General features: G+C 34.8%; 88 protein-coding genes and 2 tRNA genes (1 of these 90 running past the window's edge). 32 read left to right on the top strand and 58 right to left on the bottom strand.

The window, feature by feature from the left end; translation table 11 throughout:
• Positions 1 to 2: 2 nt before the first annotated feature.
• Positions 3 to 76, top strand: a tRNA-Asp gene (locus QMO11_RS16430).
• Between the two features lie 25 nt (positions 77 to 101).
• Positions 102 to 175: transfer RNA gene (locus QMO11_RS16435), tRNA-Asp, on the top strand.
• A 75-nt stretch (positions 176 to 250) separates the two neighbouring features.
• On the opposite strand, the gene QMO11_RS16440 is transcribed toward QMO11_RS16435, so the two are convergent.
• Together QMO11_RS16440 and QMO11_RS16445 are read right to left on the bottom strand one after the other, a co-directional pair.
• On the bottom strand, positions 251 to 499 hold the full coding sequence (locus QMO11_RS16440) for a DUF2007 domain-containing protein (protein WP_282038436.1): 249 nt from the start codon (positions 497 to 499) through the stop codon (positions 251 to 253).
• A gap of 144 nt (positions 500 to 643) precedes the next feature.
• Entirely contained in the window at positions 644 to 1,225 is a 582-nt protein-coding gene (locus tag QMO11_RS16445; protein ID WP_282038438.1) for a PhnA domain-containing protein, read from the bottom strand.
• Between the two features lie 367 nt (positions 1,226 to 1,592).
• Here QMO11_RS16445 and bglX (QMO11_RS16450) point away from each other — a divergent pair, with 367 nt between their 5' ends.
• The gene (gene bglX / locus QMO11_RS16450) at positions 1,593 to 3,833 is read left to right on the top strand and encodes a beta-glucosidase BglX (protein WP_282038440.1); all 2,241 of its coding nucleotides are present in this window, start codon (positions 1,593 to 1,595) and stop codon (positions 3,831 to 3,833) included.
• A 10-nt stretch (positions 3,834 to 3,843) separates the two neighbouring features.
• Positions 3,844 to 5,295 carry a sulfatase-like hydrolase/transferase gene (locus QMO11_RS16455; protein WP_282038442.1) on the top strand — a complete coding sequence of 484 codons (1,452 nt, stop codon included), beginning with the start codon at positions 3,844 to 3,846 and terminating at the stop codon, positions 5,293 to 5,295.
• A gap of 211 nt (positions 5,296 to 5,506) precedes the next feature.
• On the opposite strand, the gene QMO11_RS16460 is transcribed toward QMO11_RS16455, so the two are convergent.
• The 22 genes from QMO11_RS16460 to QMO11_RS16565 form a co-directional block, all read right to left on the bottom strand.
• Positions 5,507 to 5,632 carry a hypothetical protein gene (locus QMO11_RS16460; protein ID WP_282038444.1) on the bottom strand — a complete coding sequence of 42 codons (126 nt, stop codon included), beginning with the start codon at positions 5,630 to 5,632 and terminating at the stop codon, positions 5,507 to 5,509.
• A 412-nt stretch (positions 5,633 to 6,044) separates the two neighbouring features.
• Positions 6,045 to 8,288, bottom strand: coding sequence for a sulfatase-like hydrolase/transferase (locus QMO11_RS16465; RefSeq protein ID WP_282038445.1), 2,244 nt, complete (start codon positions 8,286 to 8,288; stop codon positions 6,045 to 6,047).
• Between the two features lie 165 nt (positions 8,289 to 8,453).
• The gene (locus tag QMO11_RS16470) at positions 8,454 to 9,614 is read right to left on the bottom strand and encodes an alkaline phosphatase (RefSeq protein ID WP_282038447.1); all 1,161 of its coding nucleotides are present in this window, start codon (positions 9,612 to 9,614) and stop codon (positions 8,454 to 8,456) included.
• A 151-nt stretch (positions 9,615 to 9,765) separates the two neighbouring features.
• Complete coding sequence (locus QMO11_RS16475) at positions 9,766 to 11,211, bottom strand: sulfatase family protein (RefSeq protein ID WP_282038449.1); 1,446 nt, start codon at positions 11,209 to 11,211, stop codon at positions 9,766 to 9,768.
• Between the two features lie 77 nt (positions 11,212 to 11,288).
• The gene (locus QMO11_RS16480; protein WP_282038451.1) at positions 11,289 to 11,486 is read right to left on the bottom strand and encodes a hypothetical protein; all 198 of its coding nucleotides are present in this window, start codon (positions 11,484 to 11,486) and stop codon (positions 11,289 to 11,291) included.
• 11 nt (positions 11,487 to 11,497) lie between these two features.
• Entirely contained in the window at positions 11,498 to 13,081 is a 1,584-nt protein-coding gene (locus QMO11_RS16485; protein WP_282038452.1) for a sulfatase family protein, read from the bottom strand.
• A 61-nt stretch (positions 13,082 to 13,142) separates the two neighbouring features.
• Entirely contained in the window at positions 13,143 to 14,549 is a 1,407-nt protein-coding gene (locus QMO11_RS16490) for a sulfatase family protein (RefSeq protein WP_282038454.1), read from the bottom strand.
• Positions 14,550 to 14,734: 185 nt separating this feature from the next.
• On the bottom strand, positions 14,735 to 17,596 hold the full coding sequence (locus QMO11_RS16495) for a triple tyrosine motif-containing protein (RefSeq protein WP_282038456.1): 2,862 nt from the start codon (positions 17,594 to 17,596) through the stop codon (positions 14,735 to 14,737).
• Positions 17,597 to 17,622: 26 nt separating this feature from the next.
• Positions 17,623 to 20,502, bottom strand: coding sequence for a helix-turn-helix and ligand-binding sensor domain-containing protein (locus tag QMO11_RS16500; RefSeq protein ID WP_282038458.1), 2,880 nt, complete (start codon positions 20,500 to 20,502; stop codon positions 17,623 to 17,625).
• Between the two features lie 72 nt (positions 20,503 to 20,574).
• Complete coding sequence (locus QMO11_RS16505; RefSeq protein WP_282038459.1) at positions 20,575 to 22,344, bottom strand: sulfatase-like hydrolase/transferase; 1,770 nt, start codon at positions 22,342 to 22,344, stop codon at positions 20,575 to 20,577.
• A 123-nt stretch (positions 22,345 to 22,467) separates the two neighbouring features.
• On the bottom strand, positions 22,468 to 24,039 hold the full coding sequence (locus QMO11_RS16510; protein ID WP_282038460.1) for a sulfatase family protein: 1,572 nt from the start codon (positions 24,037 to 24,039) through the stop codon (positions 22,468 to 22,470).
• Between the two features lie 10 nt (positions 24,040 to 24,049).
• The gene (bglX, locus tag QMO11_RS16515) at positions 24,050 to 26,299 is read right to left on the bottom strand and encodes a beta-glucosidase BglX (protein WP_282038461.1); all 2,250 of its coding nucleotides are present in this window, start codon (positions 26,297 to 26,299) and stop codon (positions 24,050 to 24,052) included.
• 232 nt (positions 26,300 to 26,531) lie between these two features.
• Complete coding sequence (locus QMO11_RS16520) at positions 26,532 to 28,118, bottom strand: T9SS type A sorting domain-containing protein (protein ID WP_282038462.1); 1,587 nt, start codon at positions 28,116 to 28,118, stop codon at positions 26,532 to 26,534.
• Between the two features lie 133 nt (positions 28,119 to 28,251).
• Positions 28,252 to 29,775 (bottom strand): sulfatase family protein, encoded by a 1,524-nt coding sequence (locus tag QMO11_RS16525; protein ID WP_282038463.1) that lies wholly within the window; start codon positions 29,773 to 29,775, stop codon positions 28,252 to 28,254.
• A 100-nt stretch (positions 29,776 to 29,875) separates the two neighbouring features.
• Entirely contained in the window at positions 29,876 to 31,276 is a 1,401-nt protein-coding gene (locus QMO11_RS16530; RefSeq protein WP_282038465.1) for a hypothetical protein, read from the bottom strand.
• A gap of 20 nt (positions 31,277 to 31,296) precedes the next feature.
• Positions 31,297 to 32,988 carry a RagB/SusD family nutrient uptake outer membrane protein gene (locus QMO11_RS16535; RefSeq protein ID WP_282038467.1) on the bottom strand — a complete coding sequence of 564 codons (1,692 nt, stop codon included), beginning with the start codon at positions 32,986 to 32,988 and terminating at the stop codon, positions 31,297 to 31,299.
• Between the two features lie 20 nt (positions 32,989 to 33,008).
• Complete coding sequence (locus tag QMO11_RS16540; RefSeq protein WP_282038469.1) at positions 33,009 to 36,125, bottom strand: SusC/RagA family TonB-linked outer membrane protein; 3,117 nt, start codon at positions 36,123 to 36,125, stop codon at positions 33,009 to 33,011.
• Between the two features lie 26 nt (positions 36,126 to 36,151).
• Positions 36,152 to 37,531, bottom strand: coding sequence for a hypothetical protein (locus QMO11_RS16545; RefSeq protein ID WP_282038471.1), 1,380 nt, complete (start codon positions 37,529 to 37,531; stop codon positions 36,152 to 36,154).
• 777 nt (positions 37,532 to 38,308) lie between these two features.
• Entirely contained in the window at positions 38,309 to 40,570 is a 2,262-nt protein-coding gene (locus QMO11_RS16550; protein WP_282038473.1) for a sulfatase/phosphatase domain-containing protein, read from the bottom strand.
• Positions 40,571 to 40,630: 60 nt separating this feature from the next.
• On the bottom strand, positions 40,631 to 41,488 hold the full coding sequence (locus tag QMO11_RS16555; RefSeq protein ID WP_282038475.1) for a T9SS type A sorting domain-containing protein: 858 nt from the start codon (positions 41,486 to 41,488) through the stop codon (positions 40,631 to 40,633).
• 329 nt (positions 41,489 to 41,817) lie between these two features.
• Positions 41,818 to 43,725, bottom strand: a complete 1,908-nt coding sequence (locus tag QMO11_RS16560) for a dipeptidyl-peptidase 3 family protein (protein ID WP_282038476.1) — start codon at positions 43,723 to 43,725, stop codon at positions 41,818 to 41,820.
• Positions 43,726 to 43,739: 14 nt separating this feature from the next.
• On the bottom strand, positions 43,740 to 44,990 hold the full coding sequence (locus QMO11_RS16565) for a hypothetical protein (protein WP_282038478.1): 1,251 nt from the start codon (positions 44,988 to 44,990) through the stop codon (positions 43,740 to 43,742).
• 44 nt (positions 44,991 to 45,034) lie between these two features.
• Here QMO11_RS16565 and QMO11_RS16570 point away from each other — a divergent pair, with 44 nt between their 5' ends.
• A complete protein-coding gene (locus QMO11_RS16570) occupies positions 45,035 to 45,226 on the top strand; it encodes a DUF6132 family protein (RefSeq protein WP_282038480.1) in 192 nt (63 codons plus the stop codon).
• 19 nt (positions 45,227 to 45,245) lie between these two features.
• Here QMO11_RS16570 and QMO11_RS16575 read toward each other — a convergent pair whose 3' ends face one another.
• Together QMO11_RS16575 and QMO11_RS16580 are read right to left on the bottom strand one after the other, a co-directional pair.
• Positions 45,246 to 46,616, bottom strand: coding sequence for an MATE family efflux transporter (locus QMO11_RS16575; RefSeq protein ID WP_282038483.1), 1,371 nt, complete (start codon positions 46,614 to 46,616; stop codon positions 45,246 to 45,248).
• A gap of 146 nt (positions 46,617 to 46,762) precedes the next feature.
• A complete protein-coding gene (locus QMO11_RS16580; RefSeq protein ID WP_075602531.1) occupies positions 46,763 to 47,041 on the bottom strand; it encodes a hypothetical protein in 279 nt (92 codons plus the stop codon).
• A 333-nt stretch (positions 47,042 to 47,374) separates the two neighbouring features.
• On the opposite strand from QMO11_RS16580, the gene QMO11_RS16585 reads away from it, so the two are divergent.
• Positions 47,375 to 47,758, top strand: coding sequence for an arsenate reductase family protein (locus QMO11_RS16585; RefSeq protein ID WP_282038485.1), 384 nt, complete (start codon positions 47,375 to 47,377; stop codon positions 47,756 to 47,758).
• Positions 47,759 to 47,763: 5 nt separating this feature from the next.
• Here QMO11_RS16585 and QMO11_RS16590 read toward each other — a convergent pair whose 3' ends face one another.
• The 5 genes from QMO11_RS16590 to QMO11_RS16610 form a co-directional block, all read right to left on the bottom strand.
• Positions 47,764 to 48,540: a LytR/AlgR family response regulator transcription factor gene (locus QMO11_RS16590; protein WP_282038487.1), complete on the bottom strand. Its 777-nt coding sequence runs from the start codon at positions 48,538 to 48,540 to the stop codon at positions 47,764 to 47,766.
• A gap of 4 nt (positions 48,541 to 48,544) precedes the next feature.
• Positions 48,545 to 49,504: a sensor histidine kinase gene (locus QMO11_RS16595; protein WP_282038490.1), complete on the bottom strand. Its 960-nt coding sequence runs from the start codon at positions 49,502 to 49,504 to the stop codon at positions 48,545 to 48,547.
• A gap of 175 nt (positions 49,505 to 49,679) precedes the next feature.
• Positions 49,680 to 51,014 (bottom strand): TolC family protein, encoded by a 1,335-nt coding sequence (locus QMO11_RS16600; RefSeq protein WP_282038491.1) that lies wholly within the window; start codon positions 51,012 to 51,014, stop codon positions 49,680 to 49,682.
• A 4-nt stretch (positions 51,015 to 51,018) separates the two neighbouring features.
• Positions 51,019 to 54,078 (bottom strand): efflux RND transporter permease subunit, encoded by a 3,060-nt coding sequence (locus tag QMO11_RS16605; protein WP_282038493.1) that lies wholly within the window; start codon positions 54,076 to 54,078, stop codon positions 51,019 to 51,021.
• The gene (locus tag QMO11_RS16610; protein ID WP_282038496.1) at positions 54,075 to 55,145 is read right to left on the bottom strand and encodes an efflux RND transporter periplasmic adaptor subunit; all 1,071 of its coding nucleotides are present in this window, start codon (positions 55,143 to 55,145) and stop codon (positions 54,075 to 54,077) included. Before QMO11_RS16610 ends, QMO11_RS16605 begins: the two co-directional genes overlap by 4 nt.
• A 215-nt stretch (positions 55,146 to 55,360) precedes the next feature.
• On the opposite strand from QMO11_RS16610, the gene QMO11_RS16615 reads away from it, so the two are divergent.
• Entirely contained in the window at positions 55,361 to 55,888 is a 528-nt protein-coding gene (locus QMO11_RS16615; RefSeq protein WP_282038497.1) for a hypothetical protein, read from the top strand.
• Positions 55,889 to 56,635: 747 nt separating this feature from the next.
• Here the strand turns inward: QMO11_RS16615 and QMO11_RS16620 are convergent.
• The 4 genes from QMO11_RS16620 to QMO11_RS16635 all read right to left on the bottom strand — a co-directional run bounded on the left by QMO11_RS16620 (position 56,636) and on the right by QMO11_RS16635 (position 62,231).
• Positions 56,636 to 57,067, bottom strand: coding sequence for a hypothetical protein (locus QMO11_RS16620; protein ID WP_282038499.1), 432 nt, complete (start codon positions 57,065 to 57,067; stop codon positions 56,636 to 56,638).
• A gap of 159 nt (positions 57,068 to 57,226) precedes the next feature.
• Positions 57,227 to 57,835 (bottom strand): DUF3267 domain-containing protein, encoded by a 609-nt coding sequence (locus QMO11_RS16625; RefSeq protein WP_075602540.1) that lies wholly within the window; start codon positions 57,833 to 57,835, stop codon positions 57,227 to 57,229.
• Positions 57,836 to 58,140: 305 nt separating this feature from the next.
• Positions 58,141 to 60,276 carry a glycoside hydrolase family 97 protein gene (locus QMO11_RS16630; RefSeq protein ID WP_282038503.1) on the bottom strand — a complete coding sequence of 712 codons (2,136 nt, stop codon included), beginning with the start codon at positions 60,274 to 60,276 and terminating at the stop codon, positions 58,141 to 58,143.
• A 320-nt stretch (positions 60,277 to 60,596) separates the two neighbouring features.
• Complete coding sequence (locus QMO11_RS16635; RefSeq protein WP_282038504.1) at positions 60,597 to 62,231, bottom strand: DUF6377 domain-containing protein; 1,635 nt, start codon at positions 62,229 to 62,231, stop codon at positions 60,597 to 60,599.
• A 150-nt stretch (positions 62,232 to 62,381) separates the two neighbouring features.
• On the opposite strand from QMO11_RS16635, the gene QMO11_RS16640 reads away from it, so the two are divergent.
• The 3 genes from QMO11_RS16640 (at position 62,382) to QMO11_RS16650 (ending at position 64,235) form a co-directional block, all read left to right on the top strand.
• Positions 62,382 to 62,933 (top strand): TetR/AcrR family transcriptional regulator, encoded by a 552-nt coding sequence (locus QMO11_RS16640; protein WP_282038506.1) that lies wholly within the window; start codon positions 62,382 to 62,384, stop codon positions 62,931 to 62,933.
• Positions 62,934 to 63,002: 69 nt separating this feature from the next.
• Positions 63,003 to 63,863, top strand: coding sequence for an SDR family oxidoreductase (locus QMO11_RS16645; RefSeq protein WP_282038508.1), 861 nt, complete (start codon positions 63,003 to 63,005; stop codon positions 63,861 to 63,863).
• Between the two features lie 18 nt (positions 63,864 to 63,881).
• Positions 63,882 to 64,235 (top strand): DoxX family protein, encoded by a 354-nt coding sequence (locus QMO11_RS16650; RefSeq protein WP_282038510.1) that lies wholly within the window; start codon positions 63,882 to 63,884, stop codon positions 64,233 to 64,235.
• A 69-nt stretch (positions 64,236 to 64,304) separates the two neighbouring features.
• Here the strand turns inward: QMO11_RS16650 and QMO11_RS16655 are convergent, their stop codons facing one another.
• The 4 genes from QMO11_RS16655 to QMO11_RS16670 form a co-directional block, all read right to left on the bottom strand.
• Positions 64,305 to 65,639: an MFS transporter gene (locus QMO11_RS16655; protein WP_282038512.1), complete on the bottom strand. Its 1,335-nt coding sequence runs from the start codon at positions 65,637 to 65,639 to the stop codon at positions 64,305 to 64,307.
• A gap of 92 nt (positions 65,640 to 65,731) precedes the next feature.
• Positions 65,732 to 66,802, bottom strand: coding sequence for an aldose epimerase family protein (locus QMO11_RS16660; RefSeq protein ID WP_075602451.1), 1,071 nt, complete (start codon positions 66,800 to 66,802; stop codon positions 65,732 to 65,734).
• A 151-nt stretch (positions 66,803 to 66,953) separates the two neighbouring features.
• A complete protein-coding gene (locus QMO11_RS16665; protein WP_282038515.1) occupies positions 66,954 to 68,186 on the bottom strand; it encodes an MFS transporter in 1,233 nt (410 codons plus the stop codon).
• Positions 68,187 to 68,274: 88 nt separating this feature from the next.
• A complete protein-coding gene (locus tag QMO11_RS16670; RefSeq protein WP_075602453.1) occupies positions 68,275 to 69,552 on the bottom strand; it encodes a galactokinase in 1,278 nt (425 codons plus the stop codon).
• 330 nt (positions 69,553 to 69,882) lie between these two features.
• Here QMO11_RS16670 and QMO11_RS16675 point away from each other — a divergent pair, with 330 nt between their 5' ends.
• The 8 genes from QMO11_RS16675 to QMO11_RS16710 all read left to right on the top strand — a co-directional run bounded on the left by QMO11_RS16675 (position 69,883) and on the right by QMO11_RS16710 (position 77,796).
• Entirely contained in the window at positions 69,883 to 70,767 is an 885-nt protein-coding gene (locus QMO11_RS16675) for an AraC family transcriptional regulator (protein WP_282038517.1), read from the top strand.
• A 166-nt stretch (positions 70,768 to 70,933) separates the two neighbouring features.
• Entirely contained in the window at positions 70,934 to 71,650 is a 717-nt protein-coding gene (locus QMO11_RS16680; protein ID WP_282038518.1) for a pirin family protein, read from the top strand.
• A gap of 62 nt (positions 71,651 to 71,712) precedes the next feature.
• Positions 71,713 to 72,282, top strand: coding sequence for a YceI family protein (locus tag QMO11_RS16685; protein WP_282038521.1), 570 nt, complete (start codon positions 71,713 to 71,715; stop codon positions 72,280 to 72,282).
• A gap of 154 nt (positions 72,283 to 72,436) precedes the next feature.
• Positions 72,437 to 72,943, top strand: coding sequence for a YfiR family protein (locus QMO11_RS16690; protein ID WP_282038523.1), 507 nt, complete (start codon positions 72,437 to 72,439; stop codon positions 72,941 to 72,943).
• Between the two features lie 236 nt (positions 72,944 to 73,179).
• Complete coding sequence (locus tag QMO11_RS16695; RefSeq protein ID WP_282038524.1) at positions 73,180 to 74,316, top strand: HlyD family secretion protein; 1,137 nt, start codon at positions 73,180 to 73,182, stop codon at positions 74,314 to 74,316.
• Positions 74,306 to 75,340: a hypothetical protein gene (locus QMO11_RS16700; RefSeq protein ID WP_282038526.1), complete on the top strand. Its 1,035-nt coding sequence runs from the start codon at positions 74,306 to 74,308 to the stop codon at positions 75,338 to 75,340. Before QMO11_RS16695 ends, QMO11_RS16700 begins: the two co-directional genes overlap by 11 nt.
• Positions 75,341 to 75,345: 5 nt before the next feature.
• A complete protein-coding gene (locus QMO11_RS16705) occupies positions 75,346 to 76,725 on the top strand; it encodes an efflux transporter outer membrane subunit (protein WP_282038528.1) in 1,380 nt (459 codons plus the stop codon).
• An 18-nt stretch (positions 76,726 to 76,743) separates the two neighbouring features.
• The gene (locus QMO11_RS16710) at positions 76,744 to 77,796 is read left to right on the top strand and encodes an AI-2E family transporter (protein ID WP_282038530.1); all 1,053 of its coding nucleotides are present in this window, start codon (positions 76,744 to 76,746) and stop codon (positions 77,794 to 77,796) included.
• A 423-nt stretch (positions 77,797 to 78,219) separates the two neighbouring features.
• Here QMO11_RS16710 and QMO11_RS16715 read toward each other — a convergent pair whose 3' ends face one another.
• The 6 genes from QMO11_RS16715 to lgt all read right to left on the bottom strand — a co-directional run bounded on the left by QMO11_RS16715 (position 78,220) and on the right by lgt (position 85,327).
• Positions 78,220 to 80,283, bottom strand: coding sequence for a TonB-dependent receptor plug domain-containing protein (locus tag QMO11_RS16715; RefSeq protein WP_282038532.1), 2,064 nt, complete (start codon positions 80,281 to 80,283; stop codon positions 78,220 to 78,222).
• 386 nt (positions 80,284 to 80,669) lie between these two features.
• Positions 80,670 to 82,097 carry a sulfatase gene (locus QMO11_RS16720; protein WP_282038534.1) on the bottom strand — a complete coding sequence of 476 codons (1,428 nt, stop codon included), beginning with the start codon at positions 82,095 to 82,097 and terminating at the stop codon, positions 80,670 to 80,672.
• A 54-nt stretch (positions 82,098 to 82,151) separates the two neighbouring features.
• Positions 82,152 to 82,700: a GNAT family N-acetyltransferase gene (locus tag QMO11_RS16725; protein ID WP_282038549.1), complete on the bottom strand. Its 549-nt coding sequence runs from the start codon at positions 82,698 to 82,700 to the stop codon at positions 82,152 to 82,154.
• 153 nt (positions 82,701 to 82,853) lie between these two features.
• Complete coding sequence (locus QMO11_RS16730) at positions 82,854 to 83,591, bottom strand: carbon-nitrogen hydrolase family protein (protein ID WP_282038550.1); 738 nt, start codon at positions 83,589 to 83,591, stop codon at positions 82,854 to 82,856.
• 160 nt (positions 83,592 to 83,751) lie between these two features.
• Positions 83,752 to 84,372: a hypothetical protein gene (locus tag QMO11_RS16735; protein ID WP_282038551.1), complete on the bottom strand. Its 621-nt coding sequence runs from the start codon at positions 84,370 to 84,372 to the stop codon at positions 83,752 to 83,754.
• Positions 84,373 to 84,487: 115 nt separating this feature from the next.
• A complete protein-coding gene (gene lgt, locus QMO11_RS16740) occupies positions 84,488 to 85,327 on the bottom strand; it encodes a prolipoprotein diacylglyceryl transferase (protein ID WP_282038552.1) in 840 nt (279 codons plus the stop codon).
• Positions 85,328 to 86,268: 941 nt separating this feature from the next.
• Here lgt and QMO11_RS16745 point away from each other — a divergent pair.
• Positions 86,269 to 86,979, top strand: coding sequence for a DUF6261 family protein (locus QMO11_RS16745; RefSeq protein ID WP_075602470.1), 711 nt, complete (start codon positions 86,269 to 86,271; stop codon positions 86,977 to 86,979).
• A gap of 156 nt (positions 86,980 to 87,135) precedes the next feature.
• Here QMO11_RS16745 and QMO11_RS16750 read toward each other — a convergent pair whose 3' ends face one another.
• From QMO11_RS16750 to QMO11_RS16760, 3 genes are all read right to left on the bottom strand, one after another.
• Positions 87,136 to 89,475 carry an arylsulfatase gene (locus QMO11_RS16750; RefSeq protein ID WP_282038553.1) on the bottom strand — a complete coding sequence of 780 codons (2,340 nt, stop codon included), beginning with the start codon at positions 89,473 to 89,475 and terminating at the stop codon, positions 87,136 to 87,138.
• A gap of 88 nt (positions 89,476 to 89,563) precedes the next feature.
• Positions 89,564 to 90,841 (bottom strand): BamA/TamA family outer membrane protein, encoded by a 1,278-nt coding sequence (locus QMO11_RS16755; RefSeq protein WP_282038555.1) that lies wholly within the window; start codon positions 90,839 to 90,841, stop codon positions 89,564 to 89,566.
• A gap of 441 nt (positions 90,842 to 91,282) precedes the next feature.
• Complete coding sequence (locus QMO11_RS16760; protein WP_282038556.1) at positions 91,283 to 92,581, bottom strand: serine hydrolase domain-containing protein; 1,299 nt, start codon at positions 92,579 to 92,581, stop codon at positions 91,283 to 91,285.
• Positions 92,582 to 92,732: 151 nt separating this feature from the next.
• On the opposite strand from QMO11_RS16760, the gene QMO11_RS16765 reads away from it, so the two are divergent.
• From QMO11_RS16765 to QMO11_RS16775, 3 genes are all read left to right on the top strand, one after another.
• Complete coding sequence (locus QMO11_RS16765; protein WP_282038558.1) at positions 92,733 to 93,731, top strand: helix-turn-helix domain-containing protein; 999 nt, start codon at positions 92,733 to 92,735, stop codon at positions 93,729 to 93,731.
• A 204-nt stretch (positions 93,732 to 93,935) separates the two neighbouring features.
• A complete protein-coding gene (locus tag QMO11_RS16770) occupies positions 93,936 to 96,293 on the top strand; it encodes an arylsulfatase (protein WP_282038560.1) in 2,358 nt (785 codons plus the stop codon).
• Positions 96,294 to 96,620: 327 nt separating this feature from the next.
• The gene (locus QMO11_RS16775) at positions 96,621 to 97,607 is read left to right on the top strand and encodes a helix-turn-helix domain-containing protein (protein WP_282038562.1); all 987 of its coding nucleotides are present in this window, start codon (positions 96,621 to 96,623) and stop codon (positions 97,605 to 97,607) included.
• Between the two features lie 198 nt (positions 97,608 to 97,805).
• On the opposite strand, the gene QMO11_RS16780 is transcribed toward QMO11_RS16775, so the two are convergent.
• Positions 97,806 to 98,105: a hypothetical protein gene (locus QMO11_RS16780; protein ID WP_139314828.1), complete on the bottom strand. Its 300-nt coding sequence runs from the start codon at positions 98,103 to 98,105 to the stop codon at positions 97,806 to 97,808.
• A gap of 187 nt (positions 98,106 to 98,292) precedes the next feature.
• On the opposite strand from QMO11_RS16780, the gene QMO11_RS16785 reads away from it, so the two are divergent.
• From QMO11_RS16785 to arsB, 3 genes are read left to right on the top strand one after another with little or no spacing between them, the layout of a single operon-like run.
• Entirely contained in the window at positions 98,293 to 98,622 is a 330-nt protein-coding gene (locus QMO11_RS16785) for an ArsR/SmtB family transcription factor (protein ID WP_075602474.1), read from the top strand.
• 15 nt (positions 98,623 to 98,637) lie between these two features.
• A complete protein-coding gene (locus tag QMO11_RS16790; protein WP_075602475.1) occupies positions 98,638 to 99,063 on the top strand; it encodes an arsenate reductase ArsC in 426 nt (141 codons plus the stop codon).
• 11 nt (positions 99,064 to 99,074) lie between these two features.
• The gene (gene arsB / locus QMO11_RS16795) at positions 99,075 to 100,106 is read left to right on the top strand and encodes an ACR3 family arsenite efflux transporter (protein ID WP_282038565.1); all 1,032 of its coding nucleotides are present in this window, start codon (positions 99,075 to 99,077) and stop codon (positions 100,104 to 100,106) included.
• 24 nt (positions 100,107 to 100,130) lie between these two features.
• On the opposite strand, the gene QMO11_RS16800 is transcribed toward arsB, so the two are convergent.
• Both QMO11_RS16800 and QMO11_RS16805 read right to left on the bottom strand, forming a co-directional pair.
• Positions 100,131 to 100,862: a LytR/AlgR family response regulator transcription factor gene (locus tag QMO11_RS16800; protein ID WP_282038567.1), complete on the bottom strand. Its 732-nt coding sequence runs from the start codon at positions 100,860 to 100,862 to the stop codon at positions 100,131 to 100,133.
• Positions 100,859 to 101,923: a sensor histidine kinase gene (locus tag QMO11_RS16805; RefSeq protein ID WP_282038569.1), complete on the bottom strand. Its 1,065-nt coding sequence runs from the start codon at positions 101,921 to 101,923 to the stop codon at positions 100,859 to 100,861. Before QMO11_RS16805 ends, QMO11_RS16800 begins: the two co-directional genes overlap by 4 nt.
• A 208-nt stretch (positions 101,924 to 102,131) precedes the next feature.
• On the opposite strand from QMO11_RS16805, the gene QMO11_RS16810 reads away from it, so the two are divergent.
• Both QMO11_RS16810 and QMO11_RS16815 read left to right on the top strand, forming a co-directional pair.
• Positions 102,132 to 102,500, top strand: coding sequence for a hypothetical protein (locus QMO11_RS16810; RefSeq protein ID WP_282038571.1), 369 nt, complete (start codon positions 102,132 to 102,134; stop codon positions 102,498 to 102,500).
• A 9-nt stretch (positions 102,501 to 102,509) separates the two neighbouring features.
• Positions 102,510 to 102,887 carry a MotA/TolQ/ExbB proton channel family protein gene (locus QMO11_RS16815; RefSeq protein ID WP_282038573.1) on the top strand — a complete coding sequence of 126 codons (378 nt, stop codon included), beginning with the start codon at positions 102,510 to 102,512 and terminating at the stop codon, positions 102,885 to 102,887.
• A gap of 85 nt (positions 102,888 to 102,972) precedes the next feature.
• Here QMO11_RS16815 and QMO11_RS16820 read toward each other — a convergent pair whose 3' ends face one another.
• The 3 genes from QMO11_RS16820 to QMO11_RS16830 form a co-directional block, all read right to left on the bottom strand.
• A complete protein-coding gene (locus QMO11_RS16820) occupies positions 102,973 to 103,587 on the bottom strand; it encodes a fumarylacetoacetate hydrolase family protein (protein WP_282038574.1) in 615 nt (204 codons plus the stop codon).
• 20 nt (positions 103,588 to 103,607) lie between these two features.
• Complete coding sequence (locus QMO11_RS16825; protein WP_075603921.1) at positions 103,608 to 104,375, bottom strand: 3'-5' exonuclease; 768 nt, start codon at positions 104,373 to 104,375, stop codon at positions 103,608 to 103,610.
• Positions 104,376 to 104,528: 153 nt separating this feature from the next.
• Complete coding sequence (locus tag QMO11_RS16830; protein ID WP_282038575.1) at positions 104,529 to 106,088, bottom strand: hypothetical protein; 1,560 nt, start codon at positions 106,086 to 106,088, stop codon at positions 104,529 to 104,531.
• A 148-nt stretch (positions 106,089 to 106,236) separates the two neighbouring features.
• Between QMO11_RS16830 and QMO11_RS16835 the strand changes: the two genes are divergently transcribed.
• Entirely contained in the window at positions 106,237 to 106,962 is a 726-nt protein-coding gene (locus QMO11_RS16835) for a superoxide dismutase (protein WP_282038576.1), read from the top strand.
• A gap of 149 nt (positions 106,963 to 107,111) precedes the next feature.
• Here the strand turns inward: QMO11_RS16835 and QMO11_RS16840 are convergent, their stop codons facing one another.
• Together QMO11_RS16840 and QMO11_RS16845 are read right to left on the bottom strand one after the other, a co-directional pair.
• Complete coding sequence (locus QMO11_RS16840) at positions 107,112 to 107,360, bottom strand: hypothetical protein (RefSeq protein WP_282038577.1); 249 nt, start codon at positions 107,358 to 107,360, stop codon at positions 107,112 to 107,114.
• Positions 107,361 to 107,467: 107 nt separating this feature from the next.
• A complete protein-coding gene (locus QMO11_RS16845) occupies positions 107,468 to 107,686 on the bottom strand; it encodes a putative signal transducing protein (RefSeq protein WP_075603917.1) in 219 nt (72 codons plus the stop codon).
• A 141-nt stretch (positions 107,687 to 107,827) separates the two neighbouring features.
• Between QMO11_RS16845 and sfsA the strand changes: the two genes are divergently transcribed.
• Entirely contained in the window at positions 107,828 to 108,520 is a 693-nt protein-coding gene (gene sfsA, locus QMO11_RS16850) for a DNA/RNA nuclease SfsA (RefSeq protein ID WP_282038578.1), read from the top strand.
• A 742-nt stretch (positions 108,521 to 109,262) separates the two neighbouring features.
• Here sfsA and folD read toward each other — a convergent pair.
• A complete protein-coding gene (gene folD, locus QMO11_RS16855) occupies positions 109,263 to 110,141 on the bottom strand; it encodes a bifunctional methylenetetrahydrofolate dehydrogenase/methenyltetrahydrofolate cyclohydrolase FolD (protein ID WP_282038580.1) in 879 nt (292 codons plus the stop codon).
• A gap of 71 nt (positions 110,142 to 110,212) precedes the next feature.
• Positions 110,213 to 111,547 carry a signal recognition particle protein gene (gene ffh, locus QMO11_RS16860; RefSeq protein ID WP_075603914.1) on the bottom strand — a complete coding sequence of 445 codons (1,335 nt, stop codon included), beginning with the start codon at positions 111,545 to 111,547 and terminating at the stop codon, positions 110,213 to 110,215.
• A gap of 309 nt (positions 111,548 to 111,856) precedes the next feature.
• Here ffh and QMO11_RS16865 point away from each other — a divergent pair, with 309 nt between their 5' ends.
• The 3 genes in view from QMO11_RS16865 to QMO11_RS16875 are tightly spaced (at most 53 nt apart) and all read left to right on the top strand, a layout consistent with a single transcriptional unit that may run on beyond the window.
• Complete coding sequence (locus QMO11_RS16865; protein WP_282038583.1) at positions 111,857 to 112,978, top strand: glycosyltransferase family 4 protein; 1,122 nt, start codon at positions 111,857 to 111,859, stop codon at positions 112,976 to 112,978.
• The gene (locus QMO11_RS16870) at positions 112,968 to 113,867 is read left to right on the top strand and encodes a DMT family transporter (protein WP_282038585.1); all 900 of its coding nucleotides are present in this window, start codon (positions 112,968 to 112,970) and stop codon (positions 113,865 to 113,867) included. The genes QMO11_RS16865 and QMO11_RS16870 overlap by 11 nt, the downstream gene beginning before the upstream one ends.
• A 53-nt stretch (positions 113,868 to 113,920) precedes the next feature.
• Positions 113,921 to 115,343 carry the 5' end (the start) of a DEAD/DEAH box helicase gene (locus QMO11_RS16875; RefSeq protein WP_282038588.1) on the top strand. It continues 1,472 nt past the right edge of the window, so only the first 1,423 of its 2,895 coding nucleotides appear in the window; it begins with the start codon at positions 113,921 to 113,923; its stop codon lies off the right edge, out of view.

A 115,343-nucleotide genomic window follows, 5' to 3' on the forward strand; every position in this document is an offset into this window, starting at 1 on the left:
CTGGTCTGGTAGTTCAGCTGGTTAGAATGCCGGCCTGTCACGCCGGAGGTCGCGGGTTCGAGTCCCGTCCAGACCGCATTATATAAAAAACAAAAAGACCGGGTCTGGTAGTTCAGCTGGTTAGAATGCCGGCCTGTCACGCCGGAGGTCGCGGGTTCGAGTCCCGTCCAGACCGCAAAAAAGGGAAGCTAATTATTTAGTTTCCCTTTTTTCGTGTAAAATAGTTTACACTTTGGCTTTAAGTCAGTTATCATTTAGTTAGCAAATCGCTGTAGCTAGTGTCTTTTATAACAGTGCTTGCTTTTTCGTAATCTAAACTGTTTATTTTTATACTTATATTCTCAATTGTACCTGTACCAGCAGAAGTATTTAAAAATGATGAGGCAGGGTTATCAGACTCTAATAGGGCATAAATCCCTTTATCTTCAAGTATCCTTTGTATTTCTTCAGCAATAAGCTTATCTCCAATTGTAAGTAATTCAATAATTTCAGTCTTCATATCAAATTAGTTTTATAAAAATGATAAGTTACTAATAATTATTAATCGAGTGTTCATCTGATTATTGACTATTAGAGCCTTTATAACAGAAAGGCCCTGCAATATCAGTCACAAGGCCTTATTCAGTTAAAACTGTATGGTATTTTAATTTGTTTTCTTAACGTATTGAGTTAGCAATACAATATGCTGCCCATTAACTCTTCCTTCAATTTGCTCTGCATTATCGTGCACAAGTCCGATTCCTCTTACTGCAGTACCTCTTTTTGCTGTAAATCCACCGCCTTTAACATTCAAATCTTTTATTAAAACTACGGTATCACCAGCTTGTAAACGAACACCATTACTATCAATATGCTTAATGGCAAACTCATCCTCTTCCCCATCACCATCAGCTTCTGCCCATGTTTTCATATCTTCTTCAAGATAAAGCATCTCTAATAAATCCTGAGGCCAGCCTTCTGCTTTTAAGCGATTTAACATACGCCAAGCCATCACTTGTACCGCCGGAACTTCACTCCACATACTGTCATTTAAACAGCGCCAATGATTAACATCAACCGTTTCTGGGTTGTTAATTTGAGAGGCACAAGTATTACATATATGAATGCTTGCATCAATACCATCCTTAGGAGAGGCTGGTACCGTATATATCGATAGACTTTCAGTTGATCCGCAAAGTTCACAACTTGAATTACTTCTTTTGATAATATCTTTTTCTATGCTCATTTTGATCTGAAAATTTTTGTATCGCAAATATAACTATTTACAAAGCAAGTATACTAAGTGTGTTTAAATTTTAGTTGATCAGGCTTACCTGTAATAAAAATAAAGGGAGCAACTTATTAAAATATGGTGCCGAATTATTTGTACGTAATATCCAATTTATCCCTTTCGACCAAGATTTTCGCTTATATACTATATTATAATAGATTAATGAGTTATGTTATTTCTAAAAATAGTATTTGTATAGGTAATGTTGTGGTGTGATAAGCTATAATATTTAGCTTATGAAACTTAAGTTGATGAAGTTTACTGAGTATTCCTTTGTTTCTATCCTAATTTTATAAGGAATTTAAAACATAAAAACTACTGTATGAAAAATTACACATTAATTATCTGCCTACTATTATCAGTTTCTATTGGTGCTCAAAATAATAACATGGAGACATTTATAGATAGCTTAATGAATAGAATGACCCTTGAAGAGAAACTAGGACAACTAAACCTTTCATCAGGAGTTGGTAATCTTCCTGTGATTTCAGAAGGTGAAGGAAAAATAGAATTCATAAAAAAAGGACTTATTGGTGCTTCCGGAGGATACAATAGTTTAAAGGCCTCAGTTGAAGAATCAAGAATGGGTATTCCGGTAATTACAGGAAGGGATATTATTCACGGTTATAAAACAACATTTCCAATTCCGTTAGCTATGTCGTGTATGTGGGATGTTGAAAGTATTGAAAAGATGGCACGTATCTCAGCAATTGAAGCAAGCTGCGATGGAATAAACTGGACATACTCTCCAATGGTTGACATTAGTAGAGACCCACGTTGGGGACGCGTTGCTGAAGGTGCAGGTGAAGATGTTTACTTAGGCAGTAAAATTGCAGAGGCTTATGTTAAAGGCTATCAGGGCAACGACCTTAGTGCAGAGAATACCATATTAGCCTGCGTTAAACACTTTGCCCTTTATGGTGCCTCGGAAGCTGGAAGAGATTATAATACCGTAGACATGAGTAAGATATCTATGTTTCAGGATTACTTACCAACATACAAAGCAGCTTTTGATGCCGGAGCTGCCACAGCCATGACTTCTTTTAATGTTATTGATATGGTTCCGGCAACGGGTAACAAATGGCTAATGACTGATTTACTTAGAGACCAATGGGGTTTTAATGGTTTTGTTGTAACCGATTTTACGGCCATTAATGAAATGATGCATCATGGCTTAGGCGATTTAGAAACGGTAGCTGTTAAAGCACTTAAAGCAGGTGTTGATATGGATATGGTTGGCCAGTCGTATATTGGTACGCTAAGTCAATCATTAAAGGAAGGCAAAGTAAGCGAAGATGAAATTGATTTGGCTTGCCAAAGAGTGTTAGAGGCAAAATACAAATTGGGCTTATTTAATAAACCTTTCCAATATCATGATAAGAAACGTGCAAAAAAAGTACTGCTATGCGATGAGCATCAAGATTACGCCCGAGAGTTATCTGCAAAATCATGCGTTCTATTAAAAAACAATAACAACATACTTCCGCTTAAAAATGAAGGTACCATTGCAGTAATTGGTCCCCTTGCAAATACTAAAATTGATATGTTAGGTACTTGGGCTGCCACAAGAGATACGGAACCCATCATTACAATATTAGAAGGAATCCAAAATGCAGCTAGTAAGCAAACCAAGGTGCTATATGCTGAAGGTTCTTTTTTCACAGAGCATCCTTACCTTTTAAATATAAACAGTAAAAGCAATGGAGAAATTACTATCGACCCTAAGGAATCTGAGGCTAAACTTAAGAAAGCTATTGAAACAGCTAATAGGTCTGATGTAATTGTTGCAGTACTTGGAGAACCTAGAAAATGGTCTGGCGAAGCTGCAAGTCGTTCTGATATTTCTATTCCCGCATGTCAAAAACGCCTTTTACAAGAACTATTGAACACCGGAAAACCTGTAGTATTAGTATTAAGTAATGGACGTCCCTTAACGCTAACTTGGGAAAATGATAATGTGGATGCGATACTTGAAACATGGCATGCTGGTGTACAAGCCGGAAATGGTATAGCCGATGTTCTTTTCGGAGCGTATAACCCCTCAGGAAAAATAACAATGACCTTTCCTCGTAATGTTGGGCAAATACCAATTTATTACAATCATAAAAAAACGGGTCGACCAATCGATCATAATCACAAATTTACATCTAAGTACTTAGATGTACCTAATGAACCTCTTTTTCCTTTTGGATATGGATTAAGCTACACCTCGTTTAACTACAGCGATATCACACTTAGCAAAAACACCTTAGAAGGTGATGATAAACTCATTGCATCTGTGGAGATAACAAACTCGGGTAAAGTAGATGGTGAAGAAATTGTTCAACTATATATCAACGATCCTAAGGCCTCTGTATCTAGATCCGTTAAGGAACTTAAAGGGTTCAATAAAGTTTCACTAGCTGCCGGAGAAACTAAAACAGTAAGCTTCACTATTACTCCTGAGGAACTAAAGTTTTTTAATTCAGAATTGGTTTATGATTGGGAACCTGGTGAATTTAATATCTATATCGGAACAAACTCAAGTGAAGTAAATTCAGCTAGCATAGTTTGGAACAAATAAAACCTTGATGATGAATAAAGTTCTTATATATAGCGTGTTTTTGATGGCCATTTTGCTCTGTTCTTGCAACAGAGCGAATACCCCACCAAAGAAACCAAATGTAATTATAATCCTTGCTGATGACCTAGGTTATGCTGGTTTGAGCAGTTTTGGCGGAGAAGGCATATCAACACCTCACCTAGATAAACTAGCTAATAATGGGGTTAAGTGTACTAACTTTTATGCAAATAGTACAGTATGCTCTCCCACACGCGTAGCACTTCTTTCTGGCAGATACCAGCAAAGAGTTGGCTTAGATCATATTTATTTTCATTGCGTTGATAGCATTGGATTCGATCCACGAACAAATCCATCTCTACCTCTTATCTTAAAAGAAAACGGTTACAAAACTGGCGTATTTGGTAAATGGCATTTAGGATCTGGAGAAGCATATCAACCCAAAGCGCATGGTTTCGATGATTTTGTGGGCTTTTTGGATGGCAACATCGATTTTATATCTAAACACAATACCGAAAGTGAAATTGATTGGTTTGTACATCATGAACCTAGTACAGAAGAAGGATATGTAACACACTTATTAAATGATGCCGTTGTTAATTTTATAGAGAAAGAAAAGGAACATCCATTCTTTATTTATTTGCCCGAAGCTGCGGTACACGTGCCAATGCAAGGACCTAATGATCCTCCTTTACGAACTGATGACTTTTATACTTACAAAGTGGATAACAAGTTCCCTAAGGATGAATATATGCGTCGTTATTCAGAGATGGTTTCGGCAATGGATGATGGTGTGGGTAGAATTATTGAGGCACTCGAAAAAAATAATCTGTTGGAAAATACACTAATTATTTTCACATCGGACAATGGCGGAGAACCTACTGGAGTAAAATATGGAAAGGTAAATGGTGATAACCGAGGTCATAAAGTTGATATGTATGAAGGAGGTTTAAAAGTACCTACTCTTTTTTATTGGAAAGGAAAACTTGAAGCTAAGATAAACGATCAAGTAATGTTAACCATGGATTTATTTCCTACAATAATGGATATCACCAAATCTTCATATACTTCAGAAAAAAGACCTGATGGGGTTAACCTTTCAGCTAGTTTATTTGATAATCAGGCTTTAGATCCTCGAGATGTATTTTGGATGCACCGCGAAAGATTGGTGTATCGTAATGGAGATATGAAACTAATTTGGCAAAATAAAGCCCAAGAATTATATGACCTAAAAAATGATCCGCTAGAATCTGTTAACTTAATAAACGAGCCTCAATATCAGGAATTAGTATATGACATGACACTAAGAGGTGAACAATGGCACAAAAATACCGCCGTTGGTTTCCCTGCCGGAAGAAAGCTGGGCATTAGAGTTAGCACAACTTGGCCTTGCACTAGAGATTTAGAATCTTTTAATGATAATAAAGCCTATTATTGGGAGAATGATAGAGCTATTATAAAATAAAGAAACATACACGTATTTAATCCCTGATTTGAACTATTTATACAGTTTGAATCAGGGATTTTTTTTGCTTTCGCTCTACTCGTAACTCAAGTGACCTCTTTTTGCTCACCATCTTCTTTTATTTGCAGTTTGTAATGGCTACACTAGCTTTGCTAATTAAAGCATCGATTACTTTACTCATAATATTTATTTTTGATTAGGACGATCTGTTTCAATAATGACCTGAAGCCATTCCTGAGTGACCTTGAATGATTTCTGAGTGACCTTGAATGATTTCTGTATGACCTGGAGCCATTCCTGAGTGACCTGAAATGATTCTGGCACGACCAAAAATCATTTCTGAGTGACTTGCAACGATTTCGAGGTGACCTAAAATCATTCGCCAGAGGCCTTGAGTTATTCGTATATGACCTTATGCCATTTACCAATGCCTTTGAATGATTTACTGATGACCTTGAACGAAAACTTTATGGCTTGATGGAGTTTCTTTATGCCGTGCTGCTCTCTTTAATAATACCCAAGGGTAAACTGAATTAAATAAGCTTCAAATATCTCAAACCAAACTGACAGTGATAAAAGCCTGATAGCCTTAGTAGTTTTCCTTTATAAGGCAACAGCTCTTGATAATGTAAAACAGAAAACCAATAAACGAGATATTAATAACATTATAAATAGCTAGTACTTAATAATTAACTCACTAAAGTTAATTGAGAAATACTAGCTATTAAATCGAAACCAAATTGGTAACATTATTTTTTAAGGAACTTACGCACCAACACTTGCTTATCTTGTGAAATACGTACAAAGTAATATCCAATATTTAGGTCTGATACATCAATTCCACTTTGAGCAGTCTGATAACTAACGTGCTTTATTACTTTACCCTTTACATCCACAATCTGTACATTCTTATATTCAATATTATCAATATATAAGCGATTGTTTGCAGGGTTTGGATATACAGATAAGTTGTTTGCATCTGCTACATCAATTCCAGTAGGCATTAGCTCTCTAGAATGAGGGTCGTTATTGAGAATAATATCATCAACGTATGTGGTATAGCTGCCCCAATCTGTTGAATGATCGGGTTGAATGAAAATTTTACCACAATCGTTATATTCTCCCATATCAAAAACCAAATCTTGCCATTCGCCAAGGCGATCAGCATCGTAAGGTGACATTGGGCCTTTTTTAACTTTATTGCCATTGTCTGCAGTAGAAAACTGGAAATACGTTGCACTCGCTCTGTCTTTTAGTATTTTCATATGTAAATAACGAGGTGCATCAAAAACACCAACCACTGCAGATGTTCCCACGTAACTATTCCTATTACTATCTTCTCGGATGACTCTTAGAACTTGGTCACTCGTATTGATTCCTTCCTTTTTAGGATTCTCAACAATATCAACTGTGGCACCTCCTAATACACCATATTTATATATGGTATTTTCAAAATCCTCAGCATAAATACTACCCTCTGGAGGATAAATGGTCCATTTATCGTCAACATCTACAAAGTTTGGTGCATGACCAACCAAATCATTTTCTTCAATTACCCTAACAAACTCATTATAGGTAGATGTAACATTCTGTGTTGTTTCCCATGTTTGATATACTGATAACATATAATCATCACTTTGAGTCATTACATTAACTAGGCTTGCCTTAAATTCTGTTATTTCATCAGCATATGCTGCATCATCAATCAAGTTATTTAAACAATCCGGATCTAATTCTACATCATAAAATTCTTCTGGAGTTCTGATTAGAATAAAATCACATCGTTCTTGCCAATAATTATCCGTTTGCCCAATATTTAGCATTGTTTCAAAAAAACTTGCCCCTAAAGAAGAACTATTGTAGGTTGTTCTGCCATCGTGCCAAGGATTAAATATATAGGCATATTTGCTAGAATGTACTTTTCTGAATCCATAAATATTTTTGCCAATAGTAGTATTATAGGTTGAGAATAATGTATCGCGACCAGACTGCGTTTGACCTGCTAGCAATGGCAATAGCGATTTACCATCAAGGCCAGTTGGTTCATCAATCCCACAAGCTTCTGTTATGGTAGGAAAAATATCTAAAACCGAAACCAGTTCCTCAACAGTTGAACCCGCAAGCACATTTGCATTGTTAGGCCAACGCATAATAAGAGGCGTTTTTGTGGCATGGTGATAAATATTTGACTTGATGGAAGGAGCTGCCATTCCATGATCAGATAAAAAGAAAACTAAAGTATTATCCGCAATACCTTGTTCATCTAATACTTTTAAAGCCTCACCCACTACATCATCTAATCTGCGCGATGTGCACAAGTACTCCGCCATTTCTTTACGAGTATTTTCATGCTCTGGTAACCATGATGGCATAATTACATCCTCAGGATAATATATTTTAGATGGATGTGATTTACTATCCCCTAAATCAGTACCAACACTATTAAGACTATAATAAGGACGGTGTGGGTCGTGGGAGTTAACAATTAGGTAAAATGGTTTACCAACAGTATTAAGTGCGGAATCTATTACTTCTGAAGTGCGCTGATAGAAGGTGTTGGTATTTCGTTCCATTTCTTCTGCTAAATGCCATGGTGTTACCCCTTCGTATGGAGTACTATGCGGCACTTTACCTAAAATACCTACAAAATACCCATTGGCATCAAATACATTCGGAATTGTTGGAATATCCTTAAAGCGGAGATCATGAAACCCCTCACCACCACTCCTATGCGGCAAGCGCCCCGTATTAATAGCATTACGCGAGGGCATACAAGCCGTAGAAGCCACATGAGCATTTATAAATCGCACACCTTCTAATGCTAGTTTATCAATATTAGGAGTTACATTTTCGCCTTGCTGTTCTCCGCCAAAAGTGGCCACTGTATTCCAGTTCATATCATCAGCTGTAATAACTAATATATTCGGTTGCTGACTCCATGCGAAGACAGATTGGAATAAAAGAAAATTTAATATGTATACTTTAAATTTCATAAATTTTGGTTTTAGTACAGTTGTAAAATTATATCACAGAATGGTTATTTTCTCAAACAGGTACTTACCAATCTATTTCACTGATTTATTATTTGTGATTACATCACCTATACACACTAAACACCCCTTTTACAAAAGCCTTATTTACAAGATAATACTAATTAATTAATGTTTATTATACTTGCCAACTTTAAGCATCTTTTTAAATATTTCAGTATTCTGATAAAAGCCACAAAACTCTTCCGAACCTGGTCCAAAAGCTAGTACAGGAACCATAACAGCTGTATGACCTTTGGTTGCAAAACCGGCTTTTATCTTCCCTTCTTTTTCATTACCACCAACTATTGCAAGTCCGCTAGTTTCATGATCGGCTGTTACTATAACCAAGGTTTCCTTATTTTTTGCGGCAAATGCCATGGCTTCACCAATGGCTTTGTCCATATCTAACACCTCATTTGTAATATATGAGATGTTATTCTGGTGTCCTCCCCAATCTATCTGACTTCCTTCTACCATCAAGAAAAAACCATCACTATTATTTGATAGGAGCTCAATAGCTTTCATTGTTGATTTCTCTAACATATCTGGAGCTCGCTCATCCCTTTTTCCATTGTGTTTTGGTGCAGTTAAAACAGCAAGCTTTCCTTCCTTAATATCAGCAGCTTCATCAATGGATTTAAGTACTGTATAATCCTTCTTGTTTAGTTCGTCTAATAAATTTCTTTCATCCTTACGCTTAACAAAGAAATCTTCTCCTCCGCCAATAAAAACATCTATATCCGTTTTTAAAAAGTCAGCTGCTATCTCTTCGTTCATGGATCTTTTAGGTTGATGTGCGATAAACGAAGCCGGAGTTGCATGCGTAATTGATGATGTAGAAACAAGTCCAGTTGATTTGCCATTCTTTTCGGCTATTTCAATCATATTAGAAACGGCTTTATTATTTTCATCTACTCCAATGGCACCATTATTAGTTTTAACTCCGCATGCTAAGGCTGTTCCTCCTGCTGCTGAATCGGTAATATAATTATTAGCACTTTGTGTAAAACTAAACCCAATTTCTTTCATTTGAGTCATATTAAGAGCTCCTCCATTTGCTGAGATTCCTGCATATAGTTGAGTTACCCCCATTCCATCACCTATAAACAGAATGATATTTTTGGGCTTACTTTTAAAGCTAACATTTTCGTAGGTAGCAACCTGATAGGTTTCCTTATTTTCAAAATAATTCTTGGTGTCATCTACTTTATAATTTTCTTGAGCTAGAAGGTTGTACTGACCGAGCAGAATTATTAGAGAAACTGCAATAGTATGTTTTAAATTCATCTTAAATCGGATATTTTAAGTTTATATTTTTTATAATAGTGTTAGAAGAGTGAAATATATGATTAGCAATTCCGTATATCACTTCACTCCGTGAGCTACTCTTTAAGAGTAAGTTACATTACTCTTCACTTTACACAAAAGCCCAACTCAATTACAATTCGCTAGGCAATTTGCGATTAAAGGGCACAGGACAAAGACCAGCATCTGGCATTTTAGAATCCATTGCATCAAACTCTTGTTGCAATTCCTTATATATTTCAGGATACATTTTAGCCAAATCGTGTCGTTCGTAGGGATCTAATTTTATATTAAAAAGTTTGGGCTTAATACTTTCCTTTGGCTCTATCTTATCGTTGGTCATATACAAAACTTTCTCCTGATCGTTCCATGTCAATTTCCAATCTCCTTTTCTATAGGCATAATCATCAACATATCGCCAATAAGCGTAATTATGTGGCATATGTGTATTTTCTCCGTTCAGAAAAGGTAATAAGTTAACTCCATCGTATCCTGTAGCAGGTTCTTCAATATCCAAAAAATCAGTAATGGTAGGCATGATATCGATTGAAATTACCGGCTCGTTATAACGTTTGCCTGCAGAAACCTGACCCGGCCATTTTACACAGAATGGAATACGAATACCTCCTTCGTAGGTATCACCCTTAAAACCACGAAGCCCCATAGTACTGCTCATAAAATGTTCTCCAGTATTAATTTTTGTTTTACCAGCCACATTGCCCGGAGAACCATTATCCGACAAGAAAAATATAGCGGTATTTTCATCAATCCCATATTTCTTTAAGGCTTCTGTAATATCACCCACGCCATCATCAACTGCTAGTGTCATGGCAGCTAATATTCGTCGGTATTTAAGGTCATAATCATAAAATTCATCAACACGATCAAGACACTCTTCTGTTGCCGACCAAGGATAATGTACCGCATTATATGCAAGGTAAAGAAAGAATGGTTCGTCATGATTTTCATCGATAAAACGAACCGCTTCTTCACTAAACTTATTGGTTAAATAATCGCCTTTTGTATACTTTAAAATTTCTCCATTGCTCCCATGAATTGGCCAATTGTCTTTTCGCGCATTGTAGCTTGTATCGGCCCAAAAGTAATCGTGACCTCCGGCTAGGAAACCATAAAAGAAATCATAATTACGATTCCAAGGTTTAAAGGTATCTTTTGCCAATCCGAAATGCCATTTGCCAACACACCCAGTTTTGTAACCCACTTCTTTTAATTTATCCTGAAGCATTGGCTGATCAAGGGGAAAACCTTTTTTTGATTTGGGACCAAAGTTTCCATTAATACCAAATTTTGCAGGATAACGACCCGATAATAAACCAGCCCTTGATGGACCACAAACAGAACAATTAACGTAGCCTTGCGTAAAATAGGTCCCTTCAGTAGCTAATTTATCTATGTTTGGAGTGAGCATATCTTTTGCGCCCATATAGCCTACATCACCATAGCCCATATCATCAACTAAAATAATAATAAAGTTAGTAGGTGATTTCTTACCTTTTGCTTGTAATCCTCCACAAATCATAATGAGAGTTAAAACAATACTTATTACATTTATTTTCATAAGATTAAAATTTATCATACCCTAAAATATATTAGTGCACAGTTATACTAAATGACGCAAAACCACTTTTACTAATATCAAAAGAGCTCACCCTTAATAATTTCCGCTTTACCGTTTATATAATTGACCACCAAAAAACAATAATTGGCATTCTCAATTTGCGTTAGAGTATCCTTGTTAATATTATTATTTACTATTGATTCGGTATTTCCATTACTATAGTGTACGGAGATATACTCAATGGTATTATAGTTAAGGTATTTACTTATATTCATTTTCGTAATGTTTACTCTAGATGCTTTAATTTATTTAACGAATCATTTAAATATTTTTGCGTTAATTCATCACTATCACCATACTGCTTTCTAAGTCTTTCTAACCTGATATGCAAATCTTTCTGTACTTCAGCATATGCCATATCATTGTATAGATTATTCAATTCATTGGGATCTTCCTGTAAATCGTACATTTCCCACTCGTTTACATCATGATAAAAATGAATTAGCTTATAACGCGCTGTAGTAATTCCATAATGACGCTTAACCATATGCCAACTAGGATATTCGTAGTAATGGTAATAATGATCTTGACGCCAGTCAGATGGTGTTTCTCCTTTTAGAACAGGTACAATGCTTCTACCTTGCATCTCTTCATCAGCTTTTGCTCCTGCCATATCTAAGAAAGTTTGGGCAAAATCAAGATTAGAAACTAAATCTTTATTTACGCTCCCTGGTTCTGTTACACCAGGCCATTTAACAATTAATGGGGTACGTAAAGATTCTTCGTACATAAAACGTTTATCAAACCAACCATGTTCTCCTAAATAAAAACCCTGATCAGATGAGTATACCACAATGGTATTTTCTTCTAATCCATTGGCTTTTAAATAATCTAAAACCTGACCTACTCCCTTATCCACACTAGCAATACATGCCAAATAATCTTGCATATAGCGTTGGTATTTAAATCTTATTAAGTCTTTTCCCTTTGGATTGTCTTTTATAAATTGGCTAATAATGGGGTCATACACCTTATCCCATGCCTTTTCTTGCTCTTGATTTAAACGGGCAGTAGTACCTAACTTTTCACCCTCAAACATTTTTAAATCTCTATCTAATCGCATGGTATGTTCAATAGACATATCTTGCTCTTTGGCAGCTCTTCCCCTGTTTTTATAATCATCAAATAATGTTTCTGGTTCAGGAAAAACTACATCTTTATATAATTCTAATTCTTGAGGTCCTGGTTCCCATTCTCTATGCGGTGCTTTATGCTGTAACATAAGCATAAATGGCTTCTCATCAGCTAATGCTCCATTCATGTATTCTATAGCTTTATTGGTAATCAGCTCAGTTACATAACCTGTTTCAGTGTGAACGCCATTTGGAGTATCAAACTTTGGATTATAATAAAATCCTTGTCCTGGTAGCACCTCCCAATAATCAAAACCTGTTGGCTTAGAGCCCAAATGCCATTTACCCACAATACCCGTTTTATAGCCTGCCTCTTGCAATAATTTAGGAAAAGTAACTTGATCACCATTAAAGCTAGTTCCGCCTTCATTGGATACAAACCCATTAAGGTGCCCATATTTACCACTTAAAATAGTTGCTCTAGATGGTCCGCAAATCGAATTGGTTACCAAGCAACGATTAAATAACATACCTCCGTCTGCTATACGATCTATATTAGGAGTGGGTGCATAATCCTTTAATATGCCACCATAGGCACTGATGGCTTGATAGGCATGATCATCGCTGAAAATGAATACAATATTTGGTTGTTTTTTACTGTTCTCTGGTTTTTTACCATGTGAGCATGAAGCTAAGAACAAGATTGCCATTAAACTTATTGATACTATTTTGCGCATTGTGTTTTATTTTATGGGTTGTTTAAAATTATATTTCTTAATATATCTGAGTTACTCCTAATCAATTACTTATTGTAATTCTGTTTATTGGAGCCTTCCACCATTTTGAATTAGGCAAACGACCATCCCAATTATCAAATATTGTTTGTAGTTCTATAGCTACTTGGGGAAACTCGCTTATTAAGTTTGATGTTTCGTAAGGATCTTCAGCTAAATTAAATAGCTCTCTTTTATCAATAGTAGTAGCGCCCCTATCATTATAACATAGCTTCCAATCCCCCTGACGTATTGCATAATCATTACCTCTTCGCCAATAAAGTATTTCGTGAGGTGCTTTTGTATTTTCTCTTTGCAGATGAGGCATTAAATTCACCCCGTCAAATTTTATATCAGTTTCTATTTTTAATTCACCTAGTAGTGTTGGCAAAATATCTAAGTTGCTAACAGGTTTGCTATAAACTGCCGGTTTTAATTGCTGCGGCCACTTTATAATAAATGGAACTCTTATACCTCCTTCGTAAGTATCACCTTTCCAACCTCGCAAACCACCTGTAGACGACATGTAATCATTAGGGTTATCCGTTTTCTCCTGTCCTTTAGGCGAACCATTATCACTTATAAAAATCACTATTGTGTTCTCTTCTTCTCCTCTAGTTTTAATTGTATTTACAACTTCACCTACACCATCATCAAGTGCTAACACCATTGCTGCAAATTTTCTTCTATTGGGCAATTGTATATGCGATACTCTTTGGATATATTCATCAGGCACTTCCCATGGATGATGCACTGCATTATACGACAGATATAAAAAGTAGGGCTGATTAATATCCGATTGGATATACTCAATTGCTTTTTTGGTAAAAACCTCTGTTAAATAACCGTCAAATAAAGTTGGTTCGTTATTATTGAATAAGGGCCATAAACCCTTTTTCTTACCCATTTCAAGTTTTGATTCGTAATAGGAATGTGATCCATTCAAGAAGCCATAAAAATAATCGAAACCTTTTGCATTGGGTCTCTTGGTCTCTGCCATACCTAAGTGCCACTTACCAACCATTCCCGTTCTATAACCATAGTTTTTAAGCAATTCGGGTGCTATGGTAATCTCTTCTGGTATACCTGAACCTTGTGAAATTTCTGAATCTGGCCAACCACTGGCACTACAATTTTCTCCTAATCCAAAACGCTGTTGGTAAATCCCTGATAAAAGGCCTGCTCGTGAAGGTGCGCATACTGAAGCAGATACATACCCTTGAGTAAATTGTATTCCATTAGACGCTAACTTATCGATATTTGGCGTTGAGATATCATCACAACCATTGTAGCCAACATCACCAAAGCCCATATCATCGGCATAAATTATAATAATATTAGGTTTATCTCCCTTTTCTTGGGCATATACCTTGTTTATTAGAGTACAATATAAAATGACAGATATTGCGAAATAAAATCGTTTTTTAGTCATAATAAATGGGTTTAATATTATGCTAACGAAACTATACAATCTAATATTGGTAACCTTAAATTATACTACATCATGAATTTCAAAATGAAAGTAAGATGGAGAGTACTTATGATATATTAACCATACAGGTGCTGATTTAGCACATATAAAACACTCATCTACAGCTGAATAAATTGCAATAATTATTATAATAGGATAATAAACTCTGTTAAGTTTTCATCATGATCTAAACCTAATTTCTTCCTTACTTTATACCTTTGAACCTCTACACTTCGGGAGGATACATTCATTAGGGGTGCAATTTCTTTTGTTGATAGGTTCATTTTTAAATAGGCACATAGCCTAAGATCTTTTGGTGTTAAATCAGGATACTTTTGTTTTACTCTCTTAAAAAAATCTTCGTGTGCCCTATCAAAGTGGCTACGAAAAACAGTCCAGTCATCTTCATCTTCAATACTTCTATCAATCATTCTAATGATCCGCTGCATATATTTCTCAGGATAACTAACCTTAAGGTTCTCTTGCTGTTTAATAATCTCCGTTCGTACTTCATTGAGCACCTCTTTTCGCTTGATGGTGGCAATGGTTCTGTTTGCTAACTCGGTACTCTGATGCTGTATTTCTTTTTCTAAAAGATCATTTTTTAAACGTACCATTTTTTCTTCTTGTTCCTTCTTTTCTTCAGAATGAATCTTATCCCATTTGTTTTTTTCTTTATCAATTAATCGGCTGCGCTTTTTCTTTATTACTTTCCTTATTAAGGATGATATTATAAAGAGAAATACTATACATATAATACATGAAAGAATGATAAAACCAGGTTTAATAAAATAGGGTTTACGAATAGTGAATTTGTAATTAACTGGCAGTAGTTTTTTTCCATATGCATCCTCACCTCTAACTTTAAAAGTATATGTCCCCCACTTTAGGTTTGAGAAGTATGCTCTATTTCTGCTATTCGCTTTTAGCCACCTTTTGTTATGTCCTTCTAACTTATACTCATAGTCAACAGGAGCACTCACGCTTGTCATTGACATAAATTCAAATACAATATTATTGTTAGCATATTCGAATCTATTTTCATCTCCGATAGGAAATACCGTTTTTAAGCCCTTTTTAGTTCGTAATAATACTGACTTTAAATGAATAGGAAATTGAGTAGTATTGTTATAAGCCTGTTTATTAAATATTGCGAAGCCATTTTCAAGACAAAAGATGTTTATTGAGTCATTTAAATCGATAATTTCAGGGTGCTTCTCATCTAAAGAGCTAAAAGGATTGGAGAATGTATATTCAAAAACTTTACGTAAAGTATCTGATTCTAATCTAAAGAGTGCTGCTTTGGGCGGTAATGTAAACCAATAATCAGTTGAACCTGATTTTATAATATTATTAGCCAATTTATATTCATTCAGATACCTCTCCATTTTGTTGTATCTAACTATAGAGTCTCTTAGCTCATCATAGGTAAATAAACCGAAGGGGCTTGTAAATACAATGCGTTCATCTATTTTACAAACCTTATTTCCAAAATTCTTTGGTAGGCCATTTCGCCTTCCATATCTTACTTTATTAAGTGGCGTATCTATATCATCTACACTGACTTTAAATATCTCTTTTCGTCGTGAGTGGGAAACCCATATATTATTTTGTCTATCGATTTCCATATTGCGCGAAGGTTCAAAAAATCCGCGCAATACTTTATTAAATTTATACTCTCCATCTACTTCTTTATAAGTAACTAATGATGTATAGGTATTTTCAAGTAAGTAATCTTCCCCATTAATTGTAATGGGTTTAATGTTACTTCCTCCACCCGTATTGGTAACTTTTATAGCATCCTTTCCTTTAATTTCAAAGGTTCCTCTATTATGTGTGCAAAATAATTGATCGTTTATTTTTTTTAATCGCCAAGCTTGTCCTTTTAACTGATCAATAGGTTTAAAATCTTCAAGCTTCAGCGTATTAATATTTTTACTACTTAGTGAGTGATAATATACACCCTGATTTGTAGCAACGTAAAAATCATTATTGAAAACTGCTACAGATTGTACAATTCCAAAATGTTGCTTCCTACTAGTAATGAATTGTATGGGCTTATTAAAGCTCACACATGAAATACCTCTATTTAAGGCCAACCATAAGCGCCCATATTCGTCACATTTGGTATCCAATATTGAATTACTTTCTAGGCCTTCAGCTATCTCAATCCGATTAATTATATCTCCGTTTTTATTAATAACGAATACACCTTTATCGAGGGTTCCGATGTAATAATTTTCACCATCAAAACTTCCTGAGTTAATATTTGCTTCTAATATTTCAGCTTGGGCATTACATTTCCATTCTTTAAAACCCTTTTCAGGACTCCAGATATACAAACCTTTTTTTGCTGATCCTATTAGGTATGCATCATCACCAAAGGGCAGAAATACGCGAACAAATGATTGGTGTAACACCTCACTTCCCGGGATTTCCGTAAACTTATTATTAGTATAACTTACTAAATTCCCCTTCGTTTGTTGTGCTATAATTTGATTTTTTGCCTTTAGCAAAAAGATGATCCCATAACCAATTTCCTGCACCTCTACGGTTTGTTTGTTGTAACGATACAGAGTATTAAACGCTTGAAAGATTATTTCATCATCCCCATTGGCAACAATCTTCCAAATCATATCATTCCGAAGTTGTTTTTGCGTTAGATCTTCTGATAAAGAGGTATAAAAAAACTTACCATTCACTCCACGTTCCCAATAACCAAATTCCTCAAAAGAACCAACATAAACCCGTGATCCATCAACAAAAACAGAGCGTATGGTTTTGTTACCCATCACCTTGAGTATTTCCCAAGAAAGTCCATCAAAAACCAGTAAACCTGCTTCATTACCAATATAAGCAGTTCCTTTATTATCAAAATCAATGGCCCAATTTTTACTAAAACCCTCGTAAGTATCTTTTTGAATATTTATTATATCAATATTACTAGCGCTGCACAATGTGCTATATGTAAGTACAATTAATAGCAATATTCTCTTTAAGGTATTCATATAGTTTAGCATTTAGAACAAGAGTTTTAAAAGGATATCATAAAATCGGCCAGGTTTATATCAGCGGGGAAATCCATCTTTTTTCTCATTCTATAGCGATGAACCTCAACACTACGTTCTGATATGCCTAACAATGGGGCTATTTCTTTACTTGAAAGATTCATTTTTAAATAAGCGCACAATCTTACATCGCGCGAAGTAAGATTGGGAAATTCCTTTTTTAAACGAGCCACAAACATCCCATTGGCTTTATCAAAATGATCTTCAAAAACTTTCCAATCGTCTTCGGTATGGATGTTGGATTGAATCAAATCAACAATTTTACTATAATATTTATCAGGATACCTTGCCCCTAGTTTCTCTTTTTGAGCTTTTAACTCACTCATTATAGTATTCAGAACTTCTTTATTACGAATATTATTTAATGCTTCTGTTGCAATATGATTATTTTGACTACTAATCACTTGTTGCATATCTCTTTTTTCTTCTTCAAACACCTCTGTTTGCGCACCATTCTGTAGTATGGCTATCTCCTTTTTATATTCTTTAGAATGAATTACTGATTGGATATTTTTAGAAAACCTTATTGCTACAAAAATGATTAGTATAATGCTTAAAACAAATACCAAGCCTATAAATTGAGCACTTAACCAAAATGGCTTAAGTACATTTATAGTTAACAGGTATGGTTGAATAGAGTTACCCCAAGAGTCCTTCGCAAGTATCTTTATCTGATACTTACCTGATTTTAGTTTGGGTATAAGAATTTGTTGCACAGTTTGCGAAATAAATAAACTATCCTGTTTTCCTTTAATGACACAATTTGTAGTTAATTTCTTACCCGGCGAGGATAATGATGCTACATCCAAAGTAAGATTCTCATATTTGTAAGGAAAATTGATTTCTGAATTTGCCTCAACTATATTAAGAAATTCTTTATCTCTTAAATTATACTTTAGTTTAACTTTTAAGGGGTAAACATTGTTATTATCAGAAACTTCACCTAAATTTTTATCATTCACTATGCCTAAACCATTTTCGAGACATATTACTGTTCCTAGATTAGGAAGATTCACTATGTTCTCATAATTTTCAACCAAACTTACAAAAGGTTCGTTAAAACTATAATTTACTAATGTTTTAGATTCTTTTGATTTAAACTGAATTAATGCAATTTCTCTTTCTTTAAGTAACCAAAAAATATCTTTTCTGTATTGAAATATCTTTTTTGAGTTTTGAAATCTTTTTAAATATCCGTTCAGCTTATTATAACTTACAATTGAATCATTTAACTCATCGTAAGTATAGGTACCTTTAGTACTGGTTATTATAACCCTCTTTTTATAATCAAATAACTGAATCTTCGATTCATTGGGTAATCCATTCTTATCATCATACATATTGTAGCGATAAGGTACCTTCATATTGTTTTGTAAACGTAAACGAAATAATTCTTGCTGATTATTATTTAATACCCAAATTTGGTTTTTATAATCAATAGTAACCTTCATTGTTGGATCATCAAATCCTTCTATTACAGATTTATATTGCCATCCTTTTATTGGAGAATCTTCAAATACTACTAATTGCTTATAAGAAGTTTGAACTAAGAATAATTTACCATCAACCATTAGTTCATGAAAGCTCCTACCGCCTGCAATAGTGGATATTTTGGTAATCTGATCCTCTTTATTTATGAGAAAGGTTCCGTTATTATGGCCGCATAGTAATTGATTATTAGCAAGCTTTAATGACCATGCTAAACCTTTTAATGTAGTAATCGGTTTAAAATCATCGAATGAACTTAATACATCTCCTTTAAAATGAGGTTTAACAAAAACGCCCTTATTAGTGGCCAAATAAAGTTTGTTATTGAAATAAGCCACATCATGAATGGCACCTATTTTTCTTTTATGATCAATAATAAAGCTAATTGGAGTATTCAATTCAAGATACCCTAAGCCAACACTCATTGTAAACCACAAGCGATTATTCTTATCAAAACTTAATGATTGAATTGTATTATCCTGAAGGTAGTTTTCACTATTAATATTATACTGAATTTGTCCTTGTTCATTCAATATATAAATTCCAGAATGTACGGTTCCAATGTAATAATAACCATTGTGATATACGGCGCAATTAATCCCTGCCTTTTTTAAGATCTCGTTTGCTTCGCAGTTCCATCTTTCTACCTTATCATTATCAGTAAGGTATAAACCATTTTTTAGGCTTGTTATAAGTGCTGATTTTCCTTTAAAAGGTAGCATTGAAGTGATTCGAACATCGGAAAGTAATGGAGATGAAACATAGTTGATTAAGCCATAGTTGGTTAGTTCAAGTATTTTACCGCCATAAGAACTAGAAAATAGTTTGCTTGAAAACTCTACTAATAAATGCGGTGCAGTTTCATGTTGTATTTCTGAAATTTGAGTACCATCAAACTTTAGTAATAAATTAAATCCTTGAAAAATAATATGCCCATTAGACATTTCAAATATTCGCCAAATTTCTTTATTCCCAAGTATTCCGTTTGGTACTTTATTATTTAAAGAGTGGTATACGAGCGAATCTGCAACTGATCTGCTCCAATAACCAATCCCTTCTGAGGATCCAGTAAATACCTTATCGGAACTAGATACAAATACAGAGCGGACCTTTGAATAACGTGGTAAAGTATAGGTTTTCCAATTATAACCATCGAAGCACAATAGTCCACTATTATTACCAATATAAAGGTAACCATCTTTACTATGTGCGATTGACCAATTACGGTTACTAGCCTGATAATTATGCTTATAAAATGTTTTAACTTGAGGTACTACGAAAGAATTTAGAGCATGAAGAGAGTTAGTAATTGTAAAACAAATAACTGTACTCAACAACCAAAACCTTACTCTCTCCATAGCGCTAATTTTCAATTATGACCTTAAAAATAACATTTTAACAATAAGCTATTGTTGAAATTATTCTTTTTATTAGTCAGAGAATCGAATATCATCAATAAATATTTTATGCTCAGTAACTTTCGATTGGTCTGAATTAAAATTTAGTATAATGGAATTTACTGCTTTTTTATACTTACTATAATCTATAGAAATCTCCTGCCATTTATTTTCCTTAGACCTTTCGATATTAATAATCTGATCTTCTTTTGTTTTGTTGTTTTTTAGAGTTGCTGTTAAACTATATTCAGAATCGACCAAAACTTTAAACTTGAGGAATCTTCTTTTTAGTAGGAACTGAGGCACTTTCATACTCATTCCTAAACTATTAGCATTAGTGTTATTAATCTCTAAAACCGTGTTGCTTTGGTTAATATTCTGTTTTTTAGGGTTATTTACAATATCGATTAGTGTATTCTTTCCCACTTTAAATACCTGCTCAACATGTATATTCTCAAAGGTTTCCTCTGGGTGTTTAACATTTTTACCTACTCTAGGATTCCATCCCCACATTGGTTCGCCAACTTCATTGCTCCATCTGTCGTATTCCTTTTGCAACATTGCAGCAATTTCTGGTAGTTCGTTATACAAATCCTTTGTTTCAGAAATATCTTTAGATATATGGTAAAGTTCGGGCCTTTTCTTATCATCGTTACAAACCAACTTATAATTGGCATTTCTAATGGACCAACGTTGATTTATTCTCCAATAAATATACTCATGTACATCCTTCTCTTTTTTGCTTTTCAAGAAAGGTGTTAAATCTTTTCCATCTATATGAGAATTGGTCTCTATACTAGCCACAGACAACACCGTAGGTAATATATCTATTGTACTTATCGGCTTACTAAATGTCTTATTATTAGGCAAATCATTAGGCATCACCACAAAGAATGGTAAACGAATACCACCCTCGTAGAGTGTTCCTTTTTCGCCTTTATAGGGCATATTATACGAATAATTACCCTTTATCTTTCCTCCATTATCGCTCACAAAAAAGATAAGCGTATTTTCGCTAATATTATTCTTTTCCAAAGCTTCAACAACACGACCGACATTGGCATCCATAGCGTATTGCATGGCACAGAGTGTGCGCCTTTTACTTTGTGGCATATTTTTAAACGGCTCTTGGTATACAGCTGGTGGCTCTTGTAATGGACCATGAACAGCATTAAAAGCCAAGTACATAAAAAAGGGTTCATCCTTTTTACTATTGATATACTCTACAGCCTCCCTCCCAAATGCATCTGTTATATACTCGTTCTCCACAAGTACAGGTTTTTCATTTTTGAAAAGCGTTCGTCCCTCATTATTATTCGGATAATAGCTGGCTGCGCCACCTAAAAAGCCATAAAAATAATCGAAACCTCTTCGGGTAGGGAAATAATCGTCAGACTCATGACCTACATGCCATTTTCCAATACAAGCTGTAGCATAACCTTCAGGTTTTAAATACTCTGGAATAATTGGTATATCTAAAGGAATACCTGCTAATACTCCTGGTTCTGACCTAAAGGGGCCTGGATTATCGTCAAACCCAAATCGCTGCTGATTACACCCTGTTAATATACCAGCCCGTGAAGGCCCACATACAGGTGCTGTTACATATCCTGCCGAAAACTTCACCCCTTTACTTGCTAACAAATCAATGTTTGGAGTTGGTATTTTGCTATCCTGATTATGATAGCCAACATCAGCATTACCCAAATCATCAGCCACGATAACAATAACATTAGGTTTGTTTTGTGCTACCGTGGCAGCACAAAACAATAAAGCAATACTTATACTAAGTAAATATTTCATCTATTTAAATTTATTATTCATCATATTAATACATTCAAGGGTATTTATGAATACTTCGTATTTCATCTTACTGAATGTCAATTGGGATAATTAAATTTGCATGCTCGTTTCATTTAAGACTCATTAAATTACTTCTTTATACTCCCTTTGTAATTCGCTCAACTTCACCTTAAGGTTTTTCGTGATCTCCTCGTAACCTGGTTTACCATATAAGTTCTTCATTTCGCTAGGATCCGTTTGTAAATCAAATAGCTCCCACCGATCCATGTTATGATAAAAATGGATAAGCTTATAACGCTCTGTTCTAACACCATAATGACGGCGAGCTGCATGAAAACCAGGGAACTCATAAAAATGATAGTAAAGGGCATCTCTCCAGTTTTCTATAGGCTCTTGCTGAAGTAGCGGTTTTAAAGATACTCCCTGCATATCATTCGGTATTTTTACTCCACAATAGTCAAGAATTGTTTCAGCAAAATCTAAGTTCTGCACCATATTATCAATCTTAATACCTTTCTCAACTGATTTTGGATATTGAATAAGAAGTGGTGTTCTAAAAGACTCCTCATACATAAAACGTTTATCGAAAAAGCCATGCTCACCTAAATAAAAACCTTGATCAGATGTATAAATAACAATAGTATTTTCATCGAGTCCTGTTTCCTCTAGATAATCTAAAATGCGACCTACATTTTCATCAACGGCAGAAATTGTAGCCATATAATCCTGCAAATAGCGTTGATATTTCCATAACGCTAATTCCTTGTCGTTTAAGTCCATTTTATGAAAAGCTTCATTTATTGGTCTGTATGCATCCCAAAATCGCTCCTTTTGTTCCGATGTAGCTCTGTTAAATAAATGAGGCCATGGGTCGTATCTAAAACTATCGATACCTGCTGCAACAGTCATTTTTAAATCATGACCTTCATACATATCGCGATAAACATTCATTTTTTGTTTCCCTGCAGCAAAACGTCCTTTGTAATCGTCGAAATACGTATCAGGCACAGGAAATGTAACAGAATCGAACTGATTATAATGACGCTCTGCAGGCCACCAATTACGGTGTGGCGCCTTATTTTGAACCATTAGCATAAATGGTTTATCTGAATTACGTTGCTCCTTAAGCCAATCTAAAGATTTATCAGTAATTATATCTGTGGCATAACCCATATTCATAACAGTATCGTTACCTGTAATAAAATCTGGATTATAGTATTCGCCCTGATCGTTTAGGATGGTCCAATAATCAAACCCTTGGGTTGGTTTACCTTTTAAGTGCCATTTACCCACAAGGGCCGTTTGGTAACCTGCCATCTGCAAGTATTTAGGAAATGTAGGTTGATTCTGATCAAACTTATCTCTATTGCGCGTAAATCCATTTAAATGGCTGAACTTACCCGTTAATATTGTGGCTCTGCTGGGGCCGCATAAAGAATTGGTACAATAGGCCTTTGAAAAAATGGCCCCATTTTGTGCAATTCGGTCGATATTTGGCGTTGGAGCCACTTTTGAAATACCGTGTCCATAGGCACTAATAGCTTGTATGGCATGGTCATCAGAAGTGATTAAAATAACGTTAGGTCGTTTTTGCTGCTTGGCCTTAATTTTTGTTTTAGCAGCACATGAACCTAATCCTAAGTGCAAAAATGTGAATAGTGCTGCCCCTACTGTATATCTTATTATCTTTCTCATTATAATCGTTTTATTTGCTTACCCCAGTTAACTCAAATTCAATACTATTTTGTGTTGCAGAACTTCCTCCTATGAATAGAGTAAAGTTTCCTTCTTCTGCTCCGTAGGACATATCTTTACGGAAGAACTTAAGCATCTCTTCGTCAATTGTAAATGTTAGTGTTTTGGTTTCTCCTTTTTTCAGGTGAATCTTATCAAAAGCCTTTAACTCTTTTACTGGACGAGTTACTGAGGCTACCTGATCATGAATATATAATTGCACAACTTCATCTGCATCAAAATCACCAGTATTAGTGAGTTTTACAGAAGCTATAATGTTTTTGCCCTTCTCAAAAATGTTTTTACTAAGTGATATTTCTGAATAGCTAAGAGTTGAGTAGCTCAATCCGTAACCAAATTCGTAAAGTGGTGTATTGGCAACATCTAAATACCTTGATTTATAAGTATCCTTTGGTTTATTTGGGTTAAATGGTCTACCTGTATTCTTATAATTATAAAAAATTGGAATTTGTCCCACGTTACGAGGCATCGTCATGGTTAATTTACCAGATGGGATTTTATGCCCAAATAATAAATCGGCAACAGCCCTTCCTCCTTCAGTGCCAGGATACCAAACATTCATTAGTGCATCAACCAGATTACTCTCATTTTCAATTGTCATTGATCGGCCTGTCATAAAAACAAGAACCACAGGCTTGTTCAATTTGCTGATTTCTAGAATAAGCTCTTTCTGAACTCCTGGGAAATCAAGATTTGTACGACACGCTGCCTCTCCTGACATATTCCATTTTTCGCCCATAACCATCACGATTTTGTCTGATTTTGAAGCAATATCAATAGCTTTGGCAAAACCTTCCTTACTTGGTTTACTCACTCCACATCCTAATGCAAATTTCACATTACCCTTGCTTGAATTTGCGATTATAGCATCCAAAATAGTTTGCTCAACTGATTGTGGTTTTCCGGCTGCTTTCCACGAGCCTAATAAATCTCTTTTAGAATTTGCTAAGGGCCCAATAACAGCAATCTTTTCCTCTTTACTTAGGGGCAATACTTTATTTTCATTCTTGAGTAATACACAAGATGCCACTGCCATTTCGTAAGCAGTGTTTCTATTTTCGGTACTTAATACTTCCTTACTTTCTAATTCCTCATTGCAGTATTTATAAGGATCGTCCATAATGCCTAACTCAAATTTTAAACGCAGGATATTACGTACAGCATTATCCAACTCGCTTAAATCAACATCTTTATTTTCTACCGCTTTCTTTAAATGGTCCATATATATACCACCTTCCATATCCATATCAACACCTGCCTTCATCGCCAAAATACCTGCATGGTATTCATCTTCTGCAACACCATGAGGAATTAGTTCGTTAATAGCTGTATAATCAGTAACAACCATACCATTAAAACCCCACTCATTTCGTAAAATATCTTTTAACAGAAAAGAGTTTGCTGTTGCTGGTACGCCATCTAAATCGTTAAATGAAGTCATTACTGTTTTTGCTCCTGCATCAACTGCTGCTTTATACGGAGGTAAGTAGGTCTCACGTAAAACTCGCTCCGACATATCAACACTATGGTAATCGCGCCCAGCTTGAGCAGCTCCATATGCAGCCATATGCTTAACACAAGCTGCTACAGTATTTTGATTGGCAATATTATCGCCTTGAAAACCTTTAACACGCGCAGCACCTATTTGTGATCCTAAATAAGTATCCTCACCAGCACCTTCCGATACACGGCCCCACCTTGGGTCTCGTCCTATATCACACATAGGGGCGAATGTCCAGTGTATACCACAAGCAGAGGCCTCACGAGCCGCCATTTGTGCACTCTTTTCAATTAAATCTAAATCCCAACTTGCAGATTCTCCCAATGAAATTGGACTTAAGGTTTGATGCCCATGAATTACATCGTATCCGAAAAGTAGCGGTATCCCCAAACGCGTTTCATTTACTGCCAACTCTTGCAATTTACGTGTATAGGCTGCAGTGTGCGCATTAAAAACATTACCGCACTTACCCGTTCTTATTGCTTCTTCTTCTCCATCTCTCAAAATAGGACCAGTAACATCCCAGCGGCTAGTAAATAAAACCGTTTGCCCTATTTTTTCATCTATAGTCATTAAACTTAATAGGCTATCAACTCTTTCATCAATGGACTTATGATTCTTATTTTTTGCCAAAGCGGATAGTTCTGTTCCACAAATTAGAGCAATGGCCAATACTATTTGTATTGATATTTTATTCATACCTTATCTCTTTTAATATTGGTTAGTAACGATTGGTATATGTACGTTAGTAATCGATCAAATAGACTACGCTGGCAATCATATACAAACACTGTTTATATTTAATTCATTGTTTAGTACTTGAATTGCCTACGTATTCCTCTACATGATCTGATTTCAATTATTGATTATTCTAGTAAATTGATCTACAGCATTTAATTAACTATAATTTCGTAACCTCAGAAACAGACTTCTATAACTTAACTAGTTTCTTTGTTACTCTAGCTTCATCATTAGATAAACAAACCAGATAATTACCCGATTGTAACTCTGCAGTTGAAATTGTAATGCTTTCCTTTCCATTAACATGTAAAGTCTTTTGAATAACACCTGCAGTATTGTATACTTTAATGGTATCAAAAACTATTGAAGGGTTTTGATTTTTAATAACTAATTCTTCGTCACATGGATTTGGATAAATGCTTATTTCATCATTTGCATCAATCTGTTTCGCCGCTGTTGGAGGATTTGTAAAAAAATCGTTGTACTTATTAAAAAAATCAGTCCCCAAAAACTGTGGTAAAGCAGCTAAACCAAAAAACATACACGAGTAATCTACTCCTTCTACTTTATTTGGTTTCCATGAAAGATCGGAGTAACTATATTTCCACAGAATAGGCTTACCTTCTTCAATTTCAACTTGGCCAATTTTACGTTCGTCTTTTAGTATAGCCAATAGATCAGCTCTAACACGCTCGGGAGCTGCCGGTGAGAAACCTGCTAAAATATGTGGCGACACATTTAAATTTTGATTCTGATCTTTTGAAGTACCCATGTTTTCCTTTAAACAGATACGATCTACTTGATACTTTGAATTTGGCGCACCAACACCTGCTCCGGTTCCCCACTCATAAGGCTTCCATCCCATTGCTTTTAAATCAACATCACCAGCATCACTTCTATCAGACCACCATGCAGAATCGGCCTTCATGGCATTCCTCATTTCATCAATATATATTTTATTTGATGAAAAATGATTCACAAAATTATGGTTAAACATAAAGGTAAACATTGAAGTAAAGCGACTCAAAGAAGGTGATAAAACCGCTATTTCACCATTGCTACTTTCGTAATTAGCCCTCTTTAAATTATCTGTATCTGCATAATGCTTTTCCCAAAGCTGATGTGCTGGAGAATTTTTATCGTTTGCTTGATTCATAGCAAACCATGCTACAATCATATATTCATTAAAAGGTGAAGTATAATTTCCATTAGAAGTTCCATCTTCATTCATGCCTAAGGTAATCTGTCCCTTCTCAACATCGGCAATGAATAATGAATGGTCTGTTGAATTGTATAATTGCGTTGCTAAGTTTACAATTTCCTTATTATCGCTAAAGTAATTACGACAAAACAGAGCACCACCTAACATTAAATCTGTGTCAATAGGGCTCCAATTACTACCACGAGCAGCACCTGTATTGATATCATAAAAGTGAATGAAACACCCCTTTGCGTTGCGAGCTAAATTAAACCCACTTACTTCGCCCGATACGGCTTTTAAAGTTTGTAAAACCATAGCTTCTGCATTAGGCTCCCATCCCATGGCATGACCAACACATAGTGATGTTAAACCCATACCGATATTAGCTACGGAACCTCTATCACTTTCTCCATCAAGTTTAACCATATCTAAATATGCCCCCTTATCTGTTCTTAATGCTTGGTAAAAACCGTAAGTATTATGGAATAAGTGCTCTAGGAGCTCATCGTCTGTTTTTTGCGACCAGGTAACTCCTGAGAATAACAGTGCAAAAAGTATTATAAATATATTTTTCATCTCATTATATTTTTAAATTTCCAAAGGTATTCGATGGAACTCTCGAATAAATTCAACATTGCCCTGTGGGTAACTTTATTGATTGAATTTACTTAGTCGTTTCATCTTCGTATATTTTATGGATAAAAGCAGTCTAATTTTTCTTTGATGATTTTTTCTTCTGAGCTTTGGCCTTCTTCTTGGCTTCATTCTTTTTCTTAATCTCATCCAATTGCTCTTGAGGCATCAATTCTCTTTTGGTAGGAAATTCATTCTCAATAAAATCAACAACCTTTGCTTCATCATTTTTATTATCAAACAAGCTTAGAGCTACGTCTTCTTTTTCAACCATCCAATCTCTGAGTACACCTTGCAAACGCTCTAACTCCTTTTTGTATTCAGGGTTATCAATGAGGTTATTGGTAGCATCCGGATCGTTAACTACATCATATAATTCTTCAGGCACTCTATATCTGTACAATTTAGCCCATTCAAGAAACTCTTTGTATTCAGGATCTTTTTCAATTGTTTTTAAAATTTCACCTTCGTTAGAATTTGAATATCTGTAGCCAGTCATATGCCACGGATTAAAAATATACCTGAATCGTTTATCATCTACCGATCGCATTGGTGTAGCTTTACCACCAATTTTATAATCAATTTCAGCAAAATGATAATCCCAGCCTTTTTGCTTTTTCCCTTTTACCAAGGGTAAAAAAGATTTACCATCTAATTGACTTTCTACACTCAAGCCAGTAGCATCAAGAAAGGTTGGAAATAAATCAATCTCAGCAACCATATGGGTATCATCAACATGACCCTTTTTCATTTGAGGATGATGTACATAAAATGCAGTTTTGGTACTTGCAACATATGTATTTGCTTTGGCAAATGGAAAAGCTGAACCGTTATCTGATAAAAATACAATCATTGTATTATCGTATAAACCAGCCTCTTTTAAAGCCTTAATAACTGCAGAGAAAGTATCATTTAAACGACGAACCGAATTGTAATAACAAGCTAACTCATATCTAACTTGAGGAATGTTTGGCAAATACCCCGGTACTTCAACTTCATCTGGAGAAAATACTTTTGAGGGTTTCTCTTCACCATTTTTCATCTTTTTATTTGGATCATAGAAGGGTCTGTGTGGATCGTGAGAATTAACCATAAAATAGAAAGGCTTATTCTCTTTTTTACATTGATTAAAAAACTCGGTACTATAACTTGCATACTTAGATGGACTCCTGCCTGCACCTAGATCTCGATAATCATGCATATAATCCCATACGAATTTCATATCAGGAGTTGAGTGACTTACCTTACCTAAAATACCGGTTAAGTACCCATTATCTTGAAATGTTTGCATGCTTGTAGGCACTTCCTTTTTCATGTGCATAAAGCCCATCATTCCGCTTGATACGCCATACAAGCCAGTTGCCATAATACTCCTACTTGGCATGCATATTGGCGTATTTGTATGTCCATGATTAAATTGCACCCCTTGCTTTGCAAATTCATCTAACTGAGGTGTTAAATCTGGTATATTTCTTCCGAATGAACCACAAGCTTCATATCCTAAATCATCGGCAGTAAATAATAATACATTCAACTTTTTATTCTGCGCCAACAAACTCATTGATAACGCCATATATATCGCAATTATGAAATACTTCATACTTATTCAATTTGTATTAATTAATGTAAAACTCTTTTGTAAGCACCTCCATTATCCTTAATAGAGATGCTTTTTTGAAAATAAGCTCTAACTAAATTTCTTACTCACTATCTAGAAATCTTCCGTCAATTTCAAAGCTTTGAAGAGCGATATAGCCTGGGTTTGCTCCATCTTTATCGGCAACCATACTATATAGTACTCTCAACTGATTAGAAGCACTCACTGGTAAATCGGCCTTTAGAGTGGCTAGCTGCAATTCAAAATAACCATAACCAGTTCCATCAGCTACCCCTGCAACAGGAACAGCTCCAACTGAAGTGCCCATTTTATACCATGTTTCTACTGCTGCTTTCTTTTCGGCTTGCGTAGCCATTGAAAGCATAGCCTGATATTGTTCTTCTGTAGCAACAAGAATATCACATCGCAATAGATCGTTAGTTAAGTCGGCAATTTTATTTGATACAAATGCTGCATTAACTCTAAGTTCTTGAAGATCGGAAACGTCAATTAACTCATCTGTAATTGTAACAGATTGAGATTTATTGGCAGTTGAATTATCAAAGCCTGAAGCCGCATTAAATGGCAACCATCGCAATATTGGAGTGGTATCGTATTCATCAGCAGGATGATTTTTATCTGGCTGAACATTCCAAAATGCTTTTCCTGATTTTAGAGCACCATATACTAAATGTGTATTTAATCCCCCAATATTATCCTCAGTCACATTATTTCGTGCCCCCTGATCTTCCTCACTTAAATCGAAACTGAATATATCTTTGTCATATGGTAAATTTAGTTTTGTTACATTAACCGTTAATATTTCTGATACTCCACTAACAGTTCCTACAAACTCAAGATTATATACGCCCGGTTCAAATGGCCCAACCATTTCAACCACGCCAATTTCACTGCTTCCATCTTCAACATGATTAGATTCTCTATCCATAAGAAACTCTGATGAGGGTTTCATTAAGACCTCACCTATGGTCATATCAATAAATGTAAGTCTAATTCCATCTAAAATACCTTCTAACAATTCTCCATCGCCATTTACAGGTTCCCCAGCAGGATTAACTAACATATTAAACTCGTTAGATGTTATAACAATTTGAGGGGTGACAGATTCCAAAATGCTGATATTAATAGCGTCTGTATTTGTTATTGATCCATTAGAATTCTCTAATTGCACGGCTAATGTATACTCGCCAAGTTCTTGAGTATTCTGATGGCTTAAGGATACAACACCGGCAGCATCAATAGAAAACTCTGAAGTTTCTAATACCAACTCTCCCTGCTTGACCTCAACTATCTGAAAAGTTTGATCTATTGAATCGCGTACAATAGGTAAACCCGAATTCCATTCTGTTCCATAAGAAATTGTTTTCTTATAATTTTGATAATCTATAACAGAAGGCTTAGTATCTAGCTCAAAAGTATCTTTATCAGTTGAGCATGCGACCAGCGCAATTATTAAACAGTTAAATAATATAAATCGTATCATATCCGTTGTTTTTTTGCCAACTACCATAAAGGATGTTGTTTGATGTTTTTATTGAGTGTGATTTCATCATTTGGTACCGGAAAAACATCGTGTCTTTCTGCTGCCGCATTACCTGGATAGGTTAAAAACTCATCTTTAGAAGAATCATAATCAGGATGATTTCTAATCAGTTCATTTTGATTTTGCATGGTTTCAAGCAAAATACCCCATCGCACTAAATCAAAGCGTCTGTGCCCTTCAAAGCATAATTCTCTGCTACGCTCATCTATAAGTGTTTGAAATAAGTTTTCTTGAGTTAAGGCTTTTCCTTCACTTACCAATAAATCCTGAACATCACTTGCCTCTGCACGATTACGTACCTGGTTTATTGCATCAAGTGCATCAATAGTAGGACCATATAAGTGATTAATGATTTCTGCTTTCATTAATAATATATCAGCATATCGTACTATCGGAAAGTTAACAGATGTCCTCCACCTACTAATAGCACCCGTCTCTAAAGGCAAAGCTCCATAGCTTACCACGCCATTCTCATCCTCTGAGCTTAAGCGTTGCACCCTTCTCCATTTACCAGCATACCATCTCAATTTATTGGAAATATTGCTTGGGAATGAATAAACTCCATCATCATAATTGATATTATACGGAATTACGTTCCAGCTATGACGCTTATCGGTATTTAGTTCAGGCGTTTCTTCAAAACTTTTACCATATAATTGGTTTAAACTAGCTGTAATAAAGTTATGAGGATTTGCTTCTGGATCAGTATTACTTGTACCTTCTACTTTTGGGCCATTATAATTTCCAATATATCCTCCTAAATCACGCTCGTTTGTATATACAAAATTGACTTCCCAAATAATCTCTCTGCTATCTTGTGCTTGCTGAATTTCGTTTAAGAATACATCTTCGTAATCTGACAATAAAGAATGTTTGGCGCTAGAAATAATCTCATTACAATTCCATAGCGCTTGTTCGTAACACTCTTCTGTACCTAAATCGCCACCAGCAACTCGTGTTCCTCCATAATGTAAATAAGCACGAGCTAAAATTCCATGAGCAGCATATTTTGATATTCTACCATAAGCTAAAGGTTCTTCTGGCAACATTCCAATCGCTGCCTCAAGATCTTTAATTATTTGATTATATATCACTTCCGGATCTTGGCTCTCTAAATGCAAATCGCCATTCTCATCTGCAATATCAACAAACGGTAATGTTCTTAGCGGCACATATTCAAACATCCTAACCAAGTTTAGATAAGTAAATGCCCTTAAGGTAAGTACCTCACCAATCATTGCCTGACGATCGTTTAAACTTAGTTCAGGAATTGAATCTCTACCCTCCAAATTATAGATAACATCATTAGCTGTAGAAATTAGACTGTAACTTTGAGTCCAAACCTTTCTAATATCAATAGAAAATGCATTATATGTGTATTTACACAAATCACTACCCCTAGCGGTACTAGCCAATTTATTGTGTAATAACTCATCGGTACCCGAAGACATCCAGATAGAAAGATGCTCTTTATACGACTCTGCCATTTTAGTATAAACAGCTGCTACAGCCATTTCGGTTTGCTTTTTATCTTGATAATAATCACCACGCTCGAATTCGCTCGTTGGTTCAAGTTCAAGAAACTCACAGGATGACAAAAGGATAGTTATTACCCCCAATACAACCCCTATTTTATATATAGTACTTTTCATGTTTAATAATTTATTGTTTATTAAAAAATGACGTTTAATCCAAAGGTCAAGGTTCTTCCTTTTGGATAAGCTGAGTAATCTATTCCTCTGTTTAAAGCTTCGTTTTTAACAGATACTTCAGGGTCATATCCTGAGTATTTTGTGAATACAAATAAGTTATCGACAGTAGCTGATAATCTTATTTTTGTGATATTCCATTTCTTCATCCACTGTTGTGGAAGTGAGTATCCTAGAGCTACATTCTTGATGCGTAGGTAAGAGCCGTCTTCAATCCAAAAATCACTCATCATTTTACCCGAGTAAACAGGAATATAACTTCTTTCGCCTGAAGGAGCCGCCCAAACACCATAATCAATAGGATTATCTGGCGTCCATCGGTTGGCAACTTCTCCTAAGTAATTTCTGTTACGTTGAGCACCAGGGACACCAAATGAAGCTCTGTTTCCGTTGAATATATCATTACCGTATGACCAAGTTAAAAGCACTCCTAAATCGAAGTTTTTATATTCAACTGTATTTTGAAAACCACCATGGTGCAATGGATTTGGATTACCAATAATCTGGCGATCGTTTTCATCAACAATACCATCGCCATTTGTATCTTCATACATTGGCATTCCAGGCCCTAAAGTACCTGCGGTATGTTCAAGGTTTGTTACACCATCCTTAAGGTGATACTCACCAGTATTCGGGTTTTGCACAAAGTCATCAACCTGATACATACCTACTTTTTTGTAGCCATACATTACACCAACGGGCTCTCCTACAAATAAACCATAGATATTTTCTTCAGAAAAGATACCTCCTACGTTCGGATTGTATAATCGCTCTTCCTCACCAATACTAAGTTTTTGCACTTCGTTTCTGTTAAACGAGATATTAAAACTACTAGTCCATTTTACATTTTTAGTATGGATGTTTACAGTTTGAAGAGAAAGCTCAAGACCATAATTCACAATAGATCCTCGGTTTTCTTTTACGCCTGTAAATCCAGCAGTTGGTGGTACCAAAGCATCTAATAATAAATCATCCGTTAACTTATAGTATGCCTCTGTCTCAAAAATTATACGATTTTTAAGAAAGCCCATCTCAACTCCAGCATTTAACTGCTGTGTTGTTTCCCATTTAAGGTTTGTATTAGCCATCTTTTTTTGATAGATAGCTGGCGTATAGCTATTTCCGAAATAGTATCCATTTCCACTTCCGTAGGTTACCAATGCATCAAAATCGCCTATTCGATTATTACCTGTTGTACCAAATCCTGTTTTAAGTTTTAGGTTAGAGAATACATTTAAATTTTTAATAAATGGTTCTTCAATAGCACGCCATGCAAAAGCAAATGATGGAAAATATCCGAATTTATTGTGGGTAGGAAATTTTGACGATCCATCTGCCCTAAATGAGGCTGTAAGCAAATACTTATCCTTAAAAGTATAATTAACTCTACTTAAACCAGATAATAATCTGTTTTGAGATAAACCACTACGCGATATCTGAGGACTTATACCTAAGCTGAAATCGTTCCAACCGAAGTCATCAAACGGAAATAAATTACTCTGCATAAATGTTGTATATATACTTACATCCTGCAAAGTAAGACCGGCCAATACATTTAAAGAGTGATCGTTCTTTTTTAAATTATAGGTTAAGGTGTTTTCATTAACCCACGATCTGCGTAAGGCAGTATTCACACTTCCGTTAATACCCGCTATACCTCTATCTGCCTGGTTGGTTCCTTCGTTATAAAAGTATTTTACTGATTTATTATCATAGGTATAACCGAATGTTGTTCTGAATTTTAGGCCCTTAACAATTTTGTAGTTCAAATATGAATTTACTTGTATAACATCTCTTGGTTCTGACCTATCAGTATTCTCAAGAGTTTGATCGGGAGGAAAATACCCTGCATTAAAATCATCTTCTTCGTCCTCTTGATCATCACCATTTATAGGAGTTACCGGACGGAACATTATCGCACTTTTAATAGTACTTACTGAAGAAGTAGAAATTTTCATACCCGTGTATTCCGTATTAGTATAGGATGCATTAATCCCCACCTCTAACTTTTTACTAATCTTATGATCTAGTTTTAATCGGCCTGTGAACCTTTTAAACCCGGTATTTAGCATGGTTCCATCTTCGTTTACATAACCAAATGAAGAGAATATTCGGGTTAGATCGTTACCCGCCTGAAGCGAAACATTTGCACGTGTAAACGATCCTGGCTTAAAGATTTCATCTTGCCAATTAGTACCTTCTACATTTCTATAATCCTCAGGATCACCATATGAAGTACTACCTAACTCTTCTTGAAGCTTAACAAACTCGTAGGGAGATAACACATCTAACCTTCGTTCTGAAGGAATTGTGCTTACCCCTTGCTGAACATTTACGTTTACCTTTGTATTTGAATCATCAGTACCACTTTTTGTACTTATAATTACCACACCATTAGAACCTCTTGATCCATAAATGGCTGTTGCTGATGCATCTTTCAGAATATCAATACGCTCTATATCTTCGGGTGCAATAGTAGTAATGTAACTTGCATCATCAATTGGGAATCCATCCACAATATAAAGAGGATCTGAATTACCTGTTATTGAATTACTACCGCGTATTTCAAATACCATTGCTTGACCTGGAGCTCCATCTGCTTTATTTAATCGAACCCCTGCCAAACGTCCTTGCAACATCTCATCAACTGAAGCAGAGGCATTATCTTCTATTTGCTCAATTTTAATCGATTTAATAGAACCTGTTACATCTTTGGCTTTTGTTGTACCATAACCAGTAACTACAATCTCTTCTATGGACTCAAGATCACCGGCAAGTTTAATGTTAAAATGATTCTTCAAGCCAACAGGTACTTCTTGTGTTGACATACCTATAAAAGAGAATATTAATATGTCTTTTTCAGTTACTCTAATATTGAATTTTCCTTCATAATTAGTAATAGTACCTTCATTTTTTCCTTTTATTCTTACCGTTACGCCGGGCATTGGTTCACCCGTAGCCTCTTCTATAACTAAACCGTCTACCTTCTTAAATGAGTTTTGACCAATTGCTGAATAAGCTGGTAAAAACAAGCAAATAACGAGTATGAATAAAATAGGATTATATTTTATGTTTTCCATTTTCATAGTATTGTATGATTAATTACTTATTTGGCTCTAATCTGCCATTTATAAATAAAGGCTTCACGTCCCAAATTTCCGAGTGATGGATTTAAATGAACCGCTTTTATAGCTAAACGCACTTTGGTACCTAAAAATTCACTTGGTATATCAAATTCTTGGGTTCCATCGCTAGTTAAACTCGATTCCTTTATTGGATTAGCATAAGGTAACATGCCTGGTGCAAAATTAGCATTAACAGTTTGCCAATCTGATGCAAAAACATCATCAGTATTATAACTATCTTCTGAACAGATTAGTAATTCAAAACGCTGATTCACATCATTATCAATAAACCTTTTATATCCCTTGATCTCAGTATAAGCACTTGTTGATTCGCTTAAGTTAATTGAATCGCTAACTACTATAGAAATGCATTCAGTTTTTGAACTTGAAGTTTTAAAACTTAGAAATAATTCAGAACTAGTTTGTCCGTCACCAGATTCATCTAAAACAATATTTGAAGCTTGAGCATGCCAAATATTTTGATGACGATTACCTTTATAGATAGGCCCATTAACACCTTCTGTAAGGTTTACTGTATATTCCTCTCCGTCGAGCTCCTCAGTAACTTCGCCAATGTAAGTTGATGCAATTCCATTTAATAATCCTAAACTCGAAATATTCGGAGTACTGTACTCCATATTATATACTAATGGATTTATGTTTGCACCTATTATTTCAATCACCACAGCATCTTGTGCCAAATAAGACCCTAACTCATTACTAACTCCAACATCAAAAGACTTTATTATTTTTTCATCGTCTCCAATTTCAATAATTGCATCTTTTGTAATTACGCCATCAGTTTCATTAATGCTAAAATGATTTAAAGGATCGTTCATACTAAAGGTATAAGGACCACCTCCGTTTACGCTAGCCTTATTTGTAACATCATTTTGACTATGACCATAAAAAGAATAGATAGAAGGTGTATAACGAACTTCAGTAGGAACAGCTTGTTTAGCAGAAAATGAAAAAGCATTTTCAAAAATAGTTGAACCATGTGTGTTCTTTACTTCAACATCTAAAGAATAAGTACCGATAGAAAGATTATTAAATTCCTTAATATTAATATTTCCTTGTTGCTCATTAATCGAGAAGGATTCTGTGAGTACTTCTTCTGAGGCTGGTCCTTCAATATTTGTGATTCTATAAGTGGCCAATTCACCGCCCATTACAGTTGGCTTCACTGTTATATAATCATCTCCTATATAATAATCACTAATTGACATGTATTTTAATGAATGAGGTGGACCATCGTACCTTTGTTCATCTAGAAATGTGGTGCAAGAAAACATGTACAAACCCAATGATACGAGAGTAAATGTAAATATGCTTTTTCCACTTAAGATTCTTTTCAACATACTTTTTAATTTAGATTAATTGTTAAATGTTGGAGTGTGCACTTCCTCAAACGATTCTTTGTTTTAACATTACTTAAGCAAAAGTATCACCTCTGAACAAAAAGATACATAATTTGACCACAGTTGCGATTTCATTTCTTAAAATTCCTTAATTTCCCCTTAATACATTACCCATACAATAATAGATGAAACACAAATAAATACCTAATTTTAAAGTAGATACAATATTTAAAAAGAGATAATTTAATTTAACAACAAAACAGTTTTAGAAATTGTAGAGGTAGATTAGTTACTTAAAAAAGAACGAATACTTAATTTGGACGAAGTATATAAAACCATCCTATCGAGGTCTTATCATTCAATTAGAAATAGCATACTTTTATTAGGCATTAAGTAATACATAGTATAATATAATGAGGACAATCAACTATATGTATTCTTTATTAGAAGTTGTATTACCCCACATTTTAAACTGTGAGCTATCCATGAAGCTTAAATGAAATATATCTTTAAAAACTAATACAACTATGATTTGCAATATTGAATAAAGGATTTGCAATAGATTTGACTATCGGACATATACACTGCGAGAGCAATAACGATTCTAAACAAACTATAGCAAACTTTAATTAAGACAATTAGGAGATTCTAATTAAGCCATAGACTCATCATTGTTAATGAGGCTTAATTCTTAACATTGCTAAAAAAACGACATACAAAAAGGGATACACCAACATGGTATACCCCTTATCAATAGTACATTATAAAGTAATTATACTATAGTTTTAGAATTTTACTTGTATTACTTGTCTCTGCGGTGCAAAGCCTAACAATATAACTACCCTTCTGTAATGATTGTAAAGACAGCCTTTTAATATCGGTGCCTCTTTCCATAATAATTCTATTACCCTTCATATTAAAAACCTCTACTTTCTGGATGGGTTTATTGCTTTTAAAGGATACTATATCCTCTGTAGGATTTGGAAACAAAACGGACTCACTCTCTTGTATTTCGTTTATCGCTGTTGCTACATTATCTTTAAACTCCACATTATCAAACCAAATAATGGCTGCCTGATCAGAACTTATTATTAAATCAAGCTGATTGTAATAATTTTGGAGCTTATCATAAGGAATATCTGTGAAATCATATTTTAAGTTATGCCAATCAAGGTTACCATCAACAGAAATATTAACTGTATGTGCTTGTTCTCCATCAATTGACAATACAAGCTCTGCATTAATAGCTGCATTTGCGCGTATCTGCATTTGGATAAACCTAGTTGTTGTAAGATCCCAGAATTGATCACCTAAATGAACCTGAAGCTGAGTTTTTGAATTGTCAGTGGCTTGAATTAGCTTCCCAACTTTGGCGCTAGCATTAACTGAAGTTGATTTTGGATTATTAACTACCCTGTATTGATCAGAACCGCTATTAATTAAATTCCAATCAAGTTTAGCCAATTCATTTTTGTAGCTCCCTCCTTCAAAATCTTCAGCGCGCTCCTCTGAACCAGGAACCTCATATTGATTTTTTAAATTATGAAGATCGAGCTTTAAATCCTTAACTAATTCACCATCTTTATGAACAGCATATATATTATTAATCTCGTCAGGATCATTCTCTAAATCGTACAACTCCCAAGCATTATCCGTATAAAAATTAATCAATTTATATCGATGTGTTCTTACCCCCTCATGACGCGGAATACCATGTTTACCATGATCGTAGTAATGATAATATACAGAACTTCTCCAATCAGAAGGTGTATTACCTTCAAGAACCGGCTTGAACGAACTTCCTTGCATATCTGAAGGAATATTTATACCTAGATAGTCAAGTAAGGTTGGAGCATAATCAATATTCTGAACCAATTGCTCTATTCTTGTTCCTGAGGTGATATGGTTAGGATATCGCATGAGTAAAGGCATTTTCATACCATCCTCATAAATAAAACGCTTTTCGTAATATCCATGCTGCCCAGTGAAATAACTTTGATCGCCACAGTATACAACAATTGTATTATCTGATAAATTATTGCTATCAAGATAATCTAAAACACGTTTAACATTTTGATCAACACCAGCAACCACCTTTAAATAATCCTTTATAAAACGTTGATAAGCGTATGCTTTTCCGCTTCTTTCTCCGGGTACTACCTCACCACTACTTACCAAATTTGCATACTCCTCATTTACTTTATCGTAATAGTTATGATACGCAAGCCTTTGTTCTTCTGTCATTCGCTCCAAAAGCTTATAATCACTTACGTTGTATGTTCCATACTTTGGAAAATAGTTATAGGCTGTTGTTTCAATATCTGAACGCAACCTATTAATGGCAGATGAAGCATACTTTTCGCGTGTTGCAAAATCATCATACAAAGTACTTGGTTCTTCTATTTCCTCACCCTCAAATAATTCTAAATTACGCTCCATTGGCATTCTCGTTACGTGAGGTGCTTTATAATGAACCATTAGACAAAAAGGATCCTCTTTATTTTCACCAAGCCACTCTAAGGACATATCTGTTATTAAATCTGTTGAATAACCTTCAACTTGTTCAATTACCCCTGATTGAAGTTTAAAAGATGGATTATAATAGTATCCTTGTCCTCCACCTTCAGTTAATATTTTCCAATAATCAAATGCATCACCCGGATCTTCTCCCTTTAAATGCCATTTGCCTATTACTGCCGTTGTATACCCATTACCTTGCAAAATTCTTGGTAGTTGGTTTTGCGTATTATCATAAGTTGAACCATTACCAAACACTCCATTTTTATGACTATGCTTTCCTGTTAAAATAGCTGCTCTACTTGGCTGACAAATTGAATTGGCACAATAGCTATTTAAGAAGATGGCCCCTTCATTTGCAATTCTATCAATATTTGGAGTATGGTTAATTCCACTACCATAGGCGCTAATTGTTCTATTGGCATGATCATCAGCCATGATGAATACAATATTGGGTGTTTGTGCAATAACATTAGTGTGAATAATTAATAACACAACCATTAACCGTAAAAAATTCCGCATAACATTTATTTAAGAAAGCGCATGATAGAGAACTATCACACGCTGTAATTTACAATTTGCTTATTTAAGCATAATCTTTGTTGTATTAACTTGCTTACCTGATGTTGTACGAATTATATAAATTCCATCTGCTAGGTCAGATACATTAATCGATTTCAAATCAGATCCAACAGATGCTTTTACTGTTCTACCTGTAATACTAAGAACCTCTATTTTATTAACCTGAAGCTCACTATTTACATTTACTGAATTGCCCGAAACATAAACCTTATACTCCATCTCTTCAGGCCCATTTACACCTGTTGGAGTATCGCCAACAAAAATGAAATCATCAAAATATAAAACAAGGTCATCATTACGAGTAGCTTGCCAATCTATCTGAATCTGAAATGCATCACCAACAGTGGTTTTGGCAGTTATATCAAATGTGTATTCATTCCAACCTTCAGTATCTTGCTCTACACCTGTTACATTTAATTCGTTTTTCACAACACCAATAAAGGTCCCATTTAAGATACTTAGCTCACTAGTTTCAGCATCAACAGTCCATGTTCCAAATTGCGCCCTAGGCTTAAGAAGTGAATTAGCTCCTCCTTCAACTAAAATTTTAACTTTCAAACTTGTATAGTTAGACATATCAACTACTTGCCCCGTAGTAAATACAAAAGCATCCAATTTGTTTCCAGCAGGGTCACCAGATATTGCCGGCGCAAAAGCTTTTAATACATTTGAAGAGCTATTAACAGCATCTGAAGTAGGATTAACTACTTGCTCTACTGTTTGATTACCACTCCCTTTAAAAATCTGAATACCTGTTAAAGCAGGGTCCCCTTCAAAATCGCAATAAATTGTTTCTGTTTGAGCTAATGCATAATTCATAATAAATGCAGATAGCGTTAATAGTAAAAGTTTTTTCATAACATTGAATTTTTAAGTTTGATATCAAATTTATGTTTCAACTTTTACTATGTGAATTATTTGACCTATCCACGACTTTCCTCAAGTGTTTTTATACAAATACATTACCTATACATCCTTTTAGATTTATCACATAAAAAACTGACTAATTGATATTTGCACATTAAAAAGTTATTACAAATTGCGAATCAACTTTTTATAGCAAACTAAAGCGCAAATGAAGAAATCAACTTTATTTTTTATTCATTATGCGATGGTTTTAAACCCATAAATAACAAAAAAGGGTACAAAGCAATTGCTTGTACCCTTAACCTGTTTATAATAATTACTTATTCTAAGAATCCATAATTTTCAGAATATTCTAGCATCTGCTCTGCATAATTGGTGTTATAATCTAATAAAACATCGCATATTTTATCTCCATCATATTTTAGGTTCATATTAGGATTTAGAAATCCTGTAAAAGGAGGAACTTCTAATTGCTTAAAACGCTCTAATACTTCAGCATGAAGGTTCTGGTCTATTTTAACCCCATAAGTTTCTATTAGATATTTAGCAGATTCATAATCTCCTTCTGACTTGATGCGTTGAATTTCGTGTAGAAGTTCACCAAATAAATCATGAAGTCCATCATAATCAGTAATGAAGTAATACGTTTTACCTTCCTTCTTAACCTCTTCAATAACTTCCCCCAACCCCTTTTCAAAGCACCATTTGGCAATTAATTGCCTATTACGCATATGCGCTTGTTCAACATCAGAACCTAGCTTAATTCGGGTTATTTGTGTTAACAAACCATTACGGATATAACTTGTAAAGTGTGCTTTTGCAACATCTAAATTAGGTATTAAACCCAATTCTATTAAATATGGATGGTACATAAAATACAGTCCGTACAAATCAGCTCTAGCCTCCTCTATTGGAGAAGCATAAGCTTTTAGAGCTTCAGATGTTACCCCCTCTTTCATTTTACCAGAACCATGGCCAACACATTCATGCAAGTGGGTATGTAAATTATCTGCTAAGCTACCATATTTCTTTTCTAGGGCAACTTCCTCTTCTGTTAAGGTAAACTCTTCGAGAAAACCTGAACTTAGGGAAGCTTTGTGGTGGGCATTGGCAATATTAGTTAAGGTTACTGATTTTGAGCCATATTGTTCTCTAATCCACTCAGCATTTGGCAAATTAATACCCAAAGGGCTTGCCGGGTAACAATCGCCACCAAGCATTACAGCTCCAATTGCTTTTAAAGATATACCGTTTATGGTTCCTTTCTTAAAGCTATCGTCGATGGGAGCATTTGCTTCAAACCATTCTGCTTTTTCGGCAATAACTGTAGCCTTTTTTGTTTCTTCATCATCAATTAACTCAACCAAACCTTCCCAGGTAGCTTTTGCGCCCATCGGATCGCCATATGTTTCGATAAATCCGTTGATAAAATCAACATCGCCATCGAGTGCCTGAATCCACTTTATACTATAGGCATCAAATTTCTCAAGATCTCCTGTTTGATAATGCGCTATCAATTCTGAAATTAACTCTTCTTGCTTTGTGTTTTCAACATATTGTTTAGCTTTTTCAAGGTTATCAATTATATGAGAAATCGCATTTGCGTATTTACCTTGAGCTGAGTAAACTTCCTCAGAAATTGTATCGTCTTCTTTTATCAATCTTGAATTAAGCCCTAATGACAAATTTTTATTACTGCTGTTTGCCTTTTGATTTGCGTAAAACTCTTCCACTTCAGACTGACTTACTCCTTTATAAAAGTTATTTGCTGATTGCTGAATCATATCAACACTAGGCGAGCTATTTACGCGTTTTGATAAATAGTTCTCATCGAAAATAACTTTTAATAATTCTCTTTGATGTTCTGTAGCTAAACCCAAAGTATTGCACCAACTAACGAACGACTCACGTGAAAAATGAGGCGTATACTTATCTGTGCTATAATGGTGATGAATTCCACTTGAAAACCATACCTTTTTTAAATACACCACAAAAGCATCCCAATCATCGTTGGTTTTATCATTAACCTTTGTATAAATGGCTTCTAAAATTTCGCGCAACCATAAATTGGGTTCGCAATGCTGATCCCATAATATATCGCGCCCAGCTAAGGTTGCCTGACTTAAATAATATATGTATAATTTCTTTTTTAGAGGTAGATTCTCAAAACCAGGAACCTCAAATCGTAATATTTTTATATCATCAAATTTTTCTGCAAAAACTTCCATATCTTTTACTTGTATTATTTTATTGGTTTAGGATTTCTAACATCTATCTCTCTTTGTAACTTCCATCTCCCCTTCTCTAAGAGGTAGCCATCATAAGAAAAATCGGGTCCGTAAAAACGATAATTTCCTTTGTATAAATCTTCAGGTGGCGCAAGGTGATCGAGTATAATTCTTTCATTTTCTCTTTCGTACCTAAGCATCATGTTTACACTTGCTGAGAATTCGAAGATTACGCGTTTATCAACAAATCTATCGTTTTGAAATACCGAGTTACCGAAACGAACTTGTTTATTAGAGCTTAATGCTAATGTTTCAATAACCTTCTTCTTTGTCATTTCGTTATTAGGCTTAAAACCTAATAGAATATAATAATTGCTCGGCTTATCTTTTACTGTAATTATATCGTAATAAACGGCTCCATACCATTTTTTATGAGTGAGTTGTGCTTTTTCAGGACTACGAATAGACTCTGTTTTATCGTATAATGGAATTTGAGTTACTGTGCCATCGTCGCGCTTAGTAATCACTGAACCGAAGAATTTTGTATTTACCTCACTTAGTTCCACATTCCATGTACAGACTTTCACTTTGCCATCGTCAGAATGTAAAGTAGATAGATGAATTAAACCCTCAAATTTATTCTCAAAATACTCTGGTTCATCAAATAATACTTGCAAACGTTTTTCAAGCAAATCATTCTGTTGTAAACGATCAGTATCAGATTTGTAGTTAAGTAAATTTTCGAATAAACATTGTGAGGCCACATCAACATATTGCTTATAAATTTTCATTGAAGCAAGGTGTGTAATCGTAAGCGGATAAATATAACTATCCCCTTTTTGCAGTGGCGTTACCTCAATCTTGAAATCTGTTGACGCACTATTTTTGTTATAATTATTTAAGTTGATGTTAATGGATTGATGAACTACTTTTTTTTGATTGATATCTCCGTAAACTATAAACCAATCTAGTCGATTGGTTTGAGCCTCTAATAAAGTATTGTAATAATACACCGTATATTTTGAGTCGCTAGTTTTCGTCTTCTTAAAAATTGCTGTGTCACCTAGTTCGTAGCTTTCAGCACTTTTAACCAAAATGTTTTTAAATGAATTTACAAGTAAAGCTAACTGATACTTTTTTTCATTTAAATCTTTGATCTTACTAACCTCCTGCAACTTATCTTCAATTAATTGATAAGAGGATTGTGCATTTATTAGATTTGAAGAAAATAGAAATGCTAAAATTAATAATTTATATATCGACATTTATAGATGTTTTAATACCTTTGCGCAAAATAATTATCGAAAGTATGAAGATTTGGGATAAAATAAAACAACAAAATTGGTATAAGATCACTTTTGCTATTTTAATTGGTGCTGGCTTAGGCTATGCTTACTACTATTTTATTGGCTGTAGCTCCGGCTCCTGCGCCATAACTTCTAAGCCATGGAATAGCATAGGATATGGAGCTTTTGCGGGATTAATATTATCAATAAAATAAAATTAGAAAAACCTCACCTTTAGGTGTTATGAATCTTAATTAGACTACTCAACTTATTAAACTCTCTAATTACAAATATTATACATACTAGAGCTGATAATACATCGGATAAGGGTGCACACGCCCAAACTCCTTCTAATCCATAATATTTTGGTAAAATAAAAAGTAATGGGATTAAAAAGATAACCTGTCTGAGCATAGATAATAAAGTAGCTAATCCTGCTTTACCTACGGATTGATAATAATTTCCAATTATTATTTGAAAACCAATTATAGGAAGGAATAAGACGAATATTTGCAAACCTCTTGTTCCAATAGCTAACAGCTCTGCATTATCATCGTTAAATAATTGTATAATAGCCTCTGGAAACAACTCCACTACACCCCATGCAAATCCGGAAATAATGGTAGCTGATATCATAGCTATTTTTAGTGTTTGGTGAACTCTATCAAAGCGTTTGGCACCATGGTTAAACCCAATTATAGGTTGCATAGCCATGTTTATTGACATAATGGTCATAACCATTAACATGGCCACACTAATAATTACACCCAAAGCACCAACAGCCATATCGCCACCATATTTAATTAGCTGAATATTGTATACTCCGAAAACAGCACTTGAGGCCAATTGCATTGAAAAAGGCGCAAATCCTATGGTAAATATATACCATACAATATCCTTTTTTAGCCACATTTTACTGGTGCGCAATCTGATAACTGAGCGCTTACTTCTGAAGTGAGTAATTACCCAAATGGTTAAAGCAATTTGTGAAATAACAGTTGCATAGGCCGCTCCAGAAACTCCCATATGTAATACAACAATAAAGAGATAATCAAGCGCAATATTGATACCTGCACTAATCAGCATAGAAAGCATTGCTATTTTTGCACTTCCTTCTGAACGAATTAAGTTATTTAATCCATAACCTAATATATTAAAAACAGTACCTCCTAAAATTATATGCAAATATTCGCGGGCATAAGCTGTAGTTTCAGAGTTAACACCAAAGAAACCTAAAAGTGGTTTATTTAATGCCAAACCCAATACACTAATAATTACTGAAACAATAATCATTAAAATAAAGGCATTACCCAATACATGCTCCGCTCTATTAAAGTCTTTTTTGCCAAGGTTGATAGAAATGCGAACGCCTGCTCCCATACCGACTAACATACCAAAAGCCATCATTATAATCATAATAGGAAATACAGCACTTAGTCCGGCTAAGGCAAGAGCACCAACTTCTTGTCCGATAAAAATACGATCGACTATATTATACAAAGAGTTGATTATCACTCCTGCAAAGGCTGGTAAAAAATAGCGCCACAATAATTTAGGTATGGATTGAAATTCTAACTCTTTTACGTTGGTTTGTTGATCGCTCATGAAGTATTATTTATGCAATGCAAATGTACAGATAAACTATTCGTTATACACAAACTGTAAAACAAAAAGACCTTAGTTAATAAATATTAACTAAGGTCTTGTAATCTGCAGACTCTAATTTTAAATTAGAGGTCTTATATTTTATACTAAAGCTTTCCGATGCGTTCAAAAAGTTTTGCTGTAGTGTCTAATACATCATTACGCAGTTTTTTGTAGTAGGCTTTAACAATTTCCGGATTGTCTTTACCATCAGGATGACTTGCTCTGGCAATAAACTCGTTATGCATCTTTAATGTTTCAACCATTATTTCAACAACTTCCTCCTCGTCTTTCTTATCAATCTCTCCTTGTTTTAGATACACTTGAGTTAATAACTCACTTACTAAATATTTGATGTCTTTTTTTAATTCTCTAATATTTGCCATGTTATATTTCCTTTACTGTTATGCGTGCAATATACACTATTTTTTTTCTGATTTAGATTACGTAGCTCACATTTTATAAGTATTCAATATAAGTTATTATAATAAAATGATTTATCCATCATATTAGACTTACTTAAACTTAAAATTTTGTTACAGACTATTGTATTAGCTCCTATCCTACTATAAATGTTCTTTTTTATCCTTAATCATGAAGATTTAACTGTTCATAAAAAGATAAGGCACTTATGCGTACAATGCTCGATAGGTATAGGCATATTACTTAATTTTACCACATTATTAATTCCAATCAAGGTGTAGAAATAAACTAATAGTATGAAAAAAATTTACTATTTATCAACATGCAGTACGTGCAGAAGAATTATTAAAGAAATTAATCCTGACTCTTCATTTATATTTCAGGATTTAAAGGAAATGCCTATATCTGCGATACAGCTTGACCATTTAAGTAAATTAACTGGAGGTTATGCTTCTGTTTTCAATCGCCAGGCGCGTAAGTACAGAGAGCTTAGTTTGCATACTCAAGAACTTACTGAAGCACAAATACGACGCTATATTTTAAATGAGTACACCTTGCTTAAACGACCTATATTTATTGTAAATGATCAGGTATTTGTGGGAAATAGCAGAAAAGTTATAAGTGCTTTAGCAGATCATATGACCAACGTTAACTCAAAGGTGGTTAATTCTGGCACTTAGGGCTATTAATTATCTAACCAATCTTTAAATACGCTTGCTCTTGCTCTGCTTATCATTAATTTATAATCTAATTCAGGTAAGAGCTTTACTATTAACTTTCCGCCAAAGTACTGTTCTAAACTACTAATAGCATCAATATTAACAATGGCTTGCCTATTGGCTCTGATAAACATATCAGGATCTAACTCTTCTTCAAGCTTATCTAATGTAAAATTGATGATGGATCTTTTGCCATCAAAACCTATCGCATAAGTAATTTTGTTTTCGAAAAATATATAAGCAATTTCTTTCAATTGTACAGAGATCATTTGATCTCTACGAGAAACTAAGAAACGCTTTCTATAGCTTTTTTTATTAAGCTTTAATTCTTTTAATAAATCCGTATACTGCTCTGTATAGTCCTGTCTATTAGAGAATACATCAATGGCAGATTCTAGCTTTTCAATAGCCTTAACCAATAAACTTTCTTTAATTGGTTTTAAAATATAATCAACACTATTTAGCTCAAAGGCGCGCATGGCGTGCTCATCATAAGCCGTTGTAAAAATAATGGCACTATCTACTTTTACCTTCTCGAAGATAGAAAAGCATAAGCCATCAGATAATTGTATGTCTAAAAATATGATATCAGGTGCCTCATTATCAGTTAACCAAGCAACAGAATCATTAACACTGTCAAAAGTTTTTATGTAGGACCAATCAGGCCTTAGGTCTTTTATCATTGACTCAAGCATTTGAGCGCTTAGTGCTTCATCCTCTATAATTATATAATTTAAAGTCATATTATTACTGTATTAATGGGATTGATACCTTAAAAATTGAATCTGTTTCTTCTACTTCGAGTTCCTCACCCTTGAGTATCGATAATCTTTGGTTGAGGTTATTTAAACCCGTTTTTGTACTGTAGGTTGATTCCTTTAGTTGTTTAGTATTTTCAACTACTATGCAGTTATTGTTAGTTGATATAGTAATACTTAAAGGTTTTGATTTTGATGTGATATTGTGCTTTATCGCATTTTCAACCAAAATTTGCAAGGATAAATAAGGAACCTTAAAGTGTTTCACACTTTCTTCAATATTAAAGGTAACAGTAAGTCCTTCACCTATTCTTGTTTTATGCAAGTTTATGTACGCATTTAAAAAGGCTAATTCTTCACTTAAACTTGCCACATCTTTGCTACTATTACTGAGTACATATCTATATACATCCGTAAAATCTTCAGCAAATGTAATGGCCATTTTCTGATCACTTCTTATAATCGCAATTAAAGTGCTTAAATTATTGAATAAGAAATGAGGATTTAGTTGATCGCTTAGTTGTTTATAATCGTTTTCTATTTTTTCTTTTTTCAATGCCTCGTTCTCTAACATAAAATAAACAAGGCTATTGTGATGATTTCTGGCAATAGTTATGGTCACATAAATAATCATAAATAGCACCCCTACTACGAACACTAGGTTATACGTTTCTGAATCATGTATGACTTGATAAATGAATGCAGTTTCTATTGATGATACAAGAAAACGAAAAAGAAGTAGCCATGATATACTAAATACAACCAGTAAATAAAGTCTTTTCTTTAACTCCTGATGCCAAGGATATTTTTTATCTATTAATCTATCAAAAAGGAAAATAACTTCAGTACCTAGTATAAAACTAATATTAATTACAAATAAGGATACCCACTCAAAATCAACATCTTTCAGTATTAAACGATAGATTATTAGGTAAAATGAAATTGACATTAAAAGAACTATTGATAATCGTTCTTTAAGTTGCATTCTACTTCTACGAAATATAAAGTCACAATCTCTTTTTATAAAGCCCTTTCTAACCATCTCTCACTCACCTTAAACTATTACGATTGCCTAATATACCTAGACAATCGTAATATTATAAAAAATCTTATAATCTCAATACTTATAGCGAACCAATTACTTTTAAATATTGTGTTTTCAATATTTCAAAATTTGCTAAGGACTGAACTTCTTTAGCTTGGGCGTTTTGCCAAGTAGCTTGAGCATTTAATAAATCAGTAGTTGTATTTAAGCCTACATCAAAACTAAGTTGTGTTTCTTCTAAACTTTCCTGAGCTTCAGATTTATTACGTTGTGCCCAAAGAACTTCTTCAAAACCCTCTTGTAATTTTAATTGTATTTGCTGCACTTCTAATTGAATAAACTCCTTTGTGTCTTCTAAGTTATAGTTTACTTCATCAATTTTAGTTTGAGCTACAACGCGTTTGTGTTTGCGCTGATTCCAATTAAAAATAGGAACATGTAATGAAGCAGCAACCATAAACTGTGCATCATCAATCAGATTATCAATTTTAAAATAATTATAACCAGCTTGAGCACCCAATTGTGGCAAGTATTCTGCATTAACCATACGCTTTTCATATCCAGCTATATTACCTTGCTCTTGTAAAATTTTTAGTTCCTGACGTTGATCTTGTGCTAAAACATTGCCATTTACTAAGTTTGGTAATGTTGGATTAAAATCTACACGTTCCGTTAACTCAAATTCAGTATCTAGTGGTAAACCTATAACCTGACACAAATTCATTTGTAACATTTTGTATCCATTACTTGCTCTAAGAAGGCTTAATTCAGCATCGTTCTTTTGCACCTTTACTTTTAATTGTTCACTTTTAGGAACCAAACCTAATTCATAGGAAGCATTTAACTGACCTTCTAAAGTATCTAACATTTGAACATATTTTTCTGCTAGAATAACTCCTTCTCGTAAAGCAGCCAATTGCCAATAGGCTTCATCAGTATTCAATATTACTTCTGATTCTTTAAGTTGGTATGCTTGTTCAGCAATTACTATTCCCGACTCAGCCATTTTATTAGCCGTTCTGATTTTACCACCTGCATAAATAGCTTGTTGCACGCTTACATCAGCCATTATGAAAGTAAAATTATCAATTTCTGAATTTGGCATATGTGCTACTCCATTATAACTACCAGCCATTGCATCTGCAGGACTAGCTGCTGTTGGTAAAAATATATCTCCTGTACTTATTGAACCAGGTATAACACTTGCTGATGAACTTGCCGCTAAAGATGGTAAATAGTTAGTAAAAGCATCTTTCTTTTGTGCTTCGGCTGCTTGTTTATGAGATTCAGATACTTTTAAAGACCTATTATACTCCAAAGCTGATAGTCGTGCTTCCTCCAAGCTCAATTGTTTTTGAGCTTGTAAGGATAACACAGTGCATATTAAACTAATTGTGATATATAATTTCTTCATTGTTTTATTCTTTTATCTCTTTTAAAGAACGGGTATCTACTTTATAAATAATGGCATACATAATAGGTACTACTAATAATGTTACTAATGAACCCACTAAGAGTCCGTACATAATTGAAATTGCCATTCCTTTAAACATCACATCAAATAACAATGGAATCATACCTAAAATGGTTGTTAATGAAGCCATCATCACAGGACGCATACGAGATACTGCTGAATTTACGATTGCATCGAGTTGACTGGCTCCATTTTTTAGCTGATCGTTAATTTCATCGAGTAATACAATGGCATTTTTAATCATCATACCAATAAGGCCAAGCGTACCAATAATTCCAATAAATCCGAAGGTTGCATTCATCAAATGAAAACCAATGGCAACACCTGTAATGGCCATAGGAACCACGCCCATAATAATAAGTGGCTGTTTAAAATTATTGAATATCATAATTAGAATCAGGAACATTAAACCTAATGCTAATGGCAATAAATTAAATAAATCTTCTTGAGCTTCGGTACTACTTTTATGATCACCTAACCATTCCATTGAATAACCATGCGGTAATTGAATGGCTTCAATATCCTCATGAATTTGTTCGAATAACTCAGGAGGTGTAATGCCTGGTTTAGGATCGCATTGTGCTTTTATAGCCCTTTGTCCATCGTACCTTCTAATGGTTTGATTATCCCACTTTAAGTAAATAGAATCGGTAATCTGACTCAAAGGAGTACTCGTCATTCCATTACCCCAAACAGGTACTGATGAAAGATGCTCTACATCTTCTCCAATTGGTTCTTCCATTTTAAGCATCACAGGCAAACTACTACTTCCTTCGTGAATTACTCCAATAGGCATACCATTAGATGCCATTGCCAGTGAATTAGCTACTTGACTTCTACTAATATCTAAAAGTCGTGCTTGATCTGGGGAATAAGCAGGTGTTAATACCTTGGCTTTATTTTTCCAGTTATCAGTAACTCCTGTGGTATTAGGATTTGCACGCATTACCACTTTGGCCTCTTCAGCTAAACTACGTAGTACAGCCGGATCGGGACCTGAGAACTTTGCTTCCATTAAATACTCACTAAATATTGGACTATACGTACGCGCTCTTGCCAAAGCTTGCGGATATTCTTTTGATAAATACTCTAGTATTCGGGCTGAGGTTGTTTGAGAAGTAGGAAAATCGCTTGCATCGATAATAAACTCACCATAATTACTATTTAAAGTATTCATAGGGCGCAACAAGCTATAACGTGCCGGTGTTTGACCTATTGAGGTTGTTACACTCTCGATATTATCCCATGTACTGATTTCTTTTTGTATTTCATCAAGATCTTCTTCTACCTGATAAATATTACCACCCTGCGGCAACCAATATTCAATTACATATTGATTGTAATCGAGATTTGGGAAAAACTCTTGTTTTACAAAACCGAAAGACCAAATTGACACAACAATTCCAAGTCCTGATAAGGCTGCAAAAGCAGTTTTATGCCAAAGTAATTTTCGTATAACACCTTTAAACCAACGGTATAAACCATTATTATATAAATCAGCTTCGTCAGAGGCACCTGCACTTACATTCTTTTTATAAAAGAATTTAGCCATAAATGGAGTTTGTATCATGGCAAATACCCAACTTAAAAAGAGTGATATTGCTAATACATAAAACAACGATTTTAAAAACTCACCAGCCATACCAGGAGAAAATCCTAAGGGCATAAATGCGAGTATTGCAATAATTGTAGCTCCTAACAAAGGCATAGATGTTCTGATTGCAGTGTTGACAAAAGCTTTTTTACTTTCTACACCTTTTTTCAGATCCATTAAAATACCATCGGCCACAACAATTGAATTATCAACTAACATACCCATGGCAACAATAATTGCCGATAAGGTTACACGTTGCAACTCAATGCCCATCATTTTCATTATAATAAAAGTACCTAGTATTGTAAATACCAAGCCACTGGATATTAATAAGCCCGATCGCATTCCCATTGCGAATAGTAATACTACAATCACAATAAGTACCGACTCTATTAGGTTTACCATAAACCCTTTAATCGATTCAGCAACCCTATCGGGTTGAAAAAACACTTTATCAATGTTTATTCCTACAGGCAAGTCGGCGCTTAGCTCCTCTACTTTATTCTCGAATATTTCACCTATCTTAATTACATTAACCCCTTCATCCATTGCAATTGCCAAAGACATTGCTTGTACACCATTGTGCTTAAATTTATTCATCATTGGTGTATAGAACGAACGTTCAACCTTGGCAATATCTCCCAATAAGAAAGAACCGCCGCCTGGTACTTGTACCAAAAGATTCTCAACATCCTCTATAGACTTGTATTTTTCTCCAACACTCATTCTAACGCGGTCGGATCCAATTACTACATCACCCGCATCAACTAAAGATGATTCATCACCTAAGGCTTGTGCAATTAGCATTGGATTAATGCCTAACTGGGCAAACTTATCGTTAGAAAAAACAACATCGAATGTTTCCATCTGCTGTCCGTAAATCTCAATTCTTTTTATGCCATCAAGCGCTAAAAATTCGCGCTTTAAAAACTCTACATATTCGTCTAGTTCTTTATATGAGTAGCCATCAGCACTAATAGATACGAAGATTCCGTATACATCTCCAAAATCATCAACCACAATAGGATCGTGAGCTGAAGCGGGTAAATTACCTTTTACATCGTTAATTTTTCGGCGTAAATGATCATATAACTGAGGCATGTCTGACGTAGGTACTGAACCATCGATATTTACCGTAATTTCAGACATTCCATCAGAAGAACGCGACTCAATAAAATCAATATTCTCTAACTTTAATATAGCCTTCTCCAGTAAATCTGTGACTTCTAACTCTACCTCACTAGCTGATGCGCCAGGATATGGCGTCATAATAACAGCTGATTTAACAGGGATTTCAGGATCTTCAAGCTTCCCTAATCCTTGGTACGAGAGAATACCTCCCATAAAAACAGCAATCAGTAAAGCAATGATGAAGGCCTTTCTTTCTAGTATATTTTCTAAGATACTCATAGTAAACCTCCTACGTTTGATGCTGATTTGTTAGGTAATATTTTTACTTCCTGGTTTTCTTGTAATGAGTATACACCTGCTGTTACAACTACATCATTAATAGTAACTCCCTCTTTAATAGTTACAAATCCAGATCCTACTAAATCGCCAACAACAACCTCTTTTTTAGCCACCTTCATGTTTACTTTATTCACACTCCACACATAGCTTTTTGTTCCTTCTGCAAAAATTGCTTCAATTGGAACAGATATGCCATTGCTTGATTTAGGAAAAAAGTTAACACTAACCTTAGCAACCATACCCGATTTAACAAGTGTTCCATCAATATCGTTAAGAATTAATCGAACCTCGAACATTCTATCAGGACCACTTTTTTTACTGATCGATTTTACCGATGCTGGAACATTAAATCTGTTGGCATTTTTTATATCGCAAGTAATATTCTCTAGTTTCTCAACTTCGTTAATTTGGTTTTCAGGAATACTAATGATTACTTCTAATTTACTTACATCAATTAACTTAACTATTGGCTGACCAGGAGCAACCGTTTCGAAATTTTCGATTAGTTTTTCACTAATATATCCCGAAAATGGTGCTCTTAAATCGGTATCAGATAAGGCATTCTCAGCCGCTTCTAACTGACTTTTCGCCATTAAATAACCCGACTTTACTTTATCTAAAGTATTTGCAGGTAATTTATCCTGATTATATAATTTTTGATAGCGATCATATTCAGCTTCAATTTGCTCAAATTGCGCCTTGGCAGTTTGCACATTAATTTTATAATCGCGCTTATCTATTGATGCTATTGTTTGTCCTCTCTCAACATATTCACCATCATCAACTAATAGTTGGGTAACAGGTCCTCCTACCTTAAAAGGCAGCGCTACTTCTCTGTTTTCACTTACTACACCATTATAAACAATGGTTTTGTTACCCGAGCTTGGTAATACTTTATACGATTTTACGTAACGTGCTTTCTTTACCTTTGCGTCATTTGTATTAGAGCAGGCAGAAAAACCAAGTACCAGTATTGCTTGTACTGCAATAAAAAATATTTGCTTCATTTTAAAATTTATTAGGTCTTCTAATTAATATTTCTGAAACAAAAGTATAACAAGCCATTTTTTACAAACCCATTAGTTTATCGAAGTGTATTAATATAAAGCTGAAGTGAATATTTGAAGATTAGAATGAATTCTGCTTCTCCTTTTACAACTATTCTAAAATTTCTTTAATTTGCCTTACTTTAAACTAACTATTGAAATTAAACTTGAGAATAATGACAAAAAAGAAGTTTCTGATTGAATTGGCAATTGTAGTGTTAGGTGTAAGCATTGCTTTTTCTTTAGATAGCATAAAAGATAGCTATAAGTTAAATAAGCAAAAGAGAATTGCCATACAAAACATTACGCAAGAGCTTAACAAGAATAATGAATCACTTCGACAATTAATAAGTAAACAAGATTCGATGCTATCGAACTTTAATGATACTGCTGATATTGTAAATTCAACTTTTACCTTTCATACACTTAGTATTAGAACGGGAGTATACCGAAGCATTGAAAGTACTGGCTTGTTAGGAGAGTTAAATTCGGAAGAACTTATTGATATTCTTAATGTTTATGAAGGTTATAGTACCATACTGGAGTTAGAAAAATACCTGATGCAAGAAGTTTATACTTTAAGTAAATCTGATAGTCCTGAGAAGAACCTTAAAAATGCTTTTTTTTGGGTTGAACAGCTCAATAATAATGAAAAAGTGCTTTTAGAAGGATGTGAAAGATTAATAACAAAGCTAGAAAATTAAATTGGCTGGGGATACTTTATTTGGATAGGTTATTTTTTTAACTGAATTATTGAATGATGGATAAGAAATTGAAATATTTAAGATTTCGGTAATGAGTAAAACAGTGCTATAGCCATAGCTACATTGATGTTTTTGCAAAAAAGTGATACGCAACAAGAAAGCAGGAAGCCTTGATGGTATGCAAGTTTAAGAACTAAAACTGCATCATGAGTTGCACCGCAAAAAATTAGTAGAGGGTGTGTGGAAAATTCAACAGCCCCGTGTGAGTTTTTCCACAGCCTCGTGTGAATATTTCCACACGGGGCTGTGCATTTTTCAACAGGCCCCGTGTGGAAATTTACACAGACTTAATTTTTAAGTAAAATACCCTGTAAAATATACTAAGCATACAGATAATTAATAGGTATTACTTGCGTGAAATCTCACGCAGCCCTTGCGTAATAATTCACGTAAGGGCTGCGTGAGATTTCACGCCAAGTGACGTACAATCCTACGTCGAGTGGCGTACAATTCTATGCCGAGTGGCATGTAGTTTCACGTAAAATTAAACCAAATGGATTATTGAATGATGGATAAGCGTGTAGTTATAAAAGCGAAAGTACATCTGAAAATTATACAACAAACACGAATCCTAAAATCCAATAAAGAACATTAAAACCCAATTAAAATACTTGGGTGGTATCAAAAACGGGTTAGTTCAAACGCGAATAATCGCTGGGTCTTGCTGACTGCTCATGTTCCTATTTATTAGGGGTAGGTTTTATTAAGTTTATTTAAATCATTTCTCAAATCACTATCAGAGTCAATAGGTACAAATTTAGTTTTTGGTACATCCAACTTCTCACTATTACCATTGTCGTTTATAATAATCACTGTGCTATACATGTCTTTGTCTATTTTCAGATTTGCTTTCAGATAAGCATTAAACTCCCCTTGAATAGCGAACCATTCTGAATTTATTTTAACGTAATTATGTTTTCTTCCCAAAACTACTTCACTGATTTCACCGTGAATTTCAAATTCGTAAAATTCTGAGTTAAGTTTATTCGAATTAGCAAAAAGAGCAATGAGTATAACTACAAGGAAAATTATTGCAAAACCGCCCATATATTTTGCAAAACTTCGAAATGGCCATATTTTGTTTGCTTCTTTAAATAAGCTGTCAATGTTCATGTCCATAATACTCTTTTAACTAATATTTTATCTATTAAATGTGCACTTAACTTACCGCCACCACTTATAAGTTTAGTGCGGGTTTCAACGCTCTTTCCTTTCAAGTTACCGCTATCGTTGTTTAGTTTAATTTCGGTTAAATTACCCACTTCGCCCGCATTACGTTTATAATTTGTTGTGTGTTGCCTTTTGTTCAAACTTTCTATAAATATAGCATCCGACTTCTGATGGGTGGTCTTGAACCAAATCCGTGCTATTTTCCTTTCTAATTAAGTTAATCATTAATAAATCGCCTCCAGCAGCCAAAGTGAAAAACATTCCAAATATTAAAACTCCAAAATTTCCAATCAGAATTGCAATCACTGAAGGTATAATCCCCATAATAATTGCTGGTGCTATTGCTCCCTTAATATATTGTCTTACATTTAATGCTTCCTTACAATGACAATATGGTGTTAGCATTTTCCACAACACTCCAAATTTTATTGACTTAAATCCATTCTTTGCATATTTCGCCCAAACAATTCCATGTATTAATTCATGCAATACTATCCCGAATAGCATAATACCAAAAAACATCAAAATCCCTAAACCAAACACCTGTAGTCCTGCATTATCCAGATATTCTTTAATACTTATTTGAGGTTCCCACAAGAAATAATATGGCAAACCAAATATTAACCCAATTGGGAGTATAATCAAAATTCCAAATATGTTAGCCCAAGCTAAACTAATAGTCAATTTCTCTTTTTTATAATCTTTTAATTCTTGCATATGTTAGTCTTTTTTAGGTTACACACAACTAAGATGTATCCCGTCAAATATGTCAATTCATCCCTATCGTGTTTATTTTTAATTCTCCACGAAAATAAAAAAAATAGTTTATGTTTAATATTTACTCCAAAGTTTAAACTTTTATTTCTAAGCTAAAGCTATTGTATTTATTATGGCTCCTAAACAATCATTCGTGTCTATCAAAGCCTCACGTTTGATTTATAAAGAAATGAAGAAGCCTCCGCAATACATTAGAAATACTAATATAAAGCGGAGGCTTTGTGCTATAAACTATTTTGTTTCTGCTACAGTTTCCTTAAACCTTTTGTTTGTGAACTATTTGTTACTTCTTCAATACTAATTGCGTAACCACCTCCTGGTGCACAGAACTGCGACAATTTTGATTTATTGGTAACTACATACTTTTTAATTTGGTATGCCTGAGGATTGTCTTTAAAATGTGCATCCTTTTTATCAGAATAAATAGTAGCTACGTATTTCTTTCCCGAAGTAAGAAAATCGAAAGCTATTTTAGAAGTTCTTGGCTCTTCGTCGTTTGTACGACCCACAAACCAATTTTCCGAATTTTTATCTTTACGAGCATAAGTAATATAATCGCCTGGTTCAGCCTCAAGCACCAAACTTTTAGACCAATCAACAGGTACATCTTTTATAAACTGAAATGCATCCATAAATTGCTCATAATGCTGCGGTAAATCAGCTGCCATTTGAAGCGGACTATACATAGTTACATATAAAGCCAACTGACGTGCAATAGTTGTTCGTACATAAGAACCATTTTCTGGATTTAACTGACTAACATCTGTAACAAATATACCTGGGGTATAATCCATAGGACCACCAATTAAACGAGTAAATGGAAGAATTGTAGTATGATCAGGAGTATTACCACCAAAGGCCTCATATTCTGTACCTCTTGCAGATTCATTTCCTATAAGGTTAGGATAAGTACGGGCGATACCCGTTGGGCGAACTGCTTCGTGAGCATTAATCATTATTTTATGATCGGCAGCCTTTTCAAGTACATACTGATAGTGATTTACCATCCATTGTCCGTAATGTGACTCTCCTCTTGGAATGATATCACCTACATAACCCGTTTTTACCGAGTTGTAGTTATTATCGTTCATAAACTTAAAAGCCTGATCTAAATGGCGCTCATAATTACGTACCGATCCTGAAGTTTCGTGATGCATCATTAACTCCACACCTTTGCTTTTTGCGTAATCACGCAATCCTTCTACATCAAAATCAGGATAAGGAGTAACAAAATCAAAAACGTAATCTTTTGATTTACCAAACCAATCTTCCCATCCTACATTCCAACCTTCAACTAAAACAGCATCAAAACCATGCTCCGAAGCAAAATCAATGTACATTTTTACATGTTCGGTATTCGCAGCATGCTTACCTGTTGGTTTAGCATTTTCAAAATCAGTAACACCTAACTGTACACTCGGCACATCAGCCATGCTCCAGGTACTCATACCTGTAATCATTTCCCACCAAACACCGATATATTTAACTGGTTTAACCCATGAGTCGTCTTCAAGCGCTAGTGGTTCATTTAAGTTATAGGTCATTCGCGACAATAAAATATCACCCGCTTCTTCACCAACAATAATAGTACGCCAAGGTGTTGTTCTAGGCGCTTGCATATATCCTTTATTGCCATTAACATCAGGTGCTAACATAATTGTAAAAGTCATGTTAGTCTCATCTAAATCAAGATGCATACATGCATACTCTATTAGTGCAGCTTCGTGTAGGTTAATATATAAACCATCATCAGATTTCATCATTAATGCAGACTGTACGCAAGCACCGCCAATTGGACTTTGAGACTCATTTGGTGTTATTGATGCCTCTAACTTTGAACTTATTTCTGATAACTTTGATGTTGTATAATTATATTCTTGTGTGTCGTTATCTCCTGGAATCCACCAAGCTTTATGGTCACCTGCCATAGCAAACTCTGTTACTTCTTCCTCTATAACAAAATAGATCAAGTTATTTTGGTTAGGAAATTCATATCTAAAACCTAAGCCATCATCAAATAACCTAAAACGGATCAATAACTGGCGATCTTCCTTATCTTGATTAAGCGTTACAGCAAGTTCATTATAGTTGTTTCTGATCTCACTTTCTTCCCCCCAAGTAGGTTCCCAAGTTTCATCAAAACTTGAATTCTCTGTTTTAACAATAGTAAAACCACCTGTCAGATCGGCAGCATCTTTTAAAATAAAACCAAGCTTACTATCTAAAACAACAGGCTTACCCTTATAATCTAATTGATAAATTGGCACCCCATTATTAACTTCAAACTTCAAGTTAAAATTGCCATTGGGCGATTTTAATTCTTCTGCTTTGATTACACTGAAGAATCCGATAAAAGCAAAAAATAACAATACGTTTTTCATCTCTTTATTTTTTAATTACACTCTAATTATTAAAATAACTCCATAATTAAACTGGAGTAAGAAACCATTCATATAATATAACACTTATCCATAGGTTCAGCAATTATATAAGCACGAACTCTATAAATTATTGCATTAACTATTAGTATGAATTAACTTCTAATCAAAAATAAGAAGTGATTAGATGAAACTAAACTGAAAGTAGACGATATTTGAATAAATATTAATTAAAAATAAACCTATAAAGCTTATTTAGAGTTGCTTAACATACTAAGTCACATTATAAAATAGAGATTGAAAAGTAGATGTATTTTTGGCAATTACAAGGCTAAAACTGCCCTATCAAAGGCATCTCTATCCATTTTTGCCTTGTTTCTTACCTTAGTTCTGTAGTTATATATTGTTGGATTGGAGTAACGCAGGAATTCTGCAATTTGAGAACTTTCAGTGATTCCTAGTCTAATTAAGGCAAAGATTCGAAGCTCTGTATTGAGCAATTCGCCCTGTTTTAGTATAATTTGCTCATCATCTCTCAATAACGCCTGGAATTTTGAGATAAAATCAGGATGTAAGTCTAAAAAAGCCCTGTCGAAATCATTATAAAATGATTGCAATTCTTTATCAACAACCTCTTTTGATTTCAGTATTTTTAATAATTGAGCAGTATTACTTGAAGCTGTTTTCTTTAATAGGGATAACCTATAATTATCGATACTCCCAATATACGAAGAGCACATCTTTAAATATTTTACTATATATTCGCCCTGCATTACATTTACTTTCTCCAATGCTATATTGGACTCATTAATAGCAATATGACTATTTTTTAACTTATGATTACTATCATTTAAAGCTTCATTTATACTTTTTACATTCTTATTAGCCAGAATAAGCTTATTATTTTGCCTTTTATTAAAAAACAATGACACCAAAAGCACAGTCACTAGGGTAAATGCTACAATACTAAATAGAATTAAATTACGCTTTTCTTTATCTTTTAATCGCTCATATGCTAAATCAATAACAGGCATCACTTTTAATACTTCAAAGCTTCGTAAGCGGGCATTACTAAATAGCGCATCATCTAATGCTACTTTGATATACTTATAAGCTCTATTAATATCGCCCTTTTGAAATAACAGTAAAGCTAATTCGTGTAAAGCTACATTTTCTCTAACCGCATTATAAATATCAGAGCTAGCTGAAAGCGCTAAATACTCTTTTTGCTTATCCAGGTTACTTTGCATAGCATAAGCCCTAGAAATAGTATATGACAGAAAGGCATACCCCCTATCTTTAGGATCGTATTTGTTCAGTTGTTTTTCAAGTATTAGAATCGCATCCTCAAGCTTATTTTTATCAATCAAATTTTCAGCTTGCAGCAAAGAGTAACCTGGGTAATGTTCTTTTGAAATATTAAAAGCAGAATCCTGATATGCGATTCTTGTTTTATTATATATAGGCTCTAGATTAGTACCTGAAGTATATTTAGATAAATACCTATACTGAGTGGTTCGTTCCGTATAATAAGCGAGCAGTAAAATATCGCTTAGCCCACTACTATTAATATTATTTAGTATAGCATCAGCTTCTGTAAACATACCTCCTAGCAAATATGTTTTAGCCATTATTATTGATGCTTCATCTATGAATTCATTTTTATTAGAAGAAGTGGCGTAATCAACAACTAAATCGGCATAAATAATTGCTGAATCAATATTATATGAGCTATAAATATCACATAACTGACGGGCAAGAGTATACTTTGATTCATTATTAGGCGCTATGCTATATAAAGATTTAATATTTGAAATACGTTCTTGTAATTTATCATGATAGAGCACTCTGTTTTCAATTAGTTTATCTAATTGAAGTAAAGCTTCATTATAATTATTGGGATACAAATTATTAAAAGAAAGTATCAGCAAGCACAAGGCTAAAAAAGTATGTTTCATTTTTATTTATTGATTCAATTTCATTTTGTGTGCCTATCATGTGGCAATAGGTGTATAATGAGAACAAATATCTTAAAAATATGTAACTCATTCGCAGTATTTTGTATCGATTTTATGGAATAATCATTCCAAGCTTATTATATTTACCAAATGAGCAAAAAAGAATTAATAGTAGACGCAGCCATAGAACTTATTACTCAAAATGGAATACATAACACACCGATGTCTGCAATAGCTAAAAAAGCAGGAACAGGAATTGGTACAATTTATAATTACTTCCGTAATAAGGATATATTAATCAATTACATTTATGTTAGTATTAAAAAGGAAGAAGAATATATATATAATGCCTTTGATCCTAATATGGCAATAAAGACTCAATTTGAAACCTACTTTATTGCTACAATAGACTTTTTTAAAAGCGAGCCTAATTATTTTAAGTTTATGGAACAGCTTCAGGCATCTCCTTTAATTACACCAGATAGTAAGGCTGAGGGAGAAAAGGCCATTAAATATGTAGGTGAGTTATTAAATAAAGGAAAATCTGATAGAATTATTAAAAACATCTCGAATGCAGAGTTATTGATGTTTATAGGTGGAACTGTATTATCCTACCTACGCTGGTTCTTTTCCTCTAATGCTGCCAATACTAATTCCATCAGCAATCAAGTTACTATGCTGTGGGATGCTATTAAAGATTAAAAATATATTTTGGAATGAACATTCACTCCAACATACTGTTTCTTCATTATACATTCAAAATAAGAAACGATGAAGAGAAATATTTTAATAACAGGAGCCTCTACTGGCGTTGGCTTTGAAAGCGCTATCCTTTTTGCTCGTAATAATTATAAGGTATATGCAAGTATGCGAAACCTTAACAAGGGGCTTGAACTTAAAAAAAAGATAGCTGAGCAAAGTTTAGATATAGAACTAATAGAATTAGATGTAACAAAGCCAGAATCGATACGAAAAGCCATACAACATATAATTGATAATGATAGCAAAATTGATTTGCTTTTGAATAATGCTGGTGCAGGCTTTGCAAAAACTACAGAACAAGCAAATGAAGAAGAAATTCGTTGGGTAAGTGATGTTAACTATCATGGAGTAGTTTTCTGTACTCAAGCAGTTTTACCCTATATGCGCCAACAAAAATCAGGACAAATTATAAATATCACTTCTGTTGGAGGGTTAGTTGGGCAGCCTTTTAATGAATTGTATTGTGCAGCAAAATTTGCAGTAGAAGGATATACTGAGGCGCTTGCAAGTTACGTTACCGATGCTTTTGGCATTAAACTTACTTGTGTAGAACCAGGAGGTATTGTCACTGAATTTATGAAATCGGCAGTAGAAAAAACAACTGTTAAAGGCCAACTAGCTTCGGGAGAATATTTACCTATTTTTGAAAGGTATTTTGCCGGAAACCAGAAAAGAGCATCGGAAAGCAAAGAACAGGTATATCAAACAGGTGAAGAGGTTGCCAATATTGTATTCGATGTAGCCCAGAATCCAACTCCTCCTTTAAGGCTTAGAACTTCTAAATGGGCTGAAGATTTTTGTAAGTTAAAAACAAAAAGTGACCCAGATGGAACTTTATTAGTGAAACAAATTACAGATAGTTTCTTATAATCATATGACAATAAACTCATGGCACAAACAATCTATTGGATATCAACAATAATTATTTCCGCTTTTCTATTTATCAGCTCCTACTCTTATATTTTTAGTGATGCTACTAAGGAAGGAATTAAAGCACTTGGATTTCCTGATTTTTTCAGGATTGAATTAGCTGTATTAAAACTATTGGCTGCTATTTTGATATTAATCCCAAACTTGAATATCCAGTTAAAAGAATGGACTTATGGGGGTATTGCATTGTTTCTAGTTACGGCCTTTGTGGCTCATTTAAAGCACCGCGATTCTATTTTTATAATGTTACTATTAGTTGTACTGATGCTTACCTTAATTGTATCATATATTTATCTGCATAAAAGAATCTAAATTCTTAAATAAAAAAAGCGTATAACCTAACTGGCTATACGCTTTTATATTTTATTCAATCCGCGCTAATTATTCAACAGGGATATCTGTATTTACATTTTTACATCCTGCTAAAGCATACCATAATAAGTAAACCAAAGCAGCAACAATTACCCAAAATGAGGCTGTATAGCTAAGTGTTACATCAGCAACACCTCCTTGAATAAGTGGTAATATTCCACCACCACAAACCATCACCATAAAGATACCGGCACCCATCTCTGTGTATTTACCAATTCCTTCTACAGCAAGGTTAAAAATTCCACCCCACATAATTGAAGTACAAAGACCACACAAAGCGAACAACATTACAGATAATGGAACCGTTTGAAAACCAAAGCTAATATCCGCTAAAAATACAGGCATCTCAACAGTAACTGATTTTGGTAGAAAGATACCAGTACCTACAAGGATTAAACCAAGGCCTGAAACAAATAATAATTGTTCTTTAGCTGAGTATTTTCCACCTAAAGCACCACCTAATAAACGTCCAATTAACATTAAGAACCAATATGTACCTACTACAGTACCAGCAGCAGCAGGGTCAATGCCCATACCAGCAGCTTCACCAGCTTCTGGAGTTAATGGTGCTGTTAAGAAAAGGTTCATAAAGTTAGGAATACCAACTTCAATACCAACGTATAAAAATATAGCTACCGTACCAAACACAAAATGGCGAAATGACATTGGGCCATGATCTTCTTTAGTTTTAGAAGCACTTCCCTTAGCTAAACCTGGTTCTGGAATTTTTACAGCTGCTAGAACAGCAAATGCAACAAGGAAAATAACTAATGCAATTTGAAGTGCTGGGATAGCATCACGAAGAGAAGTTTCTCTTGTAATAGTACCAATTAAAGCACCACCTAAGATAGGTACAATTGTAGCAGCCATAGAGTTTAATGATCCTCCAAACTGAATCAATTGGTTTCCTGATTTACCACCGCCACCTAATGTATTTAACATAGGGTTAACAACTGTATTAAGCATACACATAGAGAATCCTGAAACGAATGCACCTAATAAGTATACCATAAATATTGGAATAAAGTTATCGCCTGGTGCATATGGCATATAGCCAGATACCATTTGTATTGCAACTCCAATAATACCCACTCCGATGGCTGTTAGAGCAGTAAATTTGTATCCTTTATTTTTAAGGATAATCCCTGCAGGAAGCCCCATTACAGCATATGCTATAAAGTTTCCAAAGTTTCCTAGTTGAGACATCCAGTTAGGAATACCATCTTGTGCTTTACAAATTACACCAATAGGATTAGATAACCCAGTTACAAATGATATCATCGCAAATAATGCGAACATCATTATAATTGGCAATAAGTTGCTTTTGTTTTTTGATAAAGTCATTTTTTAGTTTTTAATTAAAAGTATGTTTTTTGGTAAATTTTAGAGCCCGAATTTGCACAAAAAATAGCAAATTCGGGCAATTTGGTAGTGTTTTATTTTGTTACAAACTTGTATACACAAGATTCTTTATATTCTTCTCCTGGTTTAAGGATAGAACTTGGAAAGTTTTCTTTGTTAGGAGAATTAGGAAACCCCTGAGTCTCAAGACATATTGCCGAACGCTTTTGATAAGCTACTCCGCCTTTACCTACATCGCTGCCATCGTGCCAGTTTGCTGTATAAACTTGAATTCCTGGCTGAGTAGTATAAACCTCAATTCCTCTACCCGACTTTGGTTCAGAGTAAACTGCTGCTAAACCTAGTTCACCAGCTCCTTTATCTAAAATCCAATTATGATCGTAACCAACACCAATTTGCAATTGCTCATAATCAGCATCAATTCTATCACCAATAACATGAGTTTCAGTAAAATCCATTGGAGTATCCTTTACGGCTCTAATTTCGCCTGTTGGCGCACAAGTATCATCATAAGGTGTAAATTCCTTAGCATTAATCATTAACTCATGAGAAGTTACTGTTGATCCACTTTCAACACCTTCTAAGTTGAAGAAAGAATGCGAACAAATATTTACATGTGTAGTCTTATCAGTGGTAGCATAATAATCTAACACCAATTCGTTTTCCTCAGTTAATGTATAAGTAATGCTAAATTTAACTGTTCCTGGATATCCTTCTTCACCATCAACACTTACATAGCTCATTTTTACAGATGCACCTCCATTGGCTTCAACTACGCCACCTTCAACATCAAACACCTGATCGTTAAAACCGTTTGGTCCACCGTGTAAACTGTTTGTTCCATTGTTAATTGGTAATTGATAGTCAACACCATCAATAGTAAATTTACCATCCTTAATACGATTGGCAAAACGACCACAAACGGCGCCAAAATATGGCATTCCCTTAAACCACTCTTCAATAGTTTCGTAGCCTTGTACAACATCAGCATAGTTACCATCGCGATCAGCCGCTAAAACACTAACAATTTTAGCCCCGAAATTAGTAACCTGTGCTACCATTCCACCTTTGTTTTTTAAGGTAAATAATGCTACTTCTTTTCCTTTGTAAGTTCCTTTGAAACTATCTTGATCAATAACTTTCATATTATTTTATCGATTATATTATTAAAAAAATGATCTCTTTACTAAATAAAAAATGCAAGTCTCGATGAAGTGTTACTTCATTTGAAACTTGCATTTATATCATATTATGCTGTTGTTAGCATGTATCTATTATTTTTAAACGATTGCCAATTTAAGCGTTTCTTCTGATTTTTGCACCTTTCAAAGCAAAGAAAATAATGTATGCGTAAAATAAGAAGAAGAATGCATAAGCACTTCCGTAATTTGTTACTTCAGCACCATTAAAAGTCATTGTAGAGTTTTCTACAACTTTACCCATAATTACCATCCACATACCTGTGAATACAACACCAGTACAAATAATACCAGAAGCTTGTTTTGCAGCGCTTGCAGGTACATCTTTCATTGAAAGATCGAATAAAACAGACCACATGATAGATAAGAATAAACCTTGCGCAATTAATGGCCAAATTGAGAATGCACTTCCTTTTGTAATAAAGAATGTTGCTAATAAAGCCACACAAATTACTGAGTTTACAAGTAATACTTTTGTTGGCTCATATTTCTTCAATAACCCCGCTCCAATTACACGACCAAAGAAGAAACCTAATGGATAAAATCCTAAAATTTTAGAAGCAAAATCCATTGATTTACCAGCTACATTATACTCAACATAGTTAAGGAAATAATTACCTACACCTACTTCAAGTCCCATGTACATACCGATGGCAATAAATCCTAATACAACTTGAGGGTAGCTCCAAGCACTGCGTCCTTTACCTGCATCTGAGGAATCTTCGTCTCCTTCAATATCAGGTAAGTGCATAAAGTAAAGTAAAGCTGCCGTACCCACTGCTATTGCAGATAAAGTAATAAAAAGAGTTTTAGCTAATTGCTCATTAACAACCACTGAGTCACCACTTGAATCTAAAATATATCCTCCAATAATTGGAGCTAACACTGCAGCTAATGAGTTAATAGCCATTGCTAATGTTAAACGAGAAGATGAAGTTTCAGGCGTTCCAAGAGCGATTACATAAGGGTTAGCAGCAACTTGTAAAATTACAACTCCGATAGCTGTTACAAATAAACCTGCTAAAACCATTCCATAGCCAATATTTAAAGCAGGAACAAATATAGCACAACCGATGGCAACAATAATGGAGCCTATAATTACACTCATTTTATAACCAACCTTTTTTACCATACCTCCCACTGGGATGGAAATGATATATGCACCAAAGAATGCAGCACTTACGAGTTGTGCCTGACTTTCAGTTATATTGAACTGAATTTTCATAAATGGAACCAATATGTTATTAATCCATGTTACAAATCCCAAAAGGAAAAGTAAAAAAGACATAATAGCAAAAGGTACCGTGTAATTCGTTTTTGAATTCCCCATGATAACTTTAATTCTTTATTTTAGTTTGTAATGAATAAAAAAAAGTTGGACCAAATGAATGACCCAACTTTTAATGTTTATGTTATTATTATAACTCTACTTTTACCGATCCTTTAGCTCGAATAAATAACTTATGACAGTTACCTTCGCCAAATACTGACTCTAATGTAGAAATATATGTATCTAATAAATCGTTTGGTACAAAGGCTTGGATTGTACCAGCAAATCCACCACCGTGAACACGCCATGCACCTTTACCTTTTAATACTAAATCAGATAATGCTAACCCTAATGCTACATTTTGCTCAGTAGTTTTTCCACCTACAAAAATATTTTGGTTATACATATATGAGCTATTACCCGACTCAATTACCATTCCTAAGAAATCTTGGAATCGGTTATCTTCTAAAGCTGCAACTTGCTCTACTACACGAGCGTTATCACCTTGGAAGTGAATAGAACGTAAAATAGCACGATCACCTACTTTTTCGCGGATAGAAGGAATTCCTTTAACCACATCTTCCATTGAAAGTGGGCGTAAAACTTCTTGTCCTAATTCTTTGGCAACAGCTTTCATTTCACCTGGTAATGCATTGTACTCTGCATCTAAACCACCATGGCTACCACCAGTGTTTGTAATAACTAATGAATACCCTGTTTTAGCAAAATCAAAATCTAATGCTTTAACAATTGGATTTGCAGGATTTTCGAAATCAATAGTAATAAAACCACCAACAGCACAAGCTGTTTGATCCATTAAACCACAAAATTTCTTACAAGCGTGCTCTGCTTTTTGTCCAATTTTAGCATTATCAACAGGATCTAATTTTCCATCATTAAATAAATGACTAAAGATAGCTCCAATTAATACTTCAAAAGAAGCTGAAGAACTTAAACCTGAACCTTCTGGCACACAACCATGAATTACAGCATCAAAACCACCAATTTTTAATCCTAAATCAGTAATTCCTTTAGCGATAGACTTCACTAAGTTACCCGGAGTTACTTTAAATTCAGTTACTTCTAAATCAGAAAGATCAACTTCAAATGGATCGAAACCTACTGATTTAATCTTAACAACATTAGTTCCGTTAGCAGAAGCTACAGCAATATTATCAAGGTTTACAGCACCTGCAAGTACACGACCTAATTGGTGATCGGTATGGTTACCGCCAACTTCAGTACGACCTGGAGAACTAAATAATGTTACATCATCAGTACCATATACTGCACCAAAATCATTTAAATACTCTGTATAACGATTTGCTTGCTCTTTTAACACAGCAGCATCGGTTCCGTAAATCTCTTTAAAAAATGGGTTATCTCCACCGTTAATCTTTTCGATTAAAGCACTTATCTTAGCCATAATTATTTAATTTATTAAATGGTTGTTTATTATTTAATACTTAGCCCAAACGTTAATTTTTGTATTGGTAGTGCAATAATAATAAAATTTTCTTACAAATTACCTACCAGTCCCTACCGGTTTAGTTTTTTCACACTTTTCAAACATCAAAACCCAATGCACCAACAAGTTAACAAGACACAACCATCTGTATTTTTATCCATTATGAATAAGAGGTATTTAACAATTCTTAATAAACTAACTTAAATGCTCAAAAAAATCATAATCACTATTAACTCATAAACTTTACTATATTTAGTGCGTTTATTAGTTAATTAAGTGATGTAAAGAATGGCAAACACCATACAAGTTTTAGAGCTCGTTGATGAAGCAGGCAATCGCATAGATTTTGTTTGTAAAAGAATAGAAACTCTCTTTGATCAAAATGATGGAATAACAGATGAACCGCATCGCCACAACTATTTTACTATAATTTTAGTTAAAGATGGCAGTGGCACACATACAATTGATTTTAAAAACTTTGAAATAAACAACTCCTCCCTGCATGTTATCTATCCAGGACAAGTGCATAGCTTTGTCACTCCTGATAGACCATCTGGATGGGTATTTAATTTTACTTCATCATTTTTGGCTAGCCAGCAAATTAATAATGATTTAGTTAATAAGGTATATTTATATAATTCATACGGAGATACTCCTCCTCTACATATTAACAACGATCAGTTTATTGTATTTGAGCAACTAGCTCAACAGATTATTGACTATTACCAAAAAGAGAATGAATATAAACTTGACGCTTTAGGGGCACTGGTTAAATTATTTTTTATTAATTCGGCAAACTTATCTTGTAATATTTACCAAAATAAACCACCTAACAACCTAGTTGAAAACAATCTGCTTATCAGATTTAAGAAGTTAGTTGACCAATTGTACTCTAAAGAACACAAAGTTGCGTACTACTCCAATGAATTATCAGTCACATCAGACTACCTTAATAAATACGTAAAATCACAAACTGGAAAATCGGCTAAAGAATTAATACAAGATAAAATTTTGCTTGAAGCAAAGCGCTCTCTAATTTTTAGTAATATAAGTAATAAAGAACTATCCTATCAATTGGGCTTTGACGAACCTTCTCATTTTAGTAATTTCTTTAAGAAGTTTACACAAACCACTCCAAAAAATTTCAAACTTGAAAATGCAGTTCAGAGTTAATAAACTCATATTTTCACCAATAAAAGAGTGAAAAGTCTGATTTTTGCAATACCACCCCTTTTTTTAGTAATTCAACTATACAATTTAGAGCATACATTTGTATTGTTAATAAGAATAAGATTACACTTTCATGTGCTGATCCAATTTCTTACAAATTGTAGGTTCGATGAAAACAGTTATACATAAATCAGATTCCAGAGGCTTCGCCAATCATGGTTGGTTAGAAGCTCGACATTCTTTTAGTTTCGCTAATTATTATAATCCTGACAAGCTTAGTTTTGGAGCATTGCGCGTGCTAAATGATGATATTATTGCTCCTAGTGCCGGATTCCCTCAGCATCCTCATGATAATATGGAAATAATTACGATTCCGCTATCAGGTGCTATCGCTCATAAAGATTCTATGGGTAATAGTTCGGTGATTAAAACTGGAGAAATTCAGGTTATGAGTGCAGGCAAAGGAATTTTTCACAGCGAGTACAATTATAACAAAGATCAGGAACTAAACCTTTTTCAGATTTGGATTATCCCAAATGTAAAGAATATAGTACCTCGATACGATCAGTTAAATCTTGATGATATTCTTAAGCAGAATGAATTAATTCAAATACTTAGTCCCAATAAGGACGATAAAGGAGTTTGGATATATCAAGATGCCTGGTTTCATCTTGGAGATTACAATAAAGAAGCATCTGCTGAGTACACTCTTAAAAATAAAAAGAATGGTGTATATATAATGATGATTGAAGGAGAAGTGTCAATTAATGACACCAAACTTGTTGCAAAAGATGCCATGGGAATTTGGGATTCTACTGCAGTAAATATTAATATAAAACCTGCAAGTAAATTTCTGATTATAGAAGTACCGATGGAACTAAATTAATAAGTCTCAAAAGCATAACTTTAAATATCTAAGTTCAATTAATAAACTATAAATAAATAATTATGAAAAATTTAAATGTATTATTAACAGCAATATTCCTATTATCGGCAATAGGTATTCAAGCAAAAAAAATTGAGGTTGATACTCAAAAATCGACCATAAAATGGGAAGGCAAAAAAGTTGGAGGTGCCCACAATGGTTTTGTTAAACTAAAAGATGCCAAATTAGCGATTAAGAACGATATTATTACTGATGGTGAGTTTTTTATTGATATGGCTAGCATCACAAATACCGACATTGATAATGAAGAATACAATCAAAAGTTAGTTGGACACCTGAAATCAGATGACTTTTTTGGTGTTGAAAAGTACCCTACTTCAAAACTTATTATTACTAATAGTTCAAGTTTTAAAAATGGTATTGCCAAGGTTTCTGGTAATCTAAGCATTAAAGGTAAAACACACCCTATTGATTTTGAAGTAAAACAAAATAGTAATGGATATACAACAACATTAGTAATTGACCGATCTAAATACAACGTTAGATATGGTTCAAGCTCTTTTTTCGATAATTTGGGAGATAAAGTAATATATGATGAATTTACCTTAGAAGTCAATTTAATTACTAAATAAAAAAAATCAGAATTCATTTTCTAGTGATTTACAGAAAGTTGATCTTTCAAAATATTTTACTTTAAGGAAATGTTAAAAACTATAAAAACTGAAACCTTACTAGTATATCAACGTTATTGCGTTTATTGAACTAAGAACTCTCAATCAACGAGTAATGAAAAAGAAGATATCCGGAATTGTTTTGGGTCTATTTGTAATATTCAATGTATCTGGTCAGATGCAAATAGAACGTATTGAAGCTAGTTATATCGCAAATTTTATGCGATATGTAAAATGGCCTAATCAAGAAAGCCTGACAACAATTAAGTTTGGTGTATACGGAAAAGGTACAGCTATATTTAAAGAACTAAGCACAAAGTTAGATGGTAAGAATGTTGGAACTGCCATTATTAAAGTAGTTGAAATAAGTGACGAAGCTGAGTTTTCGGGCTGTCAACTATTATTTATACCCAATGGCAAATCCTATAAAGCAAAAAAGGCATTGAAGGCGATGAATAGTGCTGTTCTTATTATAACGGAGGAACAAGATTTTCATCCTGATTATTCAATTATTAACTTTAAAGTAATCAACTCAAAGCTGGCTTTTCAATTACGAAATAACATAGCTGAAGAAAGAAATATTAGTATTAGTTCTAGGCTGCAACAAATGGCTGCTCAATAGACTAATATTTAATCATTATTATAAAAGCAATCCAATTTTGGGTTGCTTTTTTTGATTACATCGATTCATGAACAAAAAAACATACTTAAAACATCTTTAGCCATTAATTTGCTTTCTGGCTAAGCTCAACAAATTATGATTAGTGCTGTTATATTAAACAGGAATATATTTCTTTTTAATAAATTAGTAAACTATCTTGAAAAGATATAAACGAACACTCAGATAAACAGCCTAATATGAATAAAAACAACTCACAAGAACCAAATAAAGATCAAATACCCGATGAAATTCCCAGCTCCGAAAAAAAAGGTAATCCCATTGTACTATTTACTCGTATTACCTTAATAATTGCAATACTATTTTTTATTTGGTATGTATTATCTGATAGAAAAACACCCTATACGCAACAAGCTTATATTACAGAACTAATCATCCCAATAACTCCAAGAGTGACTGGGTATGTTACCGAAGTAAATGTGCAGCTCAACAGCAGTGTTAAAACTGGTGATAAGCTATTCGAAATTGACAAACAGCCTTTTGATTTAGCTCTTAAAAAGGCAGAAGCAAATTTAGATAATGCTTCGCAACAAATCGGAGCACAAGGTGCTACAGTTAAAGCAGCAGCTAGTAGTGTTGGTGTAGCTAAAGCACAATTAGATAGAGCACAAAGAAATTATGACCGTACACAACGATTAATTCAGAAGAATCCGGGTGCTGTTTCTCAAGCTGATATCGATAGAGTTGAAACCTCCCTTAGCCAATCGGTTGAGAAATTAGCCAATGCAGAAGCAAATTTAACCAAAGCTAAAGAACAGTTAGGGGCTGAGGGTAACAACAACGCACAACTAAGATTAGCAATTGCTGAAGTTGAGAAAGCAGAACTTGATCTTTCCTTTACAAATATTTTTGCCTCAAATGATGGATTTATAGAGAGTTTTAATATTGATATTGGTTATTACGCGCAAGCTGGGCAGGCAATGACCACCTTAGTCTCAAAGCAGGATGTTTGGATTCAGGCCGACTTTACTGAGAATAATATCTCACTAATGAAAATTGGCGACCCAGTTAGTTTTGCACTTGATGTAGCTCCAGGTAGAAGATTTAAAGGTAAAGTACGAGGAATTGGTAATGGCGTAGATACAGGCAATTCAGTTAATAGAGGCGGCTTACCTACTATATCTAGCTCAAGCTCGTGGTTAAGAGATCCGCAAAGATTTCCGGTTACCATTTCATTTACAGATGAAGAAGCTGCTTTAATCTGTCGTTCTGGAGGGCAAGCAGATGTAGTTGTTTTTACAAGCGATAGCGGTTTTTTTAACACGCTAGCCAAATTCAGATTATGGATTAATTCGTGGTTATCTTATGTACGCTAATAAAAAAGCACTTAGCTTAATTCCTAATATAGAACAGGAATATGTTCCTCTGTTCAGGTATGCCTTCGGATCAACATTACTGATGTGTATTGCTATGACTTTTGTTTGGGACATGGCTTACTTAACGCCTGTTTTAGCTTTAAGTTTTATAGCTCCTGGCACAACAGTACCAAGCTTTAAAAAGGGAATATTATTTGTAATTACAATTGCTATTACCACCTTTATTGGCTTCGTGTTTACTAAGTTTTTCATTCATATGAAACTTGTTTTTATCCCAATTCAAACACTCGCCATATTTGGCATATTTTACACCAATAAATTAAATGCCCAAGTAAAAGTATTTATGCTAATTAGTTTATTACTAATTCCACTATTGGGCATGCAATCTATAAAAATTGCACACGCATTTATGGTTACTTTTATTACAGGTGCTTGCATTACAATAGTGTTAGTTTGGTTAATGTTTGCTCTATTTCCTGATAAAGATATCAGTGCTAATGAAATAAAAAGTATAAGTAAGGCTAATCAAAACAATGATGAAAAAGAACGGTTTTATAGGTCTCTTGAAAAAATCTTTATCGTTTTGCCAATTGTATTATGCTTCTTCTTTTTTCAATGGACAGGTGCTGTATTGGTTCTTATTTTTGTAGCGATATTATCCATGCAAGAAACCTTTAATCTAAAATCTGGATTTGCCATGATTATAGGCAATTTAGGCGGTGGAATATTAGCAATAATTGCCTTCCAAATTTTAACCATGGTTCCCTTCTACCCAATGCTTATTTGCATAATCGCCTTAGGAAGTTTATTCTGTGCTTCGCATCTATTTTCAAATAAAAAAATAGCACCCCTTTACGGAATGGGATTTTCTACATTCTTATTAATTACGGGTCAATTTTTAACCAGTACCGACGATGCTAGTGCAAATGTTTGGATTCGCGTATTTCAGATAATGACTGCGATTGCTTATGTTCTTATAGCTTTCTCAATAAGTAAAGCATTCAAAATTAAACCAAATTCTTAATGTCTATGAAAATTCAATACATATATGGTATTCTATTCAGCTTATTCCTATCGGGATGTATGTTGGGGCCAAATTTCACAAGCCCTGAAGTTAGAACACCCACCTATTTTAATAATGATACTTTAAAGAGTGCCAAAGAAGTCAATTTAATTTGGTGGAAAATATTTAACGATACCATTTTAAATAATTTAGTAACAAAAGCTCTACACAATAACAATGATGTACGTATTGCCGCAAGCAGACTAGAAGCGGCTCAAATTAATATTGATTATACAAAAGCGGATCAATACCCTTCGTTTTCATATGGTGCAAACGTTAATGCTTCTGGATTATCGGGCAATACTTCTAGTTCTCTTAATTTTTATCCTCAGCTTGCATGGGAAGTTGGTTTTTGGGGCAAGTACCGACGATTAAATGAGGCAGCACAAGCTAGTTATTTGGCAAGCGAATATGCACAGCAAATGGTACGTTTATCTGTTGTTACAGCAGTTGTAAGTACATATTATAATATTATGGCAGGTTATGGGCAATTAAAAATTGCAAATAACACATTAGCAACCCGAGATAGTGGTTTAATTATAATGTACGATAAATTTGAAACTGGTTTAATATCGTTAATGGATTATAATCAGGCGAAAATACAGCGCGATGTGGCTGCTACTACAGTGCCAACCTACAAACGATTAATTGTACAAAACGAAAATGCTTTAAGTATACTTTTAGGAGAAACTCCCCATGAAATAGAAACGGGTATTTATTTTTCTGAGAATAATTATAGTATTGACATTCCTGTTGGTCTGCCCTCAGAATTGTTACAACGCCGACCAGATATTAAACAGGCAGAAGCCCTTTACCAAGCTAGTAACGCTCAAATTGGTGTGGCTGAATCAATGCGCTGGCCGTCGTTAAATTTAACGGGAATAATAGGAGGTGCCAGCAGCGATTTAAGTAACTTAAGTAGCATGGGCTTAACCTGGTCTGCCGGAGCAAGTATTTTTGGACCTATTTTTCAATTTGGTAAAAATAAAAATCGTGTAAAAATCTCAATTCAAAATACCCAACAAGCTTTAATTAATTACGAACAAAGTACACTTGTGGCATTCAGAGAAGTTGAAGATGCGCTAGTTAGCATATCAACCTACAAGGAAGAATTAAATGCTCAGTCTTCGCGAACTTATACTGCAATCGAATCTGAAGAACTTGCCCACATCCGTTACAACGAAGGATCAACCACCTATCTAGAGGTACTTGAACAACAAAGACAATCATTTTCGGCTCAACTGGATTTATTAAATAATAAGTTAAATTTGGTAAACTCATACATTACCCTATACAAAGCATTGGGAGGTGGATGGCTTACTGAAGAAGAATTAAATAACAATTAGTAATTTAAAACCTATAATATGGAAAAAGACAACAATGAAGCTGCTATAAACAGAGCAGTAAATACGGCATTACGTATTAGTTTTATAGCATTATTAATTATCCTTAGCTTTTGGATACTAAAACCTTTTCTGGCACCGGTTGCTTGGGGGATAATATTTGCAATTGGCATATTTCCGTTGCATAAAAAACTATCAAAACTATTGGGTAATAAAGACAAAGTTTCAGCAACTATAATAGGGATATTAGGTGTTGCATTAGTGGTTGTACCTGTGGTTTTATTTGCCAATTCAACCATTGATGGTGTGCATGATGCCTACGAAGCCGTAGAAGCCGGAACATTTAAGATTGACCCTCCAAACGAATCTGTTGCTGATTGGCCAATAATTGGTAAAAAGGCCTATGAAGCTTGGAGTTTAGCATCTGAGAATTTAACAGCGCTTATTTTAAAGTATGAGTCTCAATTAAGAGGTGTTGTACCTAAAATTACTTCTGCAGTTGGAGGTTTAGTTAGTACTGTACTGCTATTCATTATATCTATTGTTATTGCATCTTCTCTATTGTTATTTGCTGAACCAGGTAAAGCTGCTGCCAATAAAGTATTTGCCACCTTAATAGGAGAAAAAGGAAAAGAATTTACTGAATTATCGATGTTAACCATTAGAAGCGTTGTTCAAGGTGTTATTGGTATCGCAGTTATTCAAACCTTCTTTTTAAGCATCGGAATGTTTTTTATGGGCATTCCTGCTGCTGGTATAATCTCTATTATTGTATTAATCGTTGCTATAATTCAGCTACCCCCTACTTTGGTTATGCTACCTGTAATCATATATGCATTTAGCATGGGAGGCACAACTGCCGCAATAATATTTGCCATTTGGAGTATATTTTGGAGTCTTGCCGATACCTTCTTAAAACCTATGCTTTTAGGTAAAGGCGTTGACGTTCCTATGCTAGTAATATTGCTAGGGGCAATTGGAGGTATGTTATTATCAGGCCCTGTTGGCTTATTTGTTGGCGCGGTTGTTTTAGCATTAACTTATAAAATATTCGATTCTTTAGTTAAAGAATAAGCAAAACCTTATTAAGTATAAGCCGAGGATATTCTTTATTCTCGGCTTTTTTATGTCGAATTTGCTTAAATCTGTATCGAAAACACATATGTAATTCTTTGATTTCATTGCCTTTAGATTTATTACGCCTTAACTACAGCTATGCAATAAAAATCACTTGGTAATTCCACTAGAAGCTTTAACAACTTCTTCTAATACAAATTACCACGATCTAAGCTTTTTATTTAGTTTAACTATATTTTTCTCCGTTACGATATTATCAATGTAGCAATGACTTTATATCAGAATTCTGTCATTCCCTATAGTAGTCACTCTATAATTATTAAAAATTCCTTACTTGCAACATCTAAAAAAAAGAAATCCAATTAACACTTAAGCTAATTGGATTTCTATATAATAAGGTTTTCCGAACTTTATTCTTACTTATAAGTCAAGATTGATTTTAATACCGGCTCTAAACCAACGTCCTGGTTGGTTAATATTTCCGAAATCAACATAATCGTTATTGAATATATTACTTGCTTCGGCATAAATGGTATACTTAGGCTTGGTCCAATGAACTCGCAAATCGCAAAGCCAGAAAGGATCGTAATCAATAACATTGCCATTTACAACATCAGTGTACTCACCCATTCTATCTTGGTAAAGAAAATTCCATGTGGCACCTAAGTTAGAAATTAACTTATGCGATACTCCCGCATTAAATTTATGCTTCAGATAATTAAAAACATATGCTGAAGTATAACCCGGAAGTGCATCTTTACTTTGATCGAGCCAAGCGTAATTTAAATTAACATTCTGCACAAAAAAGTTTGGTGAAACCAATTGAGCAAAATTAATATTGGCACTGGCCTCAATACCTACCGTAGCTATATCATTAATATTAGAAGTTGTATATTTTCCATTATCTCCTAATTCTTCTGTTGGAATACCCCAATCAATCATATTTTTTCCATCACGATAAAACCCAACAAATGTTGCATTAATACCTGATTCAAGATATTTAAATCCGGCTTCGTAAGTGGTAGCTTCTTCAGGCTTTAAATTAGGATTTCCCACATTGGTTGGGCCATTGTAAAACAAATCAGTAAAGGTTGGCATACGCAATGATTTATTAACGCTCGCAAATCCTTTAAGTCCTGATGTGATCCAATAACTGGCATCTATACCTGGGAAATAATCAAAGCCAAAACCTAGGCCTGAGTTATAATTGGCCATTAAGCCGGCAGATACAGATAAACGATTGTGTGTATAAGTATGCTCTAAAAAGAATGATGCATTGCTACGACTATAAGAGTTGGTGAAAGTTCCTTCTGGCTCGCCAGGAACATCAATAGGCTCGTCCATTGGTAAACCTAATACGTTACTCCATACGTTCTCTGAACGGAAATCGCCACCTACAGCTGTTTTACCCGCTGCCCATGGGATAACTGCATTCATATTTGCGCCAAACACATCAGTTAAATGATAGTTATGACCATCGTACCACGAAGCTGCATCTTCATAATCTCTATAAAGTTCAAATCTATCTTGATGACGACGCCAATAAATAGAAGGTTTCAGTTTTATTTTACCATCAGATTGGAATGATAAACTCGCAAATGTGGTTTTGTTTTGCTCAAACTGATTTGGATAATCTGCAGAATAGAATGAGTTAGCTCCGAATTCTTTATCGGTATGCCCTACTTGTAAATCGAGCTTATCGCCTTGTAAATCTAACTGACCTTGGTAGAAAACGTTATACGAATCAAAATCAGTGTTGGCCATGAAACCATTACTGGCACTTTTGTTGGCTGCAATATAGTTTTTGGTATTTCCTTTAATAATTGTAGCGTTACCTCCTACATTATATAAACCAAAATCGCCACCCATGGCGTTAACCGTAATATTATTTTTTTCTTTGGTACCAGTAACAAAGTTAATGGCTCCACTAAAAGCATTAGGCCCGTGTACACGTGATCCTGGACCTTCGAGTACTTCAACACGCTCTATACTTTGCATGTCGATAGGCAAATTAAGACTAAGGTGACCGGTTTGTGGATCGGTGATATTAATACCATTTAATAGAATCATTACCTGATCAAAAGAACCTCCACGGATACTAACATCGGCCTGTATACCCATGGGCCCGCGCTGACGCACATCTACTCCCATTACGTACTTCAATAAATCTTGCGGACTTTGAACGGGTAAGCTTTCGATTTCTTTACGTGTGATAACGTTTACCACTCTACCTACTTCAGAATAGAGGGCGGGCGATCGGCGTGCCGAGACTTCTACTTCCCGGATATCGATGTTTTGATTGATACTTGCTGTATCTTCTTGTGCCCACGATACAGTGTTAAATCCGCACAGAAAGTAGGCGGTTGCCAAAGTGGCTATTTTAGTTTTGCTGCCTATGGTGCTAAATAAAGCAAACCCTTTTCTACTCCATCTCTTAAAGGTTACTACTTCTGAATTAGAAGTAGAATAACTTTTCATCTTCATATTGTTATGTTTTTTTTATAAATCAGAAACGGTTGTGGTTTCTATTATAATTAGGCCGTCTCTGTTAATTTGGGCGCAAAAATAGTATTTACTTTTATAATAAAAGAGTAATGTGTCTTTTTAATACAGAAATTAAACACAACATGCCTTATATAAGCAGTTATGATTGGAGAATAATACCAAATGCGTTATTGAATTATTTATAGATTCTACGATGAATAAAATAGAGATATAGCCATAGCTACATTGATATTTAATGAAGCAGTAGAATCTTTATAGAAACAATTTATATCAATCATTTGATGATGTTTTTGGTATAAGCATAGAAAAGGCGTTTCTGATATTGCTTCAGAAACGCCTTTTAATGTGACAGAATCTAAGGTATTTTATTTCTGTAGCTTTAGCTTCAAGGCTGCTACTAATTCTTTAACTAGCTCAGGATTTTCATCAGCTATATTTTTGGTTTCTTTTTCTGCACTGGTGTGATCATATAACTCAACAAAACCATTTTTATGAAGCGTTAATCGATGCGTTTCGGTTCTTATGGTAGATGCATTGCTTTTATATGCCACTGCATAATGACCTTTCTGATGCGGTTGTTCTAATATCCCTTTCAAGGATACGCCCTGGGCAAATGTTGGGAATTCAACTTTAGTTAGATCGCACAGAGTGGGGAAAATATCTAGTGTTTCAACAACAGCTGTGGTTTTGGTTCCCTTGTGCTTCATACCAGGGTAGTGGATAATCATTGGTGAATGTAAAGACTCTTCAAACAGGCTATGCTTACCCCATATGGCATGTTCGCCTAGGTGCCAACCATGGTCGCCCCAAAGTACCACTATGGTGTTTTTATCTGCACCAGTCCTTTTTAATTCAGCCAACACTTTTCCAACTTGCGCATCGGCATAGCTTACACATGCCGCATAATGGCGCCTTACGTCATCGGCAAAAGCCGCATCATTATTGGCATCTTTACCCCATGTATTGTACCTATTAAATTCGCTTGATCCATGCCAAGTAGTTTTACCTACTGGTTTGTGAGGATGATGAATAGCTGGAAGTTTACAATTCTCATAAATATCGAAATAGGATTTTGGTGCCCCAAAAGGTAAATGTGGTTTTATAATACCCACAGCCATAAAAAATGGTTTTTCATCGTCTGCTGTAAGTATTTGTAATTGCTTTAAAGCCTCATCGACAATCACTCCATCAGGATAAATTGTATCATCGCCTTCCACAGTCTGAAAAACATCCATATCCTTTGCATTTTTTCTGATTTCGCCATGAGCTAATCCATGCATTGCGCCCCTTGGGTGTTGCCATTCTGCAACGGGCATTAGGTGTTTATCCCATGCGTTGGGCATTTCTATTACCGAATCATCATCCCAATTGGCACCACCTCTTCCGCCAGGGTTATGCGACACCTTCCCCACTGAAACCGTAGTGTATCCATGCGTTCTAAACCACTCTGGCATGCTCGGGTCAATTGTTTTATTTCCGCTTTTTATTTCTTCTGCACGAAGAAAAATAGCATTGTTCTTTGCTGAACCATACTGGCCGGTAAGCAGCGTGTAGCGCGATGGTCCGCAACTAGGGGCATTTACATAGTGCTGCTGAAATGAAACCCCATTTTTTGCCAATTTATCAATGTTAGGCGATGAAATATAAGAGGCACCATAACAGTTTAATTCAGGCCTCAAATCATCAACACAGATGATTAAAACATTTGGTTTTTCTTTTTTGGCAGCAAGGGCATATGGCACAATTAACAGCGCACATATGGCAATAACGAGCGTGAATTTCTTTTTTTTCATTTGTTGTTTTTTTTAAGAATAAGACATTTGTACTTTCTGGTAATGATATAGATTCTACTGTGTGTATCTGGTCATAATAATATTATCAATGTAGGAACCTTCTTTGGTTTTTATAAATTTTCTTTGCACCCCTGTTTTCTCAAAACCTAAATTAGCATATAGCTTAAGTGCACTTTGATTAGTATTAAATACTTGTAACCAAGTGGCCTCAATGTCGGCATTTTTATCAACCCACGATAAAAGTATTTTTAAAAGCTCAGTACCAATACCCTGACCCTGCCAATCCTCGTGGATACCCATTCCGATATAGCCAGTATGTTTAAGCATTGCTCGCTCAGTAAACATTAAATCAACATTTCCGACAATCTCTCCTTTATATTCAGCCACTAACAGAAGGTCATTTTTTCCATTCTTAAATTTGTTAATCCAGTCAGTATGAGTTTTGGCCATTTCTGAAAATTCTGGCTCAGTTAATGGTATAAAACCACTTCGCAAATACGATTTTACGCAAGACTGCAAACTTTCGGAATCTTCTATTTCACATTCTCGGATGGTAATTAATCGGCCTAAATTATCTTTTATTTTTAGTGGTACTATTTTCATTTTTCTTAGTTAGTTATTACCAATACCATGTGATCACTCAAAAGTAAGCTTGCAGCAACAATTTGCAGGGTATTGGTAGTTTAAATAATTGGGCAATTTCTAATGTTATGGAATTATTTCTGTGATTTTATTTTTTGTAGTATAATAAATTATTTATAATGCATTATTAGGGGAAGTAATTATATCTCTAGAAGTTGTATCAAAAATAATTAAACCTTCTTCTTTAGCTCCTAGCTGCCCAATTAACTCCCCTTTTTCATTCCAAATTGATGATTTACCTGCGCATTCATAACCTCCTGATTTACCAACATAGTTGGCCATAAAAGTTAGCAGCTTATTGTTTTTAGCTATGTTAGAAAGCTTTTTTAGTTCAGCATCAATGCCATTTATTGAACTTAATACACTTGCTATATAAATAGTTGCATTATTTTGTTTTGCAAACTCGCAATGTGCTTTATTTGATGCTTCATAACAAATAGCTAGAGCTACAATTTCTGTATCAAACTTTAGAACTAGTGGATTTTTGCCTGCTTTAAAAATCGGTGCTTCTGGTGGATATAAATATTGTTTTGAATAGGTAGTTCGCTTCTTATTGGCTTGAAAAATAATCATACTCACGAACGTATCTCCATCCGCTTTTGTTGGTAATCCAACGCCAATTGTAATTCCATTTTTATCAGATAAACGCTGAATCTCATCCAGTCTTATATCATCTTGATTACTAGCAAGCCCTTCAGCTAAATCAGGTTCGTAACCCGTTAATGACAACTCAGGGAAAACCACCATATCTGCGTTATACTGAACGGCTTGTTTTATCCATTTTAAATGAGTGACTAGGTTTTGCTCAATATTTCCTTTTATTGCCTCTATTTGTGCTATTGCTATTCTCATCTTATTAACCAATTCAATTTTTAATTGTACCTGCTTCTTTTATATTACCGAATTATAACAATCCGCAAAATCCTCCTTCACATGCCCTATATTTATTATTGAATACTTGACCTTTTATAACTCTGCACCCTATCCATCAGTTTCTCTAATGAGCCGAGCCCTATTCTATATTGCTGATGTTTTTTGCTTTTACTATTAACTGTATAACTGATTTATAGTCTTCACTTAATTCTACAACCATATTACCCTTTTCGTGCTGCAGTTTTCTAACTTTCAGTTTTACAGTATTTCTAAGTTTTATTTCTTCTGAATTTGTAATTAGTAAGGGTTTCATGTGCATTCTAAATACTCCGAATTCACGTACAAAACCGAATAAAACAAAATAATCTAATCCTCGATAGAGTTTAAACTCCTCAATTCTAGGACTGACATTAATTCTCGCATCGTAATTTTGCCTTATCGTTTTTACTGTAAAACTAGTTTGATAAATTTCAACGCTAACATCTGTAATCTCATTTCCGTCATAGCGTTCTATGAATGATTGCTGTTTTCTATAGTTGATGTAACTAATAGTATAAAACCCTAGATAAACGATAAGGAAACCAAAAATATATACGAATCTTGAAACGGTATTCCAGTCCACTCTCAGGCTTTCATACTCAGCAAAGTGCATTGCAATTGATAAAACAGAAAAAAGCATAATAACAACAGCAATAAAACTCCATGCAAGCCGTGCTTCTTTGTCAGAGAATAGGTATTTCAAATAATTATTAGGCGTCATGTGAATTTCTTTTACTGTTAACGATTCTAATTAGGGTTGTAGACTGATTTGACAAACACAATAGAATCGCACTTATTTAATGAACTAAAGTGTCTAATCAACATAGTCTGCCATCTCATTGCTGTACACTGAGTTTTTTAGTTGTCAACAAACCATAAATCAGAAATCCTAACCCAAATAATATATACGGAAGGCTTAAAAGTTGACCCATATTAAAAGTCATTCTATTCTCAAAACCTACTTGATCCTCTTTTACAAATTCTATTATAAATCGTGCTGTAAATATCAAAACAAGTACAAGTCCAAAATAGAAACCATTCTTAAGCCTTTCCCTATGTTTTTTATATAGATAAAACATAATCCCGAAAATTAAAAAGTATGAAAGAGCTTCATACAACTGTGCTGGATGCCTAGGTATATTATCTACTCTTTCAAATATTATTCCCCATGGTTTTGATGTTGGCATTCCAATAATTTCCGAATTCATAAAATTAGCAAGCCTTATAAAACCACCTCCTAAAGCCGCTACAACAGCAATCAAATCAATAGTGTCAATAATTGCATGTTTAGTTTTACGAGAGTATAATATTAAAGCAACAATAAGCCCAAGGGCCCCACCATGACTTGCTAGTCCTTGATATCCTGTGAATTTCACCCCTCCTTCTTCAAGGACTTGTATTGGTAATATCATTTCTATAGGATGTGATAAATAGTAACTAGGTTCATAAAACAAGCAATGTCCTAACCGAGCACCAATAATAATTCCAACAACTCCATACATAGAGAGCTTTTCTATATTTCCAGGTGGTATATTTTCACGTTTAAAAATCTTATCTAGCATTGAGATACACAGGATTATTCCAGTCACAAAAAGCAATCCATAATAGCGTATAGATATTCCAAAAATATTTATAATCTCAGGATCTGGAGACCAATGAATATAGGTTAACGTCATAATATTGATTTAAAGTAGGATGTATTTGCCTTTCTACCCCAAAGGCACGTACATTATTTTGCCCTGAAAGTACATAAAACAAACAAATATCATTTATGATAAATGTTTAAACCTATGTAATTTATATACATAATAAATAAGCATCGGTATTTAGCTGCAATCATTACTCCTAGCTTGTTTAGCTGTTTTTTTTAATGGATGCATCTGAAACTAAATGCCGCTATTTTTTATTTCAGAATTTGATATAGTACTGAATTTCATTATTTTCATATATGTATTCTTTTAAACAAAAAATATAAAACCTCTTTTTAATCTTTATTATATGAACCCCGATTACCCAGTATTTCATCGCACAAACGTGCCTATTAAAAGCTACAAACATCAATGTCCATCCACAATTTCACACCTTATATTTAATAGACTCTGCATGCCTTTCGGCCTATACAATATTAAAAAAGAGCATCAGTATTGCACTTAGCTGCACTTGTGTTAAGCTTCGGCTAGCATGGTATTGGCTTTTGTTTATTTACACATTGCATCACATTTGCAGCAAAGGCATGCGTAAACCCGCAAGGCCCCGGAAAAGTGCAGCAGAGCTTTGCACAAATCCGTAAGCCATCAGAAAATTACAGCGGTGGCATTCATAAACCAACATGGCGTCAGAAGTTTACAGCATAGGCTTGTATTAATACGCAAGAGCTGAAAAATTTGCAGCAGAGGCGCACGTAAACCCACAAGCCACCAAAAAAGTGCAGCAGGGCTTTGCGAAAATCCACATTAGTAAAAGCGAACGATAGTATAAACGTTTATCCCTTTAGTAACTATTTTAAATCAGAATTAACCGAGTTGCGAGGCCTGTTTCTCGCACAAGAGGCAGTAATTGGGGCAAGTATGCCTTAGCTAAAAATCGCAACTCATTTTAATAACTTAATGTTTAACATATGAAGAAAATACAGAAAGCCATTTCGCACATGCGAAATTCAGAAGTAGCTGGTTTAACACAAGAGATTTTGTTAGATTTCAGCGATGATTTGCTCGCAGCAGATGGGCGTTTAAATCGTATTGTAGCTTCTATTCAAATGCGATTGGGCAAATTAATTGAGGCCATTAGCCGCAATAAGGCCGAATCGGAATTGGAAGAGCTCGATAACAAACGTGATAAATTATACAGTTCAATTAGGAATATGGTTTCGGCGTATCAAATGCATCCCGACCAGGGTATTGCCAATGCGGCTAAGCAAGTGGATGCCATTATTGATAATTACGGATCGGAGCTTAATAACTTGGGCTTTTCGGCGCAATCGGCACAACTGAAATCGTACTTTGCCGATTTTAAAAAGCCTGAAATAAGTGCTAGCATAGCCATGTTGCCAACTGTGGGCGATATGGTAACTGCACTTGAAACGCAAGAAGACGAATTTATTACTAGTCAGCATAACTATAAGGATGCCATCAATAAAGTGGAACAAAATTCGAATGCTAGTGCGCTAAAAAAGGAATTGGTAGCGGAATTAAACAACAAGCTTATCCCCTATCTTCGCTTGGTTCAGGCAATGGATGATGCTGATTTTATGGAGCCTTGCGAAAAAATAGCGAATAAAGTTAGCGCCGCTAATAATGTAGTGAAGCAACGCAGCATTAAATTGAATTAGAGTTTTTACTGAAGGGATATTATGAAAGTCAGCTTGTGTGAGCTGACTTTTTTTTGCATTACACAAACTACAACATTTGATATAAAACACAAATCCCCTCATCGCTATGATGAAGGGAAATGTATAGGTGGAAATAATCCACTATGTAAGAATTAATTAGTCAAGCGTAAATTCTACATACTCAATTGTATTGGTGTACTCAAACGGAGTACGGTACTCTGATGATACGGTAGAACCAAGGTCCATACCAATATCCATTGTTTCTGTTGCTGAGTATCTGAAAGGAACAACTTTTTCGATTTTAGTAGTACCCACTTGTTTTCCGTTTATAAACAAGGTAGAAACTCCACCAGCTCCATGATGTTTTTCATCTGATTGTTTGTAAACCATTTTAACATCAATCTCACCTGCAGGTAGGTTGATATTAGAAACTACTTTGTAATAGTTCTCATGGAAGAAATTGTAAGTGTAACACAATTTGTTATTCTTCACAAATAATGTGTATCCAGCAGCGCTACCGCCATTAGCTACAATAACTCCTTCGTCGCCTTTTTTGAAATTCAATTTAGCAGAGATGGTGTGATCTAAAGCATATACCTGTGGTGCACTTCCTTCAGGAACTCTTTTTGTTCCAGACAAATATTTAAAATGTCTTTTTCCTTTTGTAATAGAAGGGCGAGCTTTATTAAAGGCACGCTCAACAAAACGATCGTCAAGAGGGAATACATCATATTTGTTGGCCTCTTCGTTAAATATTGCTTTTAACTCTTCAAGCTTATCTGGATATTGCTCAGCTAAATCGTTAGCCTGAGAAAAATCTTCTTCAATATTATATAGTTCCCAAACATCGTTTTCGAAACCAACAGAACCACTCAACTGCCATGGCACACCATGGAACGATCCAGCTACCCATCCATCGTGATAAATAGCTCTATGACCACCTACTTCGAAATATTGCGTTTTTCTAGTACCTTCAGCATATGCATTCTCAAAAGAATAGTTCATAGGTACTCCTGCCAATGGAGTTTGCTCAACACCATTTACACTAGTTGGGAATTCGATTCCTGCAGCTTCGTAAATAGTTGGAGCAATATCAACTAAGTGGTGAAATTGCGTTCTCTTTTCGTTTTTAGCTTTAATTCCTTTAGGCCATGAAACGATAAATCCATTACGTGTTCCACCAAAGTGTGATGGTACTCTCTTCATCCATTTAAATGGTGTACTTCCAGCCCAAGCCCAAGGCACAGCATAATGGTTTTCGTGTTTAGGACCACCAATTTCATCTAAAACAGCTAATTGTCTTTCAACATTATCTGGGAATCCATTTTGAGTCATTAAGTTGTTAAGCGTACCAGTTAAACTACCTTCAGCACTAGCTCCGTTATCGCCAATTACATACATTACCATGGTGTTTTCTCCACCAGGAAGTGCACGTGCTTCGTCAATAAGTTTACCTACATAATGATCTGTATGAGCTAAGAATCCAGCAAATACTTCCATTTGGCGAGCATATAATTTTTTAGCTTCGTCTGTTTGCTCATCCCAAGATGGAATTGCATCCGGACGCTCAGTAAGAACGGTATTCTCTGGGATTATACCCATTGCTTTTTGACGCTCGAATGTTTTTACGCGCATGGCATCCCAACCATCGTCGAACTGACCTTTGAACTTTTCAATCCATTCTTCTGATACATGTAGTGGAGCATGAGCCGCACCTGTAGAGAAGTACATGAAATATGGCTTTTCTGGAGAAACAGATTTCTGCTGACGCATCCATCTAATGGCATCCTCTGTAAGGTCTTCAGTTAAATGATAACCCTCTTCTGGTGTTTTAGGAGGTTCAACACTTAATGTATTTCTGATAAGCTGAGGCTCCCATTGGCTTGTTTCACCACCTTGGAAACCATAAAAATATTCGAATCCTAAACCAACTGGCCATCTGTCGAAAGGTCCAACAGGACTTGTTTCCCAGTCAGGCGTATTGTGCCATTTTCCCCATACAGCAGTACCGTATCCGTTTTGCTTTAACACTTCGGCAACAGTAGCTGCTTTTTTGTCTAAGATACTATGGTAACCCGGGTAACCTGTTGATAATTCAGAGATTGTTCCGAAACCAACTTGGTGATGATTTCTTCCTGTTAACATAGCCGCACGTGTTGGACTACAAATACCTGTTGTATGAAAACGAGTATAAGATATCCCTTCTTCTGCTAATTCATCTAAAGCTGGCGTTGGTATAGGCCCTCCGAAAGTTCCTGTTTGTCCGAAACCAACATCATCTAATAATACTATAATAACATTAGGCGCCTCTTCTGGAGCCTTAAATGGCTGTGGGTAATCTTGCTCAGACGTTTCAAAGGTTTCACCTATTTTACCGTTAAACTCTGGCAAGCTTTTAGGTAATGTGTTGCCATCACCCTCAGTTCTTTTACCTTGTTGTGGTGCACAAGACGCAAGAACCAAAACTACTAAAAGTAAGTTTATTATTTTCTTCATCATTTATAATTTATATTAAACTTATATGTATATGTTGCTTTTATAACCGTATGTCAATTACAAAGCCTTTCCTATTTTTCTACTTCTATTAAAAATACTCTGTTAAATTTAAATACAATGCTTTGGCACCATTGGTACCCACACCGTAATCTATACCAAAGTTTGTACGTGTAGCTTTTTGTATTTGAATACGTAAACCAACACCTGCACCAAGTGCCCAACTATCAAATAAATCAACATTGGCATCGTTAGCCGAAGCAGAAGATGCATTGGCAAATACTACTCCACCAAATAAGTCTGGATTTTTTGCTAGTATTGGTAACCTGAAACGGTACTCAGCTTCAGCATAAAATAAATCATCACCTCTCCAACGCCCTTGAGCAAAAGCTCTACCTGAACGGCCCATTTGATCCCATCCTACTGATGGTAAAGCCATATAAGGCAATGTTCCACTAGTAGTAAGGTTTGCATAAGTCCACACTGCAATTAAGTTACGTGGCACTTCGTCTGATAAACTAAAGTAATCGCGATACTCTAACCATAAGGTAGATGAACTTTGATCGCTACCTAAAAACTCAGCGTTATACTTGTATTGGATATTTGCAAAACGTCCGGTGTAAGGATTAGCAATGTTATCACGTGTATCGTAAATAGCATTGGCTGAAACTCCGGCAATGGTATAACCTGTTGGATCAAAACCATGCTTCATACTATAAGTGTAATGGTGTGTATAATTTCCATTCTCTTTGTCTAAAGCCAAATCGTTAATGTTGCTGTATCTATCGTAATGTGCACCAATACCTAAATAGAAACTTGGCTTAACCTGATACAATGCTGTTTGGTAAAAACGAATTAAATCGAATTCCATAGGCTCTTCATCACCTAACTCATCTTCACTCTCGAAAGGAGATACACCTGGTGTAAGTGTGTTAGAACCCGAACCAGTACCCAATCCGTAGGTAGGCTGCGACGAGAAAAACAAACGATAATCACCCTGTAACATCCAATTGTTTTCGTTCGTATAAACCGTAGATTTAAGTGTGAAAAGTGTTTGCTTTTTAGAAGTGTGTGCAGCTGTTATCATAGCGTTAGACATCTTTGTAGTACTAGGATCACCTAAAAATATACTACCTGAAGCTGCACCTCCGTACATAAATCCAAAAGCAGGATTAGAAACCAATATAGGAATTGGTGCTAAATATAACTTTCCTTCTTTTACCTCTGATTTATCTTTTTTTGCTTCTTGCTCCGCTTGTTCTTTTTCAATCTCAGGAGTAAGCTCTTGATTGTTCTGAATGGTTTGTGCATGTGTAAGACTGAATAATCCTAACATTACCACTAATGAAAAAATGTACTTTATATTCATATGAATACTATTACTTTTAATTGATGTGTATTTAAAAATCTTGACAAAGATGGAATATGAGAGAGTGATATATTATCCGATAATAATCAAACACTCTCCCAAAACAGTCATAAATAATATAATGCTAATTCTGCATCTTGTGTAATTTAAATAGATAGTTGTATTAACCGAACTTAAGCAAATACTCACTATTAAGTGAGTAGGCAGGTTTGTTAGATATTTCACAAGTTAAGCATAAAGGTGATTGAAGCATAGCAGTTCGTGCTTTATTTATCTCCTTTTACAGGAAACTCTTTAAATTTAAAAAAATGAGAGTACACTTTTGTTCTATTGACTTCAGCGAATTTTCATAACGCAACTAATACCATGCAATAAAAAATAAGCTTTACCACTGATAATCAAAGTATGATTCTAGTAATTCTGCTAAATTTTAACTCGTTTCTATTTCTGATAGTGTTTTTGTACTAACTGACGAGCAAAACCTGCAAAACCAACACGATTTTGATGAACCGCTGATACAAACACAATAACGGTATTGGTTTTGGGCGAAACGTAAAGTCCTTGGCCATATCGACCTGCTTTGTACATATCACCATCCGGAAATACTGCATCCCATTGGTAAGTAGCATGTGTAGGCTCACCTTTAAACTGTTTGTTCATATTTTCTCCTTGCTCACTTATTTCAAAAGCTTTGGTAAAACCCTCATTATTGTATACTTTCTGAAAATATGCATCGCTAACAATTTGATTATTCGCTACCAAATTCCAACTTGGCGTATATAACATTCCGAAACGAGCCATATCGCGCAAGCGAGAGGCAAAGAATCCACCAGAGATGGGTTCACCTTTTGCAGACATTCCGTAATGGCCATCACTTTCCATACCAGTCTTTGTCCAAATACGGTCAGCCACAACTTCTTCATATTTCATATTAGTTACTCTTTCTACAATAAAGCCAAGTATCTGTGTATTCATCGATGAATAATCAAATTTAACACCCGCCTCCATATAGCTCTTCACATCTTTCATTAACTCAAACATCGAAGGGCCATCTTCTTCATGACGTGTTGCTAGTGAGTAACGAACAGCTTGATTTAATGGATGCTCCGGATTCATAAAATTTGCATTTGTTTCTACATAATCCATACCCGATACATGATGAAGAAGATGCTTAACCTTTACTCTCTTCCAATCGGCACTATTGTATTCTGGTATATAATGATTAACACTTTGCTCCAAATCGATTAAACCCTCTTCAACCAGAATATTAATTGTTAAGCCCAAAATTTGCTTTGAAGCTGAAAACCATGAGTGCTTATCCAACTCTCTCATCCCCATATATTCTTCCAATACAATTTTACCATTATGAATTACCAATACACCCTGCATTCGGGCCGTTTCATCTTGCATCAGCTCACTTAAAGGCATGTTACCAAGGGCTGTACTTGTCATAGTGTTTGCCAATGTATTATCTAACTCCTTATCCAACATAGCCACCTGTCCTGCTCCTCTATTCACCGTGGCAGAAGCATACATCTCAGGAATATTCATAAACGCATAGGTACCTACATCGCCATTAATTAAAAAATCTTTGCTTCGGTAATTCAATCGATATTTCATTGTCTTTTCAGGAGGAACACCATCTTTAAATTCAGAAACTGGTGATATTTTCTCAGTAGTTTGTGCTGCAGCTACATTACCAATTATAAGTAATGCAACTAATAGTTTTATTGCTTTCATACTATCCATTTTTAATTATTTAAAATTTTATAAAACAAATGTAGAAGCAATAATCAGTGAACTTTGCTCAATAAAGTCCATTTACAAACCAATAAAGTTCGAAAGGGGTGTTTTATTGATATAACAATATGCTTTTTACTATTTTTACCTTATGGAGCAAAGCAATTCTGTATATATTAAACTTAAAGAAGGTGGGGCTGCTCACTATTTAAATGTACTCAGTAAGTATTTAGGTGGTGATAAAGACGATAACCATCTTGTTATTGAGCAAGGGAAACTAAAAACAATAGTTTCATACTATCAACTATATGAGGATTTTGATTTAATAGTATCCCAGGCTAATTACCCCAATGATATTATTATTGAGCGCGAGCCCGATGAGCTACTTGATTATTATCATTTTAATATGATTAACCAAGGGCTAGTAAAACAAAATATTGAAGATAAAGATCAGTACACCCAAGCAGATTCAACCACGGGGGTATTTATATATAATGGACTGTTCCCACTTACTTCAACCTTTTCGGCACGTAGTAATATACAATCCATGGCTTTTAAGTTTTCTAAAGCTGCCTTGTCCAAAATAATGCCCGAAGCAATAGAATTGTTGGATGCGCTCTTTGAGAATAACGAACCCAAAGCCTACCACACTGGATTAAGCGGAGAGCTGAGTAAAATTTTACAAGAGCTATTCTATTACGAGAATTCAGGCTATGGCAGAATTCCTCTAGTGATGTCGAAGGGTTTAGAACTGCTCCCTGCTCTATTGCAAACCTTGAAAAAACAATTGGATAAAGATGAACTAAATGGACTGCACATTGATGATTACAATAGGCTGCTGGAAATAAAAAAGTACTTACTCGCTAACCTCAATAGCAAAATTAATATTGAAGATATTGCTGAGCAATTTGGCATAAGCTTATCGAAACTAAAGCGCGATTTTAAAAGCCTATTTGATACCACCATTTATAAGTATTATACACACGCCAAAATGGACGAAGCACACCGACGATTGCGCACAGGTAAATACTCTGTTACTGAAGTGGCCTACGATTTAGGTTATCAAAATAGCTCTAAATTCTCATTAATGTTTAAGCAAGTTAAAGGCATCAATCCAAAGGATGTACTAAACCTTGGTACGCCTAAATAAAATCTAAACTAAATAAGAAAAATAACTTTATACTCGTCTTATGACAATTATGGAATAACTATTGGGTATTTTGGAATAATAAGTCTGCTGTAATTAAATGATTTTTGTATAGTTGATTTCCGATGAATAACTCCATGCAATTGACATGGTCAAAAAACAATCGGAACTTGTAAGGAAAGACAATTACTATTTAATATACACTTTATGAAACAGATTTCAGTTTTATTACTACTGGCTATCATTACTTCGTTTTCGGTTGCCAATGCGCAACAGAATAATGGCAATGACCCATTTAATCGTTCAATTCTTCCTATTCCGGAGCAACCTTTTAAAGGTAAGATAGGTATTACTCCATCCGATTCAGAAATGGATTTCCCAGCAATGGTTACTCCACCTGAAGGAGCTCCCAATGTATTAATCATTATGACTGATGATGTAGGTTTCTCTGCTTCTGAAGTATTTGGTGGTCCTATTCCAACGCCAGCATTCGACCGTTTGGCAAAAGATGGATTAATTTTTAACCAGTTTCATACAACAGCTCAGTGTTCGCCTACACGTACTGGCTTACTTACAGGACGTAATCACCATACAGGTGGTAACGGATCTATTATGGAGTTAGGTGTTGGATACCCTGGTTACAACACATTAACATCACAATCATTAGTTGGTATTGGTACTATTCTTAAAGAGAATGGATACAACACTGCTTGGTATGGTAAAAACCACAATGTACCTGATTGGCACAATAGCCAAGCCGGACCTTATGATTATTGGCCTACAGGTTTAGGTTTTGAGTATTTCTATGGTTTCCTTGGTGGTGATTGTCACCAATTTGCACCAGCATTATTCGAAAACACTACGCCTATTGAACCTCCTTACAAAGAGGATTATCACTTTGATAAAGATATGGCTGATCAAACGATCGATCGTATCCGAATGCTAAATTCTATTGCTCCTGAAAAACCATTTATGGTTTATTATACACCTGGTTCAACACATGCGCCACACCACGCTCCTAAAGATTGGATTAAAAAATTCGAAGGTCAATTCGACATGGGATGGGATGAATTAAGAAAAGAAATTCACCAAAAACAATTGGATTTAGGTATTATTCCTCCAGGAACAAAACTAACACCACGTCCGGATGCGATACAAGCTTGGGATTCTTTAGACAAAGAGCACCAAGAAGTATTTGCTCGTATGATGGAGGTTTATGCTGCTGCTCTTAGTCACTGTGATTACCAAATTAACCGTGTATTAGATGCCATTGAAGAAACTGGCCGTTTAGATAACACGCTTGTTATTTATATTCAAGGAGACAATGGCCCTGGTGGTGAAGGTGGCGACACTGGTTTATTAAACGAGATTGCCGTATTTAACGGAGTAAAGGAAAAATGGGAAGACATTAGAGGTGCATACGAAAGAGATGAGCTTGGTGGACCTTTACATTTCAACCACAAACCTGCAGGATGGGCACACTCAATGGCTACACCTTTCCAATGGACCAAAATTGTAGCATCGCACTTTGGTGGTACTCGTAACGGAATGGTTATTTCTTGGCCTGATAAAATTAAGGCTAAAGGTGAAATTCGTTCTCAATTCCACCACGTAATTGATGTATTGCCAACTGTATTAGAAGCAACTAACATTCCTGCTCCTACTAAAGTAAATGGCGTTGATCAAAAGCCTATGGAAGGAACAAGTATGGTATATACTTTTGATAATCCTGATGCACCATCGACACGTACTACACAGTATTTCGAAATTTTTGCACGTAGAGCCATCTATCACGATGGATGGGTAGCTGGTACTACACCAAAATCTGCACCTTGGATTATTGTTCCTACTTCTGAAAATGCACACACTGAATATGAGTGGGAATTATATAACGTAGCAGAAGACTTTAGTCAGTCTAACGATCTTGCAGCAGAATACCCTGAAAAACTACAGGAGATGAAAGACCTGTTCTTGGTAGAAGCTACAAAATACAATGTATTGCCTTTAGACGATAATATCTTGCCACGTTTCGCCGTGTCAAACCGCCCAAGTCATGCGGGCGATCGTACTTCTTTTACTTATTACCCAGGAATGGTAAGAATACCAGAAGGAAGTGCTCCTGACTTGAAAAACAGATCGTTCTCGATTTCTGCTGAAATTAACTTAACAGAAGAAGGAACCAACGGTGTTATTGTAACTCAAGGTGGTAGACCGGCTGGTTACGGACTTTACCTAAGAGACGGAAAATTAGTATACCACTACAACTATGTAGGTACTGAGCGTTACGAGGTAGTGTCTAAAAATGCCTTACCATTAGGTAAATCAACAGTTACCATCGACTTTGATTATAAGGGTAACGGTTTCGGAGGTCCTGGAATAGCAACTATGCTAGTAAATGGCAAAAAAGTAGCTAAAGGAGAAATTGGAAATACCATTCCAATTCGTATTTCTCTTGACGAAACTTTTGATGTTGGTGAAGATACAGGTACACCAATTTCTGAAGACTATGAAACACCTAATCATTTCGAAGGTGAATTGATTAAAGTTCAAATTGACTACAAATAATTTAAATAACAGTGAGCTGACTACCGCTAGGCAATGTGCCTAGCGGAAAGTCTCTCATCTTACCCCCAAAGAGCCTCCCTCACCATGTTACTACAATACTGCCTTAAGCAAAAAGATGGAACTCACCTATACTAAAGCCCTTCAAAATACAAGGTTTACTAGAGTACATCTTTCGTAAAACAGGTTTATACCCCCCCTTACAGCATCCCTCCCTCCCTTCTTTTTCATTTTAATTGATGATAACAATTTGTGATAAAATCATAAAAAAGGGTTAAAAACTTGTAGCTGAAATAACAAATCCTAATTTTGCGTTAAAGAAGCAATACCATGGATACAAAAGAACCTTTAGTTTTTGAACTTCAAGAAGGCCCTTTTATTAACTATATCAGTACATTTCATAAGCATTTTGGCGGTGAGCTAAAATCAGATTCCTATTACTACAAGCAAGGGAAGATTGAGCTTATAGGTTCGATTACTGAAATAGCCAGCAATATTGAATTATCGGTGTCTGAGGTGACCCATCCTGATGGTATTAAACTATTGCGCTTACCTGATAACAATCCTGAATTCTTGCATCTCATCGTAGTTCACACAGGTCACTATACTTTGGAGTATGATAACCAGTTGCAGCATCTCGAAGCCGAGAGCACCAAAGGTATTTTCTTTTACAACGGTTTGTTCCCTTTAACAGGCGATTTTCCCGCTAAAGTACCGCATAAAGCCATCTCCATTAAATTTGAGAAGAAGGCCTTAATAAAGTTAATACCCGAAATAGAGCCTTTGCTAAACAGAATGTATAGCACCACAGAAGGTTTGGCCTATCACATATCCCCTCCGCACGAAGTGTATAAATTGGTTGATGATATTCTGCAATACCATAGAGGTGGTTTTGCTGCCAAAGCGCTGCTTAAGGCACGTGGTTTAGAGATATTGGCAGTCATCATGAAAATGTTGGAGCAAATGAAGGATGATGATTTAAACGGATTGCACATTGACGATTATAAGCGTTTGATGCAGATTAAAAAACGTTTATTAAATTCCTTAACAGACAGTATTAATGTGGAGTCGATTGCCGAAGAATTTGCCATTAGCTCCTCAAAACTAAATCGCGACTTTAAGTCTCTTTTTAATATGAGTATTTACAAGTTTTATACACATTCGAAAATGGAGGAAGCCTATCGTCGCTTATTATCTGGTAAATACACCGTAACCGAAGTGAGTTACGATTTGGGATACAACACCCTATCTAAATTCTCCGAGATGTTTAAAAAGATAAAAGGAGTCAACCCTAAAAAGGTTATTCCTAATAAGTAAACTGTGAAGCAACGCAGCATTAAATTGAATTAGAGTTTTTACTGAAGGGATATTATGAAAGTCAGCTTGTGTGAGCTGACTTTTTTTATGTAGTTATTTAAGCCTGTAGGCAAATTAATAGAGTCACTGTTTGATTATCAGTGGCGGTAATTAATTTCTGAATGCATGAGGTCATTCGAAAAAAGAATTGCTATAACATCACTTTATAGTGGATAAAATATACAACCATGGTATGGCCGGCAAAAAGGTAAGCACCTTAAACCACCATACATGTGCGCTATTGTAGGCATACACATTAAACCCAAGGTAAAACAAGGTTGCAATGGTATAAAGTGCCAAGGAAATTAAAATTGCGAAGCCCTTTGCCATGCCATTTCCGGCTGCATCACTCCCCGTGTAATCGCCCCCTTGGTACATGAAGTAAATTAAAATAGATAATACTAAATAGATTACAAATGAAATAATGATTGTGGTGTAACTCATCGGATTCCTACTCATGTTGAAGCTCTAATGCAAAATGCGGGTTTATAATATCTGTGTAAAACTACAAAAATTAAATGGCCTTACGCTAAAGCTGATTTACAGAGGATCATCAAAACACTTAACATTTAAATAATATTAAATTAGACGTAATTATACGTCATTTTTAAAATATTTGACGTATGTTTGCGTCAAATAAGAAACTATGGTACAAAAGAAATCCGAATTATTTAGCGAAGAACTGACTGAACAAGCCAGTTATTTTAAGGCTTTATCGCATCCCGCAAGGATACAAATATTGAATTATTTGGCCACAATAAATACTTGTATCACAGGCGATATATCGGAGCAATTACCATTGGGCAGAACCACGGTGAATCAGCACATAAAAGAACTTAAAAACATTGGGCTGATAAAGGGGAATATAGAAGGTGTTAAAACCAAATATTGCCTAAATACCGAAAAAGTAAAAGAATTGAAGCAAATAATGTCTGCTTTTTTAAGCGAAGTAGATAATAGCGAATATAAATGTTAGTAAAATTATAATAGTATGAAGGTTTTAATATTATGCACAGGCAATAGCTGTAGAAGCCAAATGGCACACGGCTTTTTACAATCATTTGATGATAAATTAGAGGTATACTCTGCCGGAACCGAAGCTTCGGGCAAGTTAAATGCTGGAGCTGTTAAGGCAATGGCCGAAATAGGTATGGATATTAGCAAGCATACTTCCGACTCGGTAAACAAATTTTTGGGCCAGGAATGGGACTATGTTATTACTGTATGTGGTGGCGCCAACGAGGCTTGTCCGGCCTTTATAGGTAAAGTAAAAACACGTTTACACATTGGTTTCGACGATCCATCGCACGCCACAGGAACTGAAGAGTTTATTTGGAGCGAGTTTATCCGCGTACGCGACGAAATAAAAGAAGCATTCTACAAACTATATACTGAGGATATTAAGCCGCAGTTATAAATTGCATTAGCATGACGGAATCAAAAAAAGAAATAGGATTTTTTGAAAAATATTTATCCTTATGGGTGGCGCTATGCATAAGTGTAGGCATAGCCATAGGCCATTTTGCTGGCGATAGTGTTGGCATACTAAGTGAACTTGAGTTATTTAAGGTAAATATACCTGTAGCCATTTTAGTTTGGCTTATGATTTATCCTATGATGCTTCAAATAGATTTTTCAAGCATTAAAGATGTAGGTAAACGTCCCAAAGGAATTATACTTACCCTGGTTATAAATTGGCTTATTAAGCCTTTTACCATGGCCTTTTTTGCATGGGTTTTCTTTAGTAAGCTATATGGTGCATTTATTAGCCCCGAGCAAGCTGGCGAATACATAGCCGGAGCTATTTTATTGGGTGCAGCACCGTGTACAGCCATGGTTTTTGTGTGGAGTTATCTTACTGATGGAGATCCGAACTACACATTGGTTCAGGTGTCGGTTAACGATTTAATTATATTGGTGGCTTTTGTGCCCATAGTAGGTTTGTTATTAGGCATTACTAATGTGCATGTTCCGTACGATACGCTTGTGGCCAGTGTAGTTATATTTGTGGTGGTTCCGCTTGTAGCGGGAATTATTACCAATAAGCTAATGATTAAAAAACATGGCGAAGAATGGTATAAAACGCAGTTTCTACCTAAGTTTAAGCCTGTTTCTATTGTGGCATTATTGCTTACATTGGTATTGTTATTCGCCTTTCAGGGCGATATTATTACGGCCAATCCCTTAATAATTTTACTGATAGCGATACCACTTACCATACAAACGTATTTTATATTTTTTGTGGCCTGGTTTAGCGGACGAAAGTTAAAATTACCACACGCCATCTGCTCTCCATCTGCCATGATAGGTGCTAGTAACTTTTTTGAGTTGGCGGTAGCAGTTGCCATTGCCTTATTTGGATTAGATTCTCCTGCGGCCTTGGTTACAGTAGTGGGTGTTTTGGTTGAAGTTCCTATTATGCTTTCGCTTGTGAAGCTTGCCAATAAATGGAAATATTAAAGTATATATTAATACCATCAAGTGCTATTCATTAGTTCTTGATGGTATTTTAATTTGTTCCAACACGCTATCTCTATAATTTCTACTAATTGGTAGCTCCTTCCCTTTTATCTCAACCAGTTCATGCGTATATGAATCTATTTTACGAAGTGGGATAATAAACGATCGGTGAATTCTAACAAAGCATTTTGGAAGCATCTCTTCAATATTAGAAATGGTTTCTCTGGTAATAATTTCTTTATCCTCGCAGTTTATTTTCAGGTAATCGCTCAAACTTTCAATATAAAGCACCTCATTAAAATTAACCCTAACCATTTTTCTTTCCGACCTCACATAAATAAACTCATTAGAAACAGAATTATCAGCACTTTTAGCCAGTTCTGTTGGCACCGTCAAAACCCTTTCTTTATAAGTATTAATGGCTTGTATAAACCGTTCAAACGAAATGGGCTTTAGCAGATAATCTATGGCCTTAAGCTCAAATCCATTCAGAGCGTATTCGCGGTACGCCGTAGTAAAAATAATTTTAGTGTGATCCCCCACTAATTTAGCCAATGATAAACCCGATAGTTCAGGCATATGAATATCCATAAACACTAAATCAACCTCCTTTGAATTGATTAATTCCAATGCCTCAATCGAATTATAGCACATTCCTACAATGTTTACGTTGGCTATTTTTTTCAGATAACTTTCAATTATTTCGCAGGCAATTCTCTCGTCGTCAACAATTAGGCAATTTATTATATGAGTCATAAAATAGGGTTTATATTTTTGATAACTAAAGCCGAAAAGAAGGCATCACTTGTATTGATGGTTCGTAAAGTATAGCCATCGTTATAATTCAACTTTAAGCGCTTTTCAAGGGTTTTAATGCCCAACCCTCCTTGTAATTCTTCTATTGGTTTAGATGGTTTACTATTGGCAATGATGAATAATAAGGATTCGTCAATTATTTTTAATCGGATACTTATTCTCAAATTCCCACTTGCCAAACGACCGTGCTTAAAGGCATTCTCAACAAAAGTTATGAGCATCATTGGCGGAATGCAAATAGTATCGGGTATCACACTAATGCGCTTTTTAATATGCAAACTGTCTCCAAAACGAAGCATTTCCATTTCCATGTACTCATTTAAATGATCTACTTCATCTTGCAATAACACGCTTGGTTTATTTGCTTTGTAAAGCGAATAATTAATCAAACTTGAGAGTTTTAATATAGCCGCCGAAGTTAAATCCGATTGCTTAATAGATAAACCATATAAAGTATTTAAGGTATTGAATAGAAAATGAGGATTCAGTTGCGCTCTTAAATAATTCAATTCTTGGGTTTTAAACTCGAGTTGATTCTCCACAATTTTTTGCTTTAAGCCTTGGTTATTAAGCACTGTGCCATGGTTAAATTTAAGCAAATCGTAGGAGGCAATTAAACCTGTAATAATTAAGATTAATAGAAATATTGAAGAAAAACTTTTGCTCATTGATGGAAAGACTTCCATGTTAAAATCAAACATGAAAAATAAGTAACCATACATGGTGATTACAATAAAATACGAAGCAAAAACCATCACATAAAAGCTATACAAAAGGAAGTATACATATTTTCCTTCGAACAGAAACTTAGGAAATAAGCGTTTGGTGAAAATGTAAGTTACAATGGCCGACAGTGCAGTTATGCACAATGAAATGGACAAAGAATAACGGTAATTGCTATTATTGAAACTAAAGAATAATGTGTATATCCCAAAAACAATAAGCCAGGTGATTATTGGTTTTAAAACAGAACTCCATTGTTTATTAATATTGATATACATAATAACAAATATAACGATTGTTATACTTAGAATTCCCCTTAATCCGCACAATGTAGACGAATGACTGAATTTAATTGCTATTTAACCAATATTAGTCTGCTATGGTACTTCCGGCTATTAAACCTGTTATTTCTGTAGTTTACCGCACATCAAAAAATAGGCGAATAGCTAAGGCTACTTTTATATCAAACATTTAAAACCTATTATGATGGAACAAATTTTGATTAAATTAAACGAAGGTGGCGCTATTTTCACCTACCCAATTTTGGCTATTACTGTGGGCATGGCAATTTATTTTGCACAAGCTTTACTAAAAAAACGAAGTTATTCCAGTACTGAAAATCTAATTACCAATTTCTCTTGGCTTTCCTTAGGCTGGGGAAATGTTGGGATAGCTTTAGGCCTAATTGTAGCTTTTGACTCTATTAAAACCACTGCTATTTGCGATTTTAAATTGCAGCACTTAGCAGGCGGATTAAAAATGGTTTTTATTTGCTTCATTTTATCAGCATTCACATTCACGCTAAATCGCTTATTTATTTTAATTTTATGCTATATTCGGGAACGAAGCAATTAAAACCCTAAGATGAGTTTAATAGAACAAATTGTAATAAAACTAAATGAAGGAGGACCGGTATTTACCTATACTATACTCTGTTTGATACTCGCATCAATCGTATTATTTATTAGTGGTTTATTTAAGGTCCCTAGTGTATTTAAAACCATAGCCATTATTAAACAGATTGGATGGTTATCAATTGCTTGGGGTGTTTTAGGCCGAACATTCGGACTTATTGTTGCCTTCGACACCCTTCAGCAGTATAACAATTTAACACCTAAACTATTGGGCGATGGTTTAAAAATGGCTTTACTCAGCCCTATGTTAGGTATTCTTAGTTTTGTTATTGCAAGAATATTTATCGCTATCCTCTATTTGTTTTCAAAGCAGACCACGCTTTCTTAAAAAAAGGCTGCATATAAAAAATCAGCCAATCAATATCATAGTTAGATACCGATTGGCTGACTTAAGTCTTATATAATTATGAATTTTACTTAATCAGAAAATCCATCATTTTATCTTCCTCCAAAAATACCTCAAAGCGCTCTCCAATATTAACTCTACCTACTCCTGCCGGCGTTCCGGTATAAATAAGATCTCCAATTTTTAGCGTGAAAAACTTAGAAACATAGGCAATGATATCATCTATTTTAAATAGCATATCATTGGTATTTCCATCTTGTCTTAATTCACCATTAACCAATAATTTAAAGTTGATATTTTGCACATCTTTAAACTTTGACTTTGGCACAAATTGTTTAGAAATACCCGCAGAAGCATCAAAGGCCTTTGCCTTTTCCCAAGGTAAACCCTTTTCCTTCAATTTTGATTGCAGGTCGCGAGCAGTAAAGTCGATACCCATTCCTATTTCATCGTAATATCTATGTGCAAACTCTGGCGCTATATGCTTACCTAAACGATTGATTTTAACCACCAATTCTGTTTCGTAATGGAAATCTTCTGCAAAGTCAGGCACAAAAAACGGATCGTTATTTCGTAATAATGCTGTATCTGGCTTAATAAATATTACGGGTTCACTCGGAACCTGATTCTTTAACTCCTTAGCATGGTCGGCATAATTTCTACCAATACAAATAATCTTCATAGCAATACTTTTATTACGGACTACATTTGAAAGTTTCGCAGTTTAATTTCTGTGAAGATCTTCTTAGTGTATAATGGAAAATCTCCTTGCATAATCCAACCATAATAGCCCGGATCACTCTTTAATATATCTGTCACTTTTTTGCCTTTGTGCTTTCCAAAATTCACACATTCGTCGCCATCTTCATCGTAGGCTAACCGTCCGGCAAAATCGGCAGTTTTTCCGTAAGAAGAGAATTCTGCCAAATAATCAATATCATTCTTTAAATCTTCGTACCTATCTAATTGGGCCAATAGAATTTCGTAGGTAGCTCGTGTATCAGCCTCAGCACTATGCGCATCTGTAAGTTCTTTATCACAAAAGAATTTGTATGCCGCTTCTAGGGTTCTTTTCTCCTTTTTATGAAAAATAGTTTGCACATCTACAAACTTTCTTTTTTTCATATCAATATCCACATCGGCTCTTAAAAACTCTTCTGCTATTAAAGGAATATCAAACTTATTTGAGTTATACCCTCCTAAATCACAGCCTTCAATAAACTTGGCAACCTTTTTAGCAACCTCTTTAAATGTAGGGCTATCCTTAATGTCTTCATCATAAATACCATGTATCTCTGATGTTTTTTTAGGGATATGCATCTCTGGATTAATGCGATATTTTAAGGTCTCTTCAGATTGATCTAAATTGATTTTAATAGCAGCTATTTCAACAATTCTATCCTTAGCTACATTAATTCCGGTAGTTTCTAAATCGAAAAAAACAATTGGGTTCTTTAAATTAAGTTTCATCTTATCCTTTTATCGTACCATGGATCGTTGATCCATTTGGTAAACTTATTTCTTGTTAAATTATAAATTGCTAGGTATCAAATATTGATATTTAACATTCCATTTTTAGCAATTTCAGATACAAAAATAACTTTATTAATGGGGCAAGCAATACTATTTGTCTTTTTCTAACGCATCCTCCTTTAAAGGCAGTATAAATAACATTTTCTCAGGAATAGTGGCATATAACATATCGCTAATATTCAAGCTTTCTGAGTAAGTCAGTTCTCCATCCTTATAAAAATTCAATAAATAATCACCCGGATTTAGGGCGAGAACAAAATTTGAAGAATCTCCAGAACAGCTATACATGCCAAGAAGATCGGTATTTGTAGTATCCATCAACTCCACATGCATAGATGATGTAATTAAAGACGTACCCTCTGAATTTTGCTCAATTACACTTCCCTTTATGATAATGGGCTGAGGTTTAATCTTTTGAAAAATGAGCTTATATAAATCTCTCTGACCATAGCCTTCTGGTCTAATGGCAGATACATAGGCGTAACGGTGATTCTTAACCCACGAAATAGAATAATTATCGTATAAATCGTTAATTGGATAACCCATATTGACAGGCTTACTCCACTCCTTTTTTTCTTCATCGTAATCTGAATAAAAAAGATCGGCCCCACCCATTGAGTTTTCACCGGTTGAAGAAAAATATATTCTTTTATTATTATAACTCAGAGCTGGGAAATTCTCATCGCCACTTGTATTAATGTTTTCTGAGAAAACACGCGATTCACCAAATTCACCATTCGGCAACTTAATGGAGTAATAAATGTCAGTATCTCCATTCTCATTTTCAGCCGCAAACAAAAGTGTATCTCCACTGGTGGTTAAGGATACGCCAAATACCCCTTTCTTCTTTTCAGTAAGGTGTTCAAATTCAACAATGTCATCATACCTATTATTTCCCTTATACTTTGAAGATGCAAGTACCTCAGTTCCCTTTCTATTGTGGAATACAAACAGTTCTTCTCCATCAGGGTGATAACCCGATACAATTTCATCGTACTCTGAATTAATAGCGCTCCCTAACGATTTTCCTTTTGTCCATTTATTCTTATCTCTAACGGATATATTTGCATTAAAATAATTGACACCCGCATAGGAATGATAACGCTTATCATTTGAATAAACCAGTTTGTCCTCGTTCTGTGTAACAAAGGGATTTAATTCATTCTCTTTTGTATTGATACCTGAACCTAGGTTTACAAATTCAACATCTACTGGACTTTTAACAAAGGCTTGCGCATTTAAACACCACTTAATGTACAAATCTGCTTCAAGATATAATTCCAACTTTTCATTTTCTAGTTTCTTAACCCTCTCAAAACCTTTTAAAGAATTCTCAAATTGATAATTATAAAATTGAGCCTTAGAATGATTTAATAAGTTAATAGCTGTGGTATCATTAGTAATTAGAAATGAGGTATACTGCAGTGCTGCTGCTTTATCAACATTTGATTCTAAATAACACAATACCAAGTTACGGTGTAACTGTTTGTTGGCAGGCATACGTCGTAAGGCACGTTCAAAGTCCTTAATGGCGCGTGAGAAATTACCAACTTTAAGATATTGCTCTCCCCGCTTTTCATATTTCTGTGAAAACACAGAACATGGCAAACTTAAAAATATTACGAGTAGTAGTTTTGCTAAATTATTCATTTTAGGTGCGATATAAGGTTATTATTGTTTGAATATACATTTCTATATTTTAATATCCCCTCTTCTATTGATTAATATGAACTTTTTTTACTCCAACATTGTTTTCACTTCAATTAAACTACAATCAACAAACTAATATTTAAACTACATGAAACGTCGTAATTTTATTAAACTTGCCGGAGCTGGCGCTACGGCTTTAATCATATCGCCTACTCTAGCCAATTGCGTTAGTCCGTCAAGTGCTAATTTTAAAGGACATACATTTAACGAATTACCCTACGCCTATAATGCACTAGAACCATATATTGATGCCGAAACAATGGAATTGCACTATAGCAAACACCATAAAGGTTATTTTAAGAAGTTCACAGCAGCTATTGAAGGTAGTGAGCTTGAAAAAACTCCCATGCACTTAATATTTAAGCACATTAATAAATATGATGATGCCGTTAGAAATAACGGAGGTGGTTATTACAACCATAGTCTTTTCTGGAGTTGTTTAAATCCAAATGGAGGAAGCCCTTCTGCAGAATTAGCTAAGGCAATTGATGATGATTTTGGAGGAATGGATCAGTTTAAAAAAGACTTTTTTACACAAGCTAAAACGCAATTCGGAAGTGGTTGGGCATGGTTGGTTCTTAATAAGGCTGGTAAATTAGAAGTTGGTAATACGGCCAATCAAGATAACCCCCTAATGCCAGATAGTGATATTCAAGGAATTCCTTTAATTGCTTTTGATGTTTGGGAACATGCCTATTATTTAAAATACCAAAACCTACGTGGCGATTACATTAATGCTTTTTGGAATATTATTAATTGGAATGAAATTAATGAGCGATATGCAAACGCCAAATCGGGCAAATGGTTGGGGTAATATAGTTGTCAGTTAGAAGTCAGTAGCAGAAGGCATAAACAACTATCTGTATACTTAAATACAAAGAGGGCATCACAGCCCTCTTTTTTGTTACTTAATATCTTGAAGATGCAGTTTTAACCACTTGCTAGAAACTGAACACTAATAGCTTACTCTATATCTTCGATGATACGTTCTAAGAATTCGTATTCATCTTCGTTTAATATTTTACCGTTAATGTGGCGCATTTTTATTCCATTAACCACTTCAATTCCTAAATCATCTGCCTCAAAAGATTCATACTCCTCCTTGGCATGCATATTTTGATGATTAAACGACATTTCACTATCCTCAATTTTTACAGTTAGTAAATATCCAGTAATGGCATTTTCATATATTTTGTAGTATATCTTACTCATTGTATTCTTCGCATTTAAAATCTGAGGCAAATATAATAAGCAGTACAGGAATCGCAACATTTAAAACCGTAAACAAGGCATATAAAAAAAGGGCTTCTGCCCTTTTACTAAATATTTGTCTTTTTAAATTCTTCAATTATACTGATGGCCTTCTCTTTATCAGCATCTTCAACAAAAAGCTCGGCATTACCAGGAATCCCTGAACCAAAACCCGCTTTCATTGCATTTTCAAATTCATTTTTTACTAAACACTCAATATTAGATTGTTTTAGCAAGTCCTTATATATCTCAATATCTACGATATGACCATAAATTACTTTTTCCATAATAATGTAGTTTTATGAGGTGAATAATGTAATTAATATAGCCATATTAATGCGAATAAACAAAATGCAGACTTCTCGCTGCTTTGTGGCAGAGCTTAATGCTTTTACTACCTTTGCGCCATTCACATTTTACCAATAATTATGAAATTTGAGACTCCACTAATAAAAGGGACTTTGCTTAAACGCTATAAACGTTTTTTATCAGATATAAAGTTAGAAGACGGAAGTATTGTTATTGCGCACTGCACCAATTCTGGCAGCATGAAAACATGTATTGAAGAAAATGCACCTGTTTATGTATCGCCGGCAAAAGACCCTAAACGAAAAACAAAGTATACTTGGGAAATGATTTTCATAAATAATGGATGGATAGGTATTAACACAGGCCATCCGAATAAAATAGTTTATGAAGCTGTGCTTAATGGTGAAATTGAGAAACTAAAAGGTTACACCCATGTAAAACGAGAAGTAAAGTTTGAAGATAGTAGATTTGATGTATATGCTGAAAATGATAAGGAGCAATGCTTTATTGAGGTGAAAAATGTATCGATGAAGGAAAGTGAATGGGCTTTGTTTCCGGATGCTGTTACTACACGCGGGCAAAAGCATCTGAGAACTTTAATGGAGGTTAAAAAGCAGGGAATTCGTGCTGTGATGGTGTATATTATTCAGCGCGCTGATGTGAGTAAGTTTGGTCCTGCAAAAGAGGTTGACCCAGTTTATGCAGCCACACTTAAAGAGGCTTATGAAAATGGTGTTGAAATTATTCCGCTTATTGCGGATGTGAGTCCGGAAGAGATTAAGATAAAGAAGGAAATTCCATTTTTCTTATAAGATTATTTACTGATAAAAACAGGCTCAAAATAGCTAAAAAACACCTCTTTGTAAGCGGCTGATTATCAACATTAGGCAAGGAGCTAAAATTGCGTACCTATGGAGTTTTTTTTCCATACCTATGCAATATTTTTTCCTTACCTATGGAATTTTTACTGCATAGGTATGGAATATTATAATGAATCAAATATTAGCTTAAAATACTTGGTAATACATCAATGCTGTCCTAATTAAATTTTCACTCAAGCCGTGAAGGCTTCTACTTTTTTCTACAGTCAAAAAAGTAGACAAAAAAACCGTCGACTACACCCACTTCACTCAAAAAACTAGGTTTCATGACTGAAATTGTTTTAAACTCGCACTTTTTCGTGCCTCAAAGCGCTCAAACAAAAAACAATTTTTAACCGTCATTTCAATCCTGTTTTTTGGCTCACTGGCTGAGGCCGATACTAAACAAGGCGAGCAGCACATTTTATAAAAGCGTCTAGGGCGCGATTGGTATTACTTATTGTTTTTGCTGATGCGGGCTGGATAGAAGTGGCAGCCCTTTATTTAGACGGCTTTATAAAGCTTAGTTGGCGGATGCGACCGCAGGAAGCACACGCACGGCTTAGCTGAATATAGCCGCCTAAATAAAGGCTAAAACGGATAGCCAGATTATGCCGCCATAAAAAATAAGAAAGTCCGTAAACTTATGGTATACATAGCTTAAGGACTTTTATATTTTAGATGAAATACTAGTTTAGTAAATCTCCTTTTTAGCGGCTTTTAATGTATTTAAAAGTAGAGATGCAATTGTCATTGGACCTACTCCACCCGGAACTGGCGTGATGAAACTACATTTTGGTGCAACTTCATCGTAAGCAACATCTCCTTTCAGTTTCCAACCCGATTTGGTTACATCGCTTTTAACACGTGTTGTACCTACATCGATAACTACGGCGCCTTCTTTTACCATATCTGCCTTAACAAACTCTGGTGCTCCGATGGCTGCAATTATAATGTCGGCTTGTAAACAAATTTCTTGCAGGTTTGCTGTGCGACTATGACACACGGTAACGGTAGCATCGCCTGGATATCCTTTTTGGGATAATAAAATACTCATTGGACGACCAACAATATTACTACGACCGATAACTACAACGTGCTTACCTGATGTTTCAATTTTATAGCGCTCAATAAGCTCCATAATACCCTGTGGTGTTGCCGATATAAATGCTGGCGAACCAATGCTCATGCGACCCACATTTTGGGGATGAAACCCATCAACATCTTTTCGATAATCAACTGCATCGGTAACTTTTTCTTCAGAAATATGCTTTGGTAACGGTAGCTGAACAATGAATCCGTCTAAATCGGCATCGTTATTCAACTCTTCTACTTTGGCTAATAATTCTTCTTCAGTAACTGTATCTTCAAAACGAATTAAAGTTGATTTAAAGCCTACATACTCACAGGCTTTAATTTTAGCGGCTACGTATGTTTCGCTACCTCCATCGTGCCCCACTAATATGGCTGCTAAATGTGGAGCTCTACCTCCGGCTGCTTTTATACTTGCTACTTCTGCTGCAATTTCATCTTTTACCTTCTGAGAGGTTGACTTCCCATCAATAATTTGCATGTTGTATGTTTTTTTTCGATGAATAAAAAAAGGGAACGTATGCGTTCCCTCTCCTATTTACTATGTTGTTATTATCTTTTACCGAAAGGCATGTTTTGCATCATGCGCCCCATGTTTTTTCCTTGGGTCATCATTTTCATTACCTTGCGTGTGTCGTCGAATTGCTTAATTAAACGATTTACTTCCTGAATGTTTGTTCCTGAACCATCGGCAATTCGCTTTCTGCGGCTTCCGTTTAAGATTTTTGGATCTTCGCGCTCTGTAGGTGTCATTGAATATATAATGGCTTCAATACCTTTAAAGGCATCATCATCAAAATCCATTCCCTTAAGTGCTTTACCCATTCCTGGGATCATGCCAGCTAAATCTTTCAGGTTACCCATTTTTTTGATTTGCTGTATCTGATTTAAGAAATCGTTAAAGCTAAATTGATTTTTAGCAATTTTCTTTTGTAGTTTACGAGCCTCGTCAGCATCAAACTGCTCTTGAGCACGCTCTACAAGAGAAACGATATCACCCATACCTAAGATACGGTCGGCCATACGACTTGGATGGAAAACATCTAAAGCTTCCATCTTTTCGCCCATACCCACAAACTTAATAGGCTTATCTACTACGCTTCTGATTGATAAGGCAGCTCCACCACGTGTATCACCATCTAACTTAGTTAGGATAACACCATCAAAATTTAATCGATCGTTAAATTCTTTGGCAGTATTTACAGCATCCTGACCCGTCATAGAATCTACTACGAAAAGAATTTCTTCAGGATTAATGGCTTTTTTAATGGAAGATATCTCCTCCATCATTTGCTCATCAACTGCTAAACGACCGGCGGTATCGACAATTACTAAATCGTGTCCGTTTGCTTTTGCAAAGGCAACACCATCTTTAGCCAATTTAACTGGGTCGTTATTTCCTTCTTCGGTATATACTTTAACGCCAATTTGCTCTCCCAACACTTGTAGTTGGTTAATCGCAGCTGGACGGTAAACATCACCTGCAACCAATAAAGGATTCTTTCCTTTTTTAGTTTTTAAGAAGTTAGCTAATTTACCAGTGTGGGTTGTTTTACCCGAACCCTGTAAACCAGCCATTAAAATTACGGCAGGACTTCCTTTTATATTGATATCTACAGAATCGCCTCCCATTAATAATGCCAACTCATCGTGCACTATTTTAACCATCATTTGCCCTGGTTGTACTGCATTTAGTACATTTTGGCCCATGGCTTTTTCTTTTACTGTTTCGGTAAAAGTTTTAGCAGTTTTATAGTTGACATCAGCATTAAGTAACGCTCTACGTACTTCTTTTAAAGTTTCGGCAATATTAATTTCTGTAATCTTACCTTGACCTTTTAAAAGTTTAAAGGAACGTTCCAGTTTTTCCGACAGATTCTCAAACATTGTATTGTACTTTTAAATTTCAGATTGCAAAAGTAAAAAAATAATTGCTTACTCCGTGCATTATTGTTTATTCGTTAAACAATATTTACTTAAACTATTCATTATTCTGTTTATGCAAATATTATTACTCTCAAAATCTGAATCTTATAAGCTTTAGAATTTAATTAGCTTATTTGACATGATACTAAGGATCTGTAACTTTTAATAAAATATTGAGTAGTATTAATAAAATAGTAGTAAAAATAGACGTTTAGAGATTAAGATCAATCCAACAAAATATCTATTTTTGCGGCTCAATATAAAATAGACATGGATATATTTCTGATTAAGCTTCTAATTCCTTTCGCTAGTTTAGTTTCTTTCTTTATTGTTTTTGCAACAATACCAACAATTATCAAAGTAACGCGATCTAAAGGAATGTTTGCAGACTCAAACGGTAGAACCTTGCATAAAACTGCTATCCCAAACTTAGGCGGCATTGCCATCTTCATGAGCTTTTTATTTACCTATTCTATATTTTCTGATTGGTTTTCGTTCACTAAAATACCGTTTTTAATTCCATCCATATTAATCATTTTTGCGATTGGAATAAAAGATGATATAATGGTTACCGCGCCCATTGTAAAACTAATGGGACAGATTTGTGCGGCCTTTATTATTGTTGCTTGGGGCGATGTGAGAATTACTTCTTTTCATGGTTTTTTTGGTATTGAACCCGATTACTTAACCAGTATTACTTTTAGTATTTTCTTATTTGTATTTATAATAAATGGCTTCAATTTAATTGATGGAATTGATGGACTTGCCTCTACAGTAGCAATCATATCCATTACTTCGTTCATGGTATGGTTTTATATCAATAACGATTATCATATTCCTGTTTTCTCAGCCGTATTGATTGGAGTGCTTTTGGCATTTATGTATTACAACGTTTTCTCAAAAACCAATAAAATATTTATGGGTGATACAGGCTCTCTTATATTAGGTTTCTTGTTAGTAATTGCGGCAATCCGATTTTGCGAGTTCAATATTCCTGAAAACAGACACAATCTTAAATATACAATGGATTCTGCACCAGCAGTTGCAATAGGTATATTAATTGTTCCAATAATCGATACAATTAGAGTTTTTATTTTTAGGCTTTCAAGAGGGAATTCACCATTTACGGCAGATAAAAATCATATACACCACCGTATGTTGACATTGGGTTTTACCCATTTACAAACTTCACTAATAATCGGAGGGGTTAATATTGTTTTTGTTATTTTATCATATGCCCTTAAAGATTTAGGGGTTTTAAAGCTTACCCTATTAATTTTCACATTGGGACTCGGTTGTAGTTATATACCTGCAATATTTATTTTACGTAGAAAAAAGAAAATAAAACATATTGCTGCAGAGTATAGAAGAGAAAATATAGATGATAAATAATCTGATTGGTGAAAGTGCCGCACTGGCAACTGCTGTTTGTTGGACCATAACGGCTATTGCTTTCGAACTTGCAGGTAAGAAGGTAGGATCGTTACCTGTAAACCTTATTCGACTTGTAATTGCATTCTTTATTATAGGAATATTCTCCTATTTCAGAAAAGGAATGTTTGTAGCCACTGATGCCAGCAACGAGCTTTGGTTATGGTTAAGCATTAGTGGCATTATTGGTTTCGTAATTGGCGATTTATTACTATTCCAGGCCTTTGTAGTAATTGGTGCTCGCTTATCAATGCTTATCATGGCATTATCCCCTCCTATGTCGGCTCTACTTGGGTATTTTATACTAAACGAGAATCTAAGCTTTGTGAATATGTTAGGGATGGCAGTAACAATTGCTGGAATTGCCATAGTGGTTCTTAACAAAGAAACGAAATCAGATCAGGTAGAAGTCTCCTATCCTATTAAAGGTATTTTGCTTGCAATTGGTGGTGCATTTGGACAAGCATTAGGTTTAGTTCTTTCAAAATATGGAATGAAAGATTACGATCCTTTTTTAAGTACTCAGATTAGAATTATTGCTGCAATTGTTGGCTTTGCTGTTCTTTTTAGTGTATTAGGTATTTGGCCAAAAGTATTTTCGGCTTTAAGAAATAAACCAGCCATGTTAAGTATTAGCATTGGCTCGGTATTCGGACCATTTTTAGGGGTGTCGCTATCTTTATTAGCCATACAGTATACCACAACGGGTATTGCAGCCACAATTATGTCTATTGTACCCATATTAATTATTGTACCTTCAATTGTTATTTTTAAGGAAAAGGTAAAAGCAAAGGAGATTATTGGTGCAGTAATTGCTGTGTGTGGAGTAATTTTATTTTTCGCTTTTTAAGGTAACATTCAACTTATTTCGCTAATCAATAACCTAGATAAATTTAATTATTAATGGATCATTTTATTGTTGTTCTAACTGAAAATAGAAACCTAGGAATAATTGCTTCTGCATACTTTGCCGAGGATAATGAGGGTTCGCCTTCTTTGGTTTTAAAGGAGAAAGTAAACACACATTCTCCTGAGCAACATAAAAAATTCACTTTTACTCCTGAGCAACTAACAGTACTAGCTATCCTTGATCAAATTACTGATCGATATTTATTTAATGAGTTCTCAAAGGATACCAGCATCAAGCAATTTTACGAGAAGCTAGATGATCAAAAGCTTGAAGATACTATCAGGCCACATATTGAAGCACAAATGATGGCTTGCTTAAACGTTCTAGCGCAAAACCCATCCATAAAAATATATCTGAAGGATAAGAAATATAGTAATATATATAAGTCTGATCGACTTGAAATATATCCTCAGAAAGTAGATCCTATATTCTATTTTAAATTAGATGAAAAAGGAATAAACTACACCCTAAAAATTAAAACGGAAACTGAAGATGTCAGTTTAACTTATAAAAAACCTATTGTTATAAGCCACTCCCCTTGTATTCTTTTAATCAGAGAAAAGTTGTATCGATTTGAGAATACAGATAGTAAAAAATTTGTGCCTTTCTTCGAAAAATCGTCTGTTCAAATACAGGCAAGAAGCGTAGCTACCTACATGAAAACGTTTGTAGCTGCATCAGTAAAAAACCATGCCGTGAACGCTGAAGGTTTTGATATAGTTGCAGAAGATATTAAACCCGTTGCCAAATTAGTGATAGCTTACAACCTGCAACAAGAGCCCATATTAACACTGGAATTTGTATACGGAACTAAATCACATTTGGCCAACAGCAAGTCTAACGTTGTTGTTGATGTGAAAGAGGCCAATGAAAAATATACGCTTATAAAATATAAGCGTGATGATGATTGGGAGCAACTCATTATAAAAAAACTATTGGGTCTTGGATTATTAAGTCTTGAAGGACATGCCTACTACCCTAAAGGATATGAACAGCCTTATGAGTTTTATCCCATAATAAACTGGTATAATTTAAACCGCACAACATTAAATGAGCTTGATGTAAGCTTAAGCGACAAATCATTGGATAAGGAGTACTATTTTGGAGAATCGAGCTGCGTATTAAACACCAGTAAAGATGGCGATTGGTACGATTTACAAATGATTATTAAGATTGGCATCTATGATATTCCATTCTTAAAATTCAGAAAATATATTATTGCGGGTAAAAAAGAATATGAATTACCCGATGGAAAAATATTTGTTATCCCTGAGGAATGGTATAGTAAATATGGCGACATATTAACGTATGCTGAAGAGTTTGGAAACAAACTGAGGTTAAAACCTATTTTTCATCACCTTACAGGTAAAAAGAACAATACAAATGCTGAAGTTTTAATACAACAAAACAGCACTA

Origin of the sequence: Saccharicrinis aurantiacus (assembly GCF_947489045.1) — a bacterium.
In the GTDB taxonomy this organism is placed as follows: domain Bacteria; phylum Bacteroidota; class Bacteroidia; order Bacteroidales; family Marinilabiliaceae; genus Saccharicrinis; species Saccharicrinis aurantiacus.

Excerpts from the sequence above, each read along its gene's own strand:
- QMO11_RS16480 (WP_282038451.1), bottom strand. The coding sequence starts at position 11,486 with ATGAATATAAGTAAATACCTTAACTATAATACCATTGAGTATATCTCC.
- QMO11_RS16545 (WP_282038471.1), bottom strand. The coding sequence starts at position 37,531 with ATGTTGAAAAGAATCTTAAGTGGAAAAAGCATATTTACATTTACTCTC.
- QMO11_RS16600 (WP_282038491.1), bottom strand. The coding sequence starts at position 51,014 with ATGAAGAAATTATATATCACAATTAGTTTAATATGCACTGTGTTATCC.
- QMO11_RS16610 (WP_282038496.1), bottom strand. The coding sequence starts at position 55,145 with ATGAAGCAAATATTTTTTATTGCAGTACAAGCAATACTGGTACTTGGT.
- QMO11_RS16630 (WP_282038503.1), bottom strand. The coding sequence starts at position 60,276 with ATGAAAAACGTATTGTTATTTTTTGCTTTTATCGGATTCTTCAGTGTA.
- QMO11_RS16595 (WP_282038490.1), bottom strand. The coding sequence starts at position 49,504 with ATGTCAATTTCATTTTACCTAATAATCTATCGTTTAATACTGAAAGAT.
- QMO11_RS16820 (WP_282038574.1), bottom strand. The coding sequence starts at position 103,587 with ATGAAGATTATTTGTATTGGTAGAAATTATGCCGACCATGCTAAGGAG.
- QMO11_RS16660 (WP_075602451.1), bottom strand. The coding sequence starts at position 66,802 with ATGAAAGTTATTGATCAAGATAGTTTCAAAGGAACTTACAAAGGAAAA.
- QMO11_RS16670 (WP_075602453.1), bottom strand. The coding sequence starts at position 69,552 with ATGGCTAAGATAAGTGCTTTAATCGAAAAGATTAACGGTGGAGATAAC.
- QMO11_RS16845 (WP_075603917.1), bottom strand. The coding sequence starts at position 107,686 with ATGGAAAAAGTAATTTATGGTCATATCGTAGATATTGAGATATATAAG.
- QMO11_RS16625 (WP_075602540.1), bottom strand. The coding sequence starts at position 57,835 with ATGCAAGAATTAAAAGATTATAAAAAAGAGAAATTGACTATTAGTTTA.
- QMO11_RS16805 (WP_282038569.1), bottom strand. The coding sequence starts at position 101,923 with ATGTATATCAATATTAATAAACAATGGAGTTCTGTTTTAAAACCAATA.
- QMO11_RS16590 (WP_282038487.1), bottom strand. The coding sequence starts at position 48,540 with ATGACTTTAAATTATATAATTATAGAGGATGAAGCACTAAGCGCTCAA.
- QMO11_RS16830 (WP_282038575.1), bottom strand. The coding sequence starts at position 106,088 with ATGAATAATTTAGCAAAACTACTACTCGTAATATTTTTAAGTTTGCCA.
- QMO11_RS16700 (WP_282038526.1), top strand. The coding sequence starts at position 74,306 with ATGTACGCTAATAAAAAAGCACTTAGCTTAATTCCTAATATAGAACAG.
- QMO11_RS16750 (WP_282038553.1), bottom strand. The coding sequence starts at position 89,475 with ATGAAGAAAATAATAAACTTACTTTTAGTAGTTTTGGTTCTTGCGTCT.
- QMO11_RS16580 (WP_075602531.1), bottom strand. The coding sequence starts at position 47,041 with ATGGCAAATATTAGAGAATTAAAAAAAGACATCAAATATTTAGTAAGT.
- QMO11_RS16470 (WP_282038447.1), bottom strand. The coding sequence starts at position 9,614 with ATGAATTTAAAACATACTATTGCAGTTTCTCTAATAATTCTGCTCGGT.
- QMO11_RS16495 (WP_282038456.1), bottom strand. The coding sequence starts at position 17,596 with ATGAATACCTTAAAGAGAATATTGCTATTAATTGTACTTACATATAGC.
- sfsA (WP_282038578.1), top strand. The coding sequence starts at position 107,828 with ATGAAATTTGAGACTCCACTAATAAAAGGGACTTTGCTTAAACGCTAT.
- QMO11_RS16455 (WP_282038442.1), top strand. The coding sequence starts at position 3,844 with ATGAATAAAGTTCTTATATATAGCGTGTTTTTGATGGCCATTTTGCTC.
- QMO11_RS16715 (WP_282038532.1), bottom strand. The coding sequence starts at position 80,283 with ATGAAGATGAAAAGTTATTCTACTTCTAATTCAGAAGTAGTAACCTTT.
- QMO11_RS16460 (WP_282038444.1), bottom strand. The coding sequence starts at position 5,632 with ATGATTTTTGGTCGTGCCAGAATCATTTCAGGTCACTCAGGAATGGCT.
- QMO11_RS16840 (WP_282038577.1), bottom strand. The coding sequence starts at position 107,360 with ATGAGTAAGATATACTACAAAATATATGAAAATGCCATTACTGGATAT.
- folD (WP_282038580.1), bottom strand. The coding sequence starts at position 110,141 with ATGCAAATTATTGATGGGAAGTCAACCTCTCAGAAGGTAAAAGATGAA.
- QMO11_RS16810 (WP_282038571.1), top strand. The coding sequence starts at position 102,132 with ATGGAACAAATTTTGATTAAATTAAACGAAGGTGGCGCTATTTTCACC.
- QMO11_RS16535 (WP_282038467.1), bottom strand. The coding sequence starts at position 32,988 with ATGAAAAGTACTATATATAAAATAGGGGTTGTATTGGGGGTAATAACT.
- QMO11_RS16815 (WP_282038573.1), top strand. The coding sequence starts at position 102,510 with ATGAGTTTAATAGAACAAATTGTAATAAAACTAAATGAAGGAGGACCG.
- QMO11_RS16475 (WP_282038449.1), bottom strand. The coding sequence starts at position 11,211 with ATGAAAATAAATGTAATAAGTATTGTTTTAACTCTCATTATGATTTGT.
- QMO11_RS16785 (WP_075602474.1), top strand. The coding sequence starts at position 98,293 with ATGGTACAAAAGAAATCCGAATTATTTAGCGAAGAACTGACTGAACAA.
- QMO11_RS16650 (WP_282038510.1), top strand. The coding sequence starts at position 63,882 with ATGGCACAAACAATCTATTGGATATCAACAATAATTATTTCCGCTTTT.
- bglX (WP_282038461.1), bottom strand. The coding sequence starts at position 26,299 with ATGAATAAAATATCAATACAAATAGTATTGGCCATTGCTCTAATTTGT.
- QMO11_RS16620 (WP_282038499.1), bottom strand. The coding sequence starts at position 57,067 with ATGGACATGAACATTGACAGCTTATTTAAAGAAGCAAACAAAATATGG.
- QMO11_RS16465 (WP_282038445.1), bottom strand. The coding sequence starts at position 8,288 with ATGAAATTTAAAGTATACATATTAAATTTTCTTTTATTCCAATCTGTC.
- QMO11_RS16485 (WP_282038452.1), bottom strand. The coding sequence starts at position 13,081 with ATGCGCAAAATAGTATCAATAAGTTTAATGGCAATCTTGTTCTTAGCT.
- QMO11_RS16790 (WP_075602475.1), top strand. The coding sequence starts at position 98,638 with ATGAAGGTTTTAATATTATGCACAGGCAATAGCTGTAGAAGCCAAATG.
- QMO11_RS16540 (WP_282038469.1), bottom strand. The coding sequence starts at position 36,125 with ATGGAAAACATAAAATATAATCCTATTTTATTCATACTCGTTATTTGC.
- QMO11_RS16690 (WP_282038523.1), top strand. The coding sequence starts at position 72,437 with ATGAAAAAGAAGATATCCGGAATTGTTTTGGGTCTATTTGTAATATTC.
- QMO11_RS16800 (WP_282038567.1), bottom strand. The coding sequence starts at position 100,862 with ATGACTCATATAATAAATTGCCTAATTGTTGACGACGAGAGAATTGCC.
- QMO11_RS16770 (WP_282038560.1), top strand. The coding sequence starts at position 93,936 with ATGAAACAGATTTCAGTTTTATTACTACTGGCTATCATTACTTCGTTT.
- QMO11_RS16645 (WP_282038508.1), top strand. The coding sequence starts at position 63,003 with ATGAAGAGAAATATTTTAATAACAGGAGCCTCTACTGGCGTTGGCTTT.
- QMO11_RS16520 (WP_282038462.1), bottom strand. The coding sequence starts at position 28,118 with ATGAAAAATATATTTATAATACTTTTTGCACTGTTATTCTCAGGAGTT.
- QMO11_RS16570 (WP_282038480.1), top strand. The coding sequence starts at position 45,035 with ATGAAGATTTGGGATAAAATAAAACAACAAAATTGGTATAAGATCACT.
- QMO11_RS16720 (WP_282038534.1), bottom strand. The coding sequence starts at position 82,097 with ATGAAAAAAAAGAAATTCACGCTCGTTATTGCCATATGTGCGCTGTTA.
- QMO11_RS16440 (WP_282038436.1), bottom strand. The coding sequence starts at position 499 with ATGAAGACTGAAATTATTGAATTACTTACAATTGGAGATAAGCTTATT.
- QMO11_RS16745 (WP_075602470.1), top strand. The coding sequence starts at position 86,269 with ATGAAGAAAATACAGAAAGCCATTTCGCACATGCGAAATTCAGAAGTA.
- QMO11_RS16635 (WP_282038504.1), bottom strand. The coding sequence starts at position 62,231 with ATGAAACATACTTTTTTAGCCTTGTGCTTGCTGATACTTTCTTTTAAT.
- QMO11_RS16550 (WP_282038473.1), bottom strand. The coding sequence starts at position 40,570 with ATGCGGAATTTTTTACGGTTAATGGTTGTGTTATTAATTATTCACACT.
- bglX (WP_282038440.1), top strand. The coding sequence starts at position 1,593 with ATGAAAAATTACACATTAATTATCTGCCTACTATTATCAGTTTCTATT.
- QMO11_RS16605 (WP_282038493.1), bottom strand. The coding sequence starts at position 54,078 with ATGAGTATCTTAGAAAATATACTAGAAAGAAAGGCCTTCATCATTGCT.
- QMO11_RS16530 (WP_282038465.1), bottom strand. The coding sequence starts at position 31,276 with ATGATACGATTTATATTATTTAACTGTTTAATAATTGCGCTGGTCGCA.
- QMO11_RS16565 (WP_282038478.1), bottom strand. The coding sequence starts at position 44,990 with ATGTCGATATATAAATTATTAATTTTAGCATTTCTATTTTCTTCAAAT.
- QMO11_RS16680 (WP_282038518.1), top strand. The coding sequence starts at position 70,934 with ATGAAAACAGTTATACATAAATCAGATTCCAGAGGCTTCGCCAATCAT.
- QMO11_RS16555 (WP_282038475.1), bottom strand. The coding sequence starts at position 41,488 with ATGAAAAAACTTTTACTATTAACGCTATCTGCATTTATTATGAATTAT.
- QMO11_RS16710 (WP_282038530.1), top strand. The coding sequence starts at position 76,744 with ATGGAAAAAGACAACAATGAAGCTGCTATAAACAGAGCAGTAAATACG.
- QMO11_RS16755 (WP_282038555.1), bottom strand. The coding sequence starts at position 90,841 with ATGAATATAAAGTACATTTTTTCATTAGTGGTAATGTTAGGATTATTC.
- QMO11_RS16615 (WP_282038497.1), top strand. The coding sequence starts at position 55,361 with ATGACAAAAAAGAAGTTTCTGATTGAATTGGCAATTGTAGTGTTAGGT.
- arsB (WP_282038565.1), top strand. The coding sequence starts at position 99,075 with ATGACGGAATCAAAAAAAGAAATAGGATTTTTTGAAAAATATTTATCC.
- QMO11_RS16505 (WP_282038459.1), bottom strand. The coding sequence starts at position 22,344 with ATGAAATATTTACTTAGTATAAGTATTGCTTTATTGTTTTGTGCTGCC.
- ffh (WP_075603914.1), bottom strand. The coding sequence starts at position 111,547 with ATGTTTGAGAATCTGTCGGAAAAACTGGAACGTTCCTTTAAACTTTTA.
- QMO11_RS16685 (WP_282038521.1), top strand. The coding sequence starts at position 71,713 with ATGAAAAATTTAAATGTATTATTAACAGCAATATTCCTATTATCGGCA.
- QMO11_RS16490 (WP_282038454.1), bottom strand. The coding sequence starts at position 14,549 with ATGACTAAAAAACGATTTTATTTCGCAATATCTGTCATTTTATATTGT.
- QMO11_RS16870 (WP_282038585.1), top strand. The coding sequence starts at position 112,968 with ATGATAAATAATCTGATTGGTGAAAGTGCCGCACTGGCAACTGCTGTT.
- QMO11_RS16765 (WP_282038558.1), top strand. The coding sequence starts at position 92,733 with ATGGAGCAAAGCAATTCTGTATATATTAAACTTAAAGAAGGTGGGGCT.
- QMO11_RS16730 (WP_282038550.1), bottom strand. The coding sequence starts at position 83,591 with ATGAGAATAGCAATAGCACAAATAGAGGCAATAAAAGGAAATATTGAG.
- QMO11_RS16585 (WP_282038485.1), top strand. The coding sequence starts at position 47,375 with ATGAAAAAAATTTACTATTTATCAACATGCAGTACGTGCAGAAGAATT.
- QMO11_RS16525 (WP_282038463.1), bottom strand. The coding sequence starts at position 29,775 with ATGAAGTATTTCATAATTGCGATATATATGGCGTTATCAATGAGTTTG.
- QMO11_RS16665 (WP_282038515.1), bottom strand. The coding sequence starts at position 68,186 with ATGGGGAATTCAAAAACGAATTACACGGTACCTTTTGCTATTATGTCT.
- QMO11_RS16560 (WP_282038476.1), bottom strand. The coding sequence starts at position 43,725 with ATGGAAGTTTTTGCAGAAAAATTTGATGATATAAAAATATTACGATTT.
- QMO11_RS16725 (WP_282038549.1), bottom strand. The coding sequence starts at position 82,700 with ATGAAAATAGTACCACTAAAAATAAAAGATAATTTAGGCCGATTAATT.
- QMO11_RS16825 (WP_075603921.1), bottom strand. The coding sequence starts at position 104,375 with ATGAAACTTAATTTAAAGAACCCAATTGTTTTTTTCGATTTAGAAACT.
- QMO11_RS16695 (WP_282038524.1), top strand. The coding sequence starts at position 73,180 with ATGAATAAAAACAACTCACAAGAACCAAATAAAGATCAAATACCCGAT.
- QMO11_RS16780 (WP_139314828.1), bottom strand. The coding sequence starts at position 98,105 with ATGAGTAGGAATCCGATGAGTTACACCACAATCATTATTTCATTTGTA.
- QMO11_RS16640 (WP_282038506.1), top strand. The coding sequence starts at position 62,382 with ATGAGCAAAAAAGAATTAATAGTAGACGCAGCCATAGAACTTATTACT.
- QMO11_RS16510 (WP_282038460.1), bottom strand. The coding sequence starts at position 24,039 with ATGAGAAAGATAATAAGATATACAGTAGGGGCAGCACTATTCACATTT.
- QMO11_RS16445 (WP_282038438.1), bottom strand. The coding sequence starts at position 1,225 with ATGAGCATAGAAAAAGATATTATCAAAAGAAGTAATTCAAGTTGTGAA.
- QMO11_RS16760 (WP_282038556.1), bottom strand. The coding sequence starts at position 92,581 with ATGAAAGCAATAAAACTATTAGTTGCATTACTTATAATTGGTAATGTA.
- QMO11_RS16575 (WP_282038483.1), bottom strand. The coding sequence starts at position 46,616 with ATGAGCGATCAACAAACCAACGTAAAAGAGTTAGAATTTCAATCCATA.
- QMO11_RS16865 (WP_282038583.1), top strand. The coding sequence starts at position 111,857 with ATGGATATATTTCTGATTAAGCTTCTAATTCCTTTCGCTAGTTTAGTT.
- QMO11_RS16735 (WP_282038551.1), bottom strand. The coding sequence starts at position 84,372 with ATGACGCCTAATAATTATTTGAAATACCTATTCTCTGACAAAGAAGCA.
- QMO11_RS16705 (WP_282038528.1), top strand. The coding sequence starts at position 75,346 with ATGAAAATTCAATACATATATGGTATTCTATTCAGCTTATTCCTATCG.
- QMO11_RS16775 (WP_282038562.1), top strand. The coding sequence starts at position 96,621 with ATGGATACAAAAGAACCTTTAGTTTTTGAACTTCAAGAAGGCCCTTTT.
- QMO11_RS16655 (WP_282038512.1), bottom strand. The coding sequence starts at position 65,639 with ATGACTTTATCAAAAAACAAAAGCAACTTATTGCCAATTATAATGATG.
- QMO11_RS16500 (WP_282038458.1), bottom strand. The coding sequence starts at position 20,502 with ATGGAGAGAGTAAGGTTTTGGTTGTTGAGTACAGTTATTTGTTTTACA.
- QMO11_RS16675 (WP_282038517.1), top strand. The coding sequence starts at position 69,883 with ATGGCAAACACCATACAAGTTTTAGAGCTCGTTGATGAAGCAGGCAAT.
- QMO11_RS16835 (WP_282038576.1), top strand. The coding sequence starts at position 106,237 with ATGAAACGTCGTAATTTTATTAAACTTGCCGGAGCTGGCGCTACGGCT.
- lgt (WP_282038552.1), bottom strand. The coding sequence starts at position 85,327 with ATGACGTTAACCTATATTCATTGGTCTCCAGATCCTGAGATTATAAAT.